The sequence below is a fragment of the Enterococcus sp. C53 genome (genome assembly GCF_040887425.1).
GTDB lineage: Bacteria > Bacillota > Bacilli > Lactobacillales > Enterococcaceae > Enterococcus_B > Enterococcus_B hirae.
The window spans coordinates 57,672-173,014 of the sequence record NZ_JBFOFT010000005.1 but is presented as its reverse complement, the minus strand read 5'-3'; the positions used below and the strand labels follow the sequence as shown (position 1 = coordinate 173,014).

Annotated in this window: 107 protein-coding genes, 1 pseudogene, 1 riboswitch and 1 other annotated feature (1 of these 110 only partly in view); of the genes and pseudogenes, 80 read left to right on the top strand and 28 right to left on the bottom strand. The window is 37.1% G+C overall.

Annotated elements, in window-relative coordinates:
* Nucleotides 1–105: 105 nt before the first annotated feature.
* Complete coding sequence (locus AB3I42_RS08465) at nucleotides 106–2,052, top strand: acyltransferase family protein (RefSeq protein ID WP_034867734.1); 1,947 nt, start codon at nucleotides 106–108, stop codon at nucleotides 2,050–2,052.
* Nucleotides 2,053–2,165: 113 nt separating this feature from the next.
* On the opposite strand, the pseudogene AB3I42_RS08460 reads toward AB3I42_RS08465, so the two are convergent.
* The 3 genes and pseudogenes from AB3I42_RS08460 to AB3I42_RS08450 form a co-directional block, all read right to left on the bottom strand.
* Nucleotides 2,166–2,273: pseudogene (locus AB3I42_RS08460) on the bottom strand (transposase); the annotation flags it as partial.
* Nucleotides 2,274–2,500: 227 nt separating this feature from the next.
* Nucleotides 2,501–2,782 carry a GIY-YIG nuclease family protein gene (locus AB3I42_RS08455; protein WP_010737093.1) on the bottom strand — a complete coding sequence of 94 codons (282 nt, stop codon included), beginning with the start codon at nucleotides 2,780–2,782 and terminating at the stop codon, nucleotides 2,501–2,503.
* Complete coding sequence (locus AB3I42_RS08450; protein ID WP_010737094.1) at nucleotides 2,772–3,506, bottom strand: tRNA1(Val) (adenine(37)-N6)-methyltransferase; 735 nt, start codon at nucleotides 3,504–3,506, stop codon at nucleotides 2,772–2,774. Before AB3I42_RS08450 ends, AB3I42_RS08455 begins: the two co-directional genes overlap by 11 nt.
* A 128-nt stretch (nucleotides 3,507–3,634) precedes the next feature.
* Between AB3I42_RS08450 and AB3I42_RS08445 the strand changes: the two genes are divergently transcribed.
* From AB3I42_RS08445 to AB3I42_RS08430, 4 genes are all read left to right on the top strand, one after another.
* Nucleotides 3,635–4,261, top strand: coding sequence for a 1-acyl-sn-glycerol-3-phosphate acyltransferase (locus AB3I42_RS08445; RefSeq protein ID WP_010720870.1), 627 nt, complete (start codon nucleotides 3,635–3,637; stop codon nucleotides 4,259–4,261).
* Between the two features lie 200 nt (nucleotides 4,262–4,461).
* Nucleotides 4,462–5,589: an exonuclease SbcCD subunit D gene (locus AB3I42_RS08440; RefSeq protein WP_010737095.1), complete on the top strand. Its 1,128-nt coding sequence runs from the start codon at nucleotides 4,462–4,464 to the stop codon at nucleotides 5,587–5,589.
* On the top strand, nucleotides 5,589–8,723 hold the full coding sequence (locus tag AB3I42_RS08435) for an SbcC/MukB-like Walker B domain-containing protein (protein ID WP_181914314.1): 3,135 nt from the start codon (nucleotides 5,589–5,591) through the stop codon (nucleotides 8,721–8,723). Before AB3I42_RS08440 ends, AB3I42_RS08435 begins: the two co-directional genes overlap by 1 nt.
* Before the next feature lie 15 nt (nucleotides 8,724–8,738).
* Nucleotides 8,739–11,933 (top strand): DEAD/DEAH box helicase, encoded by a 3,195-nt coding sequence (locus AB3I42_RS08430; RefSeq protein ID WP_181933871.1) that lies wholly within the window; start codon nucleotides 8,739–8,741, stop codon nucleotides 11,931–11,933.
* 119 nt (nucleotides 11,934–12,052) lie between these two features.
* Here the strand turns inward: AB3I42_RS08430 and AB3I42_RS08425 are convergent, their stop codons facing one another.
* Complete coding sequence (locus AB3I42_RS08425; RefSeq protein WP_131773369.1) at nucleotides 12,053–12,760, bottom strand: HAD family hydrolase; 708 nt, start codon at nucleotides 12,758–12,760, stop codon at nucleotides 12,053–12,055.
* A gap of 778 nt (nucleotides 12,761–13,538) precedes the next feature.
* Between AB3I42_RS08425 and spxA the strand changes: the two genes are divergently transcribed.
* The 5 genes from spxA (at nucleotide 13,539) to AB3I42_RS08400 (ending at nucleotide 19,017) form a co-directional block, all read left to right on the top strand.
* Complete coding sequence (gene spxA, locus AB3I42_RS08420) at nucleotides 13,539–13,937, top strand: transcriptional regulator SpxA (protein WP_002296384.1); 399 nt, start codon at nucleotides 13,539–13,541, stop codon at nucleotides 13,935–13,937.
* 388 nt (nucleotides 13,938–14,325) lie between these two features.
* The gene (locus tag AB3I42_RS08415; RefSeq protein ID WP_010720865.1) at nucleotides 14,326–14,973 is read left to right on the top strand and encodes an adaptor protein MecA; all 648 of its coding nucleotides are present in this window, start codon (nucleotides 14,326–14,328) and stop codon (nucleotides 14,971–14,973) included.
* Nucleotides 14,974–15,072: 99 nt separating this feature from the next.
* Nucleotides 15,073–16,068, top strand: coding sequence for a competence protein CoiA (locus AB3I42_RS08410; protein ID WP_368022433.1), 996 nt, complete (start codon nucleotides 15,073–15,075; stop codon nucleotides 16,066–16,068).
* 122 nt (nucleotides 16,069–16,190) lie between these two features.
* Nucleotides 16,191–18,005, top strand: a complete 1,815-nt coding sequence (gene pepF, locus AB3I42_RS08405) for an oligoendopeptidase F (protein ID WP_010737099.1) — start codon at nucleotides 16,191–16,193, stop codon at nucleotides 18,003–18,005.
* A gap of 544 nt (nucleotides 18,006–18,549) precedes the next feature.
* A complete protein-coding gene (locus AB3I42_RS08400; protein WP_368022432.1) occupies nucleotides 18,550–19,017 on the top strand; it encodes a DUF4809 family protein in 468 nt (155 codons plus the stop codon).
* Between the two features lie 217 nt (nucleotides 19,018–19,234).
* Here the strand turns inward: AB3I42_RS08400 and AB3I42_RS08395 are convergent, their stop codons facing one another.
* From AB3I42_RS08395 to AB3I42_RS08385, 3 genes are read right to left on the bottom strand one after another with little or no spacing between them, the layout of a single operon-like run.
* A complete protein-coding gene (locus AB3I42_RS08395) occupies nucleotides 19,235–20,422 on the bottom strand; it encodes a galactokinase (protein ID WP_010720860.1) in 1,188 nt (395 codons plus the stop codon).
* Between the two features lie 2 nt (nucleotides 20,423–20,424).
* A complete protein-coding gene (locus AB3I42_RS08390; protein ID WP_010737102.1) occupies nucleotides 20,425–21,459 on the bottom strand; it encodes an aldose epimerase family protein in 1,035 nt (344 codons plus the stop codon).
* Between the two features lie 15 nt (nucleotides 21,460–21,474).
* Nucleotides 21,475–22,932 carry a glycoside-pentoside-hexuronide (GPH):cation symporter gene (locus AB3I42_RS08385; protein WP_368022431.1) on the bottom strand — a complete coding sequence of 486 codons (1,458 nt, stop codon included), beginning with the start codon at nucleotides 22,930–22,932 and terminating at the stop codon, nucleotides 21,475–21,477.
* Between the two features lie 194 nt (nucleotides 22,933–23,126).
* Between AB3I42_RS08385 and AB3I42_RS08380 the strand changes: the two genes are divergently transcribed.
* From AB3I42_RS08380 to AB3I42_RS08350, 7 genes are all read left to right on the top strand, one after another.
* Nucleotides 23,127–24,032 (top strand): AraC family transcriptional regulator, encoded by a 906-nt coding sequence (locus AB3I42_RS08380; RefSeq protein ID WP_010737104.1) that lies wholly within the window; start codon nucleotides 23,127–23,129, stop codon nucleotides 24,030–24,032.
* 77 nt (nucleotides 24,033–24,109) lie between these two features.
* Entirely contained in the window at nucleotides 24,110–24,781 is a 672-nt protein-coding gene (locus AB3I42_RS08375) for an NAD(P)H-dependent oxidoreductase (protein WP_368022430.1), read from the top strand.
* 1 nt (nucleotide 24,782) lies between these two features.
* Nucleotides 24,783–24,953, top strand: coding sequence for a hypothetical protein (locus AB3I42_RS08370; protein WP_010737106.1), 171 nt, complete (start codon nucleotides 24,783–24,785; stop codon nucleotides 24,951–24,953).
* 113 nt (nucleotides 24,954–25,066) lie between these two features.
* Nucleotides 25,067–25,957, top strand: coding sequence for a LysM domain-containing protein (locus AB3I42_RS08365; RefSeq protein ID WP_010737107.1), 891 nt, complete (start codon nucleotides 25,067–25,069; stop codon nucleotides 25,955–25,957).
* 453 nt (nucleotides 25,958–26,410) lie between these two features.
* Nucleotides 26,411–26,767: a hypothetical protein gene (locus tag AB3I42_RS08360; protein WP_010737108.1), complete on the top strand. Its 357-nt coding sequence runs from the start codon at nucleotides 26,411–26,413 to the stop codon at nucleotides 26,765–26,767.
* A 217-nt stretch (nucleotides 26,768–26,984) separates the two neighbouring features.
* Nucleotides 26,985–27,179, top strand: a complete 195-nt coding sequence (locus AB3I42_RS08355; protein ID WP_010737109.1) for a hypothetical protein — start codon at nucleotides 26,985–26,987, stop codon at nucleotides 27,177–27,179.
* A 25-nt stretch (nucleotides 27,180–27,204) separates the two neighbouring features.
* Nucleotides 27,205–27,621 (top strand): hypothetical protein, encoded by a 417-nt coding sequence (locus AB3I42_RS08350; protein ID WP_131773373.1) that lies wholly within the window; start codon nucleotides 27,205–27,207, stop codon nucleotides 27,619–27,621.
* Between the two features lie 111 nt (nucleotides 27,622–27,732).
* On the opposite strand, the gene AB3I42_RS08345 is transcribed toward AB3I42_RS08350, so the two are convergent.
* Nucleotides 27,733–29,106 (bottom strand): amino acid permease, encoded by a 1,374-nt coding sequence (locus AB3I42_RS08345; protein WP_010737111.1) that lies wholly within the window; start codon nucleotides 29,104–29,106, stop codon nucleotides 27,733–27,735.
* Nucleotides 29,107–29,351: 245 nt separating this feature from the next.
* On the opposite strand from AB3I42_RS08345, the gene AB3I42_RS08340 reads away from it, so the two are divergent.
* The 6 genes from AB3I42_RS08340 to AB3I42_RS08315 all read left to right on the top strand — a co-directional run bounded on the left by AB3I42_RS08340 (nucleotide 29,352) and on the right by AB3I42_RS08315 (nucleotide 35,495).
* Nucleotides 29,352–30,098, top strand: coding sequence for a metal ABC transporter ATP-binding protein (locus AB3I42_RS08340; protein ID WP_010737112.1), 747 nt, complete (start codon nucleotides 29,352–29,354; stop codon nucleotides 30,096–30,098).
* Nucleotides 30,095–30,946 carry a metal ABC transporter permease gene (locus AB3I42_RS08335; RefSeq protein WP_131773374.1) on the top strand — a complete coding sequence of 284 codons (852 nt, stop codon included), beginning with the start codon at nucleotides 30,095–30,097 and terminating at the stop codon, nucleotides 30,944–30,946. The genes AB3I42_RS08340 and AB3I42_RS08335 overlap by 4 nt, the downstream gene beginning before the upstream one ends.
* Nucleotides 30,947–30,993: 47 nt before the next feature.
* Nucleotides 30,994–31,944, top strand: a complete 951-nt coding sequence (locus AB3I42_RS08330) for a zinc ABC transporter substrate-binding protein (RefSeq protein ID WP_368022429.1) — start codon at nucleotides 30,994–30,996, stop codon at nucleotides 31,942–31,944.
* Between the two features lie 304 nt (nucleotides 31,945–32,248).
* Entirely contained in the window at nucleotides 32,249–32,995 is a 747-nt protein-coding gene (locus AB3I42_RS08325) for a hypothetical protein (protein ID WP_010720849.1), read from the top strand.
* Between the two features lie 24 nt (nucleotides 32,996–33,019).
* On the top strand, nucleotides 33,020–34,192 hold the full coding sequence (gene queG, locus AB3I42_RS08320) for a tRNA epoxyqueuosine(34) reductase QueG (RefSeq protein WP_010720848.1): 1,173 nt from the start codon (nucleotides 33,020–33,022) through the stop codon (nucleotides 34,190–34,192).
* 703 nt (nucleotides 34,193–34,895) lie between these two features.
* Entirely contained in the window at nucleotides 34,896–35,495 is a 600-nt protein-coding gene (locus AB3I42_RS08315) for a LysM peptidoglycan-binding domain-containing protein (RefSeq protein ID WP_010737115.1), read from the top strand.
* Between the two features lie 134 nt (nucleotides 35,496–35,629).
* Here the strand turns inward: AB3I42_RS08315 and AB3I42_RS08310 are convergent, their stop codons facing one another.
* Both AB3I42_RS08310 and AB3I42_RS08305 read right to left on the bottom strand, forming a co-directional pair.
* Complete coding sequence (locus tag AB3I42_RS08310) at nucleotides 35,630–36,736, bottom strand: FAD-binding oxidoreductase (protein WP_010737116.1); 1,107 nt, start codon at nucleotides 36,734–36,736, stop codon at nucleotides 35,630–35,632.
* Nucleotides 36,737–36,814: 78 nt separating this feature from the next.
* Nucleotides 36,815–38,188, bottom strand: coding sequence for an MFS transporter (locus AB3I42_RS08305; RefSeq protein ID WP_368022428.1), 1,374 nt, complete (start codon nucleotides 38,186–38,188; stop codon nucleotides 36,815–36,817).
* 213 nt (nucleotides 38,189–38,401) lie between these two features.
* Here AB3I42_RS08305 and AB3I42_RS08300 point away from each other — a divergent pair, with 213 nt between their 5' ends.
* From AB3I42_RS08300 to AB3I42_RS08280, 5 genes are all read left to right on the top strand, one after another.
* Nucleotides 38,402–39,040, top strand: coding sequence for a GyrI-like domain-containing protein (locus AB3I42_RS08300; protein WP_010737118.1), 639 nt, complete (start codon nucleotides 38,402–38,404; stop codon nucleotides 39,038–39,040).
* Nucleotides 39,041–39,112: 72 nt separating this feature from the next.
* Entirely contained in the window at nucleotides 39,113–39,568 is a 456-nt protein-coding gene (locus tag AB3I42_RS08295) for an arginine repressor (protein ID WP_010737119.1), read from the top strand.
* An 18-nt stretch (nucleotides 39,569–39,586) separates the two neighbouring features.
* On the top strand, nucleotides 39,587–41,122 hold the full coding sequence (locus AB3I42_RS08290; RefSeq protein ID WP_010737120.1) for a phosphoglucomutase: 1,536 nt from the start codon (nucleotides 39,587–39,589) through the stop codon (nucleotides 41,120–41,122).
* Nucleotides 41,123–41,124: 2 nt separating this feature from the next.
* The gene (locus AB3I42_RS08285) at nucleotides 41,125–41,331 is read left to right on the top strand and encodes a hypothetical protein (protein ID WP_010720841.1); all 207 of its coding nucleotides are present in this window, start codon (nucleotides 41,125–41,127) and stop codon (nucleotides 41,329–41,331) included.
* A 153-nt stretch (nucleotides 41,332–41,484) separates the two neighbouring features.
* Entirely contained in the window at nucleotides 41,485–41,886 is a 402-nt protein-coding gene (locus AB3I42_RS08280) for an organic hydroperoxide resistance protein (protein WP_010720840.1), read from the top strand.
* A 281-nt stretch (nucleotides 41,887–42,167) separates the two neighbouring features.
* Here the strand turns inward: AB3I42_RS08280 and AB3I42_RS08275 are convergent, their stop codons facing one another.
* On the bottom strand, nucleotides 42,168–42,998 hold the full coding sequence (locus tag AB3I42_RS08275; RefSeq protein WP_010720838.1) for a manganese catalase family protein: 831 nt from the start codon (nucleotides 42,996–42,998) through the stop codon (nucleotides 42,168–42,170).
* A gap of 227 nt (nucleotides 42,999–43,225) precedes the next feature.
* On the opposite strand from AB3I42_RS08275, the gene AB3I42_RS08270 reads away from it, so the two are divergent.
* The 8 genes from AB3I42_RS08270 to AB3I42_RS08235 all read left to right on the top strand — a co-directional run bounded on the left by AB3I42_RS08270 (nucleotide 43,226) and on the right by AB3I42_RS08235 (nucleotide 51,234).
* The gene (locus AB3I42_RS08270; protein WP_034867748.1) at nucleotides 43,226–44,551 is read left to right on the top strand and encodes an ABC transporter substrate-binding protein; all 1,326 of its coding nucleotides are present in this window, start codon (nucleotides 43,226–43,228) and stop codon (nucleotides 44,549–44,551) included.
* A gap of 40 nt (nucleotides 44,552–44,591) precedes the next feature.
* Nucleotides 44,592–45,503 carry a carbohydrate ABC transporter permease gene (locus AB3I42_RS08265; protein WP_010737122.1) on the top strand — a complete coding sequence of 304 codons (912 nt, stop codon included), beginning with the start codon at nucleotides 44,592–44,594 and terminating at the stop codon, nucleotides 45,501–45,503.
* Nucleotides 45,500–46,354: a carbohydrate ABC transporter permease gene (locus AB3I42_RS08260; RefSeq protein WP_368022427.1), complete on the top strand. Its 855-nt coding sequence runs from the start codon at nucleotides 45,500–45,502 to the stop codon at nucleotides 46,352–46,354. The genes AB3I42_RS08265 and AB3I42_RS08260 overlap by 4 nt, the downstream gene beginning before the upstream one ends.
* Complete coding sequence (locus AB3I42_RS08255) at nucleotides 46,355–46,969, top strand: DUF624 domain-containing protein (protein ID WP_010737124.1); 615 nt, start codon at nucleotides 46,355–46,357, stop codon at nucleotides 46,967–46,969. It begins immediately after the preceding gene.
* Between the two features lie 176 nt (nucleotides 46,970–47,145).
* Nucleotides 47,146–47,820, top strand: coding sequence for a response regulator transcription factor (locus AB3I42_RS08250; RefSeq protein ID WP_010720833.1), 675 nt, complete (start codon nucleotides 47,146–47,148; stop codon nucleotides 47,818–47,820).
* Nucleotides 47,821–47,837: 17 nt separating this feature from the next.
* Nucleotides 47,838–48,863, top strand: a complete 1,026-nt coding sequence (locus AB3I42_RS08245; RefSeq protein WP_010720832.1) for a HAMP domain-containing sensor histidine kinase — start codon at nucleotides 47,838–47,840, stop codon at nucleotides 48,861–48,863.
* Nucleotides 48,864–48,951: 88 nt separating this feature from the next.
* Nucleotides 48,952–49,818 carry a GRP family sugar transporter gene (locus tag AB3I42_RS08240; RefSeq protein WP_010720831.1) on the top strand — a complete coding sequence of 289 codons (867 nt, stop codon included), beginning with the start codon at nucleotides 48,952–48,954 and terminating at the stop codon, nucleotides 49,816–49,818.
* Nucleotides 49,819–49,854: 36 nt separating this feature from the next.
* A complete protein-coding gene (locus tag AB3I42_RS08235; protein ID WP_081123373.1) occupies nucleotides 49,855–51,234 on the top strand; it encodes an APC family permease in 1,380 nt (459 codons plus the stop codon).
* A gap of 221 nt (nucleotides 51,235–51,455) precedes the next feature.
* Here the strand turns inward: AB3I42_RS08235 and AB3I42_RS08230 are convergent, their stop codons facing one another.
* Nucleotides 51,456–52,643: a toxic anion resistance protein gene (locus AB3I42_RS08230; RefSeq protein ID WP_368022426.1), complete on the bottom strand. Its 1,188-nt coding sequence runs from the start codon at nucleotides 52,641–52,643 to the stop codon at nucleotides 51,456–51,458.
* A 169-nt stretch (nucleotides 52,644–52,812) separates the two neighbouring features.
* The gene (locus AB3I42_RS08225) at nucleotides 52,813–53,478 is read right to left on the bottom strand and encodes a 5-bromo-4-chloroindolyl phosphate hydrolysis family protein (RefSeq protein ID WP_207496321.1); all 666 of its coding nucleotides are present in this window, start codon (nucleotides 53,476–53,478) and stop codon (nucleotides 52,813–52,815) included.
* 225 nt (nucleotides 53,479–53,703) lie between these two features.
* Between AB3I42_RS08225 and AB3I42_RS08220 the strand changes: the two genes are divergently transcribed.
* Genes AB3I42_RS08220 through AB3I42_RS08205 form a run of 4 tightly spaced genes read left to right on the top strand, consistent with a single transcriptional unit; the run spans nucleotide 53,704 to nucleotide 55,833 of the window.
* Nucleotides 53,704–54,267 (top strand): NUDIX hydrolase, encoded by a 564-nt coding sequence (locus tag AB3I42_RS08220; protein WP_010737127.1) that lies wholly within the window; start codon nucleotides 53,704–53,706, stop codon nucleotides 54,265–54,267.
* Between the two features lie 12 nt (nucleotides 54,268–54,279).
* Nucleotides 54,280–54,564 carry a cell wall synthase accessory phosphoprotein MacP gene (macP, locus tag AB3I42_RS08215; RefSeq protein WP_010720826.1) on the top strand — a complete coding sequence of 95 codons (285 nt, stop codon included), beginning with the start codon at nucleotides 54,280–54,282 and terminating at the stop codon, nucleotides 54,562–54,564.
* Nucleotides 54,565–54,580: 16 nt separating this feature from the next.
* Complete coding sequence (locus AB3I42_RS08210; RefSeq protein WP_010737128.1) at nucleotides 54,581–55,273, top strand: 5'-methylthioadenosine/adenosylhomocysteine nucleosidase; 693 nt, start codon at nucleotides 54,581–54,583, stop codon at nucleotides 55,271–55,273.
* Nucleotides 55,274–55,284: 11 nt separating this feature from the next.
* Nucleotides 55,285–55,833 carry a cysteine hydrolase family protein gene (locus AB3I42_RS08205; protein ID WP_010737129.1) on the top strand — a complete coding sequence of 183 codons (549 nt, stop codon included), beginning with the start codon at nucleotides 55,285–55,287 and terminating at the stop codon, nucleotides 55,831–55,833.
* A gap of 260 nt (nucleotides 55,834–56,093) precedes the next feature.
* Here AB3I42_RS08205 and AB3I42_RS08200 read toward each other — a convergent pair whose 3' ends face one another.
* The 4 genes from AB3I42_RS08200 to AB3I42_RS08185 form a co-directional block, all read right to left on the bottom strand.
* Nucleotides 56,094–56,678: a biotin transporter BioY gene (locus tag AB3I42_RS08200; protein WP_368022425.1), complete on the bottom strand. Its 585-nt coding sequence runs from the start codon at nucleotides 56,676–56,678 to the stop codon at nucleotides 56,094–56,096.
* A complete protein-coding gene (gene bioD, locus AB3I42_RS08195; RefSeq protein ID WP_014834453.1) occupies nucleotides 56,665–57,342 on the bottom strand; it encodes a dethiobiotin synthase in 678 nt (225 codons plus the stop codon). The genes AB3I42_RS08200 and bioD overlap by 14 nt, the downstream gene beginning before the upstream one ends.
* A complete protein-coding gene (gene bioB, locus AB3I42_RS08190; protein WP_181914325.1) occupies nucleotides 57,332–58,297 on the bottom strand; it encodes a biotin synthase BioB in 966 nt (321 codons plus the stop codon). The genes bioD and bioB overlap by 11 nt, the downstream gene beginning before the upstream one ends.
* A gap of 840 nt (nucleotides 58,298–59,137) precedes the next feature.
* Nucleotides 59,138–61,045, bottom strand: a complete 1,908-nt coding sequence (locus AB3I42_RS08185; protein ID WP_010737133.1) for a M13 family metallopeptidase — start codon at nucleotides 61,043–61,045, stop codon at nucleotides 59,138–59,140.
* A gap of 178 nt (nucleotides 61,046–61,223) precedes the next feature.
* Here AB3I42_RS08185 and AB3I42_RS08180 point away from each other — a divergent pair, with 178 nt between their 5' ends.
* From AB3I42_RS08180 to AB3I42_RS08165, 4 genes are all read left to right on the top strand, one after another.
* Nucleotides 61,224–62,072, top strand: coding sequence for a dihydrolipoamide dehydrogenase (locus AB3I42_RS08180; protein ID WP_025480464.1), 849 nt, complete (start codon nucleotides 61,224–61,226; stop codon nucleotides 62,070–62,072).
* Between the two features lie 82 nt (nucleotides 62,073–62,154).
* Nucleotides 62,155–63,129: a ribose-phosphate diphosphokinase gene (locus AB3I42_RS08175; protein WP_010720818.1), complete on the top strand. Its 975-nt coding sequence runs from the start codon at nucleotides 62,155–62,157 to the stop codon at nucleotides 63,127–63,129.
* Nucleotides 63,130–63,305: 176 nt separating this feature from the next.
* On the top strand, nucleotides 63,306–64,436 hold the full coding sequence (locus tag AB3I42_RS08170; protein WP_010737135.1) for a cysteine desulfurase family protein: 1,131 nt from the start codon (nucleotides 63,306–63,308) through the stop codon (nucleotides 64,434–64,436).
* Between the two features lie 75 nt (nucleotides 64,437–64,511).
* Nucleotides 64,512–64,853, top strand: coding sequence for a DUF1831 domain-containing protein (locus AB3I42_RS08165; protein ID WP_010720816.1), 342 nt, complete (start codon nucleotides 64,512–64,514; stop codon nucleotides 64,851–64,853).
* 124 nt (nucleotides 64,854–64,977) lie between these two features.
* Here the strand turns inward: AB3I42_RS08165 and AB3I42_RS08160 are convergent, their stop codons facing one another.
* Complete coding sequence (locus AB3I42_RS08160; RefSeq protein ID WP_131773379.1) at nucleotides 64,978–65,754, bottom strand: hypothetical protein; 777 nt, start codon at nucleotides 65,752–65,754, stop codon at nucleotides 64,978–64,980.
* Nucleotides 65,755–65,960: 206 nt separating this feature from the next.
* On the opposite strand from AB3I42_RS08160, the gene AB3I42_RS08155 reads away from it, so the two are divergent.
* Nucleotides 65,961–66,572 (top strand): metallophosphoesterase, encoded by a 612-nt coding sequence (locus AB3I42_RS08155; RefSeq protein WP_034867759.1) that lies wholly within the window; start codon nucleotides 65,961–65,963, stop codon nucleotides 66,570–66,572.
* Between the two features lie 119 nt (nucleotides 66,573–66,691).
* Here the strand turns inward: AB3I42_RS08155 and AB3I42_RS08150 are convergent, their stop codons facing one another.
* Both AB3I42_RS08150 and AB3I42_RS08145 read right to left on the bottom strand, forming a co-directional pair.
* Nucleotides 66,692–67,141 carry a hypothetical protein gene (locus AB3I42_RS08150; RefSeq protein ID WP_368016664.1) on the bottom strand — a complete coding sequence of 150 codons (450 nt, stop codon included), beginning with the start codon at nucleotides 67,139–67,141 and terminating at the stop codon, nucleotides 66,692–66,694.
* 18 nt (nucleotides 67,142–67,159) lie between these two features.
* Complete coding sequence (locus tag AB3I42_RS08145) at nucleotides 67,160–68,635, bottom strand: YiiX/YebB-like N1pC/P60 family cysteine hydrolase (protein WP_368022424.1); 1,476 nt, start codon at nucleotides 68,633–68,635, stop codon at nucleotides 67,160–67,162.
* Nucleotides 68,636–69,300: 665 nt separating this feature from the next.
* On the opposite strand from AB3I42_RS08145, the gene AB3I42_RS08140 reads away from it, so the two are divergent.
* From AB3I42_RS08140 to AB3I42_RS08115, 6 genes are all read left to right on the top strand, one after another.
* Nucleotides 69,301–69,921, top strand: coding sequence for a hypothetical protein (locus tag AB3I42_RS08140; protein WP_010737139.1), 621 nt, complete (start codon nucleotides 69,301–69,303; stop codon nucleotides 69,919–69,921).
* 230 nt (nucleotides 69,922–70,151) lie between these two features.
* Complete coding sequence (locus tag AB3I42_RS08135; RefSeq protein WP_080292488.1) at nucleotides 70,152–70,931, top strand: hypothetical protein; 780 nt, start codon at nucleotides 70,152–70,154, stop codon at nucleotides 70,929–70,931.
* 98 nt (nucleotides 70,932–71,029) lie between these two features.
* Nucleotides 71,030–71,314 (top strand): hypothetical protein, encoded by a 285-nt coding sequence (locus AB3I42_RS08130; RefSeq protein WP_010720808.1) that lies wholly within the window; start codon nucleotides 71,030–71,032, stop codon nucleotides 71,312–71,314.
* Nucleotides 71,315–71,353: 39 nt separating this feature from the next.
* Entirely contained in the window at nucleotides 71,354–71,623 is a 270-nt protein-coding gene (locus AB3I42_RS08125) for a hypothetical protein (protein ID WP_010737141.1), read from the top strand.
* Nucleotides 71,624–73,250: 1,627 nt separating this feature from the next.
* Nucleotides 73,251–74,372 carry a tRNA 2-thiouridine(34) synthase MnmA gene (gene mnmA, locus AB3I42_RS08120; RefSeq protein WP_010720804.1) on the top strand — a complete coding sequence of 374 codons (1,122 nt, stop codon included), beginning with the start codon at nucleotides 73,251–73,253 and terminating at the stop codon, nucleotides 74,370–74,372.
* A 432-nt stretch (nucleotides 74,373–74,804) separates the two neighbouring features.
* Entirely contained in the window at nucleotides 74,805–75,932 is a 1,128-nt protein-coding gene (locus AB3I42_RS08115; RefSeq protein WP_010737144.1) for an aminotransferase, read from the top strand.
* Nucleotides 75,933–76,044: 112 nt separating this feature from the next.
* Here AB3I42_RS08115 and AB3I42_RS08110 read toward each other — a convergent pair whose 3' ends face one another.
* On the bottom strand, nucleotides 76,045–77,346 hold the full coding sequence (locus AB3I42_RS08110) for a multidrug efflux MFS transporter (protein WP_010737145.1): 1,302 nt from the start codon (nucleotides 77,344–77,346) through the stop codon (nucleotides 76,045–76,047).
* A gap of 149 nt (nucleotides 77,347–77,495) precedes the next feature.
* On the opposite strand from AB3I42_RS08110, the gene AB3I42_RS08105 reads away from it, so the two are divergent.
* The 3 genes from AB3I42_RS08105 to AB3I42_RS08095 all read left to right on the top strand — a co-directional run bounded on the left by AB3I42_RS08105 (nucleotide 77,496) and on the right by AB3I42_RS08095 (nucleotide 80,568).
* The gene (locus AB3I42_RS08105) at nucleotides 77,496–78,062 is read left to right on the top strand and encodes a TetR/AcrR family transcriptional regulator (protein ID WP_010720801.1); all 567 of its coding nucleotides are present in this window, start codon (nucleotides 77,496–77,498) and stop codon (nucleotides 78,060–78,062) included.
* 123 nt (nucleotides 78,063–78,185) lie between these two features.
* Complete coding sequence (locus AB3I42_RS08100) at nucleotides 78,186–78,563, top strand: DUF1033 family protein (protein ID WP_010720800.1); 378 nt, start codon at nucleotides 78,186–78,188, stop codon at nucleotides 78,561–78,563.
* Nucleotides 78,496–80,568 (top strand): DNA topoisomerase III, encoded by a 2,073-nt coding sequence (locus AB3I42_RS08095; protein ID WP_071859342.1) that lies wholly within the window; start codon nucleotides 78,496–78,498, stop codon nucleotides 80,566–80,568. The genes AB3I42_RS08100 and AB3I42_RS08095 overlap by 68 nt, the downstream gene beginning before the upstream one ends.
* A gap of 230 nt (nucleotides 80,569–80,798) precedes the next feature.
* On the opposite strand, the gene AB3I42_RS08090 is transcribed toward AB3I42_RS08095, so the two are convergent.
* Entirely contained in the window at nucleotides 80,799–81,284 is a 486-nt protein-coding gene (locus tag AB3I42_RS08090; protein ID WP_010737147.1) for a prolyl-tRNA synthetase associated domain-containing protein, read from the bottom strand.
* A 92-nt stretch (nucleotides 81,285–81,376) separates the two neighbouring features.
* Nucleotides 81,377–81,607 (top strand) — a binding site (T-box leader).
* 200 nt (nucleotides 81,608–81,807) lie between these two features.
* Here AB3I42_RS08090 and AB3I42_RS08085 point away from each other — a divergent pair.
* The 6 genes from AB3I42_RS08085 to rlmN all read left to right on the top strand — a co-directional run bounded on the left by AB3I42_RS08085 (nucleotide 81,808) and on the right by rlmN (nucleotide 89,752).
* Complete coding sequence (locus AB3I42_RS08085; protein WP_306690452.1) at nucleotides 81,808–82,449, top strand: amino acid ABC transporter permease; 642 nt, start codon at nucleotides 81,808–81,810, stop codon at nucleotides 82,447–82,449.
* 11 nt (nucleotides 82,450–82,460) lie between these two features.
* Nucleotides 82,461–83,096: an amino acid ABC transporter ATP-binding protein gene (locus tag AB3I42_RS08080; RefSeq protein WP_010720796.1), complete on the top strand. Its 636-nt coding sequence runs from the start codon at nucleotides 82,461–82,463 to the stop codon at nucleotides 83,094–83,096.
* A gap of 16 nt (nucleotides 83,097–83,112) precedes the next feature.
* Nucleotides 83,113–83,931 carry an amino acid ABC transporter substrate-binding protein gene (locus AB3I42_RS08075; protein ID WP_010720795.1) on the top strand — a complete coding sequence of 273 codons (819 nt, stop codon included), beginning with the start codon at nucleotides 83,113–83,115 and terminating at the stop codon, nucleotides 83,929–83,931.
* 272 nt (nucleotides 83,932–84,203) lie between these two features.
* The gene (locus AB3I42_RS08070) at nucleotides 84,204–85,640 is read left to right on the top strand and encodes a glycoside hydrolase family 1 protein (RefSeq protein ID WP_010737149.1); all 1,437 of its coding nucleotides are present in this window, start codon (nucleotides 84,204–84,206) and stop codon (nucleotides 85,638–85,640) included.
* 346 nt (nucleotides 85,641–85,986) lie between these two features.
* Complete coding sequence (locus tag AB3I42_RS08065) at nucleotides 85,987–88,428, top strand: DNA translocase FtsK (protein WP_181914328.1); 2,442 nt, start codon at nucleotides 85,987–85,989, stop codon at nucleotides 88,426–88,428.
* 250 nt (nucleotides 88,429–88,678) lie between these two features.
* Nucleotides 88,679–89,752 carry a 23S rRNA (adenine(2503)-C(2))-methyltransferase RlmN gene (rlmN, locus tag AB3I42_RS08060; RefSeq protein WP_368022423.1) on the top strand — a complete coding sequence of 358 codons (1,074 nt, stop codon included), beginning with the start codon at nucleotides 88,679–88,681 and terminating at the stop codon, nucleotides 89,750–89,752.
* Between the two features lie 96 nt (nucleotides 89,753–89,848).
* On the opposite strand, the gene AB3I42_RS08055 is transcribed toward rlmN, so the two are convergent.
* Nucleotides 89,849–90,004 carry a hypothetical protein gene (locus AB3I42_RS08055; protein WP_010737152.1) on the bottom strand — a complete coding sequence of 52 codons (156 nt, stop codon included), beginning with the start codon at nucleotides 90,002–90,004 and terminating at the stop codon, nucleotides 89,849–89,851.
* 1,020 nt (nucleotides 90,005–91,024) lie between these two features.
* Here AB3I42_RS08055 and AB3I42_RS08050 point away from each other — a divergent pair.
* Together AB3I42_RS08050 and AB3I42_RS08045 are read left to right on the top strand one after the other, a co-directional pair.
* Nucleotides 91,025–91,573, top strand: a complete 549-nt coding sequence (locus tag AB3I42_RS08050) for an aminoglycoside N-acetyltransferase AAC(6')-Iid (protein WP_010720790.1) — start codon at nucleotides 91,025–91,027, stop codon at nucleotides 91,571–91,573.
* Nucleotides 91,574–91,926: 353 nt separating this feature from the next.
* Entirely contained in the window at nucleotides 91,927–93,591 is a 1,665-nt protein-coding gene (locus tag AB3I42_RS08045) for a peptide ABC transporter substrate-binding protein (RefSeq protein WP_010737154.1), read from the top strand.
* Between the two features lie 79 nt (nucleotides 93,592–93,670).
* On the opposite strand, the gene AB3I42_RS08040 is transcribed toward AB3I42_RS08045, so the two are convergent.
* A complete protein-coding gene (locus AB3I42_RS08040; RefSeq protein ID WP_010720788.1) occupies nucleotides 93,671–94,015 on the bottom strand; it encodes a DUF3899 domain-containing protein in 345 nt (114 codons plus the stop codon).
* Between the two features lie 83 nt (nucleotides 94,016–94,098).
* Between AB3I42_RS08040 and opp3b the strand changes: the two genes are divergently transcribed.
* From opp3b to AB3I42_RS08015, 5 genes are read left to right on the top strand one after another with little or no spacing between them, the layout of a single operon-like run.
* Nucleotides 94,099–95,040, top strand: coding sequence for an oligopeptide ABC transporter permease (gene opp3b / locus AB3I42_RS08035; protein ID WP_010720787.1), 942 nt, complete (start codon nucleotides 94,099–94,101; stop codon nucleotides 95,038–95,040).
* The gene (locus tag AB3I42_RS08030; protein WP_010737155.1) at nucleotides 95,041–96,084 is read left to right on the top strand and encodes an ABC transporter permease; all 1,044 of its coding nucleotides are present in this window, start codon (nucleotides 95,041–95,043) and stop codon (nucleotides 96,082–96,084) included.
* Nucleotides 96,085–96,089: 5 nt separating this feature from the next.
* On the top strand, nucleotides 96,090–97,166 hold the full coding sequence (locus AB3I42_RS08025) for an ABC transporter ATP-binding protein (protein WP_010737156.1): 1,077 nt from the start codon (nucleotides 96,090–96,092) through the stop codon (nucleotides 97,164–97,166).
* The gene (locus AB3I42_RS08020) at nucleotides 97,141–98,097 is read left to right on the top strand and encodes an ABC transporter ATP-binding protein (protein ID WP_010720784.1); all 957 of its coding nucleotides are present in this window, start codon (nucleotides 97,141–97,143) and stop codon (nucleotides 98,095–98,097) included. Before AB3I42_RS08025 ends, AB3I42_RS08020 begins: the two co-directional genes overlap by 26 nt.
* A gap of 13 nt (nucleotides 98,098–98,110) precedes the next feature.
* Nucleotides 98,111–99,118: an RNA-guided endonuclease TnpB family protein gene (locus AB3I42_RS08015; RefSeq protein ID WP_368022422.1), complete on the top strand. Its 1,008-nt coding sequence runs from the start codon at nucleotides 98,111–98,113 to the stop codon at nucleotides 99,116–99,118.
* A 310-nt stretch (nucleotides 99,119–99,428) separates the two neighbouring features.
* Here the strand turns inward: AB3I42_RS08015 and AB3I42_RS08010 are convergent, their stop codons facing one another.
* Nucleotides 99,429–100,250 carry an NUDIX hydrolase gene (locus AB3I42_RS08010; RefSeq protein WP_010737158.1) on the bottom strand — a complete coding sequence of 274 codons (822 nt, stop codon included), beginning with the start codon at nucleotides 100,248–100,250 and terminating at the stop codon, nucleotides 99,429–99,431.
* A gap of 102 nt (nucleotides 100,251–100,352) precedes the next feature.
* A complete protein-coding gene (locus tag AB3I42_RS08005) occupies nucleotides 100,353–100,631 on the bottom strand; it encodes a hypothetical protein (RefSeq protein ID WP_010720781.1) in 279 nt (92 codons plus the stop codon).
* Between the two features lie 431 nt (nucleotides 100,632–101,062).
* Between AB3I42_RS08005 and metG the strand changes: the two genes are divergently transcribed.
* The 4 genes from metG to AB3I42_RS07985 all read left to right on the top strand — a co-directional run bounded on the left by metG (nucleotide 101,063) and on the right by AB3I42_RS07985 (nucleotide 105,493).
* Nucleotides 101,063–103,072 carry a methionine--tRNA ligase gene (gene metG / locus AB3I42_RS08000; protein WP_181914330.1) on the top strand — a complete coding sequence of 670 codons (2,010 nt, stop codon included), beginning with the start codon at nucleotides 101,063–101,065 and terminating at the stop codon, nucleotides 103,070–103,072.
* A 571-nt stretch (nucleotides 103,073–103,643) separates the two neighbouring features.
* Nucleotides 103,644–104,237, top strand: coding sequence for a type IV toxin-antitoxin system AbiEi family antitoxin domain-containing protein (locus AB3I42_RS07995; RefSeq protein WP_010737159.1), 594 nt, complete (start codon nucleotides 103,644–103,646; stop codon nucleotides 104,235–104,237).
* Nucleotides 104,238–104,249: 12 nt separating this feature from the next.
* Nucleotides 104,250–105,092 carry a nucleotidyl transferase AbiEii/AbiGii toxin family protein gene (locus AB3I42_RS07990; RefSeq protein ID WP_368022421.1) on the top strand — a complete coding sequence of 281 codons (843 nt, stop codon included), beginning with the start codon at nucleotides 104,250–104,252 and terminating at the stop codon, nucleotides 105,090–105,092.
* A 278-nt stretch (nucleotides 105,093–105,370) separates the two neighbouring features.
* The gene (locus AB3I42_RS07985; protein WP_258924808.1) at nucleotides 105,371–105,493 is read left to right on the top strand and encodes a P-loop NTPase fold protein; all 123 of its coding nucleotides are present in this window, start codon (nucleotides 105,371–105,373) and stop codon (nucleotides 105,491–105,493) included.
* 92 nt (nucleotides 105,494–105,585) lie between these two features.
* On the opposite strand, the gene AB3I42_RS07980 is transcribed toward AB3I42_RS07985, so the two are convergent.
* A complete protein-coding gene (locus tag AB3I42_RS07980; RefSeq protein WP_010720777.1) occupies nucleotides 105,586–106,212 on the bottom strand; it encodes a helix-turn-helix domain-containing protein in 627 nt (208 codons plus the stop codon).
* Between the two features lie 344 nt (nucleotides 106,213–106,556).
* Nucleotides 106,557–106,690: riboswitch (FMN riboswitch) on the top strand.
* 109 nt (nucleotides 106,691–106,799) lie between these two features.
* Here AB3I42_RS07980 and ribD point away from each other — a divergent pair.
* From ribD to ribE (AB3I42_RS07960), 4 genes are read left to right on the top strand one after another with little or no spacing between them, the layout of a single operon-like run.
* On the top strand, nucleotides 106,800–107,873 hold the full coding sequence (ribD, locus tag AB3I42_RS07975; RefSeq protein ID WP_010737162.1) for a bifunctional diaminohydroxyphosphoribosylaminopyrimidine deaminase/5-amino-6-(5-phosphoribosylamino)uracil reductase RibD: 1,074 nt from the start codon (nucleotides 106,800–106,802) through the stop codon (nucleotides 107,871–107,873).
* Nucleotides 107,858–108,478: a riboflavin synthase gene (ribE, locus tag AB3I42_RS07970; protein WP_034867445.1), complete on the top strand. Its 621-nt coding sequence runs from the start codon at nucleotides 107,858–107,860 to the stop codon at nucleotides 108,476–108,478. The genes ribD and ribE (AB3I42_RS07970) overlap by 16 nt, the downstream gene beginning before the upstream one ends.
* On the top strand, nucleotides 108,475–109,650 hold the full coding sequence (locus AB3I42_RS07965) for a bifunctional 3,4-dihydroxy-2-butanone-4-phosphate synthase/GTP cyclohydrolase II (protein ID WP_010737164.1): 1,176 nt from the start codon (nucleotides 108,475–108,477) through the stop codon (nucleotides 109,648–109,650). The genes ribE (AB3I42_RS07970) and AB3I42_RS07965 overlap by 4 nt, the downstream gene beginning before the upstream one ends.
* Nucleotides 109,651–109,668: 18 nt before the next feature.
* A complete protein-coding gene (ribE, locus tag AB3I42_RS07960) occupies nucleotides 109,669–110,130 on the top strand; it encodes a 6,7-dimethyl-8-ribityllumazine synthase (RefSeq protein ID WP_010720773.1) in 462 nt (153 codons plus the stop codon).
* Between the two features lie 180 nt (nucleotides 110,131–110,310).
* Here the strand turns inward: ribE (AB3I42_RS07960) and AB3I42_RS07955 are convergent, their stop codons facing one another.
* The gene (locus tag AB3I42_RS07955) at nucleotides 110,311–110,898 is read right to left on the bottom strand and encodes a hypothetical protein (RefSeq protein WP_181914331.1); all 588 of its coding nucleotides are present in this window, start codon (nucleotides 110,896–110,898) and stop codon (nucleotides 110,311–110,313) included.
* A gap of 172 nt (nucleotides 110,899–111,070) precedes the next feature.
* Here AB3I42_RS07955 and AB3I42_RS07950 point away from each other — a divergent pair, with 172 nt between their 5' ends.
* From AB3I42_RS07950 to AB3I42_RS07930, 5 genes are all read left to right on the top strand, one after another.
* Complete coding sequence (locus tag AB3I42_RS07950) at nucleotides 111,071–112,390, top strand: APC family permease (protein WP_010720771.1); 1,320 nt, start codon at nucleotides 111,071–111,073, stop codon at nucleotides 112,388–112,390.
* A gap of 162 nt (nucleotides 112,391–112,552) precedes the next feature.
* The gene (locus AB3I42_RS07945; protein WP_010737166.1) at nucleotides 112,553–113,329 is read left to right on the top strand and encodes a TatD family hydrolase; all 777 of its coding nucleotides are present in this window, start codon (nucleotides 112,553–112,555) and stop codon (nucleotides 113,327–113,329) included.
* Complete coding sequence (rnmV, locus tag AB3I42_RS07940) at nucleotides 113,322–113,888, top strand: ribonuclease M5 (protein WP_010720769.1); 567 nt, start codon at nucleotides 113,322–113,324, stop codon at nucleotides 113,886–113,888. Before AB3I42_RS07945 ends, rnmV begins: the two co-directional genes overlap by 8 nt.
* Nucleotides 113,881–114,771 carry a 16S rRNA (adenine(1518)-N(6)/adenine(1519)-N(6))-dimethyltransferase RsmA gene (rsmA, locus tag AB3I42_RS07935; RefSeq protein WP_181914333.1) on the top strand — a complete coding sequence of 297 codons (891 nt, stop codon included), beginning with the start codon at nucleotides 113,881–113,883 and terminating at the stop codon, nucleotides 114,769–114,771. The genes rnmV and rsmA overlap by 8 nt, the downstream gene beginning before the upstream one ends.
* A 328-nt stretch (nucleotides 114,772–115,099) precedes the next feature.
* Nucleotides 115,100–115,343: the 5' portion of a hypothetical protein gene (locus AB3I42_RS07930; protein WP_010737168.1), read on the top strand. 221 nt of this gene lie beyond the right edge of the window; 244 of the gene's 465 nt are visible here — the first part of the coding sequence; it begins with the start codon at nucleotides 115,100–115,102; its stop codon lies beyond the right edge, outside the window.

Here is a 115,343-nt window from a genome sequence, read left to right as displayed (position 1 = left end):
GGAAGATAGAAATGATAGCGAAAATCACATGAATTTTTCTTGCTATTTTTGTACAATACACGTATATTACAAATGAAAAAAGTTTATGAAAAGTTGGAATATTGAATGGAAAAACAAAAAAGGTTAAAAAATAGTCGCTACATTACTGGTTTTGACGGTATTCGTTCTTTGGCAGTAGTAGGAGTGATTTTGTACCATTTGCTCCCTACAAGTTTGAAGGGTGGTTATTTGGGCGTCCCGATATTTTTTGTTGTATCAGGCTATTTGATCACTGATTTATTACGGCAAGAATGGGAACAAAATGGCAAAATCAATATTTGGCAGTTTTATGTCCGACGAATGAAAAGGTTATATCCAGGATTAGTGTTTTTACTAATCACTGCATCTGCTTATATTACGTTATTTCAACGAGGGTTATTGAATAACTTACGAGGAACAGTCGTTAGTAGTTTATTGTATGTCAACAACTGGTGGCAAATAAAAAATGGTTTGTCTTATTTTGATCGATTTGCCAATGAATCACCGTTTACCCATATTTGGTCATTGGCGGTGGAAGGTCAAAACTACTTAGTTTGGCCCATTCTTTTTGTTTTGTTAATGGTTTTTGTACGTAAAAAGAAGTGGATCGTTTATACAGTCTTAGGAGGATCACTTATTTCTGCGATCCTCATGATGATCCTATTTACGCCAGGCGGTGATCCAACTCGAGTATATTATGGAACAGATACGCGATTGTTTTCAATTTGGTTAGGAAGTGCTTTGGCTTTTGTCTGGCCAAGTACCCGATTGAAAAAAAATATTCCAAAGCAAGCAAAACGGGTGTTGAATCTAGCCGGATTGATTTCACTGATCGCATTGATCCTCTTCTTTTTCTTGTTAGATGATCATTATAGTTTTGTCTATTATGGGGGCATGCTGTTAGTTAGTCTCTTCTGTGTCGTTTTAGTTGCGGTAACAGCGCATCCAGGCGCAAGTGTGAACAAATGGTTAACCAATCCCGTGTTTTCTTGGATCGGTAAACGAAGTTACGGCATCTATCTGTATCAATTTCCAGTCATGATTTTTTATGAAGCAAAAGTTGCGAATATTGCGGATCATGTTTTGCTTCATACATTGATCGAGATTTCATTGATCCTGATCATTAGTGAACTTTCTTATCGCTACATTGAACGTCCTTTGGCACGATTCGATTATGGACAAACGATTCAAGTAGTCAAAGGCTGGTTCACTAAGCCGATTATCAGCAAGCAAAAACCTTGGGTCATTCCGGGAATATTGATGGTGTTGATCGCTCTTGTTGGTTTTGTTACAGCACCTAAGAATTCAGTGACTGCGGATCAAAAAAAATTACAAGCACAAATTGCTGAAAGTAAAAGATTGGCGGAGGAAAGCCAGAAAAATGAAGATAATAATTCCAACACCGTTGATCAAGCAGTTCTTGATAAATATGGGCTAACAGCTAAACAAGGAAAGAAAGCGCAGAAATTAGAATTGACAGCATTTGGAGACTCAGTCATGTTAGATGCAGCGACTGATTTGAAGGAGTTATATCCTAAAGTTGTTGTTGATGGAGACGTTGGTCGACAATTATATGCGAGTGAGCCATATATTGAAGAACTGAAAAAACAAAACCTATTGAAAGATACGGTTTTGATTGGCTTAGGAACAAATGGAGCCTTTTCTGAATCGCAATTTGATAGCATCATGAGTGCCTTAGGAGATCGTAAAGTTTACTGGGTAAATGTCCGCGTTCCTACAAAACGTTGGCAAAACGATGTGAATGCCTTGTTAGCACAAATGGCTAAAAAATACGATAATCTTACATTGATCGACTGGTATGATTATAGTAATAGCCACAATGATTGGTTTTATGATGACCAAGTACATCCAAATCCAGAAGGAATGAAACACTATATCCATTTAGTAAGTGAAACTTTATTAGGGAAAGATAAAACGAAGAAAACTGTTTCAAGTGAATCAACCCAAAATGATACGAATACTAATAGTGGTAGTGTAGCTAGTTCTGCTAATGGAAATGGTAGTACGGAATAGTTGAATAAGAGATAAGACATCTTGATTTTCCGGCTCTTTGTCAATAAGGACTGATAAGTGGTATAAAATTAAATCCGGGTCAGAATGAACCTCATTCTGACCCGGATTTTTTGTTATTTCACGTTAATTAATTGATTGCTCAAAAAGATCCTAATATTCATGTTCTCAAATGATTTAAGTCCGTAAGCTACACGTTTGATTGTCTTTATATGGGGATTCTTCTGGAAGCTTTCGTAAGCAACCTCGATACATCATCAGTCCCATAAATTATAGAGCCGATTTTCCTCCATCAATAAGTGCTGAACTCATTTGAAAGGATCTCAAGATGTCTTTTCAATTGTTTGAAGTAGGTAACAATCAACAGCCAAAAAACTAATTTTTGTGTTTTTGTTTAGTTCTCGTACATTCCCTTAAAAGGTCGATTCAGCCCCAATAATATTGCCCCAAATTATTGTTCTGGCAACATGTGAGAGGGCTGTGTCTTTAAATACCGTTCTTTTTGAGTGCGCGTGAGTTTTTTAAAGGCTGCTTCGGCTTTTGTTGCGTCACTCCTAGTTGCAAACACCTCAGCATGGATCATTTTGACGGGGCGCCTTTTTTGTAATCGGGTATATTTAGCTCCTGTCCCATGATTGTGTTCTGCTAATCTTCTTGAAAGATCCGTCGTATAGCCACCGTAAAACGTGCCATCTTTACAAGCTAAGACATAAAAATAATGCTCATTGGCCATAAAGAATTTCTCGGATTTCATTTGTATAGTTCCCATCAGGCATGTATGTGATCAACGGTGCAGCAACTTTAAAGCCATCTAACTTGCCTTCTTTGATTCCTTCGATCAACAAAATATTTGCCTCTTTCCCCATTTTTGGATAAACGAATTGAATTTTTTTAGGGGCGATACGGTGCTTTTCTAGTAACTGAATAATTTCTAAAAAGCGGTCTGGGCGATGGACCATTGCAAAGCGTCCATTGGTTTTTAATAATTTACTAGAAATTTGGATCACATCTTCAAGAGTAGTATGGATTTCATGTCGAGCAATCGCTAAATGCTCATTTGGATTTTTTTTATTGGTTGGTAATCCCTTAAAATAAGGGGGATTACAGACGACTAAATCACATGAATTATGACGAACAACGGATAAACTTTCTTTTAAATCAAGCGTATGGATGGTCATTTGGTGTGTTAGCTCGTTTAATTGGATACTACGTCTTGCCATATCCGCTAAACGTGGTTGAATTTCGATGCCATCAATCAACGCATTCGTTCGTTTGCTCAAAAAAAGACCGACTGCACCATTTCCTGCACAGAGGTCAACGATTTGTCCTTTTTTCGGTACACGTGCAAAATGAGCAAGTAAAACAGCATCTAGTGAAAAAGAAAAAACGTGAGGACTTTGAATGATTTTAATATCATTTGCATATAATTGATCGATCCGTTCATCTTCGTGAAGCATGGGTTCCCTCCAAAATGAAAAAACTAAGTGATTGTATTATACTATTTTTATAAAAAAGAACCAAGGTACCTTGTAAAGTTTCCTAAATTTAGGCATACTATGACCATACACCTAGAAAGGAAGAGACTATGTTCTATCGATTTATGAGAGGGCTAGTCCGAGTGATCTTAGCAGTGATCAACGGCAATGCCCGATATGAAAATAAAGAAGTTTTACCACAAGACGAGAATTATATTTTGGTAGCGCCACATCGAACTTGGTGGGATCCTTTATATCTTGCTGTAGCAGCTTCGCCTAAAGAATTTAGCTTTATGGCAAAAGAAGAATTATTCAAAAATCCAGTATTACGCTTTATTTTGACACATGCCCATGCGTTTCCAGTAAAAAGAGAAAATCCAGGACCTAGTGTCATCAAAACGCCTGTTAAAATTTTAAAATCTACTCATTTAGGTTTGATCATGTTCCCAAGTGGAACAAGACATGCAACGGAATTGAAAGGCGGAATGGCATTGATTTCTAAAATGTCAAAAGCAAAAATCGTTCCTGCTGTCTACCAAGGACCATTGACTTTGGGTGACTTATTCAAGCGCAAACGGGTGGTTGTGCGTTTTGGTGAACCGATCGATTTGTCTGATATCAAAAAAACAGACAAAGAAGGAATGGCAGAAATCGAACGTAGAACACAAGCCGCTTTCGATCAACTAGACAAAGAAGTCAATCCTGACTTTAAATATGAAATCAAAAATAAAAAGTAAATGATTCTTTTTCAATAAAAATCAAAGCGCAAGGTAATGATAAAAGTTGCGGTTCTTTCTAAGCATGGGACTATCTATGTTTATACGGAATCAGCAACTTTTTTTCATCGTCTATTTGTTTTAGTCCGTAATGATCCTAGGTATCATGTAATGAGGGGAAGTGTTATAATAATTAGAAGGACATTTTTTGAGGTGATGAGATGCGTTTTTTACATACAGCTGATTGGCATATTGGAAAAAAACTACAAGGATACGATCGAATCAAGGAACAAGAGCATGTTTTAACCCAGATCTTAGCAATTGCAAAAGAAGAAAATGTTGATGCAATCGTGATTGCGGGAGATCTTTATGATCGAAGTGTTCCGTCGGTGGATGCCATTGAAGTGTTCAATCAATTGATGGTCGAATGGAATCTACGGGAAGGATTTCCGATTTTTGCGATATCCGGAAATCATGATAGCGGTATTCGTCTTTCGACAGGAACACCTTGGTTCAGTCAGTCCGATTATTATTTACAAACTAGATTGGCAGAAGCCTTTCAACCAATCATATTCAAGGATACGCAATTTTTCCTTTTGCCTTATTTTGAACCAATCTCAGCGAGGATATATTTTGAAGATGAGCAGATACGCACCATTCAACAAGCAATGGAAAAAGTCATTGAGAAAATGAAAACGCAGTTTGACTCAACGAAAAAACAAGTATTAGTGAGTCACTTTTTTGTGACCGGGAGTATGAAATCAGATTCAGAAACCAAAATTGAAGTAGGCGGATTAGATGCTGTTCCAGGAGATTTACTTGAACCATTTGATTATGTCGCATTAGGACACCTCCACAATCAAGCAGCATTGAATCAAAAAAATGCCCGTTACAGTGGGTCGCCTTTAAAATTTTCATTGTCAGAAATCAATCAAAAAAAAGGTGTTTGGATCGTAGATTTAGAAGAGGACGTCTCTTTGAATTTTCGAGAACTGACCCCGTTATATGATATTGAAGAAATAACAGCAAGCTTTAAAGAGCTGTTGAATCCAGATTTTTATCAGACAATCAATCGTGAAAATTATCTCCAAATTTATTTGGAAGATCGAACGATTATCCCTAACATGATGAATCAATTAAGAAAAATCTATCCACGGATACTTGGTGTGGAACGTTCAAACGGTCGAGTAGAACTGAAACAGGGAAAACAAAAAAAGATGATGACAAAGGATCCACATAAGATCGCACAAGGCTTTTTCAAAGAAATGACCAAGGAACAGTTGACGAACAAGCAGGAAATCTGGTTAAAAGAAACGCTACAAGAACTCACGGACAGGAATGATCAGTAATGAAACCCAAGAAATTACGACTAAAAAATTTTGGTCCTTTTATTGACGAGACAATTGATTTTGCGAAATTGACCGAAGCACCACTATTTTTGATTACTGGAAAAACAGGTGCAGGAAAAACGACTCTTTTTGATGGAATGACTTATGCATTGTTTGGTGAAACTTCTGGCAGAATCAGGACTGGTAAAGAAATGCGGTCTCTTTTTGCTACGCCTGAAGAAGAAACGTGTGTCTTTTTTTCATTTGAGCATCAGCGGCTGAATTATGAGATTGAACGTAAGCCAGAACAACTCTTGGCCAAACGTAAAGGTGAAGGCAATCGAAAGCAAGCAGCAAAAGTTTCTTTGACGATCTTTGATGAAGCGGGCAAAGAAATGCGCCAATACACGAAACGTAGTGAAGTGGATCAATTAATCAAAGAATTAATGAATCTGGATGCGAAACAGTTTTCTCAGATCGTTTTACTACCTCAAGGAGAATTTCGTAATTTTTTAATTTCATCAAGTAGTGAGAAAGAAATTGTCTTACGTAATTTGTTTGGCACGCAATTTTTCCAACAACTTAATGAACAATTGAAAGAAAAAGCCAAAGAACATCAAAAAAATTTAGATCATCTTGAGCAAGAATTGAGTTTGCTGCAAAAACGGTTTATCCCTTTGGACACAGGAACGGTTCCTGAAACCTTAAGTTTTGATGCGTTATTCACTTATTGGCAGGCAGAGCAAACAACATTACAAGAAAGACTTCTCCAAGAAAAAAATAAACTGGTTCATTTACAAGAACAACAAAAGAAATTAGAAGATACCTATTATCATTCGCAAACATTGCAAACACGTCAGGAAGAAAAGCAAAAATTAGAGCAAAAACATGCAGAATTGATCCAGCAAGAAAGTGAAATCAATGAAATAAAACAATGGATCACTCATTATGAATTTGCTGAACGACTGGTCGATACGTTGACACGAAGTCAAGAATACCAGAAAGAACAAGCAGAACTGATTGATAAAGAACAGACTTGTTCTGAAACATTCGTGCAACAAGAACAAGCGTATGCACGGTGGCATAAAGAGGAACCTGAAAGAAAAAATGCCCAACAAGAAATGGAACATGCAGCGAATCGATTACAAGTCATGAAGTCATTGATCCCAATTGCGGAAGAATGGCAAAAAAAGCAAAATGAAAGTGAAGAGTTACAAAAGGCTAAGAAAAAAGCAGAAGAAAAAGAACAAAAAATTCTTCAAGAACAAGTCCAGTTAAAAGAAGAAGAACAAAGACTAGCAGAACTGCTGCTTGACCAAGATCGCTTGCACAGTGATCAATTGTGTTACGAACAACTTCGGCATGAGCAAGAAAAGTACCAAACTATCCTTACAGAAAATCACCAGAATACAGAACAGTTAAAGATGAATCAAACCAAGTTGTCCGAACTGATCACAAAACTCCAAGCTCAACAAGTAATGTTAAGCAAACAAAATAATCAAGTTGATCTTTTAAAGAGTCAATGGGCAAGCCAACAAATTGCGAAGTTACAATTGCTATTATTACCGGGGCAACCTTGTCCAGTTTGTGGGTCAACGGAGCATCCTAAACAACAAAATGAGCATGTATTGCCCAAACAAGAAGAGTTTGTCCAACTGGAAGCAAACTTAGCAGAGGCAGAAACAAACCTTGAACAAATCAATCAAGAAATAGGGCGTAGTGAAGCAGAAAAAGCACAAATAGAACAAAAAATAGCTGACTTGGAAAACTTCGGAACAGAAAAACAAGTAGAGATCCAAAAAAGCAAAGAACGATTACAACATTTGATCCAGCAATCGTTTAAATTTGCCATAGCAGATGATCCTCTTGTATCCTTAGAAAAAATCCAGCATGATTTGGATTCGCGTGCAGAGGTCATCACACAGGCAAAAATCGCTACTCAAACACTAACTGAACGTTTAAGTCTTATCGAAGATCAGCGAAAGAAGATCACCGAACAAATCAGCCAAAACAAAGAAGAGCTCCAACAAGTACAAGGGGAGCTTGTTACCTTGACGAAACAGTTAGAAGGACAAAATACTCAGACTTTGATTGAGGATGTCAACCAATTAGAAGAAAATGTTGCGATGAAAGCTCAATGGTTAGCAGAAGAAAAAACAAAAGAACTTCATTTTTCTCAAGAAATCAGTTTGTTAAAAGCGCAAATGGCTAGTATTCATGAACAACAGGCAAAAATTGAAAATAAAATTCAGCGTATCCAAGAGCAAATTTCAGCAAAAATAAAAGAGCAAGCTTACTTTAAAGAAGCAGATGAGGTATTGGCATTTGCTAAACAAACAGTTGAATACCAAGAGAAGAGTCAACTGGTCAACACATATGAGAAAGAACGATTAATCGTTGAAGACCGCTTAAGCCAGTTGAACCATGTTGCTTTAGCTGAAACACTTCCTGATTTAGAACAATTGGAGCAACAACTAGATGAGCTAAAAGCTGCGGTTCAAACACAACAGGAACATTGTTATCACTTGCAAGAGCAAGAACAGCAGAATCAGCAAATCATCGAAGAATTTTCTTCGATTTATCAAGCGAGTCAAGAACAATTAGATGAATTGATCCAACTACAACAATTATCGCAAACGATGAATGGGGAAAACCCTAGAAAAACCAGCTTGGAAAGATACGTACTACAAGTGTATTTACAAGAAGTACTACAAGTGGCAAATGTGCGATTGCAACGTCTGACGAAAAATCGTTACCAATTTGAGCTTGCAGATGAAGTGGGAAGTTACCGTGGGAAAACAGGGTTGGAGATCAATATCTATGATGATGAAGCAGGTCTGACACGTGGGGCTCATACGCTATCTGGTGGCGAAAGTTTTATTGCAGCTTTATCCTTAGCGTTGGCTTTAGCTGAAGTGATCCAGACACAAGCCGGTGGTGTGTTGATCGAAGCGTTATTCATTGATGAAGGATTTGGATCGTTAGATGAAGAAGCACTTGAAATGGCGATTGAAGCATTAGAAACAATTGAAAGTGAAGGTCGTATGATCGGGATCATCAGCCATGTGAGAGAATTAAAAGAACGAGTAGTACAACAAATCAGAATCGAAACAGAAGGTAGCGGACAAAGTAAAGTACGCTATCATCTTGGATAAGAGGGGGATTAACTGATGAAATGGAGCATTCCAGAAAAAGTCATTGCAAGAGGACGTCAATATCTGCAAGAAGGACGGGTATTATCGGTTGTCCCTGACCAAGAAGAAAAAGTTTGGCATGCGGAAGTCTTAGGCAGTGAATTGTATATGGTCGATTTAGATGGGACAGCCAAAGAAGTCGATTTCTGCCAATGCCCTTATTGGGAAGAACATCATTATTGTAAGCATACAGTGGCAGTCGAACTGTACTTGCGCTCTAAGAATCTTTCACGAATAATCAAGGCAGATCAACCTACGTTAGAACCAGTCAAAAAAAGTAGCGAAGGTGAAATTTTAACGAAAGGTTTTTCAAGACTAACTGTCAAAAAAAATTCACCACGGACGCAACCATTGATTGTGGAATATCAAGTAGAAACGATTGAGACCAATCATTATCATCCGGAATTAGCTATTTTAGCCGTTTATTTGCGGATTGGCTATTTAGATCAGCCAAAGAAAACGTATATCGTTAAAAACATTTTTGATTTTTTACATTCCTATATGGAAAATGAACGCTACACTGTGAATAAACAATACCAGTTCCATCTAGATCAACGAGCTTTTCAAGGAGAAGATCAAGTAATCTTAAAAACGTTAGCTGAGTGTGCCCAAACGCAACTTCTTTTAGGTGCAAACGGCCTACAAGTCAAAGGGAAATTAGATAAACGTTATTTGTTATTACCGATCGAACAAGCAAAAACATTGTTAGAACAGATGAACCAAACGACAAAACTCCAAATGAAGATCGGAGAAGTGAATTATCAAGGGGTTCGATTTTCTGATAATGAGCCTTCCTTAGAATTTGAAGTAACAAAAAAAGAAGAGGCCTATCAATTAAGCGCACTGAATGACTTTGAGTTGTTCTTTACTCATTATCAATGTGGAATGATCCAAGGAACTTTTTATTCATTAACAAAACGTCAACAAGCAGTCTATTTAACTTGGAAACAGCTTATGAGAAGATTTGAGAAACCAGAAGTATTGTTTCTTAAGCAAGAACTATCCTCCTTATTCAAAGAAATCATTCCATTGCTATCTGAAATTGGTCAAGTGAGCATAGCGGATGAAGTGAAAGCAGAAGTTGCTGACGTGCCAGTGGAATTTATTTTCTTCTTTAGAAAATCGAAAGGCAAGATCCAGGCGCGTGTTGATTTTGTCTATGATGAAGTCGTTTTTTCAACAGATAAAAAACATGAAGTTATTGCTGAAAATGCTTCTGAAGTATTAAGAGACAAAGCCCAAGAACAACGCGTATTAGACTTGTTCAAAATGTATCGCTACCAACGAAATGATACAGGCTATGAACGTTTATTGCCGACAGGAGAAGAGTTGTATACTTTTTTCCGTACAGAGTTAGCCGTTTTTCGTCAGTTTGGTGAGGTCCGCCTTGGGAAAAAACTTCGGGAATTATATTTAGATGCACATCGACATCAACCGAAGATTGAAGTGGAAGAAACCAGTTCATGGTTAGATATTCGTTTTGATGTGACTGGGATTGAGGAACAAGAAATCAATCAGGTCTTACAAAGTTTGTTGCGAAATGATGCTTTCTATACGTTAGAAAATGGGCAAGTACTGTCCTTTGATTCCGAAGAGTTTCAGCAAACAAGTCAAATCTTGCAACAATTCCGTGAATCGATCCGTTCAGAATCTGGAACGATCCATGTGCCTAAAAACCAAGGATTGATCATTCAAGATAAGTTAGCAGGAAGTTCAGCAACTTTTGGTGACTCCTATCAAAAAATGATCCAAGATCTAATACAACCTGAACAATATCAAGTATCCTTGCCAGCAGGTCTACAAGCTGAATTGCGTGATTACCAAAAACAAGGATTTCGATGGTTGAAAATGCTGGGAAATTACCAGTTTGGCGGAATTTTAGCAGATGAAATGGGTCTAGGAAAAACCCTTCAGACAATTGCCTATTTGCTTTCAGAAAAAGAAGAAAAAGGCGAACTCTCTGCTTTGATCGTCGCTCCTGCTAGTTTGATCTATAACTGGCAAGCAGAAGTGAAAAAATTTGCTCCTTCTTTGAGCATCCAAGTAATCAACGGGAATAAAAAGGAACGAGAAGAACTATTAGCTCGTAAGGCAGATATCAGAGTCACTTCTTATGCTAGTTTAAGACAAGATTTAGCAGATTATCAAAAACATGCAATTAATTATTTGATCCTTGATGAGGCTCAGATGGTTAAAAATAGTAGTACTAAAACAGCTCAAGCGCTACGAGAATTAAGCGTACCGCAACGTTTTGCCTTAAGCGGGACGCCAATTGAGAATAATTTGGAAGAACTATGGTCGCTCTTTGCGACGATTATGCCGGGATTTTTCCCGAATAAGACCCGCTTTAGAGAGCTGGCACCTGAAGAAATTGCCCGAATGATTCGTCCGTTTGTGTTACGAAGGGATAAGCAAACCGTGTTAAGCGATCTGCCAGAAAAAACCGAGATGAATCTTTATTCTGCATTGACAGAAGAGCAAAAAACCGTGTACTTGGCTTATTTACGTCAGATGCGAGAAGAGATTTCTACTATGGACTCAGAAGCTTTTAAAAAGAATCGTATCGGTATTCTAGCTGGTTTGACACGATTACGCCAAATTTGCTGTGATCCAAGATTATTCTTGGAGGATTATGAAGGTGGCTCAGGAAAGCTAGAACAAGTCAAAGATCTACTGGTCGCAGCCAAAGAAAACAATCGGCGGGTTCTGTTGTTTTCTCAATTTACAGGTATGTTGACCATCTTACAAGAAGAACTAGCAGAATTAGGAATTTCTACTTTTTACTTAAGAGGAAGCACCAAACCGCAAGATCGTTTAACGATGGTAGATGCATTCAATGAAGGAGAACGAGATGTCTTTTTGATTTCATTGAAAGCTGGCGGAACCGGACTCAACTTAACGGGAGCAGACACGGTAATTCTGTATGATTTATGGTGGAACCCAGCCATTGAAGAACAAGCGGCAGGACGTGCGCACCGTATCGGACAAAAAAATGTGGTCGAAGTTTGGCGCATGATTGCAGAAGGAACGATTGAAGAGCGGATGGATTCGTTACAACAAGAAAAAAGAGAGTTATTCCAAAAAGTCATCCAAGGAAATGAAGACCAATTAACCAAATTAACGGAAGATGATATCCGGATGATTCTGAGTGTCGGAGACCTGGAAGACTAAAAATTTTGAAACAAAAAATAATTAAATCTTAAGACTCAATAATAAAAAACTCTCGAAACAAGATTATGTTTCGAGAGTTTTTTAGTTATTTGTTTTGCTAGGAGCTGTGCATGGATGCTTTAGCTGAAAATTACTTTCATCGTTTCTAATAATTGATCAAATGAGGTGATTTCGATATCACAGTTCAATGGACCATCAACTTTTCGCTCACGATGGTTAAACCAAAGCGCTTGCCAACCAGCTCTTTTAGCACCTAATACGTCATTGTCGTAGTTATCGCCTACATATAGAGTTTTTTCTGCAGTTAGATTGAAACGTTCTTCAGCAAGTTGAAAAATCTCTTTTTCTGGTTTCTGAAATCCTGTTGCTTGCGAAACGATCATATGCTGTGAAGGAATCCAGTTTGCTAATTGAAGTTGATTCAATTTTTTGGTTTGATGATCGGTGGGACCATTGGTAATGATTCCGAGCGGGATATTCATTTCAGTCAAGAAGTCCAATGTTTTCTTTACTTCCTCATGAAGACAGATATTATCTAATTCTTCTTCATAAACTTGTTGGAAATAAAGACCTTCTTCTTCAGTAATATGTGGATAATCTAAGTCTTTTAGTGATTGGCTGATTCGATGTGCACGCATATACTCCAAGGTCCATTTTCCTGCCATCACTTTAGGGAAATTTTCATCACTGTGATGACGGAACCGGAGATATAATGGTCCCATATCTATATCTGAAACAAGCGGCACTACTTTTTTTACCGCATTTCTAAATGGCTGTTGTTGATCGTACATCGTATCATCAACGTCAAAAACAACTGACTTAATCAAATTCTACACGCCTTTCGGTTTTCATCATTTTTTTCATAAATCCTCGACTATTGTATCAGAAAAATACCGGTTAAAACGTTGTTAAATAAAGGTTTTTATTACTATATTTCGCTTTTCTTGACAGAATAAGCTTTTTAAGTTTCAGTTTTTTTCACTAAAATAGTAAAATTGAATATCATTTGATTATCTGATGAATAAATTAATCCTCGATGAAACGAAATTCTGACTAATTTTAATAGAATAATCCTATTTTACTTGATAAAGAATGTTTTTTTTAATACAGAAAAACGAAAATGATTAAAATATAAAATAACACTTAATGATGACGATAAGGCGTTTTGTAGTGATTTTCATTTTATAACCATTGTAATATAAAAGGGTGCTTAATTAGCGGACAAAATAAGGGTTAGGTTCAATTAAAAGGACTGTTGTAATAGCAAACAAAATAAAGCAGACAGAAATAAAAAACATAATTTTTTCAAAGAAACCGTTTTTTTGTAGGATGAGTAATAAAATAATAGTACAACTTTAAAGCCTGTTTCAATGGCAGGTTATATTTGAATTAAATTTGAAAACTCTCATTTTTTAATTGCTAACTAAACGTAAAGCGTTGGTTTTACGGAATATAAATCTTAGATAACTTTCATTTTTTTGATAAAATATTATGAAAAAAGCTAGCTATTTAAAAGTTGATTATGTATAATAGAAACAGATGGAAGATTATAATGATCTTCTGTTACAAAAAAGTGACATTAGTCATGAAAAGGAGTGGTGCACGTTGTTAACACTATATACTTCCCCAAGTTGTACTTCCTGTAGAAAGGCCCGTGCGTGGTTACAAGAACATCAAATTCCATTTGTTGAACGAAATATCTTTTCTGAACCATTAAATAGTTCAGAATTAAAGGCAATCTTACAAATGACTGAAGATGGCACAGAAGAAATTATTTCAACACGTTCAAAAGTTTTCCAAAAACTAAACATGGATCTTGATGATTTACCATTGCAAGAACTGTTAGAACTCGTTCAAAATAACCCTGGATTGTTGCGTCGTCCGATTATGATCGATGACAAACGCCTACAAGTTGGTTTCAATGAAGATGAAATCCGTCGTTTCTTACCACGTGATGTACGTCAATTGGAATTGCGTCAAGCACAATTAATGGCTGGATTATAGAAAATAAACGTTAACTTAGAAAAACTATTTTTGTAGTTTTTCTAAGTTTTTTTTTACCAGAATAGAAAGTACATATAACTAGATGTAACATGTAAATGAATTTTATTCTTTTGCTGATAGCAAGATTTGAGAAGACCAAAATACTTGGTATCAAAAATTCGATTTATTGTTAAGGATTACTTTTTGAATGCCGTTTATTCGTTCTCGCATTAGGAGTGGCTTTTTGTCCTAAGCTCTTTTTTACGTTTAGCTAAGTGAAAAAAATGATGTCAAGGTTAAATTAAAAACTTATTTTGATTTTAAATGGTAATTTTTTTTCTTTACATTTAAGCTTATTTCGCTACAATGAAGTTATATTGATAGTTGTGGCAAAGTGAGGTGTAGCCAGATGGAAATGGAACATATTAATGAAAATACGATCCGAGTAATGATCGGTCATGAAGATTTAGAAGAGCGAGGCGTCTCATTTTTAGACTTGCTTGGTAACCATAGAGAGATCGAAAATTTTTTCTACAGTATTTTAGAAGAAGTTGATATTGAAGATGAGTTCCGCAGTAGCGAAGCTGTTACATTTCAAGTGCTTCCTAAAGGAGACGGTTTAGAACTTTTTATTAGTAAAAACTTACCGAATGAAGAAATGCTCCAAGAAGACGAAGACTCTTTAGATTCTGATGATGTAACTGAATTTATCCAGCAACAAATCTTAAATAATGAAGAAGAAACGACTGAACGCATTTCCGATGAAACAGAACACCAAGCGATTTTTGCTTTTGAAGACTTTGAACAAATGATTCAACTAGCCAATGATGTCGAGTTGGAATCAGCCTGGACAGATTTGTATTTACTAGATGGTATCTACTATTTAGCCGTACATTTTTGGATGGAAGATTTAAACCAAACAGATGTCGCTAATGAAGTAGCTCGAATTTTAGAGTTTGCAGAAAGAAGCGATCGGACCATTGAAACATTGAACGAATATGCGCAATTACTTATGGAACGAAATGCTTTGGAACGTACAAAATTTTATTTTGCGTAAGCAGCAAATAATCAAAGAAACAATTTGAAGAATCTGATCAATGAAAATGATCAGGTTCTTTTTTGACGTATTTTCTTTTAGAAGGGGGGCAGCTAATTTATGATGGTTGCAATCGATAAACATGGAAAAAGATTTCTGGCTACAACATGTACAAAACGGCAAAGTCTTTTCTGCCCAGCTTGTAAGGAACCAGTGATATTAAAAACTGGGCAGCAAAAAACAGCACATTTTGCTCACAAAAATTTACAGGATTGTTTTGGTTTTAGTGAGAAAGAAACAACGGAGCATCTCCAACTCAAAAAATATTTTTTTGAGTGGTGTAGACAATTTGTTACTCATCCGCCTGTCTTAGAAGCCTATTTATCAACCCTTCGACAAAGACCAGATATCCTTTGCGGGGATCTAGCCATAGAAATTCAGTGTTCAGTTCTCGCTTATGAACGGATGAAAGAACGAACAAAAGGATATCTAAGCAAAAACTATCGTGTTTGGTGGATCTTAGGTTCTGCTTTTTTCAATAATGATCGTTTAAAAACGAGAGAAAAGTACTTTTGTATGTACAATGACACTATGGGCACTCATTTATGGAAAATCGATTGGCTAGAAAAAAGATTATATTTGTTTTGTCATTTGGCAGAATTATTTTCTGGAACAGTAACCTATGAAACAATCAGCTGGCCTTTCTTTAGTGAATCTCCTGTAAGTCTATTAGAAAAACAGATGGAGAATCAAAATCGGCAAAAAGTTCTTACTAATGTTGGCTGTCAAAAATGGTTACAAAAAAAATTATACTATCGTCAGTCTAAATACGTTCATTTACAAAAACAATTCTATCTTAGAAAAAAACATTTACTTTATTTATCTCCGTGGATGTACGCAGAAAGTCGATTTTTTTTTATTTTCAAGAAAAAGTTTTCTTTTATCGTCTTTTATTTGAAGAAATCATCAGTGAACAAGCAGACAGAAGCCAACAATGGAAGTATCTCAATTGGCTCCAAAAAATTGAACCAAATAAAACAACTTGGCTTTATCCAATGGTTGATAAGAAAAAGATTTTCCAATTGCTTTACCAGGAGTGTGAGGAGATATTCTTGATGTCAAACAGAAATAAATTATGATACACTAATTAAGAGTAGCTGATTTTAGAGGCTTATTCATTTTTCTATTTTCAATATGAATTAGAAAAAAAGAGTGAAAACAATAAAGGAGTGTATGAAATGAGTGAAACGACCCAATTACCAAAACGAGAAGAATTGCCTGAAGAACTGACTTGGGATCTCACCAAAATCTTTTCTAGCGATCAAGAATTTGATGAAAAATACCAAGAATTAACAGAAGAATTAAAAAATTCCGATCAATATAAAGGAACATTAGCAAAGGGTGCGACAGAATTTCTGAATGCGCTTGAATTTGTTTTAGATGTTTACCGAAAAGTGGAACTCATTTATGTCTATGCTCATTTAAAAAATGACCAAGATACAGCAAATACGACTTATCAAGCGTTATATGCGAGAGCAGGAAGTTTATTTTCTAAAGTAAGTGAAGCAGTCTCTTGGTATGAACCAGAAGTCCTTCAACTTTCGGATGAGCAGATTTGGCAGTATTTTGAGCAAGAGCCGAAGTTAGAACTGTATCGTCATTACGTAAAACAAATGGTGGATAATCGTGCGCATATATTATCTGCAGAACAAGAATCATTACTAGCTGGAGCAGGAGAAATTTTTGGCGCTTCCAGTGATACATTTGCTGTTTTAAACAATGCCGATCTAGAGTTTCCTACGATCGTGGGAGAAGATGGGAAAAAAATCCAGCTTTCTCATGGTGTCTATGGTCAATTGATGGAAAGCACAGATCGTACAGTTAGAGAAGCTGCATTCAAAGGGCTTTATCGTGTCTATGATCAATTTAAAAATACGTTTGCTTCAACATTGAGTACCCATATCAAAGGGCACAATTACAAAGCAAAAATTCGCCATTATCATTCTGCTAGAGAAGCTTCTTTGAGCAACAATCATATCCCAGAAAGTGTTTATGATACATTGATTGAAGTAGTCAATAAAAATCTTCCGCTATTGCATCGCTATATGGAATTACGCAAACGTCTTTTAAATGTAGAAAAACTGCATATGTATGATCTATATACACCAGTATTAGGAGAAGCTCCTATCAAGTTCACTTACGAAGAAGCGAAACAGAAAGCTTTGGAAGCTTTGGCACCAATGGGGGAAGAATATCTGTCAGTGGTAGAAAAAGCTTTTGCTGACCGTTGGATCGATGTGATCGAAAATAAAGGGAAACGAAGTGGCGCTTATTCTTCAGGAAGCTATGATACCAATCCTTATATTTTAATGAACTGGCATGATACGTTGGATCAATTATTTACGCTCGTACATGAAATGGGACATAGTGTGCATAGTTACTTTACTCGTTCAAATCAACCGTTTGTTTACGGTGATTATTCCATTTTCTTAGCAGAGATTGCTTCAACAACTAATGAAAATATTTTGACAGAATACTTGCTTGAAACTGAACAAGATCCACGTGTTCGTGCATATGTCTTGAATCATTATCTTGATGGATTCAAAGGAACGATTTTCAGACAAACACAATTTGCAGAATTTGAGCATTTCATGCATGAAGAAGATGCCAAAGGTGTACCTTTGACCAGTGAATATCTAAGCGACAGTTATGGGGAATTGAATGCCAAATATTATGGATCAGCGGTAGAAAAAGATCCGGAAATCAAATATGAATGGTCTCGTATCCCACATTTCTACTATAATTATTATGTTTATCAATATGCAACAGGCTTTTCAGCTGCCTCTGCTTTGGCGCATAAAATTTGGGGTCAAGAGCCAGATGCTCTAGAAAAATACCTTACTTATTTGAAATCAGGAAATAGTGATTACCCAGTTGAAGTCATGAAAAAAGCAGGCGTCGACATGACAAAAGCTGATTATATCGAATCAGCTATGACTAAGTTTGAACAACGATTAAATGAATTAGAGGAACTAGTTGAAAAATTGTCATAAGTGTTCGAGACAAGAATGCGTTGATTATCAAGAGATAGCTTCTGTTTCTTTTATCTGATCTAAATAGCTGAAACCCACAAAAGTCCTATGTGGATTTCTGTGGGTTTTAGTTATTTACCTCATAATTAAAATAAATAAGAGCATTTTATTTTTTTATAGTTGCTTGTTTATATTGACGTAAATTTTATTTTTTCTTATGCTATAGAAAATAATTTGTCTGATAGATGTTGGGGATGCCTATCAATACTTCTAAAAATACATAGATGGTATTCAAGTGTCAACTCTATGAAATAAGCCAAAATTTTTCTTATTTGTCAGAGAAGTTGCACAATATTTTTGTACCATACACATTCAAAAAAAGAAATGGAAGGATGAATATGTCTTTTTGGGGATTTGAACAAGAGTCAGATGAAGTAGTGTTAACTTATGTCAATTGTCATGTACGTTGTCTGCGAGAAGCTGCTCGCTTGGAAATGAAGAAAAGAAGAGCAAAGAACGCGAAGAATAAAAAACAGAGCTATAATAGGAAGAAGGTGAGCCAGAAATGATGGAAGTACAAATCACTAGAAAAAGTGAGTTAACAGAAGGTGGTTGTAATGCCTGTGGTATCGTAGATGCTGCGATCTATTCGCTGCAATTAGGAACGAAAACAGCAATCATTGCTGATTTGACTGTGAGTTCGTTAGTTGACAGTCTAGCACTACTAGAAGGATATGAAGGTGAGGACATCTATGAAATGTTAGGAGAAGTTCGCCAGTTGAGTAGAGCGGGCAAGACGATCAATGTTTCTGAAGAATTAGGGAATGTGACTTTTTGTACAGCTGATCAGCAACTGACCGTCAAAAATAGGATGGAGCGTCCAGCTTTATTTGAGCAAGTGAGTCAGATCCTTCAACAGTTTTTTGAATTAGGACCATACAAATTTAAAGAAATAGCCACTGTACAAAAACATGATCCTGAATGGCAAAAACGAATCGAAGATCAAACGGATCATGCGTATTTATTTCAATAATAGTAGATGTTTTATTGAAATGGATAAGGTGAGAAAATTAGCTGCAAAAAGACCGACCGCCAAAAGTTGTTTAAATGAACTTTTGGTGGTCGGTCTTTGTTTTGACACTTCAGGTAGCATTTCATGATTATTTGTTTTTTTTGAAAAGTGACGATCATAATTTTGCTTTATTCTTTTGAAACGTAACGTTGAACTACCTTACATTTCTTTCATTGGATTAAGCTGAAACACTTTCTTCCATAATCTTTGTAGTACCATTGCCGATGTGTGCCACATAAAATTCTGGGGCGTAGCCAACGACGTCTAAGTATTCATCATAGACCTTGTTTTTAAAGTTAGGGATATTTTCTTCTTTGACTAATGCGATCGCACAGCCACCGAAGCCAGCTCCTGTCATACGGGCGCCTAGGACACCTTCTTGTTTTTGAGCTGCATCGACTAATGTATCAAGCTCGATACCAGTTACTTCATAATCATGTCTCAACGAATCGTGTGAAGCATTTAATAATTGACCAAAAGCAGCCAAGTTTCCTTGTACCAGTTCAGCTTTAGCTTCTAATGTTCGTTGGTTTTCAGTAACTGCATGACGAGCACGACGAATCAATGTGTCATCACCAATCAAATCAATGTTTGCTTCAAATGTTTCTTCGTCTAAATCACCTAATGCTTGAATAGCTAATTTTTGTTGGAGACGTTTTAGTGCTTCTTCACATTCACTACGTCGTTCATTATATTTAGAATCAGCTAATTCACGACGTTTATTTGTATTCATGATTACTACTGCATAGCCATCTAATTTTACTGGAACCATTTCATATTTTAACGTATTTGTATCAAGTAGAATAGCTTTGTCTAATTCGCCAAAGCCAATCGCAAATTGGTCCATGATCCCCGAGTTGACACCGATAAATTCATTTTCTACTTTTTTACCAATTTGAACTAATTCAAGTCGATCAATGGATAAATGGAATAAGTCTTCTAAGGCAACACCGACTAACAATTCTAAGGAAGCGCTACTTGAAAGTCCTGCACCGTTCGGGATCGTCCCTTCAACTAAGAGTTCAAAACCATGTTCAATTGGGTAGCCTGCTTCGTTTAGTTTAACGATCATACCTTTGACATAGTTTGCCCATCCTGCTTGTTTGTCGTAATCAAGTTGGTCTAAAGTAAAGCTGATGACACCGTCGTCTTCAAAGTTTGTTGAGTAGACCAATACTTTATTATCCTCACGAGGTGCGGCAACTCCTTGTGTGCCATAAGTGATGGAGGCAGGGAAAACATGACCACCATTATAATCTGTATGTTCACCAATCAAGTTGATTCTGCCTGGAGAAAAATATTGTGTGGTTTTTTTAGGTCCAAAGATTTCTGCGAATTTTGTATTTAAACTGCGTTTGATTTCCATAGTTAGATACCCTCTCTTGTGTCGATTTTAAATTCTGTAGTTGTTTCAAATGGTGTGTGTGCTGCTAAATGAATATTTCCAAAAGCTGGATACTGTTCTGCTCCGGGAGCGATTTGAGTCTCAAACGTGATACCACCGTGGTTGGCTAGTTTCTTTCCATGCATTTCTGGGGTATCTTGCCCAAAGTTAGCAGTGAAGATCACAACACTAGGTGAATCGGTCATGATGCTTACTTTGATTTGTTCATCGGGACTTAATAAATAAGCCGATACATGATTCATACCTGGGTTATTTAAAAAGAAAGGATGATCGATCCCATCAACAAGTTGTTTTTGTTCAAATTGACTAGTAAAGACGGTGGCTAGTTTTTGAGGTGTTTGAAAATCAAAAGCTGTTTGAGCAACACTCGCTTTTTCGCCAGTTGGTATACTATCAGGTCGTAATGGAGCGAAAGACTCACTGTCTAGCCAAAGTGTATGCTGATCAATTGATTCTTCTACATCGCCACTTAAATTGAAATACACGTGGTTGGTCGGATTGAAAAGCGTATCCTGATCACTGATTGCTTGCGTTCTAACACGCCAAATGTTGTCTTCTGTCAAAGTATAACAAACTTCTACGGATAGATTTCCAGGAAAACCATGTTCTCCGTCGGGACTGGTAGTAGTAAATGTGACTGAACTTTCTTTGTCTGTTTCACTTAGTTGATACGTCCATTTTTTCTGTTCAAATCCTGGTGTACCTCCATGAAGTGAATGCCCTGTCTGAGGATCGACACTCAATTGATAGGTTTGATCATTCAAAGAAAATTGGCCTTTTTCAATCCTACCTGCTGTTCGTCCAATCGTTGCTCCGATATAAGCATCTTTTGTCAAATATTCTTGTGCGGAGTCAAACCCTAAAATTAATTCCCGATCATTAGCAGTTAGTTGAACGATCCGTGCACCTAAGTCAGTGACGGCTAATTTAAGTCCGTGAGTATTGGATAATGTGATCAAATGGTACCCCTGACCAAAGTCTTTTTCTGTAATCGTCATAATATAATTCCTTTCTTAATGTTGTGGAATGATAAAGTCATCTTCTAATTCAGATGCGAGTTCTTCATGTGAAGCTAATTTATTTTCTAGTTCTTTGACGATTTGCGCATGTTTTTTCTCTGTCAAAGTGATCTTCCAAGCAAAAATGATGGCAGAAAAGAACATCAATGCTGCAGGAACATAAAATGCATACGCTTTAAAAGTCATGATCCCATGATTGGTAATATCAGCAGCAGAAGCATTTCCAGTCATACCAGCTGCGATTGCGACAAACCCAACGATCCCATTAGATAAAGCACCTGCAATTTTATCGAGCAGTGGGCGAATCGATAAAGTCACAGCTTCGTTACGAATCCCATTTTTCCATTGTCCATATTCTACAGAATCAGTGATCGTCATCAAGGCAGATAAAAAGATCAACTGTTGTGGGAAGTAAAATAAAACAAGTCCAACGATCACGATCGGTAAGCTAGTGCCTGCGATAGAGAAGAAGAAGTAAGAACTGATCATCATCGCAATACCGCCGATATAGACATAGCGTCTAGAAATCAATCGTGTCAAAGCAGGGAATAAAGGCACAGCGACTAGTCCAAGTAAAGCTGCTACTAAACCGACAATCCAGAATTGAGTTGGTTGACCTAAGACATATTTGAAAAAGTAGAATAAAACGGCAGTTGTTGCTACATTGGCAATAGCATAAGCAATGTAAGAAAGTGCTAACCACATTAATTGGTCATTTTGGGCAATTGCTTTAAAGACATCTTTGATGCTTGCTTTTTCATTTTGTTGACGAATCGCCGTGTCGACTTCTTTTGTTCCTAAAGCTGTAATAATTGCAGTTCCTCCAGAGATCACAGCGGTAATCACACCGAACCAGAACCAACCTGAAGCGCCTTCAACATGATGAGCAGTGACAAAATAAGTGAAAAATGTGACGATTGGTACGACGACCAAAGTGGTCCCGTTTGCTCCTAAGGAAGAACCGAATCGAGCAAAAGTCGCGAATTTTTCTCTTTCTTTGGTTTCAGTACTTAAAGCTGGAATCATTGACCAAAAAGCAATATCTTTAAATGAATAAAAACTATCTAATAATACAAAAACAATGGTAAAAAGGATGATAAACAAAGTTGTATTGTGAGTAGCAAGGCCAAAGAAATTAGTAAAAAGAAAAATCAAAAGGAATGAACTAACTAAACCACCAATGACCAGCCATGGTTTAAATTTTCCATATTTTGTTCGAGTATTATCAATAATCCCGCCAATCAATGGATCGAAAACGATTTCAATTAAACGAATACCAACGACTAAACTGGTCACCGTAGCGATCATTCGAGCAGCAGTTGCTTTATCTGTACCTGCAAACATCTCGCTTGTTACAAAAACCATAAAATAAGTGCTGAGAGTAACATAAAAAGTATCATGACCGAATGCGCCTAAAGCATAAGAAACCCGTTGTATCATTTTGTTCTTCATAGTATCTAATCCCTTCTTTGTTAAATATACAATAAAAAGTTAACCGGTTACAATAAATAAATAAAGTTCTTTTTCTACTATTGACTTTATCAAGAAAACGCTTCCTGATGAATATATTTTTGTGACTAATATTTAACTTTTTGTTGCACGTTGTAGAACAAGAAGAGTAAAGTAAAAACAAAGGAGTGAGAGCGATGGAGCAAGCAATATTTTTAAAAAAAGAACGTCAAGAATTAGCTAAAGGGTGTTATTTTGACTTTTGTGGATTTTCAAAAACTTTGCCATATCATTCTTTCGGTCCAGCAATCAGACAAGATTATGTGTTACATGTCGTGATGGAAGGTAAAGGAACTTACCATGTGAAAGAACAGCAATATCAATTGCAAAAAGGGGATCTGTTTTTGATCCGGCCAGGGGATTCTACTTTTTATTTAGCAGATGGTGAAGAGCCTTGGGTCTACTGTTGGTTGTCTTTTGGTGGGCCATTAGCGAAAGAGATCATTGAACGTTCCTTATTCAAAGAAGATCAGTATACAATGGTTTCTGCAGGTATTTCGGCATATATAGATATTATTTTGGACTGTCTTCATTATTCACAAGACGGTTTAGCAGATGAATTAGAATTGACGGCTTTGACTTATCGCTTTTTATCCGTATTACTAAAAGATGGCGGGAAAATTGGTTTGGGAAATCAAAAAGTCTCTTCGCCACTAGCAATCGAAGCGGTGAAGTATATTGAAGAACACTATCCAGAAAATTTAACAGTAGAGGAAATTGCTCGACAACTGTCAGTCAACCGGAGTCATCTATCAAGAGTCTTTAAAAATCAATTAGGAACGAGTATCAAAGAATATTTGATTGGCGTGCGAATCAACCGAGCAGCATTTTTATTATCGTTGACTGATGATTCAGTAGAGAGTATCGCTTATCAAGTTGGTTTTAATAGTTTAGTTGTATTTAGCCGAATGTTCAAAAAGACAACTGGAGAAACAGCAACAAATTATCGGAAACGGATGAAAAATGAAGCGTCCAAAAACCTTTCATTAGGTGCTTTGAAGAAAGAATTAGAAGAACAAGAGATTGTTTCCTGGTCTACTTAACCATAAGGCAGGAGACTAATGACATTTTGTGTTCTGTGCTAAACTAGGAAATAGCAAGAATGAAGAGGAGTCAAGAAATGAGAACTTTGATTATCGTTAGTCATCCTACGATTGCGACATCATTGAACCAACAGTTTTTCAAAGAAGCAACTGAAAATTTAACGGTTACTTGGCATCATTTGGAAAAACATTACCCAGATTGGACGATTGATCGTGATACAGAACTTGAATTATTAAAAACACATGACCGGATCATCTTCCAATTCCCTTTGTATTGGTATAGTGCGCCAGCTCATTTAAAACTATGGGAGGACACTGTATTGGAACACGCTGACGAATTTCTTAAAGGCAAAGAATTAGGGATTGTCGTAACAACTGGCGTTTCTGAAAAAGAATATCAAGCAGGCGGGAAAGAAGAATATACCATTTCTGAATTTTTAAGACCGTATCAGCGGATTGCCCACAAGTTTGAAATGACTTTTTTACCTCCATTTGTGATGGCGCAATTCATGTATCAAACAGAAGAAAAGCGTTGGGAGCGTTTAGTGGCGTATCAACAATACCTGACATTAGTAGGCAAACCGACCTTGATCCAGCGAATAAACTGGTTTATTGAGCGACTAAGCAGCAATCATTCTTTACAACAACTAGATAAGACCAAGCAAGCATTCTTAATCGACTATTTAGAGAATGAAAAAGAAGAGATTGAAGACCTCACATTTATCTTACAAGAATTAAAGGAGCAATAAAATGGTGGAAGAATGGTTTGTACGACAATTGGAAGAATTAAGTACATCGGTAGATTATGAAACAAAAGCTGTGTTGCATGAAACAAAAAAACTTTTACTGGAAATTTCAGAACGAAAAGTCCAATTACAAGGAGAAATCGATGGAGAATCCTGGAATCATCAAAAATGGTGAGTTTTGTTTATAAATAACACAGTTTAAAATGTTCAGAATGATGATTATTTGCTACAATGGGATTAAAGTAGGATTGAGAACGCTATTTTATATACTAATGGGTGGTGAAAGAAATGAACGAAGAAAACGAGCAAAGAGTCAATGTCCGAATGGCTCGTAGACAACAACAGAAAAAAGAAACGCAACGCCGATTGATCAAAATTGGTTCGGCTGTTGCTGTTTGCTTAGTCCTTATAGGTGCTGTTACAGCTCTTTATTTTCATGGAAAGAATAGTTCGAGTGCAGAAAGCTCGGTCGCAAAAACAAGCGAAACTACCACAAAAAAAGCTTCTTCCACAACGAAACCAAAAAATAAAGAAACTGCAAGTTCGACTCAAGAATCGAAAACAGGCACACTGACGGATCAGTTACAAACGATTATGACAGATTATACAAAGAAATTGGAAGAACAAACGCCTCGTTTGATCGAAGAATACCAAGCTGAGATTCAGAACAATCAAAACGGTGTGATGGGGTTGTCTGCGATTGCTAATCAAAAGGCTCGAGCGCTACAAGCTATTTCTGATGAAGGGATCAGCAAACTACAAGCAACGTATCAAGCAGCGCCAACCAAAGAAGGTGTAGATCTTGCAAATTGGATCAACCAACTTTCAGCAGATTATACGGAACAAGTAGCTAAAATTTCTGATATCTATCTCCGAACAAGTGCTTCGGTACAAGCAGAAACGTCAAGCAGTCAAACAACTAGTGAAACGGAAACTAGTGTTTCTCAGACGACTGACTCAACGACACAATCTTCCAGTCAAGCTACCCAAGGAACCGAAGGACAGACAGCAAGCGCTACTTCAAATGAACAAGCTGCTACTACTGTCGTTCAACAAGGAGAAGGTCCCAACCAGATTGCGGAACGTACAGGGATACCAGTTGATAAGCTTTTATCATTGAATGGGATGACGATGGACAGCTATTTCTTCAGTCCTGGAGAAGTATTGAAATTGAATTAAGCCACTGACAAGATGCCTTGATCAGCAAAAATAAGCTAGCGACCAATCAATTGATTGGACACTAGCTTATTTTTTTGAATTGAAATGGTTTATTTACGTATATCGTAGTTTGGAGTAAGCCATTGACACAGAAATCATTGGGAGCATTATTCGATGAGAAATTTTCTTAATTTTAGAAAGTCGTAAACATTGAAAAAAGTCCGTCTAGCGCCTCTTAGCTTTCAAAAAAACGACTAAGTGGTTAGCTATTACAATGAACTTCTATCAATGCGTATATCAATCATTTGTCTTGCTTATTTTAAGTATGTTGAAAATCACTTATCTAATTGCTTCGCTTAAATTTCCTCGAAGTTGAACGTATAGGAAATTTAATGAAAAAACGGAAAAATTGCTTGATTAGAAAGCTTTTTCGTTATAAAGTAATTTTATAAAAATAACAAGAAGATGATAGTCGTGTTTAAAAAAAGTAATTTTATTTGTTGCATAGCTATTTTGTTGTTGGGATTAACTCCACTAGTTACTTTTGGAACTAATGTTTATGCAAGTGGAATAGTAGATAATAGGTCGGATCCAATCGAGTTTTATAAAGAAAATTCGGATTATTTCGATGTTCAAGTAGAAGAGGACAGCACAATCGTAACGATAACAGACAATAATTTAAAAGCGTTTCTTGAAATGAAAGGATTGGATTCTTCATTTCTTTCTAAAAAGCAGCTCACACCAAGAAGTAATGGTGTCACTAAGATTGTGTGGCATGGACAAGCTAGAAAGGGGAATGTTGATATATATATATTAGTAAAACTTGGTTGAATAATATAAGTAAAGCCGGTATTGGAGCAATTATAGGAGCTCTAGGCAGTTTACTCCCAGGCGCTGGTTGGGGTTCCGCCATAGGTGGGATATCAGGTGTTATAACTGGTGGTAATTTTAAACATGGTAGAGTTTTTGTAGTAAGAGGATTTGTATATCAATACTATTATTTACAATGATATCTGAGTAGATATTATTTTTTAGGAAGTGTTTATGTATGAAGAAAAATCAGCATGAAGTTTTAAATATATTATCAGCTTTTATAGGCTATATAATTGTCGGCACAATAAAGGCATTGATTGATGGAACACTGAATTTTTTATCATTTTTTAATGATATATTTCTTTCAGGTCTACTTTTTATTGTATTTTATTCAATTAGTTATCTTCTAATCATGAGATTAAAAAAATGATTATTAAAAATGGGAGGCAATTAGGATGAAGAGTTTTGGATTAGGAATTCCACTTATTTTTATATTTTGTTTAGTTGGATTAGCTGTTCCAGTTGCAGCAGAACAAAATACAACGACAGATCATTTATTTATATACCTAGATGAAACGGAAAGTGAAATTGCAACAGATGTATATGTAGTTGAGAACAATGATAATATTGTAGAAATTACTAAATCTAATCATTTAGTGAGAGTTAGTCCAATCTTTTCAGCCCAAGTTTGGATGAAAGTAGGATCGACTTGGGGTAGGAAACCTGCACAAAGTAAATATTGGTATGTTGAATATGTAAGTGGTCGAAAGTATCAAGGGTATGTTTATTGGACAGGAGACAAAAGAGTAGCAAATTGGGGACCACCACCACAAATGGAATTTAAATTCCAAGGAACTTTAGATTTAGTATAGAAAAATTTCTATTTGTTTCAAACAATAAAAAACGCTATTTGTGCATTTAACTAAAAAAGAGTAAAAAAGCAGGGTCCCACTTGATGGGAAGCCCTGCTTTTTTGATGAAGATTAGCGACTTTTCAGTCTTCGTTCACGTAGAAAATAATGAATCGTCATGTAGCACAAAAACACGAGACCAATAATCAATGGAATTCTTGTTTCTTGATTGATAAACATAAAAATCAAGACAATGGCTAAAAATAATAAAGTAAGATAATTGGTATAAGGTGATAATGGCATTTTAAATGGATGATCTCTCATTTCTTCTGGGTGTTGTTTTTTAAATTGGATCTCACTAAGTAAGATAACCACCCAAGGAACCATCCCCGGTAAAATACTGGAACTATAGACAAAAACGAAAATATTTTCTGCATGATTCACAAACAAAGGTAACAGGTAATTTAAAACTAGGCCAATCAATATCCCGCTAGAAATCGCTACGACTGGATAAAAAGGTACGCCATGACGGGTTAGTTTTAAAAATTTCCTCGACATTTTTCCATTGATTGCTAAGGTGTAGATCATTCGACTGGCACTGAAAATACCCGAATTACACCCAGATAAGGCAGCCGTCAAGACGACGAAATTGATCAATCCGGCAGCAAATGTGATCCCGATTTTAGAAAATGTTTGAACAAATGGGGAACCTATTGTGCCTAATTGATTCCATGGATAGATACTAACGATAATAAAAATAGCACCAATGTAAAAAATCAAGATTCGTCCAATAGTTGATTGAACAGCTTCAACGATCGTTTTTTTCGGATTTGCAGCTTCTCCAGCGGCCATTCCGATCAGCTCGATTCCTTGATAAGATGCAACAACAATGGATAGCGCAAAAAAGAAACCTTTTACTCCGCCGGTAAAGAAACCGCCGTTTTTCCAAAGATTAGAGATCCCGACTGCTTGGCCTTGATTTCCTAAGCCAAATAAGATGACACCTAGCCCTACCAGAATCATCAAAACGATCGTGCCGACTTTAATCATTGAAAACCAAAATTCTAGTTCACCAAAAGCTTTAACAGAAGCTAAGTTGGCAAGCATCAAAAAGAGGATGACGACAATCCCAGGAATGATTGTTGGCAGATGAGGCCACCAATAATTCATATATTCACCGACTGCAATGACTTCACTGATCCCGACAACAATAAACTGAAAGATGTTACTCCAAGCAGTTAAATAACCAGCGACAGGATGAAGATAATTACTAGCATAATTCGCAAAAGAACCCGTTGAAGGATCGACATAAAGCATTTCGCCAAGTGCTCGCATGATCAAATAAAGAAAGAGACCTGCGACAGCATAGGCAACCATTACTGAGGGACCTGTCCAACGAATGGTTGAGGAAGCACCCATAAACAATCCTACGCCGATCGTTCCTCCTAGTGCAATCATCTGAATGTGACGGGCACTAAGGCTTCGAGTTAATTTTTCTTCTTCCATACTAAAACTCCTTTCATTTTTGAGTAAAACAAGCAAATACGAATAAATGATAGACATTAATAGCAAATAAATGATCAATAAAGACAATTTGCTTTTAAAACTCTTGATGTGATTTTACAGAAAGTTCTCATAAATTGCGAGCCTTTCTTGTAAAAAAAATCATGCGGGATACTTGAAAATGCTTTCGTCTTTAGTTAAACTATAGTTAAATAAAAAGTTAGGTAAACCTAAAAGGAGTGGAGAATGTGTCAGAAGCGATCATTAATATCCAGCAATTAACCGTTGCTTATCAAGGAAAGTTAGCGTTAAACGAAGTTGATGTAATGATCCAACCCAAAAAAATCACTGGGATCATCGGTCCAAATGGTGCGGGAAAATCAACTTTTATGAAAGCTATACTGGCTTTGATTCCCAAAGTATCTGGAGAAATTTCTTTTGGCGGTTCATTGCTAAAAGAAGCACGTAAAAAAATCGCTTATGTTGAACAACGAAATGAATTGGATCTCTCTTTTCCAATTGATGTGTTAGGTGTGGTCTTATTGGGGACTTATCCATCATTAAGGTTGGGACAACGTCCGGGAAAAAAAGAAAAAGAACGAGCACAGCAAGCATTAGAAAAAGTCGGTATGGCTTCGTATGGGAAGCGACAAATAAGCGAATTGTCGGGTGGACAGTTACAACGTGTTTTTATTGCCCGCGCATTGGCGCAACAAGCAGAATGGATTTTTCTTGATGAGCCATTTGTAGGGATTGATGCCGTAAGTGAGAAAAAAATTTTTTCAATATTGAAAGAATTAAAAGCAGCAGGTAAAACGATCATCATTGTTCATCACGACTTGCACAAAGTAACAGAATATTTTGATGAAGTGATTTTATTGAATCAGCAATTGATCGCTGCCGGACCTGTTGCAACGACATTTACTTCAGAAAATCTGAAGATTGCTTATGGTGAAGTGATCGGGCAATTAGTGAAAGGAGCAAAAGAAAAATGATCCAATCGTTTATTGAAGGAATGATGAACTACCAGTTTTTACAATATGCATTGTTCACATCAATGCTCGTTGGTTTGGCTTCCGGGGTGATCGGATCTTTTATCATCTTACGAGGGATGTCGTTGATGGGAGATGCTATTTCACATGCGGTCTTACCAGGAGTAGCGATTTCCTACATGTTTGGCTTTAGTTATATTTTAGGTGCCACGGTCTTCGGCATGTTGACGGCAGGACTCATTGGTTTTGTTACCCAACGAAGTCGATTAAAGAATGATACAGCAATCGGTATCGTCTTTAGTTCATTCTTTGCATTAGGAGTCATTTTGATTTCTTTTGCCCAAAGTGCTACGGATCTGTACCATATATTATTTGGAAATGTGTTAGCGGTGAGAGAAAGCGACCTGCAGATGACGGCGATCGTTAGCGGTATTGTGTTATTGTTTGTGTTCATTTTCTATAAAGAACTCAAAATTACTTCTTTTGATCCGATGATGGCTAAAGCTTATGGGCTAAATATTACCTTGATCCACTATTTGCTCATGTTTTTCCTGACGTTAGTCGCAGTGGTTAGTTTACAGACAGTAGGGACGATCTTAGTGATTGCGATGTTGATCACACCAGCTGCTACAGCTTATCTATTAACGAATAGTTTAGTGAAAATGATTGCTATCTCATCAACAGTTGGTGTATTAAGTGCAATCTTGGGGGTATTTTTTAGTTATAGCTTTAACTGGCCTTCCGGTGCAACCATAGTTTTAGCTTGCGCGCTATTCTTTCTGTTGGCATTTTGCTTTTCACCTTCTAAGGGAATCTTTTTTGCTCATAAACGGGTCATAAAAAGCGAGTAAAAAGAATGATCATGTAAAAAAAATCATTTGAAAAAAGGAGTAATGAGATGAAAACCAATAACTATTGGATTTTTTGGGTAATGTTCGCAAGTTTCTTTTTGTTAGTGGGCTGTGGCAGTCAAGAAAAGCAGGAAGCTAATAAAGAAACGACTAAAGAAACATTGAATGTTGTAGCAACCAACTCTATCTTAGCGGATATGGCAAAAGAAGTAGGAAAGGAACATGTAGCTGTTCATAGTATCGTGCCTGTAGGAACAGATCCTCATGAATATGAAGTGTTACCAGAAGATATCAAAAAAGCGAGTGATGCCGATGTGATTTTATATAATGGGCTAAATCTAGAAACTGGTAATGGCTGGTTTACGAATTTAATGGAAACCACACATAAAAAAGAAGAGAAAGATTATTTTGCAGTGAGTAAAAAAGTAACACCCATTTATTTATCAGGTGGGAGTTCCAAGAGTAAAGCTGACCCTCATGCCTGGTTAGATTTATCGAATGGGATGAAGTATGTAGAAGAAATTACCCGTATTTTTTCAGAAAAAGATGCTGAAAATAAAGCAGTCTATGAAGAAAACGCAAAAAAATATATTGAAAAGTTGAGCGAATTGGATGAAAAAGCTAAAACAAACTTTCAAACAATTCCTGAAGATAAAAGATTATTAGTAACGAGTGAAGGAGCTTTCAAATATTTTTCCAAAGCTTATGGAATCCCAGCAAGTTATATTTGGGAAATCAATACAGAAAGTCAGGGAACACCTGAACAAATGAAACAAATCATCAATCAAGTAAGAGACTCTGCAGTACCCGCTTTGTTTGTCGAAACAAGTGTTGATCCTAGAAGCATGGAACGTGTAGCGAAAGAAACGGGAGTAGCTATCTATGATCGATTATATACAGACTCTATCGATAAGGAAGGCAAACCAGGAGATTCTTATTATAAGATGATGGACTGGAATATCCGAACGATCCATGATGGGTTGACTCAAGAAAAATAAATGGTACAAAATAACTTTCATTCAAAAAAACTAGAAAAGAATGCGTGCTAAATAGCCAGCCGAAGAGATCAAAATCAGTTCGTTAGATTTTGGTTTCTTCGGCTTATTTATGCTAAAAATCAAGATTCAAAAAACAAGAAGCAGGAGGATTCATTTACCCTGATTTATATGGAAAGGAGATCAAGCGAAGGCTCACTTATTTTGCAAGTAAAAAAATAAAAAAAACGTCTGCTTTTTGTTAGTTTCGGATACCTTTTTTTGTTGTTTTCCGTTATAGTTAAAGATAAGAAAGGAAGGTAAAGCTATGAATTTTACGCGTAAAGATAAACAACTAATCAAAGAAGAAATCCTTAAAGTGATCGAACAACAGGATAGCTCTGATAAAGATCAAGACCTTCAATTTCTTGAAACAGAAATGGCTAAATTATTCATAGCAAGTCCAAGTGAATCGGATGTAGAAGAACGTTATCCGGGGAAATGGCTTTTTGATGAATTTCAGCCATTAGATGAACAGACTGGAATTGGTTATTTTGTCTCGATTTCTTCTGTTGGATTTATTCCAGGAGTATTAGTGAAACAAAATAATGAAATCAATATCAAGGCATGGCCAGCATTATTTTCCACAATGGGGACAGAAGGGGTCATTGAAAAAATTCAATCGGCTTATTATAAAAGTTCGTTTATTGCAAATAGTAAACTAATGAATACATTCTATAATCGTTTGGTTTTGATTGCCCGCCCAGGAGATATTCCACAAACATTTACCTACTCGCAGCAAAAGAATCTCTACGAAGAAACATTATATTCCAGAGATTTATCCACTTTTTCCGCAGTAGAACAGGTTCGATTGCATGAATTGTTGCATACTAAGCCAGTATCGCTCAACTTTTTTCAAGCGCTAGATAACCAAAGAAAATGGTTGTCTCTCAACTATTGGGAAATCTTTGCTACTAGAAAAAGATGGATGGAAGAACGAAAGATCGCAGATCAACAGATCCAATTTGTCCAGCTAAAAAGAGATCGGCTTTATTACGGAATTTATAGTCGCTAGCAATTATTTGAATAGGTGGAAAAGATGACAAAAACCTTAAAAGAAGAAATCATTGAAGAAAGCAAACGTTTAGGTATTGATAAAATCGGATTTACGACGGCAGAACCCTTTGATTATTTAAAAGAGTCTTTAGAAGAACAAAAAGCCGCTGGACATACTTCGGGATTTGAACATCCAGTAATTGAAGAACGTTTATATTTAGAAAAAACTTTTGATCGCCCACAATCGATTATCGCTATTGCTTTAGCTTATCCAACCAAGATCCATGAAGAGGTCCCAAAAGATGAAAAAAGAGGACAATTTGCACGGGCATCTTGGGGAATCGATTACCATGATATTTTACGTGACCGTCTCAATCAATTGATTACTTTTATCCAAAGCAGAGCAAGTGTCTGGCAACAAGAAGAAGCTTGGCGGTTTGCCCCACAAGTGGATACTGGAGAATTAGTAGATGTGGCTGTTGCACAAAGAGCAGGACTAGGATTTATTGGTCGAAATGGGTTGCTGATCACAGAAGAATACGGTTCATTCGTGTATCTTGGAGAAATTGTCACCAATATCGTATTTGAACCTGATGAACCAGGTGTTTTTGGCTGTGGTGATTGTACTCGTTGTGTGACAGCTTGTCCGACAAAAGCTTTGTTAGGCGATGGCAGGATGAATGCACAAAGATGTTTATCTTATCAGACCCAAACCAAAGGGCTAATGCCAAATGAGTATCGGAAAAAAATGCGAAATGTCATTTACGGGTGCGATATCTGTCAGTTAGTCTGTCCTTATAATCAAGGGAAAGATTTCCATTTCCATGAAGAAATGGAACCAAAAGTAGAAGAAGTCTATCCGAAATTAAAACCAATGCTTTCTTTATCAAATAAAGAGTTTAAACAACAGTTTGGGCATTTAGCTGGTTCATGGCGAGGGAAAAAACCATTGCAAAGAAATGCTTTGATTGCTTTAGCAAACCTTGGGGATACTTCGGCTTTACCTGAGATCGAAAGTTGCTTAAGTGATGTTCGACCGGTTATTCGAGCAACCGCTGCTTGGTCGATTGGGCGTTTAGGTAGAAAAGAACCAGAAAAATGGTTGGAAACTTTAGAGCAAATGAAACAACGCGAAGAAGACCAAGAAGTGATCACAGAAATTATAGAAGCGCAAGAAATGTTAGCCAAGAAAACGAAGCGAAAAAAGAGGACATGAAAGAAGCGGTCAGCTCCGAGCGAATAAGAGAAAATTTTATGTACAAGATTCCTTTCACTTCTATAATAAGAAAAAAATAGAGTATTATGCTAAAACAAGCGTAGTACGACAAAGAGACTAGGACAGTTAGTTTGTTCTAGTCTTTTTATTGATTAAAGTAAAATAATGGATCATAACTAAATAATAAAAAGAATCTGTATTAGAAAATTTCAATACTTAGAGTAGTATAATCCACTGAATGTTCGACTTGTTTATAATTGAAGCAGTTCAAAAAATAGAATACTATCGGTTTTTTAGCAAAAAATCTAGAAATACCAGAAATTTCAAAAGTATTAAAAAACTTATCCTAAAATTTTTTAGTAAAGGTTGTAATAATTACTCAATTTTTTGTCGTTTTGACACATAATTACTAAAAAAAAGGATAAATTAAATAAAAAAATCAAAAAAGTTAAAAAAAAATACTAGAAATATTACAAAATATAAGATTTTCTAAACTTTATAAGAAAATGTTAAAAAACGGTTTCTTTCTTATGATATAAGGGTTCTAGGACTTTAGTCGTACTTTTTTGTCCAGAGTTATGTTACAAATGTTAAAAATTAGGATATTTTGTCATTAAATGTCATATTTCTTTTACCTATGAAATATTTCTAGATGATAAAGTTAATGACGTTGATAAATACATGGAAAAAAAAGGAGATAAACATGAATTCAATTAAGAAGATCGTTTTAGGAACAACTTTTGCTGCTGGTGCAACTGCAATGTTTGTAGGAACAACTGCTCATGCTGACGAAGTCTATACAATTAAATCAGGTGATTCACTATCAAAAATCTCACAAAAATTTGTTGGAGATAACTCATTGATCGATGCAATCGCTGAAAAAAATGGTATCAAAGACATCAACCGCATCTACGTTGGCGAAGAATTAACGATCCCGACTTCAAGTGATGCTTCAGCAAAAACAGTCGAAGCACCAAAAACAACTGAAACAGTAACGGAAGAACATACATATGTTGCTCCAGTTAAAACAGTTGAAGTAACACCTGCTGCTCCAGCTGCTCAAACAGCAACAGCTCCAAGCAATTCAAGTTCTGCAAAAGAATGGATTGCGAATAAAGAATCAGGCGGTTCTTACACAGCAACTAACGGCCGTTACATCGGACGTTACCAATTAGATGCATCATACTTAAATGGTGACTATTCTGCTGCAAACCAAGAACGCGTAGCTGATCAATATGTATCATCACGTTATGGCTCATGGGATGCTGCTCAAGCATTCTGGTTAGCAAACGGCTGGTACTAAGTCGATTATTGAATACTAGTAAAAAGACAAAACCAAGAAATCGTGTCATTCGATTTCTTGGTTTTTTTGCTGTTTAGGGATGAGACGGTAATGACGAAAAATAAATGAATGAAATAGTTATCTCTTTGTTCATCTTAGGTTTTCTTGATGTAGTTATGGAGATCTTTTTGATAGTCCGTTCCATGCCACTTACCAGTGTTTATAAATTCAGCTAAGAGATAACCGATATAAGGACCAGTCGTTAAACCAGAAGAACCGAGTCCACTTGCGACGATCAGATTTGGTTCATCGAATAAAGGACCAAAAAACGGAGCAAAATCAGACGTATATGCCCTCGTTCCTACTTGTAACTGATAAGGCTGTGAAAGTAATTTTTCTGGTTGTACAAAAAAAGCTTTTGTCTGTTCAGCCAACTGTAAAAATGCTTCATTAGTAGGAGTCAGATCCCATCCTTGCTCATTTTCATGTGTAGCGCCCAATAAGATTTTTCCGTCATTGAAGGGAATGAGGTCTGCTTCTCCATCTAGCATGGCAACAGGCCATTTTTGGCTTTGGAACTGATGAGTAGTAAAAGCGATCAACTGCCCTTTTTGAGGACGAAGATCGACCTGATAGCCTAATGGTTCCAATAAAGGCTTCAAGGAAGGACCAGGAGTCAAAATGACCCGGTCAAACGGTTCTTCACCAAATTCTCCGAGGATCAGCCAATCATCACTCCTTTTTTGTAGGCGAATCTTATCGTTTATTACTGTTACACCAGCCCTTTTCAAGCGTGCCGTTAAATAATGAAGGTAAGCTTTTCCGTCTAAACGGCCACCACCAGTGATGAATAAAGAGGGGGTCGGTTTTAATAAAGGAAGTAAATCAGCTGTTTGATCCGCTTTTAATAAATGGATTTCTCCGATCTCAGGTGCCTCTTTTTTTCGTTCTTCTGCAAGATCAAGTAATTCTGCTAATTGTTCTTTTTGTCGAAGCAAGAGTGTACCGGAACGAGCATAAATGGTCGGATCAAGTGCGAAATCTTGCACTAATTTTGGGAAAAATGCCGCACCGTCTTTGGCTAAACGATACCATGTTTTATTTCTTCTTTTGGATAACCATGGAGAAATGATTCCCGCACTTGCTTTGGTTGCCTGACCGATTCCATGGTCAAATAAGGTGATGCTGTATTTTGTGGTATCTACATAATTGGCTAATGTCATACCGATGATTCCACCACCGATAATGGCGATTTTTTCCATGTTTGATTCCTCCTTTACTTACAAATTGTATTTTTGCACAAAAAAACGGCAGTTGCAAACGACTGCCGTTTCAATCAATCATGAATGTTTTGTAGTTAAACTATAACGAATAAATAAGATAAAGCTGATAACTAATAGAAGAAGTAATACACCTAAAGCAACTTGTGAACCGAATGTCGTGGCGACTTTATAGCTCAAATCAGCATGCGCTTGAATAAGGTTGATAATGATTGCCACTAATGAAGTAGCAACGGCACCAGAAAATTGTTGTAAGGTATTAAAAACAGCATTGCCATCACTTTGATAGTCATCCGTTAAAGCATTCATCCCAGTGGTCATCATATTGCTATAAGACAAACCAATCCCTATCATATAGATCACGTGGCAAGTAATCAACAATAGCAATGAAACATGTCCTAGAAGAAAGACTAGTGCGGACCAACCAACAAGAGCAAGGAGTAATCCGGCAAAAATCGGTTTTTTGGGACCGTGTTGATCAAGCAGTTTTCCAGAAAACGGCGATAATACAGCGCCAATCGTAGCTCCTGGCAACATGGCGATTCCAGCGATGAAAGGACTGTTTCCTTGAACAATCTGAACAAAATTTGGTAAGACAAAAGAAACGCCTAGCAATAAGAACTGGTAGATTAAAAAGCTAAATAAGAACAAGCGAAATGTTTTATTAGAAAAAATGGTTAGTTGTATCAATGGATAATCGGCTTTTTTTGTTCGTTGGTAAAAAAGGATCCCACCAATAATCGCTATTAGTAACGCAAACCAACTAAGCGGTTGTCCTAGCATACTCAAAAACGTTAAGCTACCGCTAAATAATAAACACAAACTAAATACACTCAACACATCCAAACGTCCACTTTTTTGAACGGGCATTGAAGGAATAGCAACCAAGCCGATGCCAAGAGAAAGAATCAAAATAGGAATCAAGAAAAGAAAGATATGATTCCAAGTGAAATTTGAAGTTAAGATTCCCCCATATGTTGGCCCGATAGCCGGAGCAATTGCTGTGGTCAGTGTTCCCAACCCCATCATCGCGCCGCGGCGGTTCATAGGCGCAAAGGTCAAAATAATATGGAACATTAGTGGTAAAGCAATCCCGGTAGCTGCCCCTTGTAAAAGCCGACCAAGTAATAAAATGAAGAAAGTCGGAGAAAAGAAGTCAACAATGATTCCTGCTAAAAAAAGCAGGTTTGAAAGTAAAAAGAGACTTCTAAGGCTGAAATTTCGTGTTAAATAAGTTGATAATGGTACGATGATCGAGATCATCAGCAGGTAAATCGTTGTCACCCATTGAACTTGTGCAGTCGTTAATTGAAACTGGTTGATCAACGTTGGAAATGTGACGTTCATTGCTGTTTCGATCAACACTCCCGCAAAAGACATCATGCCGGTTGCGATGACTGCAGGTACTAAGAGTAATTGTTTTTGTTTTGTCATGTCCTCACCTCAAAAAATTTCGTAAAAAAAGAGAGTGATTTCTATTATAAAAATAGAAACCGCCTCTCTCTCGACACGTAATATACGTGTTATCTGTACGATTTATTTCCATCGCTTATTCTAGCATAGAGGTAAAAAAAGTGTCAACCAGGTTAGCCAAGTCTTTTGAAAAGAGTTATGATAGTAGAGAATAAATCATCGCAGGAGGAAAAAATGGCTACGATTGATTGGAAAAAAACGGAACCAGGTTATAGTAGTAAAAAAAAGCCACAGATCTTAACGTTATCCCCACAGAATTTTTTTAGCATAAAAGGAGTAGGGGATCCAAATGAAGACGATTTTCAGCGACGAGTGGCAGCTTTATATGCTGTTAGTTATGCGATCCGAATGGCCCCAAAGAAAAATTGGCAGATTCCTAACTATCTTCCCTACACTGTTTATCCATTAGAAGGACATTGGGGATTACAAGAAGCTTATTTGCAAGAAAAAGTAATGAAGAAGAGTCATTTTGCTTATCAGATTATGATCAAACAACCTGGATTTGTGACGAAAGAAGTTGCACATGAGGCTCTACTACGTGTAGCGGACAAAATTCCCAATGATTTGTTCGACCAAGTAGTATTTAGTAGCATGGATGAAGGATTAGTCGCTCAGATGCTTCACGTGGGACCATATGAGGATGAGCCACAAACCTTTGAAAAATTAACAACGTTTATCGAAGAGCAGGGGTATCAACGGATAGCTAAAGAACATAAAGAAATTTATTTAGGGGATCCGCGCAGAGCCAACCCAGAAAAACTGAGAACGATTTTGCGTGTCAAGATTGCGCCAAAAAATCAACTAAAAAAATAAAAGTAAAAAATACCAAAAAAGGCAGAAAAACGATTATTTTTTTGCTATAATCAAAGACAAGAGGTGTCCGCTATGAAAAAAATCCAACGACAAGCATTGATTCGTCAAATCATCACAGAAAAACCAATCAGCACACAAGAAGAACTATTGCTTTGTCTTCAAGACGCAGGGGTGACAGCCACTCAAGCAACTATTTCTCGTGATATCCGTGAGCTGAAGTTAGTGAAGTCTACGGATGAAAATAAGCAAGTTCGTTACAATCTGTTCAGTCAGCCTGCTGAAACGTTACATGAAGAACGACTACAAGCAGCTGTTAAAAGAGAAGTTTTGAAAATACAAGTTGTTCAATTTATGATCGTGGTGCTAACAGAAAAAGATGGGGCGGATGTCGTAACCAATTGGTTAGATGAAGTCGCTTATCCAGAAGTTGTTGCAACGATTGCTGGAGTGGATACATTCATTGTGATTTGCCGTTCGGAAGAAGAAGCACAAGATTTTGCAGAAAAATTAGAAAGAATGAGGGAATAAAAGAAGGGAGAATGATTTATGTCTTTGTTGAAAGCGCTACAAAACGGATCTGATATTCGAGGGATTGCCATGACGACGGAAACACATTCAGCTAATTTGACACCAGCTGAAATCCAAAAAATAAGTTGTGGCTTGGTTAATTGGTTAAAAAGGGATCATCCACGCAAATATCAAGAAGGTAAATTAACGGTAGGAGTGGGGCGGGATAGTCGAATCAGTGGTCCAACGTTAGAAAAAGCGCTGATTGACGGATTAATCGAACAAGGCATAAATGTTCTTGATTTTGAGTTAGCTACGACACCGGCGATGTTTATGGCTACTCAGTTTTCTCAATTCCAGTGTGATGCAAGTGTGATGCTAACAGCTAGTCATTTGCCGTTTTACTTTAACGGCATGAAGTTTTTTACAGCTAATGGCGGCGCAGAAAAAGAAGATATCGCATTTATTTTATCAGAAACAACACCAAATAAAACCAATCATAAGGGGACAGTCCAAAAAGCCGATCTGTTAACACCTTATGCAGAAGACTTAGTTCAAAAAATCAAAAATGGTATTAGAAAGAAAGGAATGTCTGACACAAAACCGTTAGCTGGCTGGCGGATCATCGTAGATGCAGGAAATGGCTCCGGTGGTTTTTTTGCTGAAAAAGTACTACAACGATTAGGGGCAGATACGACAGGTTCGCAATTTTTAGACCCCGATGGTCATTTTCCGAACCATATCCCGAATCCAGATAATGCTGAAGCCATGGCAAGTATCAAGCAAGCTGTTTTGGAAAATCAAGCCGATTTAGGAGTGATCTTTGATACGGATGTTGACCGTTCGGCAGTAGTCAGTGCAAGTGGTCAAGTGATCAATCGTAACAATTTGATCGCCTTATTAAGTACGATCGTGTTAAAAGAATACCCTGGAGCGACGATCGTAACTAATTCACCAACGTCTAATCACCTAGAAACGTTTATTGAAGAAAAAGGTGGCAGACAAGATCGTTACATTTCAGGTTATCGTAATGTCATCAATCGTGCAATTGCATGCAATAAAGAAGGGATCGATGTTCCGTTAGCGATTGAAACAAGTGGACATGCAGCATTCAAGGAAAATTATTTTTTAGATGATGGTGCCTATGTCATTGCAAAAATTTTGATGCTTTTGCCAGAACTGAAACAAACAGAACAAACGTTGGAAGAGATTATCCACGACTTAAAACAGCCACAAGAAGTACAAGAAATTAGGTTAAGGCTTAGTGGAGAGGATCCGAAAAAACAAGGGGCAACAATTATTCAAGGGCTAGCGAACGAATTGAACGAAGAGGGACTGGTATTTCATCCGGAAAATGAAGAAGGAATTCGTTACGATCTAAAAGAACCATATGGGAATGGCTGGTTTTTATTACGAGCAAGTTTGCATGAGCCATTACTGGTGCTCCAGATCGAAAATGATGAAGTTGGAAAAAATCAACACGTTTTACAGCTACTTGCGGAACATTTAAAGAAATACTCAAATGTTGAACCACTGATAGTGGATACTAAGGAAGCGAAGGGAAATGAAAAGTAAAAATGGTTGCGAACATAGTAATTTTTTTGACTGTATTAGTTTATGGTGTTAATTTTTTAGTTTTTCTTTATCTTAGAATCAATCATATCAAAAATTGTGTAGAGAAATTAGCTATTTATTTGGGAACAAACATGACTTTATTATTTACGAGTGGTATTTTTCTCTTTTTTGGAAAAATCATTGAAGATGGCATCCTTGTTTTTGAATAAGTAACTTTCATGAGAAAATAAACTAAAATTCTCATGTTAATCAAGAAGTCCTCAATCGTTGCAGTATGAATCTAGGAGCAGAATTTTTGAACAAATTGCTAGATATGCTTACACTGGTAATAGACGAAGTGTCATATCGAAAGGAGCAGTACAATGAAAAAATTATACGAAACAGCGATGATTAATCATGGCGGACGAGAAGGCGAAGTAGCAGCACCAAATGGTTCGATGCAAATGAAGATCACTCCTCCAGGCATCCATGCTGAAGGAACAAATCCGGAACAACTATTTGCTGCGGGCTATGCCTCATGTTTCAATGGTGCACTGCAACATATGATCAAAGAAGCTAATTTGTCCGTAGACTCCACAGTTAAAGCACGGGTTTCACTTTACACACTTGATGAGGGTGGTTATAAAATCGGTGTGGTCTTAGAAGTACATGTTGACGATGTGAGCGAGGAACAAGCCAAGCAATTAGCGGAAGATGCCCATGATTACTGCCCTTATTCAAAAGCGACAAGAGGAAATATTGATGTTGAGGTAGTGACAGTTTAAACGATTTTTCTATCTGAGGAAGAAGTAAGTACCTTTAGATAAGTACTTTTTTATAAAAAACAGGACCGGTAGAATTTTCTATCGGTCCTAAAAATGATGGTGACGAGTCTCAAACTATTCTTGGCTTATAAATGCCAATAGAAGCTAAAAAATGATCGACCAGCAAGCATTTCTACTGTCTTTAGTAGGACAGCAATGGCTTGCAGGTCGATCATTCTTATTTTTATTCTGTTGAGTGGTAAGGACCCAAAGGATGTTGGACATAACCACTTTTGCATGTTTTATTTTTTACTTGGAGGTGTTCCATACATTTTTGGTGTAACCCGTTGTAATTTTGGTTTATCACCTTCAATTTTTGGTTCTGCTAACCATTGGTATTCGCCTTCACCATCTAAGGCTTCGCCACTTGCCCAAGAGCCTTTACTACTTTCATCACCTTCTGAGAAATTATAAAAGTCATAGGCGATATCTTTTCGTTCGTTTTCACGATTGAACGTACTTGGTACAAGAATGGAGCCTTCATTTTCTTCCAATTCTTTCACGGCACTTGCCCATAAGTTTTGATGATAACTATCTCTTGCAAGCAAGACTGCCAGTAAATCTTTGACGCCACGGTCATCGATCATTTCATAGATACGAGCAACTTGTAACCGTCCTTGAGATTCAGCATTTAGATTGGCACGGAAATCAGCTAACAAGTTTCCACTTGCAACGATATAACCTCCACTCCAAGGGTTGCCAACACTATCAGCAGGGCGTGGTCCTAAGCCAGCGACAATTGCATGCTGAGGATTCATACCAGAGATGATTGCACCGATCGTAGGATCTTTTTTCATTGCTTCTTCTTGGTCTTCAACTGGCGCATCTTCTAATAATCGTGCGACCATCGTTGCTAACATTTCGACATGTCCAAGTTCTTCTGTTGCGATATCCATTAACATGTCTTTATATTTTTCTTCTCCTCGGCAGCTCCAACCTTGAAACAAGTATTGCATTGCCACACTCATTTCTCCGTATTGTCCACCGATAAGCTCTTGTAAATATTTTGCGATTAACGGATTCGGACGATCTGGTTTTGCTTCAAACTGTAATTCCTTTTGGTGTCTGAACATCAAAAATTCCTCCTAATCTTTTATTAATACATTTACATTCTGCACTTTAAAATGAGAAAATACAAAGGAAATACTTAGAAAAAATATAGTGGTAGATTTAATCTGATATATGAGTAGGCACGCCTAATAAATTGTTATTTTCTGATTAAAATGATATCGTTATATTAAAATGTTATCGGTTGCAAATAACAAAAGATAACCTTTTTATTAAAAAACGGAGGGATAAAATGAAAAAGTTGTTAGTTACTGGGGTGCTGGCAAGTACAGCATTATTTTTGTTGGGAGGTTGTGGTTCAAGTAGTGCAAAGTCAAACGCAGCTAGTTCATCTGAAAAAACAAGTGACGGGAAGAAAACTATTGATTTCTGGTCATTTTGGGGATCAGGAGCACGTAAAGAAGTGATCGAAGAGATCATTGACGAGTACAATCAATCACAAGATAAGATCCAAGTAAATTATAAATACCAACCGTGGGGGGATATTTGGACCAAATCATTGTCAGCGATTACAGCGGGGAATGCACCAGACGTGATTGTTCAAGATATCAATTCAGTTGCTCAAAGAGCTGAAGCGCAACAGGCCACAAACTTATCTAAATATGTAGATGAAGAGACCTCAAAAGATTTTTATCCACAATTATGGGATACAGTGGAGTACAAAGGTGATCCCTATGCGATTCCGTTCAACACAGATACTCAAGTTATTTTTTATAATAAAAAATTATTTAAAGAAGCAGGAATCGCTGAAAAAGATTTACCAACTACATGGGATGAATTAGAAAAAAACGCCCATCAATTGGATAAAAAAGATAAAAAAGAATTCACACGAATTGGATTTTATCCTTTATGGAATTTAGGGGCAGATGTCTGGGCATTAAATGCAGATAATGGGACAAGCTGGTTTGATCAAGACGACAAAATCAAAATCGATACGAAGAATAAAGTTGAAGCATTAGAGTGGATCCAAGATTGGCAAGACTATTATGGGAAAGATACGATCAATAAATTAGAGGCAGAATTTGGCTCAGGTGTTTCTGATCCATTCATCTCAGGTTTAGTCGCAATGCGTGCCCAAAATATCAATTATTATTCGAGCTTGATGGAAAATGCTCCAGAAGATTTTGATTTTGGTGTCATTCCGCTTCCAGAAAAAGAAAAAGGTTCTGGTCATTGGTCATGGGGCGGCGGCTTTGTACTCGAAGTACCTTATGGGGCAAAAGATCCAGAAGCTTCTTATGACTTTATCAAGTACCTTTCTTCACCAGAAGTTCAAGAAAAATTTGGCGAAAAGAGTTTTGATATCATGGCAAGTAAAACAGCCAATGAGAACTTAGTGAAGAATGAACAGCTAAGTGACAAGGGACGAATGATCTATCAAATGGCTGATGAGAATTTCAAAAATACGGTCATTACACCTGTCCCATTAGCAGCACCAGATTATACGACACTAGTGAACGAACAAATCGATCAAATTCTCTTAGGAACAAAAACACCGAAAGAAGGTTTAGCTGATGCTCAAAAAGCGGTGGAGAATCTAGTAAAACAAAATAACTAATCAACTGTTGACTAATTGAAAGAAAAAAGGAGGCAAGAAAATGAAGCGTTTATCAATCCGAAAGAAAAAAGAGGCAAGATGGGCCTATTTATTTATCTCGCCTTTTATTATTGGCTTTGTCGTCTTTATGTTAGGGCCCATGCTTTTTTCTGTTATCGGAAGTTTCACTGATTATAATTTGACTTCTAAAATGAATTTCATTGGATTAGCTAATTTTAGACGGATGTTTCTACACGATGATCTTTTTTGGAAATCATTATACAATACAGTGTATTTCGTCCTATTCAATGTTCCTTTAACCACAATGTTTAGCGTATTTCTAGCAACGATTTTAAACCAAAAGATCAGAGGTATCAGTATTTTCCGAACGATGTTTTATTTACCTGCAGTCCTATCTGGTGTTGCTGTTTATATTTTATGGATGCAGCTGCTTTCACCTTCTGCCGGGTTGATCAATACGTTTCTAGGTTGGTTCAATATTTCTGGACCAGCCTGGTTGTTTGATCCTAACTGGACAAAGCCAGCTTTGATTTTAATGAAAATCTGGAGTTCTGGCGGAGCAATGTTGCTTTATTTAGCGACTTTGCAAAACGTTCCACGCTCTTTATACGAATCAGCAGCGATTGATGGTGCTGGCGTATGGGGGAAATTTAAAAATATCACGTTGCCATTGATCACACCGATTATCTTTTACGATGTGATTACTTCAACGATTGGTTCTTTTCAAATTTTTCAAGAGGCTTATGTGATGACTAAAAATGGAACAGGTGGACCAGCTAACTCTTTACTATTTTATAATCTTCACATGTGGAATAAAGCTTTTGTCGCATTCGACATGGGGTACGCAATGGCGATGTCAATGATCCTATTTTTGATCGTGTTAGTATTGACTTTTATTAATTTGAAACTGGCACCTAGATGGGTCTATTACTCTGGAGGTGATGGCAAATGATGGAATATTTCAAAATAACAAGTGTTAACCGCCAAACAAAAAAAATCGTTAGTTATCTCCTCATGACGGCTATCGGGCTCGTATTGATCACACCATTATTGTGGATGGTATTTACTTCTTTAAAACCAATGGAAGAGATCGTACGTTATCCTCCAACTTTTTTTCCAGAAAAAATTGTTTGGCAAAACTATCTGGATACAATTACTGCTTTCCCCTTCTGGCGTTATGCAAGGAATACTTTATTGATCACAGTCTTAGTGGTATTTGGCAATGTTCTCTCGAATTCCTTCATTGCTTATGGGTTTGCGAAATTAGATTTTCCAGGAAAAAAGCTAATGTTTGCTTTAGTCCTTTCTACGATGATGATTCCAGGTTTTGTGACCATGATCCCCCAATATGTTCTATTCTCAAAAATAGGCTGGGTAGGAACTTATTTACCATTGATCGTTCCATCATTCTTCGGCAATGCATTTAATATATTTTTGATGCGTCAATTTTATTTATCCATCAATGATGAATTAATTGAAGCGGCAGAAATCGATGGAGCAAATCATTTCTATATTTGGAGCCGTCTGATGCTGCCGCTGACTAAACCAGCGTTAATCACGATTGCGATCAATTCATTCAATGCGGCTTGGAACGATTTTTTAGGGCCGTTATTATACATCCAAGATCAAGAGAAGTATACTTTACAGATTGGGTTGCAAGTTTTCCGAAATCAGGCGACGACTCAATGGAATTATTTGATGGCAGGAGCCACACTTGTTTTGATCCCAACGATTTTGATGTTCTTCTTTGCGCAACGTTACTTTATTGAAGGAATGGATTTGACAGGAGGGTCAAAAGGCTAAATGAATAAAATTCATAGTGAAAAAATCAATCAGCATTTTTTGACAGTCATTGAATGGATTCCGTCATTGCTTATTTTGCAATTCTTATGGCTATTAACTAGCTTACCGCTGTTGACAATCGGCAGTGCTAGTCGTACGGTTATGTCTACCATTTATCACTACCACAAAAACGAAGAGAAAAAGATCCATACGTTGTTTTGGCAAGAACTTCGTCATAATTTTTTGACCTATCGTAAGCAAGACCTCATAGTCAGTTTCTATTTATTGCTTTTACTAATTGATAGTCGTATTTTTCTTTACTGGGGCGGAGCATGGGGATTGATATTGATGTATGCTTCGTTAAGTGTCCTTTTTTTAAGTATCGTGATGGTTAGCTACCGTATGTTGCTCCAACTAGAGAGAGCAAACGAAGTCCCTCTTTTTACTGCTTTTATTTTATTTTTTTATCAATGGAAAAACGCTCTCTTACATTTAGGGGGAACACTGCTACTACTGCTTTTTTTATTCTTCCTGGGACCTATTTATGTGGTTTTAGTCGGAGGAAGTTCCTTGCTTTATTTACAAACTTTTTTGTTTTTTGGACGGAAAGAAATAAAGAGCCCTTCAAAAGTTTAAGAATAGTCAAAATATTTGCGATGAAAGAATCAACTACGTGACTAAATATTGAGGAATAAACCCATCGTTTCAGATGTAAGGCGTATGGAGAGGGAAATAGTTGAAAATATGGTTACTTGTCACGTTCGGCCTTCTTTGTTATGGTTATAGCAAGAAAGAAGTAGGAGGACAACAAGATGGCAAAAATTATGGTTGTAGAAGATGAAGAAATCATCCGCCAACTCATCATGGAAGAACTGGAAAAGTGGCAGTTTGAAACGTTCGGTACCTCTGATTTTAATCAAGTATTTGCAGACTTTGAAAAAGAAGAACCTCAACTTGTTTTATTAGATATCAATCTTCCGGTCTTTGATGGCTACTACTGGTGTCAAAAAATTCGAGAAGTCTCCAAAGTGCCGATTATTTTCATCTCCAGTCGAAATACCAATATGGATATGATCATGGCGATGAATATGGGCGCAGATGATTTTGTCACCAAGCCTTTTCAAATTGATGTGCTGATTGCCAAAATCAATGCTTTATTGCGACGTTCATACAATTATGGGGAACTGTCGAGTGAAGTCATGAGTCATAATGGGATCACGTTGAATGTTGATAATGGGAGTATGGAAATCAACGGTGAAATCATCGATTTAAGTAAGAACGAATACCGATTATTATTTATCTTGATGAAGCAACATGGGAAAATCCTTAGCAGAGAAAAGTTATTGAGAGCATTATGGGATGATGAGCGGTTTGTTGATGACAATACATTGACAGTCAATATCAATCGTTTACGTCGGAAAATCGAACAAGCAGGGATCAAAGGATATATCGAAACAAAAGTCGGGCAGGGCTATATTGTTCCCTGAAAGGATGAAAATAAATAATGAATTTCTTTAAATACTTAAAGGATCAATGGTCGTTGCTCTTAGGCTGGCTCTTTTTTGTCTTGCTAACGATTTTTGTCATGTGGTTAGCACCTAATATTTTAGTCGACTGGACGATGGTTGGCTATCTGGCGCTTATTCAAGCCGTATTTTTGTTTTTTTATTTACTTGTCCGTTATTTAAGTAAACGTCATTGGTGGGAAAAACTTGCCGATCTCAAACAAATATCTCCGCTACAAAGTTATTTGAGTGGCGGTCATACAGAAGAAGAAAAATTAGTCGAAGATTATATCAATCAATTGATCCGTGAGCACCAAGAAGTCATGCAAGAGGCGATTAGTAACCAACAGGATCAAAAAGATTACATTGATTCGTGGGTCCATGAAATCAAGGTGCCTTTAGCAGCCTCTGAACTCTTGGTGCGTTCGATTGAATTTGATATTGATGATCAAAAATATACCCTACTAGAAAACGAACTAGCCAAAATCGATGAATATGTAGAACAAGTTCTTTATTATGCACGGTTGGATAGTTTTTCGAGAGATTATTTAATCCAAGAGTATGAATTAAAAAGCATCATTCAGCCAGTGATTCGCAGTCAGGCGAATTACTTTATTCAAAAAAATCTTCGGTATGAGATTATTGGGGAAGATCAAAGAGTTTTAACAGATGCCAAGTGGGTAGCTTTTATATTCAAACAAATTTTGAGCAATGCGATTAAATATACACCTGACCATCGAGAAATCATCATTTCGATCGAAAAGAACCAACAAGGGATCTCTTTAGCCATCAAAGACTCGGGCATCGGTATTCCTAAAGAAGACTTGTCGCGGATTTTTGACAAAGGATTCACAGGTTCTAATGGACGATTGAGTAAAACACATTCTACTGGTTTAGGGCTTTATTTGGCTAAATCCTTAGCTGAAAAACTTGGGATCCAACTACTTGCTGAATCAATTGTAGGAGAGGGAACAACGATGACCCTGTTTTTCCCAATCTTAAATTTCTATAATGAGAAACGTTAGAAAATAGTTAGAATCGAAAAAAACTTCTTGTGTTGTGAACGTTTTCGCTGATAAGTTTCATATCATGTGAAATAAAAGGAGATTAGTTATGGAAATTTTAATAGCATTAATCCCTATGGTAGCATGGGGAAGTATTGGTTTAGTAAGCGGGAAAATTGGTGGCGATGCCAATCAACAGACATTAGGGATGACGATTGGTGCATTTATCTTTTCATTAGTTGTCTTTTTCATCGTTAGCCCAACAATCACACCATGGATTTTCTTGATTGGATTCCTCTCTGGGTTAGCTTGGAGTGTTGGTCAAAACGGACAGTTCCATGGAATGAAATTTATGGGCGTTTCTGTTGGTTTGCCTTTATCGACTGGTTTTCAATTAATTTTGAATACGATTGCGGGAGCCGTTTTCTTTCATGAATGGACACAAACGAAAGATTATGTATACGGTATCCTAGCTTTAGCACTTCTTGTTAGCGGTGCCTATTTAACAGCACGCCAAGATGATGAAGGAAAAGTTGATACTGACAATAAAATGCTTGATTTTGGTAAAGGGTTTAGAGCATTGATCTATTCAACGATTGGTTATGGTGTTTATACGATCATTGTGAACTGGGCTAACTTGGATGCGATGTCAATCATCTTACCTCAAAGTATCGGAATGATCTTAGGTGCAAGTTTCTTTGCCTTTCGTAAAGTGAAAGTGGATCAATTTGTTTGGAAGAACATGATTTGTGGTTTGCTATGGGGAATTGGGAACGTGTGCATGCTCTTAACTGTTAAATCACTTGGTTTAGCTGTTGGATTTTCATTATCACAGATGGGGATTATCATCTCAACTTTAGGTGGTATTTTCATTTTGGGAGAAAAGAAAACGAAAAAAGAACTTGTTTACGTTATTGTCGGTTGCCTTTTAGTCATTTTAGGTGGTATCATTTTAGGGTATATGAAAACGGCTTAATGGCCGTTTTCCAACCTAAAATAGGGAGGTACTGCCATGGATTTGTTTCGTAAGAAAGAAATCAATCTCAACCACACAAGTGGGATGAAGAAAGATCTGAAAACGTCCGATTTAATTATGCTTGGAATTGGCGCAATTATCGGCACAGGAATATTTGTAGTGACAGGGGTTGCGGCCAATCAAAATGCGGGTCCAGCACTGTCACTTTCATTCGTTTTAGCTGCAATCGTTGTCATTTTATCGGGGTTAAGCTTTGCTGAGTTTGCCTCACGTGTGCCAGTCATTGGTGGCCCGTATGCGTATCTTTATGTTGTTTTTGGTGAATTTGCCGCCTGGTTAACAGGTTGGTTGTTGATTGGCGAATTTCTATTAGCAGTTTCGTCGGTTGCTTCCGGCTGGTCTGGTTATGTTCAAGGGTTCTTGGAAGGTTTTGGAGTCCATTTGCCACAAGCCTTGACCAGTGGTTATAATCCTGACAATGGCACCTATGTCGATTTGATCGCAGTGTTCGTTGTCATATTTGTGACATACATCGTTTCTTTAGAAGCCAAAAAAGCATTAAGATTGAATAATATCATGGTTTTTGTGAAATTCGGTATTATTGCATTATTTATCGTTGTAGGGATTTTCTTTGTAAAACCTGAAAACTGGCAACCATTTACACCATTTGGTTTTTCAGGCGTTTTAGATGGAGCAGCTCTAGTCTTCTTCGCTTTCTTGGGATTTGATTCAGTTGCAATGGCAGCCGAAGAAGTGAAAGAGCCACAAAAAGACGTTCCTCGAGGGATCATTGGTTCGATCTTGATTGCCACAGCTTTATACATCGTAGTTACCTTGATTTTAACGGGGATTGTTCCGTTTACTGAATTAGGGGTCAGTGACCCAGTTGCCTTTGCGATGCGTTACGTTGGTCATGGAACAATCGGAGCTGTGATTGCAGTCGGTGCCATTTTGACGCTCTTGACCGTAACGATTTCTATGATGTATTCGCTAGCTCGGTTATTGTTTGCTGTAAGTAAAGACGGTCTTTTACCTAAATTTATGACAGAGATCGATGAAAAGCATCGGACGCCTAGAAAGGCGACTTTTGTAGCTGGGGTAGCGGCTTTATTTTTCGCTGGTTTCTTCCCATTGAATATTCTCGCTGAACTAACAAACATCATGGCGTTGACCTATTTGATGTTAGTCAGCTTAGGATTACTTAAACTAAGAAAAATGTTTGGTAAACCAAAAGCCGGTGAATTTAAAGTGCCATTTGTACCGATATTACCGATTATATCTATCGGTACATGCTTGGTATTGATGCTTCGTTTACAACCAGTCACATGGATCGTCTTCGGTATCGTGACGGCGATTGGATTAGTGATTTACTTTGGTTATGGGTACCAACATAGTAAAATGAATCAACAAAATTGATGCTTCGTTCTATTCGATTAACCTAAGCTTAAAATAGTTAAAATATCTTTGATAAGACGAGTGTAAGACATCTTGAGTCCTTCGATGAATTGGTTAGCCAAATTCATTTTGAAGGATTTCGGGGTGTCTTTTCTATCCTTTTAAAGCATAAAAAAGATGTTGGCGAATTTCACCAACATCAAAAATCTAGAGCTTTTTTGATTGATCCATATAGATCATTCTTATTGTGTTAAATCGAGTAATTTTTGTTTCAAGTCGTCTTCCATATGACCAAGTTCGACTTCTGCATGACGACGTTTTTCTTTTCCTTCTTTTTGGATGCGTAATGTTTCTTGGATCGTTTCGATCAAATCATTTTGAGTTGTTTGTAAGGTTTCAATATCAACGATCCCACGTTCATTTTCTTTTGCTGTTTCAATAGCAGAGATTTTCAACATTTCTGAATTTTTCTTCAAAAGGTCATTAGTTGTCTCAGAAACTTGACGTTGGGCAGTTACCGCATCTTTTTGGCGAAGTAACGTCAAGGCGATCACTACTTGATTTTTCCATAGAGGGATCGCTGTTGCGATTGATGCTTGGATTTTTTCTGCTAACGCTTGGTTAGTATTTTGGATTAAACGGATCTGTGGTGCTTGCTGGATAGTGATCTGTCTTGCCAAACGTAAATCATGGGTTCGTTTGTCTAAACGATCTAGAAATTGAGCATAATCATTTGCAATTTGAATATCCATTTGATCGCCTGTTTCTTCGGCTTTTTTCATTGCTTTAGGAATGATCGTTGTTTGAAGTTCTTCCATCTTCAATTCGCCAGCTGCGATATAAATATTCAGTGCATCAAAATAATCTTTGTTTTTTTGATAGAGTTGTTCGAGCATCAAATTATCTTTTAAAAGCCCGTCTTTTTCTTTTTCTAGTTTAACAGAGATTTTATCGATTTGGGCACCGATCTTTTGATATTTTGCAGTCACTTCATAGATCGATTGTTTTACTTTGCCAAACATCCGTTGGAAAATATTGCCTTCGCCAGCTCGCAATTCATCAGGATTTGCTTCTTGCAGACGATACATCAATTCAGTCAATGAATCTCCGACAGGACCAATATCTTGTGCCTGTACATGATTTAACATGGATTGTGAAAATTCACTTAACTTCGTTTGAGCAGCAGAACCGTAGCTGATCACCGACTGTGCATCTGAAACATCGATTTTAGCTGCTAGCTCTTTGGCTTGCTCTTGTCGTTCAGCAGGTAGTTTATCAATCAAGCGTGCAGCGGTTTGTTGTTCTTGCAAAGCATTGATTTCTGACTGTTGTGTTTGGGTTAATTTATCTGTTGGGGTAGAGAACGGATTATTTAACAAATCATCTAACGTGTCATTTACAGGTGTTACCTCTTTAGGTTTATTATCCATTTAAAACTCCTCCTCGTGGTTCAATGTGATGCGATAGGTTCAATGTTATCATTTTTGTAAAAAAACAGTTGTTCATCTTATTCATCTATTATAAAGGATAAACAAAAGAAAGGATAAGCAAAAGGAGTGTCTAAGAAACAAAACACTCCTTTATGATTCTATTAACCGATCATTGAGATTGATTGTTATCATCAGATAGATTCTCTCGTTTTAAGCTTTGTTTCGCAACTGATATTTCTACATCTAGATCATCTAAATCTTCAGAGACAAATTGTTGATAGTCTTGAGCAATCAGATGTGCTAGTTGATCAATGATTTGTGAACTTTCTTCGAGCTTTTCGTAAGTCTGTTTGTTTTTGATTTCATGGTCGTTGATCTCAATATATTTATTGGTCAAATCGACTAAGTTTGGTAAGTGAGTATAAAGAAATTGACTTGCTTCGTGTAATCGGTTGGGCTCTTTCACCAATGCTTTGAAGAGTGCTTTGGCCGCCTTCACTGTATCGTGACGAAGATCGACAGCTTTTAGTTTGGCTGTTTGTTGCATGTTTTGTTGCAATTGTTCAATTTCGACTTTCGTTTGATTCATTGTCTGTCTAAAGAAAGTAATCTCACTAGGTGTCATCCCGCTTTTTGTATAATGTGATTCAAGTTCATCAGATAAATCGGGCATTTCATTTTTTGCTGATTTTTTCTTGCCAGAGCCAAAGATTCCCCAAATCACTAAAGATGCACCGATAATCAAAATGACTGTTACTAAAGAAAAGTGACCTTGACGAATCAAAAGAAACACCAACAATAGACCTAAGATCCATCGCCAATTTAATTTTCGCATAATAAGCCCTCCATATATATTCCATCCATTTTAAGTAATGAAGCGTTGTTCTCATTTCCACCCTTATTTTAGCACACTCAACCTAAGAAAGAGTATGGGACTAAAGGAGGATTTTGTAGATTTAGAGAATTTCTAAGGTTTAGTTATGGTAAACTAAAAGAAAACTCTAGAAAAATTGAAAAGTAAACGAAAAGCGGGTATTATTACAAAGAAAGTGGGAGAAAGATGCTTGAATATGAGCAATTTGAAGAAAAAACGATCGAACGAAAGGAAATCTATCACGGAGCAATCATCGATGTTGCAGTAGATGACGTCCGCCTGCCAGATGGAAAACTTGCCAAACGTGAATTAGTGTTTCATCCGGGTGGTGTAGGGATCATCGCATTTGATGATCAGAATCGTTTATTATTAGTGAAACAGTTTCGGAAACCATTAGAAAAAGTGATTTTGGAGATCCCTGCTGGGAAAATCGATCCAGAAGAAAGCCAAACACCGGAACGTACCGCTGCAAGAGAACTGGAAGAAGAGACTGGGTATCGGGCAAGAAAGCTCAAACATGTTTCATCTATGTATCTTTCACCAGGATTTGCAAATGAGATCATGCATATTTATCATGCGATTGATTTACAGAAAGTAGAGAATCCGTTGGCTCAAGATGAAGATGAGGTGCTTGAATTATATGCACTGACTTTCGCAGAAGCTAAACAAGCAATAGATGATCAACTGATCTGTGATGCGAAAACCATGTATGCGATCCAATATTGGGAGCTATTGATTAAAGGAAAGTAGAGGGATCGGCTGATGGCCAAAGGACCGCTGATTACGAGAAGTGAATTACGTAAACGACAGCAGGCGCAAGCCCAAGAGTCATTAAAACGGCAAAGAAAAGAAGAGGCTGCTTATCAGCAAGAAGAAAAGAAAATTGCTAGTTTTTATCGAAAGGAACAAAAACGGAACAAACCTATCACAAAAACAAGAATCGGTGAACGTGAAAAAACGACGAAGTGGAATTCATTTTTGATGAAATCCTTGATTATTGTTATTCTATTATTGTGTGTCGTATTTTTTGCGGTCGCATTTATTTAGAAAGAAGGAAAAAGCTATGAAAATCGGTATTATCGGTGCAATGGAAGAAGAAATCAAAATTTTAAGAGAAAAGCTAAGTGAACCCTTGTCATGGGAACGAGCAGGAGCATTGTTCATTTCAGGCTCTTTAGGAAGACATGAAGTAATTGTGGTTCGTTCAGGGATCGGTAAAGTTTTGGCATCAGTCACTACTAGTTTATTGATCCAACAATATGGTGTGAATATGGTCATCAATACAGGTTCAGCGGGTGGTATCGGACAAGGGCTACAAGTAGGCGATATCGTAATCTCTGATAAAGTAGCTTATTTCGATGCAGATGCAACCGGATTTGGCTATAAGCCAGGACAAATACCAGGGATGCCGCTTTATTATGAAGCAAGTACGTATCTTCGCACAGAGATGGCAAGAGCAGCCAAAGCGATAGATCTGAATGTGAAAGAAGGCTTGATCGTTACTGGAGATACGTTTGTTGATTCTTCCGAAAAAGTAGAAGAGATTTTAACAAACTTTCCAGATGCGTTGGCTTGTGAAATGGAAGGAGCGGCTGTTGGACAAACGGCTCGTCAGTTCAATATTCCTTTCTTGATCGTTCGTGCGATGAGTGATACTGCTGATCATGCAGCGACACAAACCTTTGATGAGTTTATTGAAGATGCAGGGAAACGTTCTGCTGAGATGGTAATCGAATTTGTCAAACATCTTGTATAAGGAGCCCATTAATGAAAGCATTGATCTCGATTGATTACACGTATGATTTTGTGGCAGATGACGGGAAATTAACGACAGGTAAAGCTGGTCAAGTGATTGAACAAGCAGTGACGACTCACACGAAAAAGTTTATCGAAGAGGGAGACTTTGTGGTGTTTGCGATTGATGCGCATGACCCATCGGATAACTTCCATCCTGAAAATAAACTATTTCCTCCGCATAACGTGATTGGCACCAATGGTCGTGCCCTTTATGGTTCGCTACAAGCTGTTTACGAAAGAGCTCAAGAACAAGCCAATGTCTATTGGATTGATAAGCGGCATTACTCTGCTTTTAGTGGAACAGATCTAGATATTCGGCTCCGTGAGCGGGGGATCACTGAACTCTATTTGACTGGCGTATGTACGGACATTTGTGTGTTGCACACAGCTATTGATGCATATAATTTAGGCTATCAACTGTTTATTTTTGAAGATGCTGTAGCTAGCTTTGATCCAGTCGGTCATGACTGGGCACTACGTCATTTTGAAACAGTCCTCGGGGCAACGTTGATCAAGTAAATATATAATAAGCTTGTTAATGATTTGTGGGCCTAACTGGTTCATGAAGTAACCAGATCATTCTGTTGTACATTCTGTCGTACGATAGAGTAAGTCAATACGGAAAAATAAACCGAAGGGGGACTGGGACAAAGTTGTCTCAACCTCTTCTTCGGTTTATTTTCTTTCATAATTTTGTAAGATTTTTTAAGTCAATCAATCAGTATCCATTTTAAGCCGATGGTTCGATTCTTTTCCAATCGCTGAAATAGCGGCTTTTATTAGGAGATAATGAGTTGGTTTGCTAGTTTGTGCTTATGAATGAGTGGCAATAACTTATAGGTAAGCAAACTAGCTACGAACACAAGTAAGATATCGCAACTTAAATCAATCAATGTCGAAACTGCTAGCACACTGTAAAGAACATTCGTTTCTTTAAGGTAAAAGAATAAAATCAAGCATTTATACAACAGACCGATTAAATAGAGATAAAGTAATCCTGAATAGTTAATGATCAGGATTTTTTTTAATGGGAGCCATTTTCTGCGCCAGAACAATTTTGACAGTGTAGCTTGAATCATTGGGAAAGTTGCAAAAGATAGTAGAAAGCCAAAACTAGGTTTAAAAATATAAAAAATACCTCCGCCACTAGCAAAAATCGGTAATCCAATGAGCTCTAGGATCAAATAACTGAATGTGACAATGAGCCCGTATTTTGTTCCTAATAAAGGATAAATCAGATAAATCGTTATAATTTGTAAAGATAAATAATCGAATAGTGGTAACGGAATCACTAGTTTTGCTGTGATGATCAATAATGCCATCATCATCGCCATCATGGTGATATCTCGCCTATTTGTATACATTTAAATGCCACTCCTTACTAAGTTCTCTTTTTTTTGTTCTCGATTTTAACCAATGAGTTAAATCCTCTAAATAGGGTAATTTGCCAATTTGTGTGATTCCTGTCTTATCTGTCATCCATTGGCTTAAATCTTCCATGTCATTCTTTTCATTTGCTTTACTTGAATTAAAAACCAGACCTGCTATTGGAATGCTTTCGCTTTGTAATAAACTAGTCGTTAGCAACGTATGATTGATTGCACCTAAATAATTATCCGCAACGAGAATAACCGGTAATTGCAAAAGTTTGATCATGTCTAACATGGTTTGCGAGTCATTAATGGGAGAAAGCAGACCACCTGCTAATTCAAAAATCGTGGGTCGATTTTTTTTCAAGACAACATTTGCTTTTTCCTTCAAGACAAGTAGATCGATCCATTGATGTTCTTTTCTGCTAGCGATATGTGGAGAAGCTTCTAATGACATTGAATAGAAATGAACAATATTTTGTTTCTCAATATGGCAGGCTTGATAAAAATCTGTATCAGGAAACGGTCCTGTTTGGATCGGTTTCACGAGTAACGGTTCCTGATTTGTCAGATCACGTAAATATTCATAGAGTAAGACACTGATCACTGATTTTCCACAATCGGTATGAATCCCGCAAATAATATAATTATTCTTCATCACAGACACCAGCCACAACTAAACCTAAACGATCAAGCATTTTTTGATCTTCAGAAATAGGTGCTCCTTTCTCTGTCAAATAGTTGCCTAAAAAAATAGAATCCACGATCAATAAAGCAAATGGTTGGAGTTCTCCTAAATGAAACTCTCTTCCGGCACTTACCCTAAGTTCTGTAGCAGGGAATAGTAACCTCAGCATGGTTAAGATTTTTAAACATTTCATAGGGGTTAATTCATTGTGTTCCTCAAACATTGTTCCAGCAATTGGAAGTAAAAAATTGACTGGAACGGAATAAGGCTCTTGATCTTTTAAGTCAAAAGCCAGATCGACTAATTGTTCATCTGTTTCTCTCATGCCACAAATAAAACCAGAGCAAATATTCATTTCGTGCTGACGAAGTTTGTTTAATGTTTCTAACCGATCATCATAGGAATGGGTTGTTGTGATGTTTGGGTAATTATCTCGACTAGTATTAAGATTATGATTCAACCGATCTACTCCACACGATTTTAAATAATCAATTTGTTCCTCAGTAACTAAGCCAATGGATAAACAAATCTCAATCGACATTATGCTTTTGATCGTTTGAATTGCCTCACCTAAAAGGTGTATTTCTTTTTTTGATGGGCGTGTTCCGCTTAACGCAATGCAAAACACACTGGAATGATTCTTTTTAGCAATCAACGCTTTACGAATGATTTCTTTTTTGGGTAATAATCCATATGTTTCAATCGTTGCAGAACTTTTTTTTGATTGCGCACAATAACCACAATCTTCTCTACACAAGCCGCTCTTAGCATTCAGCAATGTATTCAGACGGATGATATTTTGTGACTTGTTTGTTTTGAGCTGAAGGGCTTGTGCATAATACCCCCATAAATTAGTTTTGTCTTTTAGTATCTCCAGATATGTTGTTTTTGTTAGCGGAACACAAGGTTCGAATAGATTTTCCATAAAAACACCTCTTTACTTTCGTTAACTAATTTTATTACAAAGGTTAACGAAAATAAAGAGGTAAATGAAATGATGTAGTTTTATGACTATTTATGGTCGGAAAGAGTAGATAACAGTAGAGAACAGTGAAGGAAGATGGAAGAATTTATTTTTCTTTATTAAGTGGAGTTGGTTTGTGGGTAGTCAAAATGAGCTTGGTAGAAAAGTAAAGGATAATATTAAGAGAGGTTGAGAAAAAAGTGTTCAGCATCAAGAAATAAGAAGGAATTTCCGAAAATTGACAAGAAACACAAAAACTCGTTTTTGATGTTGATTGTTACCTACTTGGTGCTTCTCAAATTTTTGGTAAATTTCGGCAAATTTTCCGAAGATGCTACTTTTGTCTCACCGTGAACAAGAGGTCGTGAAAAGAGTGTTTTGACCTGAGCGCTCACCAAGTAAAAACTACGACGAGTAATCGCAGGAGCATTAAGGATGGAAATCTCGAAACAGCTTCCCATGTTTTGAGATTTTTTGACTTATCGCCGAAGGTCAGCTCTTTGAACACCGTTTAGCAAGAGGCTGTGAAAGAAGCGTTTAGCTCCGAGCGAATAAGAGAGGATTTTTTAAAATAGCTCCTCATATTTTAGAAAATCATCGCTTATTGTTGAGGAGTTGCTTCTTGAACGCCGTTTATTCGCTTTTAGAGATACTAGAAAAGACTGAGACAACTTTTGTCTCAGTCCCTCGTAAAGAGAAAATAGTGTTCAAACAACCGCTCCTTGAAATAAGTCAATTTTTTTATATGAGAGGTTGTTTCAAAAAATTTTCTTATTGCCATTGGAGCGTTTTTTAACTGTATTACCAGATATGCACTCGTTTTTCAGGTGGAAGATACATCGCGTCTTTTTCAGTGATCGCAAATGTTTCATAAAATTCCATCAAGTTTTGGGGTTGGATATTGGCACGTAATTTAGCAGGGGCATGAACGTCGATTTGTAACAACAATTGTTGGTATTCTTTTTTTGCTTTTGTCCGCCAAATCGTCGCCCAGCTGACGAAAAAGTCTGCTAGTGAGTGATCTGCTTCGGTTTTTGCTGCTTCTAAAGCACAACTTAGACCGCCCGCATCTGCGATATTTTCTGAAACAGTAAGCTTACCATTAACAGTACCATCAGCAAATGATAAGCCATCAAATTCTTCGATCATTGCTTGGGCTTTTTCTTGGAAGTGCGCTAGATCTTCTTCCGTCCACCAGTTATTTAAATTACCATATTCATCGAATAAGGCACCATTATTATCGAAGGCATGAGAGATTTCATGGGCGATGACAGCGCCGATCCCACCGTAGTTTGCTGAACTTGATTGTTCTAAACTGTAAAATGGTGCTTGTAAAATAGCAGCTGGAAAAACAATGACATTTCTGAAAGGGTGGTAATAGGCGTTGACTGTATCAGCGCTCATTTCCCATTCCGTCCGATCAACAGGTTGATTCCAGCGACCAAAACGTTCTTTCAATTCGATTTTGCTGAAGGCTAAAGCGTTGGAAAGCAGGGTTCCGCCTTCTTCTTGTGTCACTGTGTGGTACTTCGTATATAAAGCAGGGATTTGGTCTGGATAGCCGACCTGAACTCCTAGTTTATCTAATTTGATGATCGCTTTTTTTCGAGTAGTATCGCTTAACCAGTTGTTTTTTTCTAAACGATCTTTATAGACAGAGATCATTTTTTCGATCATATGCTCAACATCTTTTTTGGCCGCTTCACCAAAGTATTTTTTGCCATAATAATCGCCAACGACTTGGTCAAATTGACCTGAAGCTAAGTAATAGGCAGCTTTTTTCTGCGGCATGGCTTCATCTGTGCCTGAGAGTGTCCGTGAGAAGATTCCGCTGATTTGTCTAAAGTCTTCTGATAGATAGCTACTCAACGAACGAATCGTTCGGACGATCATCCAGCTTTTGATCAATTGAAAATGTTCTGTGGTTAGTAGTTCGCCTAACTGTTCAAAATAAACAGGATCCGTCACGATTACTTTATCCGGTGTGGTACCAATCAATCCCACTGTCAACTTTTCTAGATCCAGTTTATCGGTATAGTGGATGAAGGTGTCAAATGACCGGGGATTGTACATTTTGCTGTAATCCGCTTTTTCTTCCGCACTTTTAACATGAGGCGCAACCAATCGATCAAATTGGATAGCTTGTTCAACGATTGCCTCTGCTTGGCTTTTTTCTTTTCCGGTTAATTCAACGAGTTGGACCATCATATCAAAGAAAACGCCTAATAGTTGCGCACCATTTGGATGTTCTGCAGTATAGTAAGTTTTGTCAGGTAAAAATAATGAAGGGGGATAAGCAAATAATGCGTTTGTTTGTGCATTTTTCATATCCGCATCGACATCTAAGCTAAACGGTAAAGGTAAACTATCCAATGTCCAAGTAGGAAATTGTTGGTTCAAGTCTTCAAAAGAATCGATTTTTTCAATTCGTTCAATTAAAGGAAGCAATGGTTTAGCAGCTAACTGATTTCTTCGATCATAATCATTAGCTAATTGATAAAAATGAAGAAAGTGACGCATCATATCTGATTGGACTTTATCAGGTTCAGCCAGCATATGATCAATGTCTGTCATCAAAAGATCATCGATACCGTCAACTAAGTCCTGGAAACCGCCAGTGGCTGGTTTATCAGCGGGGATCTTGGCTGTTTTTAGCCATTCTTCATTCACAGCTTCAAAAAAGTCTTGCTTTATAAGTTCTTTGTTCATTCGGTTATCGCTCCTTTTTATCTAATGTTCCTATTATCATATAAAAACAGCGAATAAACAAATAGAAAGAGGAAAGAAGCACTTGTGGGGTCTTGCCGTAGTCACAGCAGAACTAGTCTATCTGATTTGTTTTTCTCCTTATTTCACTTATAATAAAAAAGACGGAGGTGATTCGTTCTTGAAAACTGTATTTGAACAATCAATCGAATGGAATCTCGATGGTATCAAGAAACGGTTAAGCGCTGTGGAACAGTTGGCGATGAAGGATGAAGAAAAGGGTTACGCTTTAATTTTTGAAGATGGTAGTTATGTCATCTTAGATCAAAACAAACAACCAATAGAATACGGTCCTGCGAGCCACTCCTACCCAGATGCAAGAAAAGCTTATCAACTCGTACCGATGACTGAAGCAGAAGTCACCAATATTTCTCGTTGGCTTGCAGATGATCGTGAAAAAGCTTTGATTGCGCCAAAGGAAAACGGACAAGAACTTTTGGATTGTTGGGTGGGATTGCCTGAACAACGGTTTTTAAACTATAAAAATTGGCGGACACCGTCTGGCTATCTTTGTGGGACCTATGCTGCAACTGTCCTTATTGCTTATTACCAAGATTTTCAAAACGAATTGTTTTTCTCTCCAACGTTACGTGAAAAAGGAACGAAAGACCATGTGCAACTAAGTGAAGCATTACGCCAAGCGATCCAGCCGCTAGGACTTCCGACGGTTCCCGGTCAAGTCAGTCATGGTATCACGAAGTTTTTAAAACATACAGGAAATCGAGTGTCTGCTAGAAGTACGATGCTTGGTTCTTGGCAGCGAGCGACTAAACGGATTCGCCAAGGAAAACCTGTGATCTTAGGGGTGTTGAAAGTATTAGGGAGCACCTATGGCAATCATTGGGTCACTGCATATGCATATTATCAATCCTCTTCTGGAGAACGCTTTTACAAAGTTCATGACAACTGGGGCAACACGGATCAATTGATTCCTGCTAGTTGGTGTAATGGAACTGTTTCGCTGCCTTAAAAATTATTTACAGAAATTACCAGAAAAACTGGAAAAAATATGTTAAACTATCGAAGAAGAGAGAACAATTAGGGAGGACAACATGAGTAAAAAGTATCAGGATGACACATTGAAAATCTTTAGCTTGAATGGAAATCGACCACTGGCAGAAAAAATTGCCAAGGTGTTTGGAACGGAGCTAGGAAAAAGTGTCGTAAAACAATTTAGTGATGGAGAGATCTCGATCAATATCGAAGAAAGTATTCGTGGGGATCATGTTTATATCGTGCAATCAACCAATCAGCCAGTTAATGATTATTATATGGAATTATTGATCATGATCGATGCGATGAAACGTGCCAGTGCAAAAACGATCAATGTTGTGTTACCTTATTACGGTTATGCCAGACAAGACCGTACAGCAAAACCACATGAACCGATCACAGCTAAATTGATTGCTAATTTGATCCAAGAAGCTGGCGCAACTCGTGTGCTGACATTGGATTTGCATACAGTTCAAGTCCAAGGATTCTTTGATATCCCTGTAGATAACTTATTCACAATGCCATTGTTTGCTCACTATTACCGAGAACTTGGTTTAACAGGTGACGATATTGTTGTCGTTTCACCAAAAAATAGTGGTGTCCAACGTGCAAGAAGTCTTTCTGAATATTTGAATAGTACATTGGCGATCGTGGATCACGCCGATGATGCAGATGAAAATAGTGGATATGTGATTGGTGATGTCCAAGGAAAAACATGTATCATGGTCGATGACATCTTGAATACTGGTGCAACGCTTGCTCGAGCTGCTAATGTTTTGAAAGAAAACGGAGCAAAAGAGGTTTATGCTTGTGCTTCACACGGCTTGTTGTCTGTTCCTGCAAAACAAATTTTAGATGATGCACCGATTAAAGATATCTGCATCACTGATTCTGTATTTACTCAAGAAGAACGTCATCCTAACAATTTAACGATTGTTACTTGTTCAGAGCTGATGGGAGAAGCGGTTAAACGAATTCATGAAAATACACCAATGAGTCCATTGTTCCGTCTAGAAGAAAAAGTATTTGATTAATCATTTTTTGTTAAGTGATGAAATAAAATTCGTTCGACAATCGTGGTAGCACGAATTGTCGAACGAATTTTTTTCTAAAAGTTGGGAAACTATCCTGGTTTAGTGATTGTTTCTTTGGTAACTTGCTTATTTTATGCTAGAATGTGCCTAGTTCTATTTGGAAGGGATGAAAGAAGTTGGAAAAAATCTATTTGGATCATGCAGCGACGACGCCCATGCATCCCTACGTCATTCAAGAAATGACCACAATGATGCAAGAAACCTTTGGGAATCCTTCGAGTATCCATGGCTTCGGCCGAATTGCCCATGAAAAGTTAGAAACAGCAAGACAACTTATTGCTGATAGTTTACAAGTCAATGATCATGAAATCATTTTTAATAGTGGAGGGACAGAAGGCGATAATACAGCGATCCTTGAAACGGCTTTTTCACGAAAAAAAGACGGGAATCATTTGATCACTACCGCTATCGAACATCCTGCTGTCTTGAATACAATGAAATATCTGGAAACACAAGGCTTTGAAGTCACGTATTTACCAGTAGATGAAAAAGGCAATATCTCACTAACTGACTTTGATGAAGCATTAAGTGATGAAACGATTTTAGTCTCGATCATGTTTGGGAATAATGAAATCGGGAATTTGATGCCAATCAAAGAAATCGGCGAACGGTTGCGGGAACACCCTGCTTATTTTCATACCGATGCGGTTCAAGCTTATGGGAATCAGACGATTCATCCAAGGGAGTTAGGTGTTGATTTACTTAGCATCTCTGCCCATAAAATCAATGGACCAAAAGGCGTAGGATTTTTATATAAAAAAGATGGCATAAATATTCCTTCACTACTTTTAGGTGGAGAACAGGAAGAGAAGCGGCGAGCAGGTACTGAAAATCTCGCAGGTATCTGGGGAATGGCGCAAGCGGTCAAGCTTCTAACCGCTGAAGAACGTGAAGCTCGAAGTGAAAAATATGCTGGATTCCAAGAGTTGATTTTGAATACCTTGGAAAAAGAAGGAATTTCTTATCAAGTCAATGGTGATTTAAACAACAAATTACCACATGTGTTAAACCTTCGATTACCTGGTGTTGCGAATGACTTACTTTTGATGAAGTTGGATCTTAATGGGATTGCGATATCTACTGGGTCAGCATGTACAGCTGGTAATATCGAACCTTCGCATGTGCTGGAGGCAATGTATGGGGAAGAGACACCAATCCTTAAAGAATCCATACGAATCAGTTTTGGTTACGGCAATACCAAAGAAGAAGTCCAACGTTTTCTTGATGTATTGATCCAATCAATCTAAGTTGGAAAAAACCTAGTAAATGATGCAAGAAACTTTTATAATAAAAGTAGAAATCAATTTACCGAGGTGAAAATCATGGCATTTGAAAAAACAGCCACAGTTTTAGGAGCAAAAACAAGTTATCGTTTACATCCAGATGCAAAACGTTACACTTTGAGAGACAATGGGTTTACCGAAACAAATGGCGGCAACTATCAGTTGATTCGTCCGCTAGATGCAACCCCACAAAGCAAAGAAGGGTTTAAACTAAAAATCACTGTTTCAAAGGATATCCAAACACTAAAAATGTCTATTACGACAGCTAACGGATTGAAAGCAGTCAATATTTTTAAAGACGACCGGCAAAAAATGAGTCAAGATAAATTTTATTTTTTGATGGATGGTATGATCAGCCGAGGATTATTTGAAAAAGTCTAAGGAAGTCGAACGTATCTATCATTGTTGCCAGTAAAAAAAGCAAAGAGAACAGCTAGTAAAGCTGATTTCTTTGCTTTTTTACTATCTATTGAAACGGGACAATCGCTAGAGAATAACCATTACTCTATTCTACTTTTGTCCACTCATCTAAGGATTTACCATTTTCATCAATGATTTCTAACCAGCTGTTTGTTCCACCGAAGTAGAGTAACAGACTTGCTTCATTGACGCTTTTGACGATAATATCTTTGCTCGTTTTATTTCCTACAATGCTATCTTTATAATCATCACGTAATTTATCCCCATATTTTGCCGCATAACTGACGGAACCGTCTTTATTTAAAGGAGCTTCCGCTAATAGTATAGCCCCCTTTTTGATCAATAATTCATTTCGACTGATCCAATAAAGCGTTGCCTGACTGTTTCTAAAATTAACGGTAAAAGGGATCTCACTAACTTCCTTTGTCCAACGATGTCTTGCTTTTGCCGGCTTTTTCTTTTGAGGACTGCTTTTTTCTAAAGAGTAACCAAATACTGCCAAGATTTTTGTGATTTCTTCGACTGGTTCCGCTAACTTTTTGACTTGTACTTGAGGGATCGTTTCTTTTGCGGAATCATCGATTTCTACTGTCAATCCCGTTGATTCTGCCTGTTTTTGAAGTAGGTAGCTTAGATGACTGGCTTCAAGATCCCAAGGAAGTTGAACCAATACGATGTGATCCCAACTTTTAGGTACCACGGTTTGACCGATTGCGATACATTGTTTGTTTTTGAAAAATAGATAAAGTGAATGATCAGGTAGAGCTGGTTTTTCTTTTGTGATAGTCATCTTCCCATGTTCATTTGGTAACGTAATCTCGATTGCTGAAGGAGTCAGAGTAGTATGAAAGCTGATAGGCATAATCAATACCTCCTGTTTTTCCTTAAGTTTACCATGATTTACTTGTGATTACTTTTTTCTAGCATTGTACACAATAGGCAATGAGAACAATGAATAACCGCTTTTTAGTTAAACAGACAATCACTTTTGCTAGAAAAAGAGCTAACATTTGTTTAATTCTTTGATGTTGTTTATTCTAAAAGAAAAAGACGTAAGAAGGGGTCAATATGAATTTTTTTATTAGTGATATGCACTTTTTTCATAAAAACTTATTAGGCAAAAATGATTTTGCCCCTCGTTTATTTGCTAGTGTGGAAGAAATGAATCAGCAACTAATCAATAGCTGGAATAAAGTTGTCAAAGAAACCGATCATGTGTATCACTTAGGCGATCTGGCGATGCACCCACAATATGAAAAAGGTAGCCAAGACATACTGGAGTTGGTGCAACAACTCAATGGGACAATCCATTTGATCAAGGGGAACCATGACAGCCGTGCTTTTTTCAGGTATTTAGAAAAACATGATCCAGGAAACAAGGTTGGTTCAAAAAAGTTTTATTTTTATGATGTCGGAACTATCATCAAATTCAATCATCAGCAATACTATTTGACTCATTATCCAATGTTGCTGGGATCAAACGATAGTATCCGTAATCTTCATGGACATATCCATCATTATAGTGTACCGATCGGTAATGATGTGAATGTCGGTGTAGATGCGCCAGAAAGAGAACTGTTGAAAGTGCAACAACCCTTTGGCACACCGTTATCAGAAGATGACATTGAAGAAATTTACGAAGCCAAACAACAAGAATTAGCACGTCTTCAACAAAAATAAGGACGTAAAACATTTCTGCTAGTCTAGAAAAAATAATCCTCTTAAGTTCGCTGTTAAAGCGAACTTAAGAGGATTTTTAATCATATGATGGATAGTGATTTTTTTATTCAGTCTAGTCCTTATAAAATGCAATAGACATATTGACCATTGTCATTATACCCTTTAGCGACTGTGGCGGTACCTTGATTTAGTTTGCTCACGTCTTGCGCGATATCTTTTGAATAAACAATCAAAGTTTTTTCTGTCGTATGTTGATTCAACCAATCGATCCCGTAATCAACAGTTTGGTTCTTGATGATATTGTTGTAATATTTGCCATATTTTTCTTTAGCTTCTGCGGTCATATGGTAATCATAATTCAGACCGTAGCCATTTCGGTAAGCGACGGCGGTTGAAAAAGAACCATGGAATCGCAAATACGTCGCATAACGATAGGTGCCATTTTCTAGTTTAACTAAGGCGTAAAAATGATTGTAGAAATAATACCAGCCACCCGCCATTTTATTATGAGCAACATCGGCATTTAAAGGATTGGGGTTGCTCAAGTTATATAGTTCATAGATCGACAAGTTCTCCGTATAATCAAATCATTGTTGAGTAAAAGCCGGTGGCGTATGAATGATTTGATTGACTTGATACCCTTTGATTGGGTGGGCTTTTTTATCGATCTTCGTATAACTCGGATTGTAACTTAAGTGATTGAAATCAGTCGTGATATCTGAAGAATAGACGATCTCGAAGGAACAGTGTGTGTAGGTATTGATCCAGTTCATCACATAGTTTGGGATGTCTTCGGTCGCAATCATTTTTGGAATCACCGGGATTTTGGGATCTGCATATTTTTGTTCGGCTTCTTTAGTTAACTGGAAGTTGGCAAAAGCATTTAATTGCGCCACCACTTTCCCAAAAACATTACGACCTAAAGTTAATTCCGTGCTTCGGTAAGGTTTCTGGGTGTTTTGGTCGATGGCGATGAAGTAATAGTCATTTCTTAGGTTGTATATATTTGAATTGGATCTGAAAGTAAAGTCGGCTACTTTTTCATCGGGTCCTCCGATTGGTGAGCTAATAACATTTTGCAAGTAATATTGATAATCTACAAAGGAAGGGCTGGTTTTTTCAACTTTATCCGAACGTAAGATATCATTTGGTGTTACACCAGGTTCATTAAGTAAATCATCAGTTTCTAAATCAATCCCTTGAAAATTAGGATAATATTCTGGGGTTCTATCATCAATTCTACCATCTGGGGTCGCATTCATGTAAGCAGCCCAAACAAGTGTGGAACAATACCAATTTTCTCTGGAAGATAAACGATTCTTATGTTGAAGAAAATCTATTGATATATGATAAGGCTTGCCTAATTGACTGCGCATAAATTGAATGGCTGCATTTTTTTGCAAAGCAGTAGCTTCCGGGACTCGTAAAATTGTTGCTTCAGTATAATCAAATCGTTGATCATCTAATACTCCATAGACCACTCTACCTGCCTTATCTGGAAGATCATCACTTTTACTAGTCGCTTCGATAGTTCTAATATATCGGGAAGTTTCTGCTTTCCCATTAATCATATGGGTTTCTTCATAAATTCCTTCGACAATCATCACATGATGAAGAAAGTAGGGAGTTGCTGGGACTTCAGCCCGATTTTTCTCAAAAATAATGTCCCCTGGTTGCACGGTATTCAATAAATCATAGGTTCCGTAAGTTGGCTTTTCTTCAAAAGTAATATTGTCTAATGAATTGCCGATATTAAAGGACCACAACGGAGCAATTTTCGCTAAACGTTCTGCTTCTGCTGGTAAATATTGGTCGTTGACGGATTGCAGATACTCTTTTAATTGGTCTTCGTCTGACAAGGTATCTTTCAAGGTGGTTTGCTGATAATAATTAGCGGTGAATTCTTCAAAGGTTTGATCAAAGGAAGCGTATTCATTTTTGAAAAAATCATAGTATTCAGTCAGTTGTTCATCAGTTGTGGTATCGCCATGGGCGTCGGTGACAGGAACAGCAAACAAAAGTGTCCATAAAAAGGTGACAATAAAAAATAATTTAAATTTCACGGGTATTCCTCCTAATTTTTATGATAAAATAATAACATATGAAAAATAATCTAGCATCTATAAACACTTGTTATTTTTGTTTTTTATTGACGTGAAATACGAAGACATAACAGCTAGAATGGAATAAATTAAAATAAGATTGTAAGCGTTGTTATTTTGTTTTTATGATAAATACAGAGTATTTTTGTTGTTTTTTTAGCTTTTATTTAGGGTTTTATAGAAGGAGGTAATAAAAAAAGTGTAACCTAGTTAATGTGTATAATGATTATTTGTTATTAAATTTTAGGTTTTATTTAATTTAAGATAACATTTTTTAAACAAATAAGTTTAACCTTTTTGCTGAATCTAGATTTTGTAATCGATTATTTCTAGAAAAAATGGTAAAAGGGTAGTTTTTTTAATAAATGTTTTTTTCACAGATTATGATAATTCTATTTTACTTTGTTCATTAATATAAAAGGAGAAGATGAGAATGAAGGCTTATCTAGTTGGTTTGGTGCTATCCATGTCAGTGTCTCTTGGGTGTGTGATAGCGCTTTACATGTATTATCTTGTTCTTAAAACTTTGGTTCCGTTCTTTCTTATCATGGTGTCAGGATTGATCGGTCCATTTTTTGCTACATTTTTAAAAAATTAGTTAGGAAAATAAAAAAGGAGTGGTACAAATGCTATCGCTAGACAGTAAAACGTGTATAAAGGTTTCAAGAAATTTCTTAATCGGTAGTTTTTTCTTAATGATGTTGATGATTGTTGGTTTGCTTGGTAAAGTTAATGGATTTATTCCGTTAAGTGATCTTCCAGAAGGAAGTCTGATGATTTTCTATTATCTTAGCTGTTTGCTCAGTGGTCTCAGTTTGATTTTTTCTACAGGTACGCATTCAAAAATTTTAAAACGGACAGCGGCGATTATTCATTTTAGTAGTGTTTATTGGTTTTCTCTCTTTATTTTTGCTTTTCTTTTCCATGTACTTTTTTTAATCGTTCTTTATTTGTTCCTAGCTATCGTTTTACTGACAGCAAGCAAGCAGAAATGGCTAGCGATCACTTTCTTCGGGATACCGATGATTATTTCAATTGGCTTTTTTATCAAGCTCAATTACGAACTAATCCTTTATGGAGGGGAATGGTCATGGGACACCATTGGATACATAGTCATTCTTCATTTATCAGGTTTAAGTGGTCTGATTCTTTCAACGCAACTCGATAAGGGAAAAGCCAAGTGGATACTTTTGGGTATTAATTATTTATTTGCAACTTATTACCATATCTACATCTTTCTTCAGTGAGACGTCTTACATACATATCGAGTACTGGAAAGGGAAGTGGCTTGCTAGAATATAAAAAGGTTTTTTGTTAGAAAGGAGTAGTGTGGATGTTGTCGCTAACAAGTAAGACCTGTACGAAGTATTCCATGATTTTCTTCGTCTGTAGCATTTTTCTAGGTACATTATTAGTAATGAGGGGCTCTGTTGGGATAATTGTGAAATCTTTTCACAATCTTTCAGAAGTAAGTTTAGTGTTAATCTATTGTCTTTGCTTTTTACTCAGTGGACTTAGTTTGTTGTTTTCTACCGGAGTGTATGCCACCCCTTTAAAAAAATGGACAGCTATCGTTCATTTTGGCTGTCTTTATTGGGTTTTATATATTTTTATCGGTTTTATTGGCATTCAAAGATATGATTTAATTGCCTATTTGCTACTAACAATTTGGCTACTGAAAAAAAAGGATCAGAAACGCGAGGCGATCATTTGTTTGGGATTGCCAATGGCTTTGTCAGTCGGACTTTTTATAGAGATCAGTCTTGTGTTCATCTATTATCTTTGTTGTTTACTCAGTGGACTCAGTTTGCTTTTTTCTACTGGTGTACATTCAAAACTTTTAAAAAGATGGGCAGCTTTCATTCATTTTGCTTGTATTTTTGGAGTCGTATTTATTTTTATCGGCTTTGTTAGTATTGCAAGATTTGATTGGCTTATTGCGCTAATTGTTTATTTGCTACTATCTATCTGGTTACTGAAAACAAAAGATCAGAAACGAGTAGCGATCATTTGTTTAGGATTACCAATGATCTTGTCAGCTGGCTTTTTTATCAGGGTCCACTACAGTTACCTTACCTCTGGGGATTATTTGCGTACGCTTGGATTTTTGATTTTACTAAGTTTGTCTGGGGTGGTTGGTCTTATTCTTGCGGCGAACCTCAAGAACGAGAATAGAAAAGTCAAGTGGGTTCTCTTAGGGATCAATTATTTTTTTGCAACCTATTTCCATATCGTCGTTTGGATTTTTGGTCTATAACTATCAGGTATTTGACAAAGGCAAGTGTTTAGGAGAGATGAGTATTCTTATTAAAAATACTAAAAAATGTGTTTGAAGAATGAAAAGGAGAGAAGAAAATGATCCCATTAAAAAGTAAAACCTGTACCATCATTTCATTTGTTTTATTAGCGTTATCTTTTAGTGTTGCTTATGTTGGCTATATCCAAACAGATGAGCTTAATTTTCTATTGTTAGTGAGGATTACGTGTTGGTTATTAGGTGGCGCTAGCCTTTTCTTTGCTACCAAGATCAAATCTAATTATCTAAAAATAGTAGTGATCCTTCTAAATTTTATCAGTCTCTATAATTGGCTGTATAGCTGGCTTGATAACTGGTTTGATATTTGGCGAAGATTTAATTGAATCGGTTTGGCATTTTTAAAAATTATTGAAGGAGAAAAGATGAAAAAAATAGTTGACCATAAAGGGCTATGTCTTGCTATGATTCTATCGACTAGTTGTTTCCTAACGCTGTACCATATTTATGATTTTTACTTAGATATCGAAGGGTTATTTTTAGAATTATTGATGATTATTCTTGGTATTACAGGAATTTACTTATCAATGAAGATCCGACAGACACGTTGGCGATGGTTCTTATTAGGGATCAATTACTTCTTTGCTACTTATTTTCACGTGGTCTTTCTGCTCTACATAATTTTTGATTTATAAGGATAAATTGACGAATGAAAACGGTTGAAATGGATCAACTGTTTGTATAAAAAGTGAGAAAAATAAATGTAAACGAAAAAAGTCTAGACGATAAAAAAGGAGATGTATGAATGTTTCTAGAAAAAAGTAAAACCTGTATGATTGTTTCGTTAAGTTTATTAGGCATTTGTATTATTTTAATTGCTATGCCCGTCGTTAGAAAAGAACAAGCAATATGGTTGGTCTTATTCTTGTTGCACAACTCGAGGATGGAAAAATCAAGTGCGCATTAGTAGGCATTAGTTACTTCTTTGCTACTTATTTTCACGTGGTTCTTTTGATTAACGAAATTTTTTGGCTATAAGGAATAAGTTAGGAGTGGGGAAAAAGCAAAAAATTAATTGGCTAACAGGTAGTAATTAGTTCTTCACCACCTACTTTAAGCAATTTATTAATAGAAGGCTATATTTTTTAGGAATATTCCTTGGTTTTATTATGCTTATTGTACAAGATACAACGTTGATTTTCTTATGCGATCGATTGTTGCTTGTTGGAGATGGAGTAGAGGGAGCTTGCTTTTTTTGAAAGTATTGCTTCTCAAGGATTAAAAAGATTAGTGATTATACTTAATCTTATTTGTATCTATGGTTGGATTTGGCTTTATTGTCATAGCGGATGAAAGGAGGAAAAAAGTGAATAAAAAATTTTATTTAATATGTCTAGGTTTGTCTATGTTTGTCTATGTTTTGGTCAATTAGTAGCTTAGTATGTGTGCATTTTTATTATGGAGTAAATAGCCCCCAAGGACTGTTTTTAATCATGAGTATGATTATACCTGGAATAATTGGGCTCTACTGCTCCACCAAGGTTAGCCATCAAAAAATAAGAGGGATCTTACTTTTTACCAACTATCTATTTTTTACATATTTCAATTTTATGCAACTTATGGAAATTATAGGTTATTTACTTAACTTTTTACAAAACAAATAAACAAAAAACATCACTTTTATTTCAAAGGAGAAAAAAGATGCCATCATTAAAATTAAAAAAAGCTACAATGCTAACATCGTTTTTGTTACTTAGTCCGATTTTTTTGACTAGTTTGTACTTCATTCCACGTATCAACAACTATCATTACGTCTTTTTTATATTCGTGATGATGAGTTGTTGGATCATCGGAGGTGTTAACTTGTTTTTATCCACAAAAATTGAATCCAAATTCTTAAAAAGAATCATTATTTTCCTTAACCTAATCTGTATTTTGGGCTGGCTTTTTTTTGGGGGGTGAAAAAAAATGATACAAATTGAAAAGAAGAAAAATCATTTTATTTAACGTATCAGGTATATCTTTTAACAAAGATGGTGCTATTAATCCTCAATTATTTGTTTGCTACTTATATTCTTTCCTTACGCTTATTTTCTTCATGTGGATAGTCTTTAACTATGATCAATCGACTGAACAAAAGCAAATGATAGAAAGACGATTCCAATTTTCTTTTTTTAAAAGTGATTAAAAGGCTATACTGATACTTTGATAAATAAGGGATGAAATTTTCAAGAATATATCGTATAATGTAAAGCACTGAAAAGTTGCGACCTTCAACTCGTAGATGATTTCAGAAAATCTAATTGAAATGATGGTGATACCATGAAAGACAACAGCAAGACACGTGTTGTCGTTGGGATGAGTGGCGGTGTCGACTCATCTGTAACAGCACTTTTACTAAAGGAACAAGGCTACGACGTCATTGGGATCTTTATGAAAAACTGGGATGACACGGATGAAAATGGTGTATGTACAGCTACGGAAGATTATAAGGATGTAGCGAAAGTTGCTTCACAAATCGGGATTCCTTATTATTCTGTCAATTTTGAAAAAGAATATTGGGATCGTGTATTTGAATATTTCTTAGCTGAATACCGAGCAGGACGGACACCTAATCCAGATGTGATGTGTAATAAAGAAATCAAATTTAAAGCATTTTTAGATTATGCGATGGATCTAGGTGCTGAATACGTAGCGACTGGGCATTATGCGCAAGTAGTGCGTGACGAAAATGGCGTAGCACATATGCTTCGTGGTGTAGATAACAACAAAGATCAAACTTATTTCTTAAGCCAATTGTCACAAGAACAATTAGCGAAAACAATGTTCCCACTAGGTGGTATGGAAAAAACACAAGTACGTGAAATTGCGGAACGTGCAGGTTTAGCAACTGCTAAAAAGAAAGATTCCACTGGGATTTGTTTTATAGGCGAAAAGAATTTTAAACAATTTTTAAGTAATTATTTACCAGCTAAAAAAGGAAATATGGTGACACTTGATGGAGAAGTCAAAGGTCAACATGCTGGATTGATGTATTACACGATCGGTCAAAGACAAGGCCTAGGGATTGGTGGTGGCGGTGCATCACAAGAACCTTGGTTTGTAGTCGGAAAAGATCTTGCAACGAATACGTTATATGTAGGACAAGGATTTCATCATCCTGCCTTATATGCAACAAGCCTTGATGCGAGCGAAATCCATTTTACAACGAATGAACCAATGCCAAAGGAATTTAAATGTACAGCTAAATTCCGCTACCGCCAACAAGATGTGCCGGTAACGGTTCGGTTATTAGAAGGCGATCGTGCCGAAGTGATTTTTGATGAACCTGTACGGGCGATCACACCAGGTCAAGCTGTCGTCTTTTATGATGGAATGGAGTGCCTTGGTGGTGGCTTGATTGATCATGCCTACAATAAAGAAAAAGTCTTGCAATATGTGTAAATCTTGCTTGCGAACAGCTCTTTGAACAACTTTCTTTTGTTAGAAGAACAAGAAAAGAGTTAAGACAAGTTTAGTTCTGAGAAATAAGCCGAAGAATCCGAAAATAGTTTCGCCTATTTTTGGTATTCCTCGGTTTTTTTTGCTAGAGTGTCTTCTGAAATATCAGTAAGGGGTTTTTGAAGCAAAGAGTTTTCAGATTTTTGTCTAATAATTTTTTCTGAAGAAAACAGTGTCAGGCGACTTTTTCAACAGGCGGTTCTATCTATTTGAAAGCGTTATTTTTAAAAAGAGAGTATAATAAAATCGGAAACCGACCGTTTATCTCATTTACATGGCATCTAGGAGCGACGAGTGTTTCTTGGTTTGTTTGAGTATCGATGAATAGAAAGTAGTGAATCAAAAATATTGAAGAAAGCAAAAGGAGCGAAAAAGATGGAAATCACACATTTTGGACTGGAAGAATGGTTGAATAAGTGGGAAAAAGAAGCAGTATATGACCTTGCACAAAGTTCCATCGAAGCACTGACGTTAGAAGAACTGATTGGGTTAGACGGAACGACAGTTACTGATTTTTTTCAATCTTTGAGTAAAACGTCGTTGGATTATGGGTGGAGCGAGGGGACGGCAACTTTCAAAAAAGAAGTCGCTTCTTTGTATCAATCGCTTTCTTCAGAAAACATTATTCAAACCAATGGGGCGACTGGGGCGAACCTTTTGGCGCTGTATGGATTGATTGAACCAGGAGATCATGTGGTCTCCATGTTGCCAACCTATCAGCAATTGTATGACTTACCCAAATCTTTAGGTGCAACTGTTGATTTCGTACCACTCACAGAAGAAGAGGAATGGCGTTTTGATAGTGTGAAATTAGTTGATGTGATCCAACCAAATACTAAAATGATTTGTTTAAACAGTGCCAATAATCCAACAGGTACATTGTTGGATCGCCAAACATTGGAAGAAATTATCGAAATTGCCGAAAAAGTCGATGCGTATATTTTGATGGATGAGGTGTATGCCCCATTAGCAGGGGGAGATTTTGTCTCAATCGTGGATCTGTATGACAAGGGGATCACGACTAATTCATTGTCAAAGACTTATTCTGTTCCTGGTATACGCATCGGCTGGGTAGCAGCGAATCAAGAAATCATTGAGCGTTTAAGAAAATACCATACCTATTTAGTACTTAGCGGTGGTGTTTTGTCAGATGCATTAGCGGTTCACGCACTGAGGAATAAAGAAAAGATCCTTGCACGAAATAAAAAAATCGTTTCGGAGAATTTAGCCATCGTTGAAAAATGGCTGGCTGATGAACCAAATGTCCAATTAGTGTTACCGAATCACGTGTCAACGTCATTCATTCGCTTGAACATAACAGAAGATGATGAGCAATTTTGTATTGATCTTCTGAGAGAAACTGGTGTCTTACTGGTCCCAGGTAGTGCCTATGGGGTGCCTCAGCATGCGCGCTTAGGGTATTGTTGCAAGAAAGAAACATTAGAAAAAGGGTTAGCGTTACTTTCAGAATATCTAAAAGAATGTGGAAAAAACAAAGTATGAGAAATTTAAGAGACCCCCAAAAGCTAGACTAAAAAATCTAACTTTTGGGGGCCTCTTCAATCTTAAATATGACGATAGTTCTTGTTTATTCAGATTGACTATTATTAAGCGATCAATGTCCATGAGGTTGTGTGTGTTTGTCTGAAGAAAGGACAGGTGTATCGGATGTTTCTGATGAGTCAACAAGCTCATTGTCATGGATTTCTTGTGTGTTACGACGTACTAGTAAGAAGTTCACTAAAACAAGTAAAGAAGTGGAAAGAAAGACTCCTCGGTAACCAAACACGCTTGAAACGCTCGAACCAATCATTGGACCAACGACATTCCCAGTTGCTTGGAAGGATTGATTGTAGCTAAAAATCCGACCGGCGGCGTGATGTGGGGAATATTTGGTGATCAAAGCTTGGACAGCTGGAAGCAAACAAGCATCTGAAATACCGATCAAAAAACGCAACGCAGCCAGTTCCCAGACATTCGTGACAAAGGCCATTGGGATATAAACTAAAATTGCAAATCCTAAGCCAATAGCTAAAATACGTTCACTCCCGATTTTATCGCCTAAGCGACCAAAACGAGGAGCGGCGATCAATGTGGCAATTCCTGGGATCGAAGCAATGATCCCACTAATCAGTGTGACACTTCCATGTCCATTTAGTAACTGACGAATATATAAACTAATGATTGGGCTAATAGAATTATTCGAAGCTTGAATAATCATTGTTGTGACGAACATACCAATCACGACATGAGGATATTTCAATTCTTTGAATATTTGTTTGGCAGAAGCCATATTTTCCTTTTTAATAGGTACAAATGTTTCATGAACAAAGAAAAGACTTAATAAAAAGACGAAAAATAAAATGATTCCTGTGATGAAGAAAGTTGGACGATAACCAAATGCTGAGGCTGAAATCCCCCCAAGTAAAGGACCAAGCAATGTTCCTGTGACGGAACCAGTAGCCAATGTTCCTAAGACTTGACCACTTTTTTCTTTCGGCGTACCAGTAGCGACAAGGGCAGTGGCATTACTGATGTAACCAGAAAAGATCCCTTGTAACAACCGCAGTGCAACGAGTTGATACACACTGGTCACACAACCCATCAAGGCAATAACGACAGCCATCCCTAAGGAAGCACGCAAGAGCATCAATTTTCTGCCTTTCTGATCGGCTAATTTGCCCCACCAAGGAGAAATCAATGTGGTGACGAAAAACGTAGAAGAAAAGGTCAACCCACTCCAAAAATTCAATTGCGACGTACTATAGTTACCTAACGTATCTATGTATAGTGACATAAACGGCATGACTAAGCTAAACCCAATCCCTGCCATAAAAGTCCCAAACCATAAGACAAATAAGTTTTGTTCCCAAGTTTCTCTTTTCCTAAATAATTTTTCTTTGATGCGTGTGGTCACTGTTATGTCCTTCTTTCTGAAAATTTTCATTTACATTCATTTATTATAAACTACAATGTGTAGTTTATCAATGGAAGCCTCTTTTTTAAGTTCGTTTTTCATGGTAAACTAAAGTTGTTAAGTAGTTAACATACGAGAGGAACAACGAAATGAAAAAAAGAAATCTATCTCAAGAAAAAATCATCGCTTGCTTTCGTGGACTAGCGGAAGAGATGGATGTTCAACAAGTCACTTTTCAACACCTGGCTAAGGCGCTAGACGTCAAGTCTCCTTCCCTCTATAATCATTTTAAAAATATGCGTGATGTAAAGACCGCATTGACTGCAAAATTATTACAAGAGTTAAACGAAGCGTTGCGTCGTTCTTTGGTTGGAAAAAGTGGGGCAGAGGCGCTGCGTGTCTATGCACAAGTCTATCAGTCTTTTGCTTTTGCGAACCAGGCCGTTTACGAGTTGCTGATCAGTGTCCCTCACACCAATGAGGAGATTTTGTTAGAAGGAATCTATGAAACGAATCAGATCATTCTACAATTATTTGATGCCTTTGATTTGACCCGAAAAGAAAAAACGCATCGCAGCAGAGAATTGCGAAGTATCATCCATGGCTATTTGTCTTTACGATTTTTAGGCTATTTCACAAAGGAAGCAACTGTGTCTCCTGAAGAGAGTTATTCTTGGATGATCAATGACTTTATTGCCACTTTACCAAGTAAATAAGTAGTACGTTTCTTTAAAATAGACAAATTCATAAAATGTCCCTTTTATAAGAGAAATTTCTTGCAACTTTCTTGAAAAGTGTCTAAGATGAGTCTAGTAAAATCGTAGAGAAGGAGCACGAGTATGTATCAAGTAGTGACAATGTTCGGAGATAATGAGCCTTGGTGGTTCTTTGAGAATTGGGAAGAGGATATCGAAGTAGAAGAAACATTTGATTCTTTTGAAGAAGCACAGGTTAATTATGAACAAAAATGGCTTGCAATCAAAAATAAATACGAATATATCCATGCAAAAAGCAACTTTCTAAGTGCCTTCTGGAATGACGGAGACGAGCGCTGGTGTGAAGAATGTGATGATGATCTTCAACAATATAAAGGGTTAGCCTTATTGAAAAATCATCAGCCAATCACTTTAGAAAGCAGAAAGGAATTTTATGAAACAACTAATTCTAGCGGAAAAACCAAGCGTTGCGAAAGACCTAAGCAAGGTGCTTGGTGCTAATCAAAAACACAAAAATTATTACGAAGGACCCAAGGTGATCGTTACTTGGGCCCTTGGTCATTTGTTAGGGCTGAAAATGCCTGAAGACCTCAATAAAGAATGGCAAAGTTGGCAAATGGAAACGTTGCCGATGATTCCTAAAAATTTAGGAATCAAACCACTGCCTAAAACAGGTCACCAATTAAAAACAATCAAGCAATTGGCGCAACGTAAAGATGTGTCAGAGGCTGTGATCGCTACGGATGCCGGAAGAGAAGGGGAATTGGTTGCTCGGTGGATCTTGGAATATGTCCGCTTCAATAAACCAGTGAAACGTCTTTGGATTTCTTCCCAAACAGATAAAGCAATCAAGACAGGATTCAAACAATTGAAGCCCGCAAAAGACTATGATGCACTTTACTATTCGGCGCTAGCTAGAGCAAAGGCTGACTGGTTAGTAGGATTGAACGTGACACGGGCGCTGACTGTGAAGTATCAAGATAATCTATCCGCTGGTCGAGTTCAAACTCCAACACTCGCCTTGGTTAGAACACAAGAACGGAAAATTGAAACATTTAGACCACAAACCTATTTTTCAATTTTATTAGATGTACAAAAACAACAAGCAAAGATGGTTCAAAAAAATCAATTCGCATTGAAATCTCATGAAGAAGCTCAATCATTAGTGAAAGAGTTAGCTAAAAATAAAGGGACTGTGACAGCCATCCAAGAAAAAGTAAAAGTGGAGCCGGCACCATTGCCTTATGATCTAACGGAAATCCAGCGAGAAGCAAACCAACGTTATGGCTACTCTGCTAAAAAAACTTTGGGACTGGTCCAAAGTTTATATGAAACGCATAAAATCGTGACGTACCCTCGTACAGATAGCAAATATCTGACGAGTGATATGAAAAGTACGATGAAAGAGCGTTTACAGGCGGTCAGCGATTTTTCTCCAGAAGTGAAACAGTATTTAAAAAATGGGGCAGTTGTTCGACAAACAAAAGTCTTCCAAGACAGTAAAGTTACTGATCACCATGCGTTATTACCAACTGAAAATCGTCCACGCTATGAGAAACTTAGCAACGAAGAACAAAAAATCTATCAAATGATTGTTACTCGATTCTTAGGATTATTCGCTGAGCCACACAAAATCAGTCAAACAAAAGTGACTGTGACATTTGGCAAGGAACAATTTGTGTTCCATCAAAATCAAGTCCTTCAAGCTGGTTGGAAAGATGTCAGTCAAAAGGAGAGCAATGAAGTGGACTGGGTGGAGGGAATGCGTATCCAACCAGAATTTACGATCAAGAAAGAACTATCGGCACCGCCTAAGCCTTTGACAGAGGCGAGTTTACTAGGACTTATGGAAAAACATAGTTTAGGAACACCGGCAACTCGCGCCGAAATCATTGAAAAGTTGATCAAATCGGAATTGATGGAACGAACACCGCAAGGCTTGCAAGTCTCACCAAAAGGGAAGCAATTATTGGAATTAGTCAATCCTTCCTTAGTGACCCCTGATTTAACAGAAAGCTGGGAGAAAGACTTAGAAGCAATTGCAGCGGGGCAAAAACAAGCCAGCCAATTTTTAATGGGCATTGAAAAAGAAACAAAACGATTGGTACAAGAAATCAAAACAAGTAAACAATCTTACCAAGATTTCTCGATCACACAGAAAAAATGTCCAGACTGCGGTTCCAATCTTAGAGAAAAAAATACTCGAGATGGCAAAATCTATGTCTGCACGAATCAAGATTGTCATTACCGTAGAAGAAAAGATCCAAAAGTCTCGAACCACCGTTGTCCGCAATGTCATCGGAAAATGGAGATCATCGAAGGCAAAAATGGCGCTTATTTCCGTTGTAAATATGATGGGACGACCGAAAAAATGTTAGATAAAAAAGAACAAAAGAAAAAAATGACGAAGCATGAAGAACGTCGTTTATTGAAAAAGTACACGCAAGCAGAAGAACCGGAAGAAAGCCCACTTGCTGCAGCTTTAAAAGCAGCAATGAAGAAATAGCGTGTCGTTTGTTGAAAATCAGCAATGGTTTTTGAGACCACTATTGTATGTTAAAAAATGGTGATTGGTTTCAAGTGATTGCTGTTTATGTAACATGGTTTAGAATGTGAAAGAAGCTTAGTCTGAGACATAAGTCATGAGGTTCCTCTTAGAAATTGTTGTTTTTACGTACAATTTTAGGAGGAACCTCATTTTTTGTATGTTGGGCTTTTTATCACAAATAGCCGTGCTTATAAATCTTCGTAGATAGGTGGATGTTCAAGGTATTCTAAAATCTTGATGAAATCTAAAAATGATAAGATCAATGTTGTCGTGTTGACATTTGGATGAAATCCTACGGTAGAGGTTTGATCAATGGCTGAGTCAATGACTACTTGAATCGCTTTTTCTTGATCATGCATCAATGCAAAAGGTGTAACAGTACCGGGAGCTACCCCTAATAAATCAAGGAGCTGTTCTTCTGAAAGAAAAGACAAACGCTTCTCATTCAGCTGTTCTGCAAGTTGTTTCAAATTTGCCTGCTTTTCATCAGGTAAGATAACAAGATAAATTTGTTTCCCTTTTTTTGCTTTTAACACGAGATTCTTCACTTGAGGTCCTGGTAGTGTAAATGGCAGATTTTTGACAGAAGTAATCGGTGGATGATCCACCTTTTGATAGGGAATGCCTAGTAAATCAAGTAATTGATAGGCTTCTTTTTCAGTAGCAAAAACCATCGATTGATCGCTTCCTTTCTTTTTCTTTCATTCATTATAAAAAAATAATTGACAAAAGAAAAATAATCGTGTAAATTACACGTAAGTTAAAATCAACGACATCGAAAAGAAGAGTAGCGATTAAATGTTTGAAGAGAGTCTCTGGCAGGTGGAAAGAGATAGCAGTTAATGGTGAAACACATCTTGGAGTCGATTTTCTGAAATACAGTAGGAAAATCCGGGAAGCCCGTTACAGCTGCGGTCATTGTTTGATGACCAGATAAGGTTAGTTTCCGTGAGGGACTAGCAAAAAAAGGTGGAACCACGTAATTTACGTCCTTTGGTCATTTGACCGAAGGACGTTTTTTTATTTTCGTGTGAAGTAAATGTCCAACAACAATTACTTTTGTTTTACCTCATTTTCTGGAATGACTGCGTGAGGTTTCTTTTGTGAAAAAGAAACAAACAGAGGTGGGAACACGTGTGATGCGTCCTCTTGACGAGAGTCAAGGGGATTTTTTTATTTAAAAGGAGGAAGAAAGAAATGAATTATTTGCTGGAAGTCATGCCACAACTATTAGTAGGGGCTCTTACAACGTTGAAATTATTTATTTTTACCTTGATTGGATCATTGCCATTAGGGATCATTTTAGCATTAGGGTTGTCTTTACATTTTAAACCAATTCGTTATATCTTGCAGACCTATGTCTGGGTCATGCGTGGTACACCGTTATTACTACAATTGATTTTTGTTTTTTATGGATTGCCAACGATCGGGATCGTCTTTGACCGTTTTGAGGCAGCATTATTGGCTTTTGTTTTAAATTATGCCGCTTATTTTGCTGAGATTTTTCGTGGGGGGATTCAATCGATTCCCCAAGGACAATATGAAGCTGCGCAAGTGTTACAGTTGAGTCCTTTTCAAACCGTCACAAAAATCATTATCCCACAAGTGACAAAAATCGTTTTACCATCGGTTGGGAACGAAGTGATTAACTTAGTGAAAGACTCTTCATTGATCTATATCTTAGGACTAGGAGACGTTATGCGAGCAGGGAAGATTGCGATGGAACGTGATGCAATATTGCTACCATTACTAGGTGTGGCTTTCATCTACCTAGCACTAACTGGTATCTTAACGATCATCATGAAACAAGTAGAAGGAAAATTAAACTATTATCGCTAGGAGGAATGGACATGATTGAATTAAAGAAAGTAAGTAAAGCATTTGGAGAAAAGAAAGTAATCAACGCGTTAGATCTAGTCATTCCAGATGGTCAAACCATGGCGATCGTCGGTCCTTCTGGTGGAGGGAAAACGACACTTTTGAGAATCTTAGCAGGATTGGAAAAAGCAGACAGTGGGGAATTTTATCTGGATGGTGTAGCCTTTGACCCATTTGAATTGAAAACGAAAGAGCAAGTCGTAGGTGTTGTTTTCCAAGATTTTCAACTGTTTCCACACTTAAGTATTTTTGACAATATCACTTTAGCGCCTAAAATGGTGTTGAAGCAATCGAAAGAAACGTATACGAAAAAAGCACAGGAATTAGCCGATTCACTTGGGATCAGTGATTTACTCAACAACTATCCTTATCAATTATCTGGCGGTCAAAAACAACGGGTAGCGATCGCACGTGCCTTGGCAATGAATCCTCGAGTTCTTGCTTATGATGAACCGACAAGTGCCTTAGACCCTGAGCTGCGACAACAAGTAGAAAACTTGATCGTCTCATTGAAGGCAGAAGGTGTGACACAAATCATCGTAACCCATGATTTAGTGTTTGCGGAAAATGTGGGAGATCAACTCGTGAAGGTCATCCCAAACAAGTAAGAAGGAGGGACACTTGATGAAAAAAATCAGTTTGCTACTTGCGATAGTTGCAGGGATCGTCTTTCTTTCTGGTTGTAGGAATGAAAAGACAGATAAAGATAATTGGTCAACGATTCAATCAGAAAAAAAAATCATCATCGGGTTAGATGACACCTTTGTACCGATGGGGTTTCGTGATAAAGAAGGAAAACTAACAGGTTTTGATATTGACCTTGCTAGAGCAGTTTTTAGAGAATATGACATCAAAGTCGTTTTCCAACCCATTGACTGGTCCATGAAAGAGTTTGAATTGAATAATGGGACGATTGATCTCATTTGGAATGGGTATACTAAAACAGCTGAAAGAGCCAAAAAAGTCCAATTTTCAAAACCTTATATGCAAAACGAACAAGTCCTGATCACTACGAAAAAATCAGGGATCACCAGCTTTGCTCAAATGAAGGACAAAATCCTAGGAGCTCAAAATGGTTCTTCTGGTTATGATGCCTTTATCAAACAACCAAAAATATTAAAAGATATTGTAAAAAATCAGGATGCTGTTTTATATGATAGCTTTAATGAAGCATTGATCGATTTGAAGAGTGGACGGATCGATGGGTTATTGATGGATAAAGTATATGCTGGTTATTACTTGAAGCAAAAAAATGAGTTGGATCAGTTCAATATGATCAAAGGGGATTATCAAAGCGAAGATTTTGTCGTGGGTGCCCGAAAGAAAGACAAGGAATTAGTGAAGAAAATCAATGAAGGGATTGCGGAATTAGAAAAAACAGGAGAATTCCAACAAATCTCAGACAAATGGTTTGGTGAAGATGTGACACCCGTTCAGAAGTAAACAGGCAATCTAACATCATTGAGTGTCTTAAAAAGAAGCGTGGTAATTTGAGTGTCTCTCAGTTCACACGATAAAACCTATGAAATTAACCTGCGCCAAATGAATAAGCAAGAATTTTTGAAACACATATTTTAAAAAATTCTTGCTTATTTTTTGTCTGAAAAATTCCAATGATCATAAAATTGTTCAATGATTGATTTCTCCTTTTGTATTGAAAGGGGTTTCGTGTTATCCTTTTTTAGTAAGGATTGAAGCAAGAAAGGAAGAGATTGATGGAACACCAAAAATTAACTGAATTTCCCCAAGATTTTCTTTGGGGATCAGCCTCAGCGGCTTATCAAGTTGAAGGAGCCTGGCAAGAAGACGGCAAAGGAGAATCGGTCTGGGATCGTTTTGTCCGTATTCCAGGGAAAACTTTTAAAGGAACAAACGGCGATCTAGCGGTTGATCACTATCATCGCTTTAAAGAAGATATTGCTTTAATGAAAGAACAAGGATTGAAAGCGTATCGTTTTTCAGTTGCTTGGACTCGCATTTTTCCTAATGGTCGTGGGGAAATCAATCAAGCAGGGTTAGCTTTTTATGAAGAGCTGATCGACGAGTTGATTGAAAACGGGATTGAACCAATGTTGACATTGTATCATTGGGATCTTCCACAAGCCTTGCAAGATGAGTATGCAGGTTGGGAATCACGCCAAATCATTGAAGATTTCACTAATTATGCTGAAACATTATTTAATGCTTTTCGAGGAAAAGTCCATTATTGGATCAGCTTGAATGAACAAAATATTTTTACTTCACTAGGCTATTTATTAGCTGCTCATCCACCAGGTGTTACTGATCCGAAACGGATGTATCAAGTGAACCATATTGCTAACTTAGCAAATGCAACAGTGATCAATAAGTTTCATGAATTAGGAATGCCAGGTAAAATCGGTCCAAGTTTTGCTTACACACCTAATTATCCAATCAACAGCGATCCTAAAAATATTTTAGCTGCAGAAAATGCGGAAGATTTGATGGCTCATTACTGGATGGATGTCTACATGTGGGGCAAGTACCCGATCGCCGCTATGAAATTTTTAGAAGAACGTGGCTGGGCACCTGAAATGGTTGAAGGAGACGCAGAACTGCTTGAATCTGCTAAACCAGACTTCTTGGGGATCAACTATTATCAAACAGCTACTAATGCCTTTAATCCGTTGGATGGTGTAGGAGCTGGAAAAATGAATACCACTGGGAAAAAAGGATCTTCTGAAGAAACAGGCGTCCCAGGAATGTACAAAAAAGTCGACAATCCTTTCGTTGAACGTACGAATTGGGATTGGGAGATCGACCCAGAAGGATTGAGAATCGCATTAAGACGGATTACGAGTCGCTACCGAATGCCTGTATTGATTACTGAAAATGGTTTAGGGGAATACGATGAATTGACAGAGGACAAAAAGATCCACGATGAGTATCGTATCGCTTACCTTTCAAGTCATGTCAAAGCGATTAAAGAAGCGATCTCAGATGGTGCTGAAGTCCTTGGTTATTGTACTTGGTCTTACACTGATCTGTTAAGTTGGTTGAATGGCTACCAAAAACGTTATGGATTTGTTTATGTCGATCAAGATGAAACTCAAGCAGGATCATTGGATCGCTACAAGAAAGATAGTTACTATTGGTACCAACAAGTGATCAAAGAAAATGGCTCAACGATCTGACCTTTTTAATAGTAAACGTTCAGGGAAATAAAGCGTAATCGCTTTTTTCTAAAAATAGAAGCAGTGAGGATAAAACTTTCCAGCTTCATTGAGTTCACTGAATGAACCAAATGAATTGAATGAACCGAAATTCCCAAAAACTTTCTTGGTTTTTGTGGAATTTCGGTTTTTTTATCATAGTTTCTCGATAGGGGTGCAGGATCTAGCCATTGGTTATTTGAAAAAGTTTCTTAAAGTATTTGGCATAAATACAGTGTTCGAAAAGAAAAACTTTAAACTTAGAAACAAAACTTTTGTTCCCTCGCTTTTTTTTGTATAATGGAACTTGATGAAATGAGGGATAAAAATGGCAAAGAAAAAACGTCCTGCAAAGAAAAAGAAAAAGACGAAAAAGCAACAACAGCAGCAGGAACAACTTCTTGCGATCAGTATCGGATTTGCATTGATCTTATTTGCCGTATTTGGCTTTTTAAAACTAGGTTTTTTAGGTATTTTAGTGGCAAATGGTTTTCGGATCATTGCAGGGAACACTTATCAGCTTCTCTGTATATTATTAGCTATTTTAGGTTTTTGGGTCGTTGTAAAAAATACCGATTTTAAAATCGGTAAAAGCCGTCGGTGGTTTGGAGGCATTCTTTTTTACTTAGGAATTCTTCTCTTTTTACATGCCCATCTATTCGGAAAACTCCATAGTGGCGAACCAAACATTCTAGGAACCACTTGGGATCTGTTAGCAAGTGACATCCAGCATGCTCGAGTCAGCAGTAATGTTGGTGGTGGGATGGTTGGAGCAGCACTCTATAATTTTACGTATTTCTTGATTGCTCAACCTGGTAGTTACTTTGTTGCCATTTTATTATTAATAAGTGGTGCAATTTTATTTAGCAATATCGAAGGCTATCAATTAGTCAATAGCTTGCAAGTGATGGGAGAACGAATGCAAGAACTGCTGGAAGGAGATCCTGCAAAGCAAGCGAAGAAACAAGCGGCGAAAGAAGAACGGCAAAAGCAACGAGCGAAAGCACGAGAAGAGAAAAAATTAGCAGCAAAAGAAGCGGCAGAAGCTGAGATTGCTGAGCTGGAAAAACGTCGTTCCGCTGAACAACAAGCAAAGTCTGCGCCTTCTTATGAAAAAATAGCAGATGATGAACCCGAACAACTCAGTTTTGTACCGATCGATAGTTTTCAAGGAACTGTCCCATCTGCGACAATGGATATGCCAAAAACAGAGCCAACGGTCACAACGCCTACTGCATCTGAACCGTTAGAACCAGAGAGCTTAGAAGATGATGGGACAGCATTAGAATTTGAAATCGAAGCAGAGCAGGAAAATCAAGATTATGAATTACCGTCAATCGATTTACTCGATTCAGTAAAAACGACGGATCAAAGTGACGAGTATAAAAAAATCGAGAAAAATATCGGAGTCTTGGAACAAACTTTTCAAAGTTTTGGCGTAGATGCGAAAGTCGTCAAAGCAAGTTTAGGACCCTCTGTGACAAAATTTGAAGTCCAACCAGCAGTGGGTGTCAAAGTAAGTAAAATCGTCAGTTTAACGGATGACATTGCATTAGCATTAGCGGCTAAAGATGTTCGGATGGAAGCACCGATCCCAGGTAAATCATTGATCGGAATCGAAGTACCGAATAGCAAGATCAGCATGGTGTCATTTAGAGAAATCATCGAAGCGCAACCCAATCATCCAGATAAGCTGTTAGAAGTGCCATTAGGAAGAGATGTTTCTGGGCGAGTCCAAACCGCAGACCTTTCTAAAATGCCTCACTTATTAGTAGCCGGATCGACAGGTAGTGGGAAATCGGTAGCAATCAATGGGATCATTACCAGCATTTTGATGCGAGCAAAACCCCATGAAGTCAAATTGATGATGATTGACCCCAAAATGGTGGAATTGAACATGTACAATGGGATTCCTCATCTTTTGACGCCAGTTGTGACTAACCCGAGAAAAGCTGCTCAAGCGTTGCAGAAAGTCGTTCAAGAAATGGAAGAACGTTATGAAAAATTCGCTGCTACTGGTGTTAGAAATATCACTGGTTATAATGAATTTGTCCAACAAAAAAACTTGGAAAATGGAACGAAACATCCTACCTTACCATTTATCGTGGTGATCGTGGATGAATTAGCTGACTTGATGATGGTTGCCAGCAATGAAGTCGAAGATGCTATTATTCGTTTGGCCCAAATGGCACGGGCAGCGGGAATCCATATGATTTTAGCGACCCAACGTCCAAGTGTGGATGTTATCACAGGGATCATCAAAGCAAATGTTCCTTCTCGTATGGCATTTGCAGTCTCTAGTGGAACGGACTCACGTACGATCATTGACTCCAATGGTGCGGAAAAGCTTCTCGGACGTGGGGATATGCTCTTCTTGCCAATGGGTGAAAACAAACCGATACGGGTTCAAGGTGCGTTTATTTCTGACCACGAAGTAGAACGAGTGGTCAACTTTGTAACAGATCAACAAGAAGCACATTATGAAGAAAAAATGATGCCTTCTGATGAAGTAGAATCAGGCGGTACCGCAGAACAACCACAAGATGAATTATTTGAAGAAGCTAAAGCACTTGTCATTGAAATGCAGACAGCAAGTATTTCATTATTGCAAAGAAGATTTAGAATTGGTTATAATCGGGCAGCACGCTTAGTCGATGAATTAGAAGCACATGGCGTAGTAGGACCTTCAGAAGGAAGTAAGCCAAGAAAAGTCTTCATTGAGCAAGTCGAAGAACCAATGGATATGATGCCAACGGATCACGAAACATAGAAAAAGTGCGTATGTGCTTGTCAGTTCTAACAATGAAACCGAAGAAACGCCAAAAGTAATTTTGGGTGTTCTTCGGTTTTTTTGTGAGATTGATCACTTATTCATAAAAATCAAAAAAACGATAGCTAAAAAAGGAGGAGCATTCATAAACAGCCTAAGATTTGGTATCTTTGCTTTGTGAACTATTGCATTAGTTGTTAGAATCAGTTATAGTATGTAGCGATACTTTGAAAAAAAGAGGGAAACGATTTTGGAAAAACAATCCATTTATGGTTTAACAATCGAAGAATTAACCAATTGGTTTTTAGAAAACGGCGAAAAAAAATTCCGTGCCGCCCAAGTGTGGGAATGGCTTTATCAAAAGCGTGTCAAAGACTTCTCCGAAATGACCAACTTGTCAAAAAACTTGATAACAAAGTTAACGGATCAGTTTGTGATCAATCCGTTAAAACAAATAGTGGTTCAAGAAGCAACGGATGGCACAGTCAAATATCTATTTGAATTACCAGATAAAAATATGATCGAAACAGTCTTGATGAGACAAGAATATGGATTATCTGTATGTGTGACGACACAAGTCGGCTGTAATATTGGTTGTACTTTTTGTGCAAGTGGTCTGTTAAAAAAGAATCGAGATTTGACAGCTGGAGAAATCGTGGCACAGATCATGATGGTTCAACACTATTTTGATGAACGACAAGAAGGAGAAAGAGTGTCCCATGTGGTTGTGATGGGCATTGGCGAACCGTTCGACAATTATGATAATGTCATGAACTTCTTACACATCATCAATGATGCCAAAGGGTTGGCAATTGGCGCACGACACATTACTGTTTCAACAAGTGGTTTGGCAAATAAGATCAAAGAATTTGCTGATAATGGGTTGCAAGTCAATTTAGCGATCTCATTACATGCACCAAATAACGAGATTCGGACCTTCATCATGCGGATCAATCGGAGTTTCCCAATTGAGAAATTGATGGCTGCAGTAGATGAATATCTTGAAAAAACCAATCGACGAATCACGTTTGAATACATCATGTTGAATCAAGTCAATGATCGTCCGGAGCATGCACAACAATTAGCGGATCTACTAAAAGACAAAAAGAAATTAACGTATGTGAATTTGATCCCTTATAATCCAGTCAGTGAACATGACCAATACTCTCGAAGTCCTAAAGCAGATGTGCTGAAATTTTATGATGTATTGAAAAAGAATGGTATCAATTGCGTGATCCGTAAAGAACACGGTACAGATATCGACGCTGCGTGTGGTCAATTACGGAGTAAACAAATGAAAAAAGAAAAAGCAACGACTAAATAGCATTAGCTAATATCCAGCATCCATGGAGAAGAAACAACAAAGACGACAAAGCCTTGTGCTTTGTCGTCTTTTGCTGATTTTTCTTAAAACCTCAATTTACTGTTTGTTCTTGCGGTTCATCCCAATGCCATACAATATCCATGAGAGAACGAAACAAGATAATCCATACAGAATATCTTTTGTCACGTTCAAGACAGCAAGACTTGAGATGATTGATAATGATAAAAATAGTAATAGTTTCCGATCTTTCATAAGACTTCTCCATTATTTAGTAATTCTGCATACATTCTGATACGTTTAATCATTGAATCCTTTTTTATGCAAGTGAGGGGATTGAATGGAAACTAATGTTCCTAATCTGTCCCATTCGTTAGTGACTCATTGCATGATTGTTTGTAAAGGGTTGTTATTGATCCTAATCATAATACTATTTATTTAGCCATGGATGAAAAAGCTATTTGTTAACGATTGGAGTCTATTAGTAAATTAATAATTTTTATAAGAAATGATAGTTCATCAATTTATTCTTGAAATGTCAGTTAGCACAGCTGTTTCAAAAAATTCTTTCTTATTGTCATCGGAGCTACCCGATGTTTTCACAACCTCTGATTCACGGCGTTCAAGAAGCAACTCCTCAGCAATAAGCGATGATTTTCTAAAATATGAGAAGCTATTTTAAAAAATCCTCTCTTATTCGCTCGGAGCTGAACGCTTCTTTCACGACCTTATCCACGGCGTTCAAAGAGCTGCCCTTCGGTATTAAGTCAAAAAATCTCAAAACATGAAAAGCTGTTTCGAGATTTTCATCCTTAATACTCAGGGCAAACCGCTCTTTTCACGACCTCTTTCTCTAAACGGTGTTCAAACATCAGCTCCTTGAAATAAGCCTGAATTTTTCAAAATATGAGAAGCTATTTTAAAAAATTCTTTCTTATTGTCATCGGAGCTACCCGATGTTTTCACGACCTCTGATTCACGGCGTTCAAAAAGCAACTCCTCAGCAATAAGCGATGATTTTCTAAAATATGAGAAGCTATTTTAAAAAATCCTCTCTTATTCGCTCGGAGCTGAACGCTTCTTTCACGACCTTACCCACGGCGTTCAAAGAGCTGCCCTTCGGTATTAAGTCAAAAAATCTCAAAACATGAAAAGCTGTTTCGAGATTTTCATCCTTAATACTCAGGGCAGACCGCTCTTTTCACGACCTTAAGCATAAACTTTTCTTTTTTCTTTCTAGTACTGCTAAAATAGGCAGAAAAGGGAGGGATAGCGATGATTATCAGTGAGTTTGATCGTGAGAATATTGTCTTGCGAGATCAGCTTGCAGATCTTTTAAGATTGACTTGGCCTGATGAGTATGGAACAGAGCCGATGAAAGAAGTCGAACAGTTGATGGCTCCAGAACGGATTGCTGTATCGGCGATTGAAGGGGAGGAATTGGTCGGTTTTGTTGGAGCGATCCCTCAATATGGCAAAACAGGGTGGGAGTTACATCCTTTGGTAGTAGCAAGCACACATCGCAAACAACAAATCGGGACACGATTGGTTTCCTACCTGGAAAAAGAAGTCGCTTCATATGGTGGCCTGGTCATCTATCTAGGGACAGATGATGTTGAAGGACAAACAAATTTAGTTGAAACGGATTTATTTGAAGATACCTTTGCAAAGTTACAAGAAATCAAAAATATCAATCATCATCCCTATACATTTTATGAGAAACTTGGCTATCAGATCATCGGTGTGATCCCAGATGCGAATGGGTGGAACCAGCCTGATATTTGGTTAGCAAAACGAGTGGCCAAACGAGAGCCAACGGAATAAATTAAGACACTAATATTAGAGAAATGAACGATCCATTTTGTTCTCTAGTATTAGTGTTTTTTTGTTAGAATAAAAAATTATAATCTTTTTATGAGCTAAATCCGAACATTATAGCTGTTTTTACGATTTATTTTTTTTTGATGAAAATTATTTTATTTTTTTATCAAGTAGAAATAAAACCTTATAAAATAAGTGTATTTTCAGAAAAGAACAATAAATATTTCACTATAATGACATTATTTTAAAAAAAACCGAGAAAAAAGTATTGCTTTTTTAATAATTATTCATTAAACTCTTAAACAACTCAGAAAAAACTAATTATTCTGAAAATTTCGACAAAAGGGGTACGGGAAATGAAAAAGAAATGGGCATTTAGTGTTGTAGCCTTGAGTGGGCTGGTACTTGCAGGCTGTTATGGCGGAAGTGCAAATACAAAAAGTAGTAATTCAGCGAGTGGCAACTCTACAGATGGAGGCGGAGTATTCAATTTAGTCGTACCTCAAGAAATGCCAACAGCAGATTTATCGTTAGCAACGGATACAATTAGTTTCACTGCACTAAATAATGTGTATGAGGGAATCTATCGTTTAGATAAGGATAGTAAACCACAACCAGCTGGAGCGAGTGAACTGGCAGAAGTCAGTGAAGATGGGTTGACTTACAAGATCAAATTGCGTGAAGACGCTAAATGGTCCAATGGTGATCCAGTAGTTGCGGCTGATTATGTCTATGGTTGGCAACGTACAGTGGATGCTGCCACAGCTTCTGAATATGCGTATCTTTTTGCTCCAGTAGCGAATGCAGAAGAAATCACAGCAGGCAAAAAAGATAAATCAGAATTAGGAATCAAAGCAGTAGGCGATCATGAATTAGAAATCACATTAACGAAACAAACGCCATACTTCCAATATTTACTTGCTTTCCCATCATTCTTCCCGCAAAAACAATCAGTGGTGGAAGAAAACGGTGATGCTTACGCTTCAGCAAGCGATAAAGCAGTATACAATGGACCGTTTACCTTAACAGATTTTGACGGACCAGGGACAGATACTGAATGGTCATACAAGAAAAATGATAATTATTGGGATAAAGATGCAGTGAAGTTATCTGAAATCAAAGTTAGCGTGGTCAAAGAATCTTCTACAGCGTTGAATCTCTTTAAAGACGGACAAGCAGATGACGTCATCCTTTCAGGGGAACTCGCTCAACAAAATGCGAATGATCCAGCTTATACGTCAGTCAAAGAAGCACGTACGAGCTATATTGAGTTGAACCAACGTGAAGCTGATTCACCATTTAAAAATGTCAACTTAAGAAAAGCTATTTCATACTCAATCAATCGTGATGCGTTAGTGAAACAAGTTCTAGGAGATGGCTCGGTTGTGTCAACTGGCTTGATCCCAGCGGACATGTCTAAAAATCCAGAAACAAATGAAGATTTTGCGAAAGAAGCAGGCAAACTTGTTTCTTACGATAAAGATAAAGCAAAAGAATATTGGGAAAAAGCGAAAAAAGAACTTGGCATTGATTCCCTTGAATTCAATTTGATGGCTTCAGATGATGATGCATCGAAAAAAGTGATCGAGTATATCCAAAACTCAATCCAAGAAAATTTAGATGGCGTAAAAGTTAAACCAACACCAGTCCCATTCTCCGTTCGTTTAGACCGTTCGTCTTCAGGTGATTTTGATACTGTATTAGGCGGTTGGGCAGCGGACTATGCTGATCCAAGCAGCTTTACGGACCTATTTGTTGCAGGTAACTCTTATAACCGTGGGCAATGGAGTAATGCGGACTACGACAAAGTAGTAGATGACTCAGGGAATAAAGATGCGGGCGATGAGCAAGCACGTTGGGCGGATCTACAAGAAGCAACTAAAATCATGGCAGATGATATGGGTGTGATCCCAGTTTATCAAAAAGCTGAAGGACACTTAGTCAATGAAAAAATCAAAGGAATTGTCCATCACGCTGCAGGAGCTTCATGGGATTACAAATGGACTTATGTAGAAGAATAGGCAAACATTAAGACAAAAAAAGCGGACTAGAGATTAAGGCAGTTGTCTTAATCTCTCTCCACTTTTTAAAGGTTACGTATCATAGAAACGAAAAAATCACCAGCACGATAGAAAGAGCAAGCAAGATTCCGGCAATGATCAGCCAAAAGGTATACATACCATAGCTGGCAGACGAGAGTGAAGAAAATTCTGGTTTTTTCTTGCGGTTTCTTGTTCGGGCTAAATAGATCGATCGTTGAAAATGATCAAAGAAACCCGAGGAAAAAACCCATAAAAATCCGCCGATAATCAAAAACGGCATCGCACATAAAAATAAATCATTTGATAATTGAGTGAGTGTTAGTTGATGATTCAAACTATTTTTTACAATAATCAGGAGAATCAAGACACCAGCAATCAGGTAGGGAAGAGACTTCTTTTTCATCAGTTTGCTCCTTTATCTTTGGTTCATTCATTAATAATGTAGCGAAACATTTGTCAGAAGTCAAAAGCTAGGGGGAAACATTAGTGAATAGTTATCTAAAATATGTATTGAAACGTGTCTTCTTTATGGCCATTACGCTTTGGTTGATTGCCACAATCACGTTCTTCTTAATGCAATTATTACCAGGAACACCTTATACCAACCAAGAGCGCTTGAGTCCTGAAACGATCGCTATGTTGAATCAACAAGTTGGACTGGATAAACCTGTGATCGTCCAATATGGTATTTACTTGTCAAATTTACTTCAAGGAGATTTCGGTATCTCTTTCCAATTTAAAAATCAGCCTGTTGCTCATTTATTAGCTGGTAGAGTAGGTCCTTCATTACAACTAGGACTACAAGCGATTATTTTTGGAACAGTGATCGGTACGATCTTAGGAACGATTTCAGCAATGAAGCAAAACACTTGGGCAGACACTTCTTCCACGTTGGTTGCTATTTTGGGTCGCTCGATCCCTAACTTTGTTTTTGCAGTCTTATTACAATATATTTTTGCGATCCGTTTGCATGTACTGCCGATTGCTAAATGGGACGGCTTCATTTATACGATCCTTCCAACCATTGCATTGGCTATGTCACCTTTAGCCGATTCAGCTCGTTTTATCCGAACAGAAATGGTCGAAGTATTACACAGCGATTATGTGGAATTAGCGAGAGCCAAAGGATTAAGCCGTTGGGAGATCGCCTTTAAACATGGTCTTCGTAATAGTTTGATCCCGTTAATGACATTGTTAGGACCGTTAGCAGTTGCTTTGATGACTGGTTCGTTAGTAGTCGAAAACATTTTTGCCATCCCCGGTATTGGTGAGCAATTCGTTAAATCGATCACGACGAATGATTATCCAACGATCATGGCAGTAACGATCCTTTACTCATTTATGTTGATCTTTGTGATTTTAGTCGTTGACCTGCTGTATGGTTTAGTTGATCCAAGAATCCGTGTTTCAGAAGGGAGTCGAAGCTAGATGGAACTGATACCAAAACGTTATGAAACAATAGCAGATATTCCTGCAGATAAATTTCTTCCGCTACAAAAAAACACTGAAGAAGAACGAGAACAAATTGCAGCTCCATCGCTAAATTTCATTCAAGATTCTTGGCGACGTTTAAAGAAAAACAAAGCTGCAGTCGTTTCGATGATTTTACTATCAGTGATCATTTTGATCTCGATCGTTACGATCTTTGTTTCGCCACACAACCCAACAGCACAAAATATTGATTACATCAATCTACCCCCACGTATTCCAGGGTTAAATATCGATGGATTGAATGGAAAAGCGATGGTTGGTGGTGAGTTAGTCGATAAATATGCCCAAGCAAATGTTCCAGCAAATGTGAATTTCTTTTTAGGAACGGATGGTCTAGGACGTGATGTATTAAGTCGTCTATTCATGGGAACACGAATTTCCTTACTGATCGCTTTTATTGCTGCATTATTAGATGTGACGATCGGTGTTGCTTATGGGCTGATTTCTGGTCTGCTAGGCGGACGAATCGACAACGGGATGCAACGTTTCTTAGAGATCTTATCTGGGATTCCTAATCTGGTAGTCATGATTTTAATGTTGGTTGTTTTTGAACCAGGTATTTTTTCCATCGTGGCAGCAATGGCGATCACGAACTGGATTCCGATGGCTCGTATCGTTCGAGCGCAAACCCTGAAACTGAAAGATCAAGAATATGTGTTAGCTGGTATGACATTAGGTGAATCGAAATTGAAAATTGCCTTCAAACACATTTTACCGAACATTTCCAGTGTAATCATTATTCAAATGATGTTTAGTATTCCATCGGCAATTTTCTTTGAAGCCTTTTTAAGTTTCATTGGTTTGGGGCTAACGCCACCATCTGCTTCATTGGGAACAATGCTGAGTGATGGCTATAAAACTTTCTTGTACCTGCCATATCTATTATGGATCCCTGCGGCAACGTTGTCTGTTATCATGATCGGCTTCAATTTACTAGCGGACGGATTACGTGATGCCTTTGACCCTAAAATGAAAGAGTGAGGAATATGACAAAAGTTCTTGAAGTTAAAAATTTGCAAATCTCATTTGATACGTACGCTGGGAAAGTCCGAGCGATCCGCGGTGTCAATTTTCATTTAAACAAAGGCGAGACTCTAGCAATTGTTGGAGAATCTGGTAGTGGGAAATCAGTCACTACCAGAAGTATCATGAGATTGTTATCAAGTAATGCTACGATCGATTCGGGCGAGATTTTATTCAAAGGAAAAAATATTGTCGATCAATCAGAAAAAGCCATGCAAAAAATTCGTGGGAAAGAAATCGCAATGATTTTCCAAGATCCAATGACTTCTCTCGATCCTACGATGACGATTGGGAAACAAGTGGCGGAATCCTTGCGAAAACACAATAAAGTTTCGAAAAAAGAAGGACAAAAAGCAGCATTGGAATTACTAAACTTAGTCGGGATTCCTGAGGCTGAAAAACGGATCAACAGTTATCCTCACCAATTTTCAGGAGGACAACGGCAACGGATCGTCATTGCGATTGCGTTGATCTGTTACCCGGAGATCTTGATCGCTGATGAACCAACAACTGCATTAGATGTTACGATTCAAGCCCAGATTTTAGAACTGCTAAAAGAAATCCAAACGAAAATCGATACCTCGATTATCTTCATCACACATGACTTAGGTGTAGTAGCAAATGTAGCGGATCGGGTAGCGGTGATGTATGGCGGAAAGATCGTTGAAGTGGGTACCTCGGAAGAAATTTTTTATCATCCGCAACATCCTTACACTTGGGGCTTGTTAGGTTCGATGCCAACCTTAGATAGTGCGAATGAACGACTTTATGCGATCCCAGGTTCACCACCTGATTTATTGAATCCACCTAAAGGCGATGCCTTTTATCCACGGAATGAATATGCCTTGCAGATTGATGCAGAAGAAGAACCACCATTTTTTGAATTATCAAAAACACATCAAGCAGCAACTTGGCTTTTAGCACCTCAAGCACCAAAAGTAGAGCCACCTGAAGAAATCAAACGTCGTTGGGCGATTTTTGAAGAAAAGCAAAAAGCGAATGGAGGGATGACGAATGCCAAAAAAACTGCTAGAGGTTAATGGTCTAAAACAATATTTCAATATTGGAAAGAAAAATGAAGTTCATGCAGTCAATGATATTAGCTTTCATATTTATGAAGGAGAAACCTTTGGCTTAGTTGGTGAATCAGGTAGTGGTAAATCAACCACTGGGCGGACAGTCATTCGCTTAAATGAACCGACCGATGGCGAGATTTTCTTTGATGGAAAAGATGTCACCAAGCTAAAAGGAAAACAAGAAATGGCTAAGTTTCGCCGTGAGGTTCAGATGATCTTCCAAGACCCTTATGCATCATTGAATCCCCGAATGAAAGTTCGTGACATCATTGCAGAAGGGATCGATGTCAATGGATTGGTCAAGTCTCCTGAAGAACGTTCAGAAAAAGTAGATGAGCTTCTTCGAACGGTAGGATTGAATCCGAGCCATGGTACACGTTACCCTCATGAATTTTCAGGAGGACAACGACAACGGATCGGTATTGCACGTGCCTTAGCAGTTAATCCTCGTTTTATTATTTGTGATGAGCCGATTTCGGCTTTAGACGTATCGATTCAAGCGCAAGTGGTCAATTTATTACAGGATCTGCAAAAACAACAACAACTAACGTACTTATTCATTGCTCATGATTTATCCATGGTCAAACATATCAGTGATCGGATCGGTGTCATGCACAACGGTCGTTTATTGGAAATGGGAACAAGTGATGAGATTTACCATCATGGCGTTCATCCTTATACGGAAAGTTTATTATCTGCAATTCCACTACCAGATCCCGATCATGAAAGACAGCGGAAAAGAATCAAGTATCAACCAGAACCAGAAGATGGGCAAAAACGGACATTAAGAGAAATTGCCCCAGAGCATTTTGTCTATGCGACAGAGCAAGAAGTGGCTTATTACGCAAAAAAATTGAAACGGCAAAAAGAAGCGAGCTTACTTGTGACGTCTTAGGAGGTAAGTGCTGATGCTAAAAGCCTTTAAATTCCGAATTTATCCCACGACTTCACAAAAGCAATGGTTTGTTCAAAATTTTGGCTGTGTTCGTTTTACGTATAACCACTTACTAAAAGCCCGTCAGGAAAGCTATGCTAAAACAGGTGTCATCGATTATACACTGACTCCTGCTTCTTTAAAAAAGCAATATGATTTTTTAAAAAAAGCAGACAGCTTAGCGCTTGCGAATGCACAACTAAATCTAGATCGTGCGTTTCGTAATTATTTTAAAAAACGTGCCAGTTTTCCAAAATTGAAAAATAAAAAAAGTATGTGGCAGTCTTATACAACAAATAATCAAAAAGGCACAATTTATTTGAAAGATAAGTATCTAAAACTGCCAAAACAGAAAGAACTCATTCAGGTAAACCTCCATCGACCAATCGAAGGAGAGATTCGTTCAGCAACGATCTCCTCACGTTATAATGAAGCTTTTTATGTTTCTTTACTCTGTGAGGTTTCAGCGAAAGAAATAACAGAGTCTCGTCGTTGGATCGGTGTGGCTTATGATCCGCAAAAACTAATCGAGACATCCTCTCCAGTTGATGTACCATTACCATTGTTGAAAAAAACTGAAAAAGAAATGCAGCTGGCTAAGAGAAAATTAGGGATTAAGGGACGGGCAGCTCAGAAACGAAAAGCTCGTTTGGAACGATCGAAGAACTATCAAAAACAAAAGCGTAAAGTAATGGATCTTTATTTAAAACAAAAATTTCAAAAAGAAAATTATTTGGAACAGTTATCTGGCAAATTGATTCGTTATTATGATTATTTGTTTGTAGAAGCTGTCCCTAATGAAACTTTCTTGTCAGACTTCTCACTTCAAGATTGGTATAAATTAGTGACTAAGCTGAGGTATAAAGCAAACTGGTATAATAAAACGTTGATTTTGATCAATATGAATGAACAAACCGATCCTTTAGTGATTAAAAAAAGTCTAGAACTAGAAAAAATCGGGAAACAAGTGGTTTTTGAATAAATGAACTGGTAGGAGCGCTAGGGATCGCCTTGTTGATAAAAAACACTTGCTGTTTTTGTTTCTAGGAATTTTCTTCTCAAGAAAAGCTCACTAATTATGATAAACCAAACAAGGAGGTAATGACCTTTCTGGCTAACCTCTAAAATAAGCCGAAGAATACCAAAAGCATTGCTTTTGTGTAATTCTTCGGCTTATTTATGAGAAGTATTTATCTATCAGATGGTCATTAATGGGTGATTGCTCAGGTATTAATGATTGCAGAAAAATCCAATAAAAATCTTTGGTATTTCAGGTTTCTGAAATCTTCACCTTATTCATAGTTTCCAGGTTTCAACTGATAAATCTTGGATGGACGCCCGATTCCTACTGGTCGTTCACCAATTTCATCAAAGTATTGCAGCATCGCTTTTTTGAAATTTGAATGATCAATCATTTTAAAATCGATCCCTAAAAATTTGGCAAATACTTTTCGGGCTTCTGTGATCGTAAAATCTTTACCTAATACTTGTAAGACTTGTGGTTCATGTTCCATTTTATTTGTCACTCGATTAAATGCTTTCGTAATGATCTCACTATGGTCAAATGCTAAAGTATCTTTGCCAGAAGATTCACTTGTCAGTAAATCTAAAGAAATAGCAACTTCATCACTCGTTAGATGGATTTTGTTTCCTTGGCGTGTCAAGGTAAACCATCGGACTTCTTCTGCATCGTCACCAGCAATCAACGGTTCTTCACCAATAAAAGCCAAGTAACTGACAGTTACGACCCAGCCTCGAGGGTCTCGGTTCGGTGTGCTGAAGGTGTGTAGCTGCTCAATATTTTCCTGAGAAATCACGACACCCGTTTCCTCTTTGGTTTCACGTAAGACACTTTCACCAGTGGATTCATTCTTTTGGACAAAACCACCTGGTAAAGCCCATGAATTTCGGTAGGGATGCCCTTTTCTTTGGATCAGTAAAATTTTTAACTGGTCTTCTTCCTTGTTGTAACACATCAACACGATATCAACAGTCAAAGAAGGTTTGTCATATTCTGGGCGTTCTTGCTTTTGATACCAGTCAAGAAAATCAGCTTCACTTGCTTCATGTTCATAATATAACTTTTCCTCTTCTTTAGAAGCAAATTGTTTCATCTTTTAACCTCCTGATGACGTTCTTGTTTAAATATACTTTTATCTTATTTTAGCAGACTCCAAAAAAAAACCAAAGTTTTCCTTGGAGAAAGACTTCTATACTTAGATAGGGAATAAAAACGGTAGGAGTAAATTGAACAAGAAGAAAAGTAAATAGATCAGTAACAGTTTTCTATTTTCTTCACGAAGCGTTACATATCCACAAAAAATGATATAAAAATTGAGAACAAAACGAAAAACTTGGGTAAATAAAAGAAACTGATTCAAGCTTCCTTGGAGGTTAAAATAACCATATAATCGTATATAAAAATAGCTGAACAGCCAGTGTAACACTGAAAGCAGTGCGATACTGATTGTAAAATAAAGATGTTTTTTTTGCATAAAATTTCAGCCTTTCTTGGACAATGAACTGTCTATTAGTCGTAAACATAAACAACCTATTTCAGATCCACTTGCTTTTGGGTTGTTATAAAAAGGTTTATTTAGAAGGGAGAACGATGTATTCTTCCTATAAGCAGCTATTAAGTCGAAGCTATGTTTCGTCAAAATAAAACAACGGAACTGCTACAAGATTCCGTGACATTGTGAGAGATAACCTACATGTAAACATGCTGCTTACTAAAAACGAAACTTACTGATTCCTAGGTTTCTTTTCACACACTATTAATTATTATAGCATGTTTTACTAGGAAAATAATAAAGAGGAAAGGCATTTGTTAGAGGGTAGCGAAAAAATCGTCGCAGTCTTTTTGATTTATGGTATACTAGCAAGGAAATGAATTCGCATCATGCGATAAAGGAGGAAGAGCCCCATGGCAGAAAAGGAAACTTTTTATATTACGACGCCAATCTATTATCCAAGTGGCAAACTGCATATTGGTAATTCGTATACAACGATTGCCTGTGATGCAGTTGCACGTTATAAGCGATTGATGGGCTTTGATGTGTTTTATCTAACTGGGGTGGATGAACACGGTCAAAAAATAGAAAAAAAAGCAGCAGAATTAGGTGTTGAACCACAAGCCTATGTCGATAAGATGGCTGCGGATGTGAAAAAACTTTGGAAAACGCTGGATATCAGTTATGACAAATTCATTCGAACAACGGATGATTATCATAAAGCGGCTGTTCAAAAAATCTTTGATCGTCTAGTTGAACAAGGCGATATTTATCTTGGCGAATATGAAGGCTGGTATTCTGTTTCGGATGAAGAATTTTTCACTGAAACACAATTAGCAGAAGTTTATAAAGACGAAGAAGGAAATGTAATCGGTGGGAAAGCTCCAAGTGGGCATGAAGTCGAATTAGTCAAAGAAGAATCTTATTTCTTCCGTATGAGCAAATATGCCGATCGTCTTTTAGAATATTACCAAGAACATCCTGAATTTATCCAACCAGAATCTCGTAAGAAAGAAATGATCAATAACTTTATCAAACCAGGGTTAGAAGATCTTGCTGTTTCCAGAACGACATTTAGTTGGGGAATCCCTGTGAAAGACGACCCTAAACATGTCGTTTATGTTTGGATCGATGCGTTATCCAACTATATTACTGCATTAGGTTACGGCTCTGATGATGATAGCTTATTCCAAAAATATTGGCCGGCAGATGTCCATATGGTTGGAAAAGAAATTGTCCGTTTCCATACGATCTATTGGCCAATCATGTTGATGGCATTAGATTTACCGTTACCGAAAAAAGTCTTTGGTCACGGTTGGTTGTTGATGAAAGACGGAAAAATGTCTAAGTCAAAAGGAAACGTGGTTTATCCAGAGATGCTAGTTGAACGTTATGGTCTCGATGCGCTGCGTTACTATTTACTTCGTGCTGTTCCATTTGGTTCAGATGGCGTATTTACACCAGAAGATTTTGTTTCTCGGGTCAACTATGACTTGGCGAACGATCTTGGAAACCTATTGAATCGTACCGTTGCAATGATCAATAAATATTGTGATGGAATCGTTCCTGACTATGCTTCTTTAGTGACGCCTTTTGATAGTGAATTATCAACAACAGCTGCAAATGTCGTCGGACGATATCATGATGCGATGGAAAAAATGGAGTTCAATACGGCATTAGCTGAAATTTGGGTCTTGATTTCTCGTGCAAATAAATATATCGATGAAACAGAGCCATGGGTTTTAGTCAAAGACGAGGACAAGAAAAAAGAATTAGCGAGTGTAATGATCCATCTAGCAGAATCATTACGGATCACTGCGATCTTATTGCAACCGATCATGACAGAAACGCCAATTAAAATCTTTAATCAATTAGGACTAGACCCAGAAACGATGAATCTTCAAGGCTTGCACTTTGGCGAATTTCCTTCTGGAACAAAAGTAGTTGCTAAAGGTACGCCAATTTTCCCACGGTTGGACATGGAAGAAGAAATCAGCTATATCCAAGCGAAAATGTCTGAAGGAACCCAAACGAATGAAGAATCAGTGAAATGGGACCCAGAAGAAACTGTGCTTGTTTCAACTAAAGACAAACAAATCAAATTTGATGTATTTGAAAAAGTGGAATTAAAAGTAGCTGAAGTCATCAACTGTCAAAAAGTTGAAGGAGCAGATAAGCTATTGCAATTCCGTTTAGATGCGGGAGATAACCAAGACCGCCAAATTTTATCAGGTATCGCTGAATTTTATCCTGATCCAAGTGAATTGATCGGCAAAAAACTAGTGATCGTAGCGAATTTGAAACCACGTAAGATGCGTGGACAAATCAGTCAAGGGATGATTCTTTCTGCAGAAGCACCAGATGGCACGTTACAAGTAGTCGAAGCGCCAAAATCAATGCCAAATGGTTCAGAAATTGGGTAAGATGAACATCCATATGATTTAGGTCAATAATCAGTAAGCGTGAATGGTGAGCCAATCATCATAAAAAGTAGTGTAGTCAAATGATGTTGGTAAAGAATAATCTTAGAATAATTTGGACAGAAAGAAGAAATACTTCTTTCTGTCTTTTTTATTTGGTTGGTTTTAATAGGACGAATCATAAATCGTCGCAATAATTGTCCTTCTAACAAATGATCCTAGAGGAGACGACAAATGACAATGTGGATATTCTTCGGGCGTGTATTGAAGAGTATCTTTGCCAATCAATTAAATTTGCCATTATATTTTTTTGGTTAAATCATTTTCCTCGGAATAGATAGTTAGGTTTAGAATATTTAAAGTCCTTCGATAAGCTGAGTATAAGCCATTTTGAGTCCTCCTATGAATTGATTCGTCAAATTAATTCTAAAGGATTCCAGGTGTCTTTTTTCCCCTTTTACATCATAAAAAAGATGCTGGCGAATTTCATCGACATCAAAGTTCATCTTGTTACAATTAAACTACCATGATATAATTTAAGTAGTGTATTTGTAACGAAAGAAGAGGTAAGTAAATGCAAGATAAATTGAAAGAATTGTTGGCTATTCGCGATGGAAATTTATCTATGAAGGAAGCCAGAAAATTTGGAATCGCAGCAACTACTGTACAAAGATTGGTGAATAAAGGAAAATTGATCAAAGTTGATCGTGGTTATTATGTAGAGGATGGTCATGGAATAGATGATTTATTTTGGCTTCAGCAACGATTTTCCAGGGGAATCTTTTCTCATGAAACGACTTTAGATATTTACCAGCTTTCTACGAATATGCCGAAATTCATTCATTTAACTTTTCCCCATGGATACAATGTTGATCGTTCAATTACAAAAGAGCAGCAGTTACAATTTCATTTCGTGAAGAAAGAAGTTTATGAGCTAGGAAAAGTAGAGGGAACTTCCTTCCAAGGGAATCCTATTACTATGTATGATAAAGAGCGTACACTTTGTGATATTTGGAATCCGAGATATGAAATTGAATACGAAATGAAATTAGCAGCATTAAAAGAGTACATGGAAGATCCATTGAGAGATCCGAGCAAATTAAGAGATTATATGACAAAACTACATGTAGAAAAAGAAATGAAATACCACATGCAAAGCTTATATTAATGGAGGGAAAAGATGACACCGACACAATTTGCATCAAAAACCAGAAATTTAGCAAAGAGTACAGGGCTAAATGCACAGTTAGTACAACGGCATTTTATGATGGATCGTTTAATTGAACAAATTTCTGAATCAAAGTACAAAAATGACTTCATTTTGAAAGGTGGCTTTTTATTAGGATCAAAATATAGAATCGATAGAAGGACAACAATTGATATCGACACGACATTTAGAAATAGCAAATTAACTGAAGAAAAATTGAAGAATATTTTTAATGATTTGATTAGGAAGCCCACGAAAGAAGGTATTGTTTTCTCTATTCAAGGAATGAAGGAAACAAGAGAAGCCGATTTTTATCCTGGATTTCAAATTAAATTGGTGGCTAATTTAGAGAAAGTGCGTGTGCCGTTTAAAATGGACGTGACAACAGGAGATTCTATTTATCCTGAAGTAGATACACACTATCACCAATTAATGTTTGAAGATAAAAAAGTGGAGATTCCAGCTTATCCAACAGAACAAATTATTGAAGAAAAGCTAAGTGCTACGTTCAGCTTTGGTACAGATAATTCGAGAGTAAAAGATTACTATGACTTATTTACCATACCAAAATTAGAAAATATTGATACGAAAGAGTTATATAAAAGTGTTCGAAATACATTCACAAAACGTGGAGATACCGAATCTTTGTCTTTTTATTATGAAAGAGAAATGGAAAAGATCAGAGGAAACGACTACTTGGAAGAACAGTGGGAAAAATATCGTTCAGTTAACACGTTTGCGAAATCCATTTCATTTACAGATACAGTCAACGAAATTGAGCACCTAATGAAAAGCATAATTAAAATTGAAAATTGAGAAACGAAGAGATTAAGCTGATAAATAATGTAACTTTAGAACGTATAGTACCATAACTAAGTTGAGCAATAGGAAATAAATCGCTAGTTAGTATTAGTACCAAATTGTGCTAAATTCTTATTTGGCAGCTATGTGAATCGCAAACTATTTTTACTATATATAATTCTAATGAACTGAAATATATTAAAAAAGATACACTTGGGAAATTTATTTCTTAGGAGGGGATTGTCATAAAGCAAATAGAGTTAGAAAGAATTGATACTACAGAAGCAGTAAAAATGTTTTCAAAATTAATTAAAGCAAAAAAGACATTTTTTTTAAATGGAACTTGGGGATCTGGAAAAACTGAATGTTTAAATATGGTAAGCAATCAAGCAGAAGAAAAAATTTTATATTTTTAAAATTGTGGGAGTTGAAAGATGAGATTGTCGATAGTCATTATCAAAATTAGGACTTATTAACTTGATTTTAAACTGACGAAATTAATAATAAATTAATTAGGAGAATAAGCGATATAAATATTTTTTAAGCGAGGGTATTCGATTAAATCGATAGTAAACACTCCATCGTATGGGATAAGTTTATTTGATTTCAAAGATTTATTTTTTGTTTTATAGAGGCTAACTGTCATTTCGTCAGCACCACTTTCTACATAATACCCAGCTTCATTTCCTGTGATATGTAAAATAATTTTTAATTGATGGTCTTCAAGAAAAACTTCCTTTATTTCATGTTTCTTTAAGGTGGAAATTTCAGAATTTTTTGGAAGAACATCCTTAACAAAAATTATCGTAGGTTTTTTTGGATATAAAAGAAAAATGATAGTCCCAATAGCCACTAATAGTAATCCAGCCAAAATAACAGAGATCTTTTTTATCTTTTTTTTCTTTGTTAAATCATTATCCACGGCTTCCATTATTTTTTGATCTTCATTCAAAAGATAATCAAGAGATACACCTAAAACATTAGATATATCAATAATTGTTTGAATATCGGGATAATTTCTACCAATTTCCCAATTTGAAATCGCTGAACGACTTACATTTAACTGTTCAGCCAAATCCGCTTGGGTCAAATTCATTTTCTTCCTTTCTTGTTTTAACAGTTTTCCAAATTCCATAAAAACCTCCTATATTTCTTTTTCCTTTTTAATTATATTTAAACATAAAAAGAGGTACAATTAGTCAGAAATTGTGGAATATGACTATTATCATGATGTCACAGATTGTGACTTCATACAATCGAGATAACTAAGTTTTTGTAAACGATTTCAAAAGACAAAAAATAATAAAGCTGATATTTAGGTAAAATGAATCAATTTTTAGGAGACTATTTTATAAATATGTAATACTTGTTCTAATCATATGATTAGCATTAAATAAACGAGGACGTCCATACGCCATTTTCTCTCTATTTTTTAGGTTGACACAATTAAGTTTTAAGAATATACTCTAAACGAATTGAATATTTCTTCGGGGCAGGGTGTAATTCCCGACCGACGGTGACGAGTTTACTCGAAGTCCGTGACCCACATTTTTGTGGTTGAGCCAGTGAGAATCTGGCACCGACAGTTAAAGTCTGGATGGGAGAAGAAAAATCGACTGAAGATCGGTTTTATTTGTATTAAAATCGATTATCTTTAGGTTTATTTAGTTATGCCCTGTGATTAATTTCGCAGGGCTTTTTTTGTTGAAAGGGGGAATTGATATGCACCAGTCTTTCATGATGGCTGCGATTGAAGAGGCAAAAAAAGGAAAGGGAAATACCTTTACCAATCCATTAGTTGGAGCAGCGATTGTAAAAGAAGGAAAGCTACTCTCACTAGGTGCCCATTTACAATATGGCGAGTCCCACGCTGAAGTAAATGCTATTCAAAATTGTGATTCCCCCGAAGAACTGTTTAATTCAACTCTATATGTTACCTTAGAACCTTGTAACCACCAAGGGAAACAGCCGCCTTGTACGCAAGCTATTATTCAGTCTGGTATCTCAACGGTAGTCATAGGTCAACTTGACCCAAATCCTTTAGTAGCAGGAAAAGGGAAAGAATTTTTACAAAATCATGGGATCAAAGTAATTGTAGGTGTGGAAGAAGAGAAATGTAGAGCACTGAACCCTTTTTATAACCATTTTTTTGAAAGGGATCGTCCCTATATCACATTAAAACAAGCTATTACACTAGATGGAAAGATTTCTTTAAAGGAAGGTTCGCGGTACTCAATAACAGGTACAGAGGCAATCTCAAGAGTACGGAAAGAACGAGGAGAACATCAAGGAATTGTAGTGGGAAGCGAAACCGTTCTAGTTGATAACCCTATTTTGTTGCCTGATATCGTAACTAACTTTCCACCAGTGCGCATTGTTTTGGATCGTAGAGGGCGGATTCTTAAAAATCCTAAACTCAATCTTTTTCAAACGACAACAAATCCAGTCTGGATATTTACGGAAAACCCTAAGCTAAAGGAGCTGTTTCCCCATGTAACTATTTTTTATACGCCTAAGTTTTCTTTTACCTTCTTTATTGAGACCATGAGAAAAAGAGGTGTTCAGTCGCTGTATATAGAAGGTGGAGCGAAAATTCATGATGCTTTTTTAGCAGAAAATCTCTGGGATGAAGTCATCAGTTATATTGCGCCCAAACTTTTTGGTGGAAACAGTCCGATGTCCTTTCATAGTGAACGTTTAGTTTCTAAAGAACAACAATTAGTATTTTTGGAAGTTGAACAGCTTGGAAAAGACATTCGAGTTAGGGGGAAACGAAAGCAATGTTCACAGGATTAATCGCCGAGCAAGGAAAAGTCAAAGAAATTAGACGAAACCAACAAATGATCCAACTCACTTTCCAAGCTTCAAACAGTATACTAAGTGATTACAAAATTGGAGATAGCATGGCAGTCAATGGCGTGTGTTTAACTGCTATTGAGGTTTCAAGCACATTTTTTAAAGCTGAAATAATGCCTGAAACTTTTAAACGGACTACTTTCTCCACCGTAAAAGTTGGAGAGAGGGTAAATCTAGAACGAGCAGTTTTGATGACACAACGCTTTGAAGGACATTTTATTTCGGGACATATTGATACTATTACAAGATTGATCAAGAAAATAGAGAATCAAAACGCATTAATTTTGACGTTTGCTTATCCAACCAAATATGCAGGTGAAATCATTCCGCAAGGATCAATTGCAATTAATGGAGTAAGTTTAACGGTTACGGAAACAACAACAGCAAGCTTTTCTGTTAGCCTGATTCCACATTCTAAATCCTTAACAAATCTGGGGAATTTAGGTGTAGGACATCTTGTGAATATAGAAACGGATATCGTTGGGAAATATGTAAAGGCACAGAGAAATAAATTTGAGATGTACAAGGAGAAGGACTTATTATGAGGAATATTACTGAAGCAATAAAGACCTTGAAAAAGGGCGGATTAATCATTGTAGCTGATGATGAAGATAGAGAATCAGAAGGAGATTTGGTTGGTTTAGCCGAATATGTGACACCTGAGGCAGTAAATTTCATGACCAAATTTGGTCGAGGATTAATCTGTGTGCCGATTTCTAATGACATTGCGCAACGCTTATCTTTAGGAGAAATGACAACGCATAATACTGATGCGTTTGGTACAGCTTTTACGATTAGTGTGGATCATAAACATACGAAGACTGGTATTTCAGTATTTGATCGAGCTACTTCCATTAAAGCATTGGCTGATCCTCATTCGAAAACAAGTGATTTTCTTAGACCAGGACATATTTTTCCTTTGATTAGTGTAGATGGCGGAACGCTTATACGTCGAGGACACACCGAAGCTGCAATTGATTTAGCCAAATTAGCTAATAGTGTAGAGGCTGCTTATATTTGTGAGATTCTGAAAGAAGATGGAACGATGGCAAGAATGAAAGATCTGACCCGTTTATCTGAAGAATGGCAATTACCCTTAATTACGATTGATGAGTTGGTAAATTATTTAGAAGAAAATAGTCATATAACCGTAAATTTACCAACAGATTATGGTGATTTCAAATTGACTATTTATGAAGACGGAGAAAAACGGGAGCATCTATTGTTAACAAAGGGAGATATTCAAAATAGTCAGTTTCCTACATTAGTCCGAGTTCATTCGGAATGTCTAACTGGTGATGTCTTCGGGTCTCAGCGTTGCGATTGTGGGGAACAGTTACATGAAGCGATGAGAATGATCGAGGAAGAGGGGACTGGAGCTATTCTTTATCTTCGTCAAGAAGGTCGCGGAATCGGATTGAGGAATAAGTTAAAAGCGTATCAATTGCAGGAAAAAGGATTGGATACTTATGAAGCAAATACTGAATTGGGCTTTGCTCCGGATGAACGGGATTATCACTTTGCAGCAGAAATTTTAAAATCAATTGGTGTAACGTCCATTCGTTTACTTACAAACAATCCCGATAAAGTAATAGAGTTACAACAAGATGGAATTACGATTGTCGATAGGGTACCAATTGAAACTGTTCCGAAAAAGGAAAACCAAGCCTATTTAAAAACAAAAAAAGATAAGTTTCACCATTACTTATCAGTATAAAAATAAAGGAGCAAGAAAATGACAATTTTTGAAGGAAATTATTCTCCAAAGGATCTTCGAATCGGAATTGTAGTCGCGCGTTTTAATGAATTTATCAATCAAAAATTATTACAAGGAGCATTGGATAATTTAAAAAGGCACGGCGTGAAAGAAGAACAAATTGATATTTATTGGGTACCAGGAGCTTTTGAAATTCCTTTTATTACCAAAAAGCTCAGCAAAAAGGACAGTTACGATGGGTTGATTACGTTGGGGACAGTTATCAGAGGTGCAACTACTCATTATGAATTGGTTTCCAATGAGGTAGCCAAAGGAGTCGCACATATTAACCTGGAGTCCAATATTCCAGTGATGTTCGGGGTATTAACCACGGAATCCATTGAACAAGCAATTGAACGAGCAGGGACGAAAGCAGGGAATAAAGGCAGTGAAGCTGCGCAAGGGTTAATTGAGATGATTTCTCTTTCACAACAAATTTAAGAATTCCTATTTTTTTAGAGTATGATGAGTTTACTGTGTAAATAGCATCCTTCAGATTACTAAATGTAACAAACGTAAATATTAATCTTAGTATGTTTTGCCTGGAATAGATACATTAAAGCGACCACCTAAAGTTAGAGCAAAAAATCTAACTTTAGGTGGTCGCTATACAAATTGACACTATTTTTTTGAGGGTATTTTTTTGAATCGCTCTTTTAAACGAGTTGGTAACAAGAAACTTAAAAGAGTAAAAGGTATCGATACAATGTACCAAAAAATCGTTCGGCCAATCCCATAGCGTTGGTAAAGTTTTTTCAACATCAAATGGAGTAGCACTAACCCAGCGAATAAACTGCTATAAAGGAACCAAGGATTATCGAGATGTGAGAGCGTTCTTAACGACATGATCGTTGCAGGGTAAAAATAAAAGAAACCAGCAACTAAAGTGACTCGCCAATTTTTGGTGAAAGTACTGAGATTCAATAGAAAGAAAAGCGCAGATAAAATGATACCTAGAGGAGGAAAAAGGCTGATTAAAAAAGCATAAATGGCTCCCCATAGAATCATTCCGGGACCTTTGATCAGTGCAACTAGCAGAATCAAGCCAAACAACAAAAGCAACTGTTGAGTGAAAGTAGCAAGAATAAATGTCCCGAACAAAATCAGCGTGAACCAATGCCAAAGTGATTGTTGTTGTGATTTTCTGGAAATGGCAAAATGATCCTTTAGGAAAGATGCCAGTTTTGGGTAAGAACGATTAAATTCCATAATTGGTCCTCCTTTATCTAACCTACATTAATTATAATTGAGGTGAATGGAGGATTCATAGGTCTAAGGTGGTATCTTTCAATAAATTTACTGAAAAAAATGATGGTAAAACAAAATATTCTCCGTTATACTGAAAATTATATTAAAAACTGCGGGGAAAAGGGGAATGTGAATGAAAGGCAAGTTAAAACGAGAGATCAACTTATTTGGCGCATTAGCAACTGTTATGGGAACTGTGATTGGGGCAGGAGTTTTCTTTAAAACAGCGGCTGTTACGGCAAGTACACAATCGACTAGTTTGACCTTATTGGCATGGCTATTAGGAGGATTTTTAACGATCTGTGCTGGTCTAACGGTAGCTGAGTTGGCAACTGCGATCCCAGAAACGGGTGGTGCAGTCAAATATATTGAAGCCGCTTATGGAAAATTACCGAGCTTTTTACTGGGTTGGTCCCAAAGCTTGATTTATTTTCCAGCGAATATTGCGGCGCTTTCGATTATTTTTGCGACACAAATGACGAACTTATTACAAATATCTACGGATTATCTTCTATTAATTGCGATTATTACTGCTATTTCTGTTACTGGTTTGAATTTACTAGGAACAAAAGTGGGTACGACTGTCCAGTCTGCGACACTGATTATCAAATTGATTCCATTAGCTGTCATCGTTATTTGGGGACTGTTGACACCAGGTAGTGGAACGATCCAACTATTCCCATTCGAAGCAGGGAAAGATGTCTCTTTTGCAGAAGGCTTGAGTAGTGCTTTGTTAGCGACTTTATTCGCTTATGATGGCTGGCTTGGTGTCGGTGCAATGGCGGGGGAAATGAAACGTCCCGAAAAAGATTTACCTAAAGCAATTATTTTAGGGTTAAGTTTTGTAACAGTGGTTTACTTATTGATCAACTTTGTTTTCTTAAAAACTCTGCCAATTGATCAGATTGCAGGTAACCTTAATGCAGCATCTGATGCATCAGCGGTTATTTTTGGAAATATCGGTGGAAAGATCGTGACGATCGGTATCTTGATTTCTGTTTATGGGGCACTGAATGGGTACACGTTGACCGGAATCCGTATTCCTTATGCGATGGCTTTGGAAGGTGAGTTACCTTTTAGTAAACAGTTAACGAAATTATCAAAAAAATTCACAGTGCCATATGTTCCAGCACTTTTTCAATTAGTGATTGCGTGCATTATGATGAGTTTAGGTTCATTCGACTTTTTAACTGATATGCTAATTTTTGTTATGTGGCTGTTTAGCTTATTGATATTTATCGGTGTATTTGTTTTAAGAAAAAAACAACCAGACTTACCAAGACCATACAAAGTACCTTTGTATCCCGTGATTCCATTGATTGCAATCTTTGGCGCTGTCTTTATTTTAGGGATGACTTTATTTACTCAAACAGCTTTGGCAATGATCGGGATCGTTGTCACATTACTAGGTATCCCAGTGTATTATTACAAGAAAAAACAAGACGAGCGTTAATTTAATAGTCATGTAAAAGGACTTAAGAGAGGAAACTTGCTTAAGTCCTTTTATTTACAACTAGAAATTTGCATTTCAATAAATTTGACCTGATTTTCGTCTTTCCTACTTCTGCCATAGCCACTTATATGCTAAAGTAATGAAGAAAAGGAGCGATAAAAAATGATATTTGATTCTCATACCCATTTGAATGCGGAACAATTTAATGATGATATTCCTGAAACTATTGAACGGGCCAAAGAGTTGGGCGTGACAAAAATGGCGGTAGTAGGTTTCGATACCCCAACGATCGAAAAATCATTACAGCTTAGTCACGATTATTCAAACATATATAGTATTATTGGTTGGCATCCTACTGAAGCAGGAAGTTATACTAAAGACATTGAGAAAAAATTACAAGAGCAATTAACGATGCCGAAAGTGGTAGCGTTAGGTGAAATCGGCTTAGATTATTACTGGATGGAAGATCCGAAAGAAGTGCAAGCTGAAGTTTTTCGTAGACAAATTGCGATTGCGAAAGAAATGAATCTGCCGATCAGTATCCATACCAGAGAAGCGTTAGCAGATACTTATCAAATTTTAAAAGAAGAAGATATTCGTGATATTGGTGGAATCATGCACAGTTTTAGTGGCGATTTTGAATGGGCCAAACGATTTCTTGATTTAGGGATGCACATTTCATTTAGTGGGGTCGTGACTTTCAAAAAAGCGCAAGATGTTCAAGAAGCAGCCACTCATGTTCCACTCGATCGATTGCTAGTAGAAACGGATGCGCCTTACTTAGCTCCAGTACCTTATCGTGGGAAACGAAACGAGCCAGGTTATACCCGTTATACAGTTGAAAAAATTGCCGAATTACGTAATCTTCCGATAGAAGAAGTGGCGCTCCAAACTTGGAAAAATGCTCATCGTCTATTTAGGATCGCTGAAAATGACTAAATTAAAAATCCAAGAAATTGTAGTCGTTGAGGGAAAAGACGATACTAGAAGACTCCAAGAAGTAGTCGACGTCGACACGATCGAAACGATTGGTTCAGCGATCAATGATGAAATACTCATGCAGATTGAACATGCGCAGGAAACACGTGGTGTAATCATCTTTACTGATCCTGATTTTTCGGGTGAGAAAATCCGCAAGACGATCATGGAAGTCGTTCCTCAGGCAAAACATGCTTTCTTACCTCGTCAACAAGCACGTCCCAAAAAACAAGGAAGTCTTGGCGTTGAACATGCTAGTGATGAGGCCATCTTAGAAGCATTGAAAAAAGTAATCACCCCATCTTTTGAGGAAGACGAAACGGAAATTACTAGACAAGTGCTGATTTCTCATGGTTTAATAGCGGGAGCGCAAGCAAAAGAAAAACGTGAAAAACTAGGGGACGAATTAAGAATTGGTTATACCAATGGGAAACAACTGGAGAAGCGTTTGAAAATGTTTCGAATCACACCAGAGGAATTTGCCCAAGCAATGAAAAAAGTGGAGGAACAACATGAGTGAACAGCGTGATATTGCGACACCTTCTAGAACAAAAGAAATCTTATTGAAACATGGATTTTCATTTAAAAAAAGTTTAGGTCAAAATTTTTTGACTGAGCCAAATATCTTAAGAAAAATCGTGGAAACTGGCGAAATCGATCAACAAACAAATGTCATCGAAGTTGGTCCAGGTATTGGAGCGTTGACGGAACAACTAGCACGTAATGCCAATCAAGTCGTTGCCTTTGAAATCGATGATCGCTTGATTCCTGTGTTAAAAGATACGTTAGCTCCTTATCCTAATGTGACTGTTGTTCATCAAGATATTTTAAAAACCAATTTAGATCAGGCAGCAACAACCTATTTTGAACAAGCTTTACCGATCAAAGTTGTTGCAAATTTACCTTATTATATTACGACACCGATCATGATGCATTTCTTAGAATCAGATCTGCAAGTAGAAGAAATGGTTGTGATGATGCAAAAAGAAGTCGCTGACCGTATTTCTGCTAAGCCTGGTATAAAAGCATATGGCTCATTATCAATCGCTGTACAGTATTTTATGGAAGCATCTGTTGCTTTCATCGTACCTAAGACTGTTTTTGTTCCACAACCGAATGTCGATTCAGCTATCTTGAAACTAACCAGAAGAAAGCAACCAGCTGTAGCGGTTACTGATGAAAAGGCATTTTTCCGATTGACAAAAGCAGCGTTTCAGCAACGAAGAAAAACATTATGGAATAACTTACAATCTTCATATGGCAAAGATGAAGCAACGAAAGCTTGGTTAACGACTAGTTTAGAAAAAGCTAACATCGATCCTAAACGTCGTGGAGAAACTCTCTCATTAGCCGAATTTGCTGCATTAAGTAATGCAATGGAAGAGCTGAGCGAGAAAAACTAAGTTCTAATCTAATTCAATAAAGAAAGCAAAACGCCTAAAAGTCTAGCATGCTAGCTTTTAGGCGTTTTGTTTATCTAAGTCCAATAAAATGAGTTGGATGGTCATCACTAATTGAAAAATAAGTAAATGACTACTGTAACCCGATTCCTGTAATCTCAGTTTAAGATCATAATCGTTCATGTATTTAAGAATGGCTAACGGTTTAGACCGAAAAATAGTTTCTTATGAAAATAAATTTTTTTAGAATAAAACGATACTATAATCATAAATGAACACGATGAATTTTTAGAACTTATTTTGATTACTAAGGAGAAAGAAGGGTGAGTTAATGAACAAAATGAACCAATCGATTGTTTTGGGGTTAACATTGATTACCGTTGGCGGATCAATTGTCCCTGTTACCAATGTATTTGCTTCAGAAAAAGCTACGAACTTTACCGCCACAAACGAATTTGATAAATACTACAACGATTTATCAAATGAAAAGAAAGCAGAATTTGAACGATTAGTATCCGGTGCTCACTTATCCCAAGTGGAGCAATTACAAATATTAAAAGAAAAATACGAGTCCG

Coding starts and splice junctions, on each gene's coding strand:
- AB3I42_RS08465 (WP_034867734.1), top strand. CDS start 106: ATGGAAAAACAAAAAAGGTTAAAAAATAGTCGCTACATTACTGGTTTT.
- AB3I42_RS08455 (WP_010737093.1), bottom strand. CDS start 2,782: ATGGCCAATGAGCATTATTTTTATGTCTTAGCTTGTAAAGATGGCACG.
- AB3I42_RS08450 (WP_010737094.1), bottom strand. CDS start 3,506: ATGCTTCACGAAGATGAACGGATCGATCAATTATATGCAAATGATATT.
- AB3I42_RS08445 (WP_010720870.1), top strand. CDS start 3,635: ATGTTCTATCGATTTATGAGAGGGCTAGTCCGAGTGATCTTAGCAGTG.
- AB3I42_RS08440 (WP_010737095.1), top strand. CDS start 4,462: ATGCGTTTTTTACATACAGCTGATTGGCATATTGGAAAAAAACTACAA.
- AB3I42_RS08435 (WP_181914314.1), top strand. CDS start 5,589: ATGAAACCCAAGAAATTACGACTAAAAAATTTTGGTCCTTTTATTGAC.
- AB3I42_RS08430 (WP_181933871.1), top strand. CDS start 8,739: ATGAAATGGAGCATTCCAGAAAAAGTCATTGCAAGAGGACGTCAATAT.
- AB3I42_RS08415 (WP_010720865.1), top strand. CDS start 14,326: ATGGAAATGGAACATATTAATGAAAATACGATCCGAGTAATGATCGGT.
- AB3I42_RS08410 (WP_368022433.1), top strand. CDS start 15,073: ATGATGGTTGCAATCGATAAACATGGAAAAAGATTTCTGGCTACAACA.
- pepF (WP_010737099.1), top strand. CDS start 16,191: ATGAGTGAAACGACCCAATTACCAAAACGAGAAGAATTGCCTGAAGAA.
- AB3I42_RS08400 (WP_368022432.1), top strand. CDS start 18,550: ATGATGGAAGTACAAATCACTAGAAAAAGTGAGTTAACAGAAGGTGGT.
- AB3I42_RS08395 (WP_010720860.1), bottom strand. CDS start 20,422: ATGGAAATCAAACGCAGTTTAAATACAAAATTCGCAGAAATCTTTGGA.
- AB3I42_RS08390 (WP_010737102.1), bottom strand. CDS start 21,459: ATGACGATTACAGAAAAAGACTTTGGTCAGGGGTACCATTTGATCACA.
- AB3I42_RS08385 (WP_368022431.1), bottom strand. CDS start 22,932: ATGAAGAACAAAATGATACAACGGGTTTCTTATGCTTTAGGCGCATTC.
- AB3I42_RS08380 (WP_010737104.1), top strand. CDS start 23,127: ATGGAGCAAGCAATATTTTTAAAAAAAGAACGTCAAGAATTAGCTAAA.
- AB3I42_RS08375 (WP_368022430.1), top strand. CDS start 24,110: ATGAGAACTTTGATTATCGTTAGTCATCCTACGATTGCGACATCATTG.
- AB3I42_RS08370 (WP_010737106.1), top strand. CDS start 24,783: ATGGTGGAAGAATGGTTTGTACGACAATTGGAAGAATTAAGTACATCG.
- AB3I42_RS08365 (WP_010737107.1), top strand. CDS start 25,067: ATGAACGAAGAAAACGAGCAAAGAGTCAATGTCCGAATGGCTCGTAGA.
- AB3I42_RS08355 (WP_010737109.1), top strand. CDS start 26,985: ATGAAGAAAAATCAGCATGAAGTTTTAAATATATTATCAGCTTTTATA.
- AB3I42_RS08350 (WP_131773373.1), top strand. CDS start 27,205: ATGAAGAGTTTTGGATTAGGAATTCCACTTATTTTTATATTTTGTTTA.
- AB3I42_RS08345 (WP_010737111.1), bottom strand. CDS start 29,106: ATGGAAGAAGAAAAATTAACTCGAAGCCTTAGTGCCCGTCACATTCAG.
- AB3I42_RS08335 (WP_131773374.1), top strand. CDS start 30,095: ATGATCCAATCGTTTATTGAAGGAATGATGAACTACCAGTTTTTACAA.
- AB3I42_RS08330 (WP_368022429.1), top strand. CDS start 30,994: ATGAAAACCAATAACTATTGGATTTTTTGGGTAATGTTCGCAAGTTTC.
- AB3I42_RS08325 (WP_010720849.1), top strand. CDS start 32,249: ATGAATTTTACGCGTAAAGATAAACAACTAATCAAAGAAGAAATCCTT.
- queG (WP_010720848.1), top strand. CDS start 33,020: ATGACAAAAACCTTAAAAGAAGAAATCATTGAAGAAAGCAAACGTTTA.
- AB3I42_RS08315 (WP_010737115.1), top strand. CDS start 34,896: ATGAATTCAATTAAGAAGATCGTTTTAGGAACAACTTTTGCTGCTGGT.
- AB3I42_RS08310 (WP_010737116.1), bottom strand. CDS start 36,736: ATGGAAAAAATCGCCATTATCGGTGGTGGAATCATCGGTATGACATTA.
- AB3I42_RS08305 (WP_368022428.1), bottom strand. CDS start 38,188: ATGACAAAACAAAAACAATTACTCTTAGTACCTGCAGTCATCGCAACC.
- AB3I42_RS08300 (WP_010737118.1), top strand. CDS start 38,402: ATGGCTACGATTGATTGGAAAAAAACGGAACCAGGTTATAGTAGTAAA.
- AB3I42_RS08295 (WP_010737119.1), top strand. CDS start 39,113: ATGAAAAAAATCCAACGACAAGCATTGATTCGTCAAATCATCACAGAA.
- AB3I42_RS08290 (WP_010737120.1), top strand. CDS start 39,587: ATGTCTTTGTTGAAAGCGCTACAAAACGGATCTGATATTCGAGGGATT.
- AB3I42_RS08285 (WP_010720841.1), top strand. CDS start 41,125: ATGGTTGCGAACATAGTAATTTTTTTGACTGTATTAGTTTATGGTGTT.
- AB3I42_RS08280 (WP_010720840.1), top strand. CDS start 41,485: ATGAAAAAATTATACGAAACAGCGATGATTAATCATGGCGGACGAGAA.
- AB3I42_RS08275 (WP_010720838.1), bottom strand. CDS start 42,998: ATGTTCAGACACCAAAAGGAATTACAGTTTGAAGCAAAACCAGATCGT.
- AB3I42_RS08270 (WP_034867748.1), top strand. CDS start 43,226: ATGAAAAAGTTGTTAGTTACTGGGGTGCTGGCAAGTACAGCATTATTT.
- AB3I42_RS08265 (WP_010737122.1), top strand. CDS start 44,592: ATGAAGCGTTTATCAATCCGAAAGAAAAAAGAGGCAAGATGGGCCTAT.
- AB3I42_RS08260 (WP_368022427.1), top strand. CDS start 45,500: ATGATGGAATATTTCAAAATAACAAGTGTTAACCGCCAAACAAAAAAA.
- AB3I42_RS08255 (WP_010737124.1), top strand. CDS start 46,355: ATGAATAAAATTCATAGTGAAAAAATCAATCAGCATTTTTTGACAGTC.
- AB3I42_RS08250 (WP_010720833.1), top strand. CDS start 47,146: ATGGCAAAAATTATGGTTGTAGAAGATGAAGAAATCATCCGCCAACTC.
- AB3I42_RS08245 (WP_010720832.1), top strand. CDS start 47,838: ATGAATTTCTTTAAATACTTAAAGGATCAATGGTCGTTGCTCTTAGGC.
- AB3I42_RS08240 (WP_010720831.1), top strand. CDS start 48,952: ATGGAAATTTTAATAGCATTAATCCCTATGGTAGCATGGGGAAGTATT.
- AB3I42_RS08235 (WP_081123373.1), top strand. CDS start 49,855: ATGGATTTGTTTCGTAAGAAAGAAATCAATCTCAACCACACAAGTGGG.
- AB3I42_RS08230 (WP_368022426.1), bottom strand. CDS start 52,643: ATGGATAATAAACCTAAAGAGGTAACACCTGTAAATGACACGTTAGAT.
- AB3I42_RS08225 (WP_207496321.1), bottom strand. CDS start 53,478: ATGCGAAAATTAAATTGGCGATGGATCTTAGGTCTATTGTTGGTGTTT.
- AB3I42_RS08220 (WP_010737127.1), top strand. CDS start 53,704: ATGCTTGAATATGAGCAATTTGAAGAAAAAACGATCGAACGAAAGGAA.
- macP (WP_010720826.1), top strand. CDS start 54,280: ATGGCCAAAGGACCGCTGATTACGAGAAGTGAATTACGTAAACGACAG.
- AB3I42_RS08210 (WP_010737128.1), top strand. CDS start 54,581: ATGAAAATCGGTATTATCGGTGCAATGGAAGAAGAAATCAAAATTTTA.
- AB3I42_RS08205 (WP_010737129.1), top strand. CDS start 55,285: ATGAAAGCATTGATCTCGATTGATTACACGTATGATTTTGTGGCAGAT.
- AB3I42_RS08200 (WP_368022425.1), bottom strand. CDS start 56,678: ATGTATACAAATAGGCGAGATATCACCATGATGGCGATGATGATGGCA.
- bioD (WP_014834453.1), bottom strand. CDS start 57,342: ATGAAGAATAATTATATTATTTGCGGGATTCATACCGATTGTGGAAAA.
- bioB (WP_181914325.1), bottom strand. CDS start 58,297: ATGGAAAATCTATTCGAACCTTGTGTTCCGCTAACAAAAACAACATAT.
- AB3I42_RS08185 (WP_010737133.1), bottom strand. CDS start 61,045: ATGAACAAAGAACTTATAAAGCAAGACTTTTTTGAAGCTGTGAATGAA.
- AB3I42_RS08175 (WP_010720818.1), top strand. CDS start 62,155: ATGAGTAAAAAGTATCAGGATGACACATTGAAAATCTTTAGCTTGAAT.
- AB3I42_RS08165 (WP_010720816.1), top strand. CDS start 64,512: ATGGCATTTGAAAAAACAGCCACAGTTTTAGGAGCAAAAACAAGTTAT.
- AB3I42_RS08160 (WP_131773379.1), bottom strand. CDS start 65,754: ATGCCTATCAGCTTTCATACTACTCTGACTCCTTCAGCAATCGAGATT.
- AB3I42_RS08155 (WP_034867759.1), top strand. CDS start 65,961: ATGAATTTTTTTATTAGTGATATGCACTTTTTTCATAAAAACTTATTA.
- AB3I42_RS08140 (WP_010737139.1), top strand. CDS start 69,301: ATGCTATCGCTAGACAGTAAAACGTGTATAAAGGTTTCAAGAAATTTC.
- AB3I42_RS08130 (WP_010720808.1), top strand. CDS start 71,030: ATGATCCCATTAAAAAGTAAAACCTGTACCATCATTTCATTTGTTTTA.
- AB3I42_RS08125 (WP_010737141.1), top strand. CDS start 71,354: ATGAAAAAAATAGTTGACCATAAAGGGCTATGTCTTGCTATGATTCTA.
- mnmA (WP_010720804.1), top strand. CDS start 73,251: ATGAAAGACAACAGCAAGACACGTGTTGTCGTTGGGATGAGTGGCGGT.
- AB3I42_RS08115 (WP_010737144.1), top strand. CDS start 74,805: ATGGAAATCACACATTTTGGACTGGAAGAATGGTTGAATAAGTGGGAA.
- AB3I42_RS08105 (WP_010720801.1), top strand. CDS start 77,496: ATGAAAAAAAGAAATCTATCTCAAGAAAAAATCATCGCTTGCTTTCGT.
- AB3I42_RS08100 (WP_010720800.1), top strand. CDS start 78,186: ATGTATCAAGTAGTGACAATGTTCGGAGATAATGAGCCTTGGTGGTTC.
- AB3I42_RS08095 (WP_071859342.1), top strand. CDS start 78,496: ATGAAACAACTAATTCTAGCGGAAAAACCAAGCGTTGCGAAAGACCTA.
- AB3I42_RS08090 (WP_010737147.1), bottom strand. CDS start 81,284: ATGGTTTTTGCTACTGAAAAAGAAGCCTATCAATTACTTGATTTACTA.
- AB3I42_RS08085 (WP_306690452.1), top strand. CDS start 81,808: ATGAATTATTTGCTGGAAGTCATGCCACAACTATTAGTAGGGGCTCTT.
- AB3I42_RS08080 (WP_010720796.1), top strand. CDS start 82,461: ATGATTGAATTAAAGAAAGTAAGTAAAGCATTTGGAGAAAAGAAAGTA.
- AB3I42_RS08075 (WP_010720795.1), top strand. CDS start 83,113: ATGAAAAAAATCAGTTTGCTACTTGCGATAGTTGCAGGGATCGTCTTT.
- AB3I42_RS08070 (WP_010737149.1), top strand. CDS start 84,204: ATGGAACACCAAAAATTAACTGAATTTCCCCAAGATTTTCTTTGGGGA.
- AB3I42_RS08065 (WP_181914328.1), top strand. CDS start 85,987: ATGGCAAAGAAAAAACGTCCTGCAAAGAAAAAGAAAAAGACGAAAAAG.
- AB3I42_RS08055 (WP_010737152.1), bottom strand. CDS start 90,004: ATGAAAGATCGGAAACTATTACTATTTTTATCATTATCAATCATCTCA.
- AB3I42_RS08050 (WP_010720790.1), top strand. CDS start 91,025: ATGATTATCAGTGAGTTTGATCGTGAGAATATTGTCTTGCGAGATCAG.
- AB3I42_RS08045 (WP_010737154.1), top strand. CDS start 91,927: ATGAAAAAGAAATGGGCATTTAGTGTTGTAGCCTTGAGTGGGCTGGTA.
- AB3I42_RS08040 (WP_010720788.1), bottom strand. CDS start 94,015: ATGAAAAAGAAGTCTCTTCCCTACCTGATTGCTGGTGTCTTGATTCTC.
- AB3I42_RS08030 (WP_010737155.1), top strand. CDS start 95,041: ATGGAACTGATACCAAAACGTTATGAAACAATAGCAGATATTCCTGCA.
- AB3I42_RS08025 (WP_010737156.1), top strand. CDS start 96,090: ATGACAAAAGTTCTTGAAGTTAAAAATTTGCAAATCTCATTTGATACG.
- AB3I42_RS08020 (WP_010720784.1), top strand. CDS start 97,141: ATGCCAAAAAAACTGCTAGAGGTTAATGGTCTAAAACAATATTTCAAT.
- AB3I42_RS08015 (WP_368022422.1), top strand. CDS start 98,111: ATGCTAAAAGCCTTTAAATTCCGAATTTATCCCACGACTTCACAAAAG.
- AB3I42_RS08010 (WP_010737158.1), bottom strand. CDS start 100,250: ATGAAACAATTTGCTTCTAAAGAAGAGGAAAAGTTATATTATGAACAT.
- AB3I42_RS08005 (WP_010720781.1), bottom strand. CDS start 100,631: ATGCAAAAAAAACATCTTTATTTTACAATCAGTATCGCACTGCTTTCA.
- metG (WP_181914330.1), top strand. CDS start 101,063: ATGGCAGAAAAGGAAACTTTTTATATTACGACGCCAATCTATTATCCA.
- AB3I42_RS07995 (WP_010737159.1), top strand. CDS start 103,644: ATGCAAGATAAATTGAAAGAATTGTTGGCTATTCGCGATGGAAATTTA.
- AB3I42_RS07990 (WP_368022421.1), top strand. CDS start 104,250: ATGACACCGACACAATTTGCATCAAAAACCAGAAATTTAGCAAAGAGT.
- AB3I42_RS07985 (WP_258924808.1), top strand. CDS start 105,371: ATGTTTTCAAAATTAATTAAAGCAAAAAAGACATTTTTTTTAAATGGA.
- AB3I42_RS07980 (WP_010720777.1), bottom strand. CDS start 106,212: ATGGAATTTGGAAAACTGTTAAAACAAGAAAGGAAGAAAATGAATTTG.
- ribD (WP_010737162.1), top strand. CDS start 106,800: ATGCACCAGTCTTTCATGATGGCTGCGATTGAAGAGGCAAAAAAAGGA.
- ribE (WP_034867445.1), top strand. CDS start 107,858: ATGTTCACAGGATTAATCGCCGAGCAAGGAAAAGTCAAAGAAATTAGA.
- AB3I42_RS07965 (WP_010737164.1), top strand. CDS start 108,475: ATGAGGAATATTACTGAAGCAATAAAGACCTTGAAAAAGGGCGGATTA.
- ribE (WP_010720773.1), top strand. CDS start 109,669: ATGACAATTTTTGAAGGAAATTATTCTCCAAAGGATCTTCGAATCGGA.
- AB3I42_RS07955 (WP_181914331.1), bottom strand. CDS start 110,898: ATGGAATTTAATCGTTCTTACCCAAAACTGGCATCTTTCCTAAAGGAT.
- AB3I42_RS07950 (WP_010720771.1), top strand. CDS start 111,071: ATGAAAGGCAAGTTAAAACGAGAGATCAACTTATTTGGCGCATTAGCA.
- AB3I42_RS07945 (WP_010737166.1), top strand. CDS start 112,553: ATGATATTTGATTCTCATACCCATTTGAATGCGGAACAATTTAATGAT.
- rnmV (WP_010720769.1), top strand. CDS start 113,322: ATGACTAAATTAAAAATCCAAGAAATTGTAGTCGTTGAGGGAAAAGAC.
- rsmA (WP_181914333.1), top strand. CDS start 113,881: ATGAGTGAACAGCGTGATATTGCGACACCTTCTAGAACAAAAGAAATC.